80 protein-coding genes and 1 pseudogene (1 of these 81 only partly in view) are annotated in these 94,363 nt (G+C 68.3%); 49 read left to right on the top strand and 32 right to left on the bottom strand.

Translation table 11 applies throughout. The features are described 5' to 3' along the window. Both ACE3SG_RS18050 and ACE3SG_RS18045 read left to right on the top strand, forming a co-directional pair. Nucleotides 1–208 (top strand): annotated as a pseudogene (locus ACE3SG_RS18050) (MFS transporter); the annotation flags it as partial. 264 nt (nucleotides 209–472) lie between these two features. Beyond that, nucleotides 473–667 carry a hypothetical protein gene (locus tag ACE3SG_RS18045; protein ID WP_374567340.1) on the top strand — a complete coding sequence of 65 codons (195 nt, stop codon included), beginning with the start codon at nucleotides 473–475 and terminating at the stop codon, nucleotides 665–667. 53 nt (nucleotides 668–720) lie between these two features. Here ACE3SG_RS18045 and ACE3SG_RS18040 read toward each other — a convergent pair whose 3' ends face one another. Further along, the gene (locus tag ACE3SG_RS18040) at nucleotides 721–1,848 is read right to left on the bottom strand and encodes an NAD(P)/FAD-dependent oxidoreductase (protein WP_374567338.1); all 1,128 of its coding nucleotides are present in this window, start codon (nucleotides 1,846–1,848) and stop codon (nucleotides 721–723) included. Between the two features lie 128 nt (nucleotides 1,849–1,976). Here ACE3SG_RS18040 and ACE3SG_RS18035 point away from each other — a divergent pair, with 128 nt between their 5' ends. Beyond that, nucleotides 1,977–3,107, top strand: a complete 1,131-nt coding sequence (locus ACE3SG_RS18035; RefSeq protein WP_374567336.1) for a sensor histidine kinase — start codon at nucleotides 1,977–1,979, stop codon at nucleotides 3,105–3,107. Next, nucleotides 3,095–3,802, top strand: a complete 708-nt coding sequence (locus tag ACE3SG_RS18030; protein ID WP_374567334.1) for a LytR/AlgR family response regulator transcription factor — start codon at nucleotides 3,095–3,097, stop codon at nucleotides 3,800–3,802. Before ACE3SG_RS18035 ends, ACE3SG_RS18030 begins: the two co-directional genes overlap by 13 nt. Before the next feature lie 107 nt (nucleotides 3,803–3,909). Here the strand turns inward: ACE3SG_RS18030 and ACE3SG_RS18025 are convergent, their stop codons facing one another. Continuing rightward, nucleotides 3,910–4,290, bottom strand: a complete 381-nt coding sequence (locus ACE3SG_RS18025) for a hypothetical protein (RefSeq protein WP_374567332.1) — start codon at nucleotides 4,288–4,290, stop codon at nucleotides 3,910–3,912. Nucleotides 4,291–4,441: 151 nt separating this feature from the next. Here ACE3SG_RS18025 and ACE3SG_RS18020 point away from each other — a divergent pair, with 151 nt between their 5' ends. From ACE3SG_RS18020 to fdhF, 3 genes are all read left to right on the top strand, one after another. Beyond that, nucleotides 4,442–5,659, top strand: a complete 1,218-nt coding sequence (locus ACE3SG_RS18020; protein WP_374567330.1) for an acyltransferase — start codon at nucleotides 4,442–4,444, stop codon at nucleotides 5,657–5,659. A 61-nt stretch (nucleotides 5,660–5,720) separates the two neighbouring features. Next, on the top strand, nucleotides 5,721–7,502 hold the full coding sequence (locus ACE3SG_RS18015; protein WP_374567328.1) for an NADH-ubiquinone oxidoreductase-F iron-sulfur binding region domain-containing protein: 1,782 nt from the start codon (nucleotides 5,721–5,723) through the stop codon (nucleotides 7,500–7,502). After that, on the top strand, nucleotides 7,499–10,297 hold the full coding sequence (fdhF, locus tag ACE3SG_RS18010; RefSeq protein WP_374567326.1) for a formate dehydrogenase subunit alpha: 2,799 nt from the start codon (nucleotides 7,499–7,501) through the stop codon (nucleotides 10,295–10,297). The genes ACE3SG_RS18015 and fdhF overlap by 4 nt, the downstream gene beginning before the upstream one ends. On the opposite strand, the gene ACE3SG_RS18005 is transcribed toward fdhF, so the two are convergent. Together ACE3SG_RS18005 and ACE3SG_RS18000 are read right to left on the bottom strand one after the other, a co-directional pair. Continuing rightward, the gene (locus tag ACE3SG_RS18005) at nucleotides 10,298–13,507 is read right to left on the bottom strand and encodes a transglycosylase domain-containing protein (RefSeq protein WP_374567324.1); all 3,210 of its coding nucleotides are present in this window, start codon (nucleotides 13,505–13,507) and stop codon (nucleotides 10,298–10,300) included. A gap of 114 nt (nucleotides 13,508–13,621) precedes the next feature. Beyond that, entirely contained in the window at nucleotides 13,622–14,944 is a 1,323-nt protein-coding gene (locus tag ACE3SG_RS18000) for a DEAD/DEAH box helicase (RefSeq protein WP_374567322.1), read from the bottom strand. Between the two features lie 96 nt (nucleotides 14,945–15,040). On the opposite strand from ACE3SG_RS18000, the gene ACE3SG_RS17995 reads away from it, so the two are divergent. Then, nucleotides 15,041–16,147, top strand: coding sequence for an S-(hydroxymethyl)glutathione dehydrogenase/class III alcohol dehydrogenase (locus ACE3SG_RS17995; protein ID WP_374567320.1), 1,107 nt, complete (start codon nucleotides 15,041–15,043; stop codon nucleotides 16,145–16,147). Nucleotides 16,148–16,150: 3 nt separating this feature from the next. Here ACE3SG_RS17995 and ACE3SG_RS17990 read toward each other — a convergent pair whose 3' ends face one another. After that, nucleotides 16,151–17,659, bottom strand: a complete 1,509-nt coding sequence (locus ACE3SG_RS17990; protein WP_374567318.1) for a carotenoid oxygenase family protein — start codon at nucleotides 17,657–17,659, stop codon at nucleotides 16,151–16,153. Nucleotides 17,660–17,685: 26 nt separating this feature from the next. Continuing rightward, a complete protein-coding gene (locus tag ACE3SG_RS17985) occupies nucleotides 17,686–18,111 on the bottom strand; it encodes a DUF2141 domain-containing protein (RefSeq protein ID WP_374567317.1) in 426 nt (141 codons plus the stop codon). A 217-nt stretch (nucleotides 18,112–18,328) separates the two neighbouring features. Here ACE3SG_RS17985 and ACE3SG_RS17980 point away from each other — a divergent pair, with 217 nt between their 5' ends. Continuing rightward, nucleotides 18,329–19,105, top strand: coding sequence for an SDR family oxidoreductase (locus ACE3SG_RS17980; protein ID WP_374567315.1), 777 nt, complete (start codon nucleotides 18,329–18,331; stop codon nucleotides 19,103–19,105). 66 nt (nucleotides 19,106–19,171) lie between these two features. Here ACE3SG_RS17980 and ACE3SG_RS17975 read toward each other — a convergent pair whose 3' ends face one another. The 5 genes from ACE3SG_RS17975 to ACE3SG_RS17955 form a co-directional block, all read right to left on the bottom strand. Continuing rightward, on the bottom strand, nucleotides 19,172–20,380 hold the full coding sequence (locus ACE3SG_RS17975) for an ABC transporter substrate-binding protein (RefSeq protein WP_374567313.1): 1,209 nt from the start codon (nucleotides 20,378–20,380) through the stop codon (nucleotides 19,172–19,174). Nucleotides 20,381–20,606: 226 nt separating this feature from the next. Next, entirely contained in the window at nucleotides 20,607–20,810 is a 204-nt protein-coding gene (locus ACE3SG_RS17970; protein WP_374567311.1) for a hypothetical protein, read from the bottom strand. Between the two features lie 88 nt (nucleotides 20,811–20,898). Next, nucleotides 20,899–21,108 (bottom strand): hypothetical protein, encoded by a 210-nt coding sequence (locus ACE3SG_RS17965; protein ID WP_374567309.1) that lies wholly within the window; start codon nucleotides 21,106–21,108, stop codon nucleotides 20,899–20,901. Nucleotides 21,109–21,391: 283 nt separating this feature from the next. Beyond that, a complete protein-coding gene (locus tag ACE3SG_RS17960; RefSeq protein WP_374567307.1) occupies nucleotides 21,392–21,598 on the bottom strand; it encodes a hypothetical protein in 207 nt (68 codons plus the stop codon). A gap of 217 nt (nucleotides 21,599–21,815) precedes the next feature. Next, nucleotides 21,816–22,757: a ProQ/FINO family protein gene (locus ACE3SG_RS17955; protein ID WP_374567305.1), complete on the bottom strand. Its 942-nt coding sequence runs from the start codon at nucleotides 22,755–22,757 to the stop codon at nucleotides 21,816–21,818. 235 nt (nucleotides 22,758–22,992) lie between these two features. Between ACE3SG_RS17955 and ACE3SG_RS17950 the strand changes: the two genes are divergently transcribed. Then, on the top strand, nucleotides 22,993–26,010 hold the full coding sequence (locus ACE3SG_RS17950; protein WP_374567303.1) for an adenosylcobalamin-dependent ribonucleoside-diphosphate reductase: 3,018 nt from the start codon (nucleotides 22,993–22,995) through the stop codon (nucleotides 26,008–26,010). A 1-nt stretch (nucleotide 26,011) separates the two neighbouring features. Here ACE3SG_RS17950 and ACE3SG_RS17945 read toward each other — a convergent pair whose 3' ends face one another. The 8 genes from ACE3SG_RS17945 to ilvA form a co-directional block, all read right to left on the bottom strand. Beyond that, a complete protein-coding gene (locus ACE3SG_RS17945) occupies nucleotides 26,012–26,488 on the bottom strand; it encodes a GNAT family N-acetyltransferase (protein WP_374567301.1) in 477 nt (158 codons plus the stop codon). Next, nucleotides 26,485–26,892 carry a hypothetical protein gene (locus tag ACE3SG_RS17940; RefSeq protein ID WP_374567299.1) on the bottom strand — a complete coding sequence of 136 codons (408 nt, stop codon included), beginning with the start codon at nucleotides 26,890–26,892 and terminating at the stop codon, nucleotides 26,485–26,487. Before ACE3SG_RS17940 ends, ACE3SG_RS17945 begins: the two co-directional genes overlap by 4 nt. Continuing rightward, complete coding sequence (locus tag ACE3SG_RS17935; protein ID WP_374567297.1) at nucleotides 26,889–28,931, bottom strand: multicopper oxidase family protein; 2,043 nt, start codon at nucleotides 28,929–28,931, stop codon at nucleotides 26,889–26,891. Before ACE3SG_RS17935 ends, ACE3SG_RS17940 begins: the two co-directional genes overlap by 4 nt. A 116-nt stretch (nucleotides 28,932–29,047) precedes the next feature. Next, nucleotides 29,048–29,365 (bottom strand): hypothetical protein, encoded by a 318-nt coding sequence (locus ACE3SG_RS17930; protein ID WP_374567295.1) that lies wholly within the window; start codon nucleotides 29,363–29,365, stop codon nucleotides 29,048–29,050. 9 nt (nucleotides 29,366–29,374) lie between these two features. Further along, nucleotides 29,375–32,149, bottom strand: coding sequence for a protein kinase (locus tag ACE3SG_RS17925; protein WP_374567293.1), 2,775 nt, complete (start codon nucleotides 32,147–32,149; stop codon nucleotides 29,375–29,377). A 3-nt stretch (nucleotides 32,150–32,152) separates the two neighbouring features. Beyond that, entirely contained in the window at nucleotides 32,153–32,707 is a 555-nt protein-coding gene (locus ACE3SG_RS17920) for an ECF-type sigma factor (RefSeq protein WP_374567291.1), read from the bottom strand. Nucleotides 32,708–33,025: 318 nt separating this feature from the next. After that, nucleotides 33,026–34,201 carry a tetratricopeptide repeat protein gene (locus ACE3SG_RS17915; RefSeq protein WP_374567289.1) on the bottom strand — a complete coding sequence of 392 codons (1,176 nt, stop codon included), beginning with the start codon at nucleotides 34,199–34,201 and terminating at the stop codon, nucleotides 33,026–33,028. Between the two features lie 120 nt (nucleotides 34,202–34,321). After that, nucleotides 34,322–35,908 carry a threonine ammonia-lyase, biosynthetic gene (gene ilvA, locus ACE3SG_RS17910; RefSeq protein ID WP_374567287.1) on the bottom strand — a complete coding sequence of 529 codons (1,587 nt, stop codon included), beginning with the start codon at nucleotides 35,906–35,908 and terminating at the stop codon, nucleotides 34,322–34,324. A 347-nt stretch (nucleotides 35,909–36,255) separates the two neighbouring features. Here ilvA and ACE3SG_RS17905 point away from each other — a divergent pair, with 347 nt between their 5' ends. Further along, nucleotides 36,256–36,681 carry an OsmC family protein gene (locus tag ACE3SG_RS17905; RefSeq protein WP_374567285.1) on the top strand — a complete coding sequence of 142 codons (426 nt, stop codon included), beginning with the start codon at nucleotides 36,256–36,258 and terminating at the stop codon, nucleotides 36,679–36,681. Nucleotides 36,682–36,704: 23 nt separating this feature from the next. On the opposite strand, the gene coq7 is transcribed toward ACE3SG_RS17905, so the two are convergent. Next, nucleotides 36,705–37,343, bottom strand: coding sequence for a 2-polyprenyl-3-methyl-6-methoxy-1,4-benzoquinone monooxygenase (coq7, locus tag ACE3SG_RS17900; protein WP_374567284.1), 639 nt, complete (start codon nucleotides 37,341–37,343; stop codon nucleotides 36,705–36,707). Between the two features lie 265 nt (nucleotides 37,344–37,608). Here coq7 and ACE3SG_RS17895 point away from each other — a divergent pair, with 265 nt between their 5' ends. The 5 genes from ACE3SG_RS17895 to ACE3SG_RS17875 all read left to right on the top strand — a co-directional run bounded on the left by ACE3SG_RS17895 (nucleotide 37,609) and on the right by ACE3SG_RS17875 (nucleotide 42,725). Continuing rightward, complete coding sequence (locus tag ACE3SG_RS17895; protein ID WP_374567282.1) at nucleotides 37,609–38,598, top strand: porin; 990 nt, start codon at nucleotides 37,609–37,611, stop codon at nucleotides 38,596–38,598. A 222-nt stretch (nucleotides 38,599–38,820) separates the two neighbouring features. After that, nucleotides 38,821–39,804 (top strand): ABC transporter permease, encoded by a 984-nt coding sequence (locus ACE3SG_RS17890; RefSeq protein WP_374567280.1) that lies wholly within the window; start codon nucleotides 38,821–38,823, stop codon nucleotides 39,802–39,804. A gap of 19 nt (nucleotides 39,805–39,823) precedes the next feature. After that, complete coding sequence (locus ACE3SG_RS17885) at nucleotides 39,824–40,762, top strand: ABC transporter permease (RefSeq protein WP_374567277.1); 939 nt, start codon at nucleotides 39,824–39,826, stop codon at nucleotides 40,760–40,762. Beyond that, nucleotides 40,759–41,736, top strand: coding sequence for an ABC transporter ATP-binding protein (locus ACE3SG_RS17880; protein WP_374567275.1), 978 nt, complete (start codon nucleotides 40,759–40,761; stop codon nucleotides 41,734–41,736). The genes ACE3SG_RS17885 and ACE3SG_RS17880 overlap by 4 nt, the downstream gene beginning before the upstream one ends. Further along, entirely contained in the window at nucleotides 41,733–42,725 is a 993-nt protein-coding gene (locus tag ACE3SG_RS17875) for an ABC transporter ATP-binding protein (protein ID WP_374567273.1), read from the top strand. The genes ACE3SG_RS17880 and ACE3SG_RS17875 overlap by 4 nt, the downstream gene beginning before the upstream one ends. Before the next feature lie 30 nt (nucleotides 42,726–42,755). On the opposite strand, the gene lysA is transcribed toward ACE3SG_RS17875, so the two are convergent. Both lysA and ACE3SG_RS17865 read right to left on the bottom strand, forming a co-directional pair. Next, nucleotides 42,756–44,024, bottom strand: coding sequence for a diaminopimelate decarboxylase (lysA, locus tag ACE3SG_RS17870; protein WP_374567271.1), 1,269 nt, complete (start codon nucleotides 44,022–44,024; stop codon nucleotides 42,756–42,758). Then, nucleotides 44,021–44,233 carry a hypothetical protein gene (locus tag ACE3SG_RS17865; RefSeq protein WP_374567270.1) on the bottom strand — a complete coding sequence of 71 codons (213 nt, stop codon included), beginning with the start codon at nucleotides 44,231–44,233 and terminating at the stop codon, nucleotides 44,021–44,023. Before ACE3SG_RS17865 ends, lysA begins: the two co-directional genes overlap by 4 nt. A 22-nt stretch (nucleotides 44,234–44,255) precedes the next feature. On the opposite strand from ACE3SG_RS17865, the gene cyaY reads away from it, so the two are divergent. Further along, nucleotides 44,256–44,606 (top strand): iron donor protein CyaY, encoded by a 351-nt coding sequence (cyaY, locus tag ACE3SG_RS17860; RefSeq protein WP_374567268.1) that lies wholly within the window; start codon nucleotides 44,256–44,258, stop codon nucleotides 44,604–44,606. 190 nt (nucleotides 44,607–44,796) lie between these two features. On the opposite strand, the gene ACE3SG_RS17855 is transcribed toward cyaY, so the two are convergent. Next, nucleotides 44,797–45,906 carry an IS481 family transposase gene (locus ACE3SG_RS17855; protein ID WP_374567266.1) on the bottom strand — a complete coding sequence of 370 codons (1,110 nt, stop codon included), beginning with the start codon at nucleotides 45,904–45,906 and terminating at the stop codon, nucleotides 44,797–44,799. Between the two features lie 101 nt (nucleotides 45,907–46,007). Beyond that, complete coding sequence (locus ACE3SG_RS17850) at nucleotides 46,008–48,374, bottom strand: penicillin-binding protein 1A (protein WP_374567264.1); 2,367 nt, start codon at nucleotides 48,372–48,374, stop codon at nucleotides 46,008–46,010. A 338-nt stretch (nucleotides 48,375–48,712) separates the two neighbouring features. Here ACE3SG_RS17850 and ACE3SG_RS17845 point away from each other — a divergent pair, with 338 nt between their 5' ends. The 18 genes from ACE3SG_RS17845 (at nucleotide 48,713) to ACE3SG_RS17760 (ending at nucleotide 69,613) form a co-directional block, all read left to right on the top strand. Beyond that, a complete protein-coding gene (locus tag ACE3SG_RS17845; protein ID WP_374567262.1) occupies nucleotides 48,713–49,750 on the top strand; it encodes a pilus assembly protein PilM in 1,038 nt (345 codons plus the stop codon). Further along, nucleotides 49,747–50,400: a PilN domain-containing protein gene (locus tag ACE3SG_RS17840; protein ID WP_374567260.1), complete on the top strand. Its 654-nt coding sequence runs from the start codon at nucleotides 49,747–49,749 to the stop codon at nucleotides 50,398–50,400. The genes ACE3SG_RS17845 and ACE3SG_RS17840 overlap by 4 nt, the downstream gene beginning before the upstream one ends. 8 nt (nucleotides 50,401–50,408) lie before the next feature. Next, nucleotides 50,409–51,113 (top strand): type 4a pilus biogenesis protein PilO, encoded by a 705-nt coding sequence (locus ACE3SG_RS17835; protein WP_374567354.1) that lies wholly within the window; start codon nucleotides 50,409–50,411, stop codon nucleotides 51,111–51,113. Beyond that, a complete protein-coding gene (locus ACE3SG_RS17830) occupies nucleotides 51,110–51,640 on the top strand; it encodes a pilus assembly protein PilP (RefSeq protein ID WP_374567258.1) in 531 nt (176 codons plus the stop codon). Before ACE3SG_RS17835 ends, ACE3SG_RS17830 begins: the two co-directional genes overlap by 4 nt. Further along, complete coding sequence (gene pilQ, locus ACE3SG_RS17825) at nucleotides 51,637–53,853, top strand: type IV pilus secretin PilQ (RefSeq protein WP_374567256.1); 2,217 nt, start codon at nucleotides 51,637–51,639, stop codon at nucleotides 53,851–53,853. Before ACE3SG_RS17830 ends, pilQ begins: the two co-directional genes overlap by 4 nt. A 42-nt stretch (nucleotides 53,854–53,895) precedes the next feature. After that, entirely contained in the window at nucleotides 53,896–55,416 is a 1,521-nt protein-coding gene (locus ACE3SG_RS17820) for a hypothetical protein (RefSeq protein ID WP_374567254.1), read from the top strand. A gap of 16 nt (nucleotides 55,417–55,432) precedes the next feature. Beyond that, nucleotides 55,433–55,960, top strand: coding sequence for a shikimate kinase (locus ACE3SG_RS17815; RefSeq protein WP_374567252.1), 528 nt, complete (start codon nucleotides 55,433–55,435; stop codon nucleotides 55,958–55,960). Nucleotides 55,961–56,051: 91 nt separating this feature from the next. Next, nucleotides 56,052–57,152: a 3-dehydroquinate synthase gene (gene aroB / locus ACE3SG_RS17810; RefSeq protein ID WP_374567250.1), complete on the top strand. Its 1,101-nt coding sequence runs from the start codon at nucleotides 56,052–56,054 to the stop codon at nucleotides 57,150–57,152. A gap of 25 nt (nucleotides 57,153–57,177) precedes the next feature. Further along, on the top strand, nucleotides 57,178–58,347 hold the full coding sequence (locus tag ACE3SG_RS17805; protein ID WP_374567248.1) for a deoxyguanosinetriphosphate triphosphohydrolase: 1,170 nt from the start codon (nucleotides 57,178–57,180) through the stop codon (nucleotides 58,345–58,347). Between the two features lie 68 nt (nucleotides 58,348–58,415). Continuing rightward, nucleotides 58,416–59,123, top strand: a complete 708-nt coding sequence (locus ACE3SG_RS17800; RefSeq protein ID WP_374567246.1) for a transposase — start codon at nucleotides 58,416–58,418, stop codon at nucleotides 59,121–59,123. A gap of 120 nt (nucleotides 59,124–59,243) precedes the next feature. Next, nucleotides 59,244–64,034: a glutamate synthase-related protein gene (locus ACE3SG_RS17795; RefSeq protein ID WP_374567244.1), complete on the top strand. Its 4,791-nt coding sequence runs from the start codon at nucleotides 59,244–59,246 to the stop codon at nucleotides 64,032–64,034. Nucleotides 64,035–64,058: 24 nt separating this feature from the next. After that, nucleotides 64,059–65,525: a glutamate synthase subunit beta gene (locus tag ACE3SG_RS17790; protein WP_374567242.1), complete on the top strand. Its 1,467-nt coding sequence runs from the start codon at nucleotides 64,059–64,061 to the stop codon at nucleotides 65,523–65,525. 138 nt (nucleotides 65,526–65,663) lie between these two features. Beyond that, nucleotides 65,664–66,476 carry an ABC transporter ATP-binding protein gene (locus tag ACE3SG_RS17785; RefSeq protein WP_374567240.1) on the top strand — a complete coding sequence of 271 codons (813 nt, stop codon included), beginning with the start codon at nucleotides 65,664–65,666 and terminating at the stop codon, nucleotides 66,474–66,476. Beyond that, nucleotides 66,473–67,252, top strand: coding sequence for a lipid asymmetry maintenance ABC transporter permease subunit MlaE (gene mlaE, locus ACE3SG_RS17780; RefSeq protein WP_374567238.1), 780 nt, complete (start codon nucleotides 66,473–66,475; stop codon nucleotides 67,250–67,252). The genes ACE3SG_RS17785 and mlaE overlap by 4 nt, the downstream gene beginning before the upstream one ends. Nucleotides 67,253–67,263: 11 nt before the next feature. Further along, complete coding sequence (gene mlaD, locus ACE3SG_RS17775; protein WP_374567236.1) at nucleotides 67,264–67,746, top strand: outer membrane lipid asymmetry maintenance protein MlaD; 483 nt, start codon at nucleotides 67,264–67,266, stop codon at nucleotides 67,744–67,746. Then, nucleotides 67,743–68,576, top strand: coding sequence for a VacJ family lipoprotein (locus tag ACE3SG_RS17770; RefSeq protein WP_374567234.1), 834 nt, complete (start codon nucleotides 67,743–67,745; stop codon nucleotides 68,574–68,576). The genes mlaD and ACE3SG_RS17770 overlap by 4 nt, the downstream gene beginning before the upstream one ends. Before the next feature lie 115 nt (nucleotides 68,577–68,691). Next, nucleotides 68,692–69,321: a phospholipid-binding protein MlaC gene (locus ACE3SG_RS17765; RefSeq protein WP_374567232.1), complete on the top strand. Its 630-nt coding sequence runs from the start codon at nucleotides 68,692–68,694 to the stop codon at nucleotides 69,319–69,321. Nucleotides 69,322–69,325: 4 nt separating this feature from the next. After that, nucleotides 69,326–69,613, top strand: a complete 288-nt coding sequence (locus ACE3SG_RS17760) for a lipid asymmetry maintenance protein MlaB (protein ID WP_374567230.1) — start codon at nucleotides 69,326–69,328, stop codon at nucleotides 69,611–69,613. A 28-nt stretch (nucleotides 69,614–69,641) separates the two neighbouring features. On the opposite strand, the gene ACE3SG_RS17755 is transcribed toward ACE3SG_RS17760, so the two are convergent. After that, entirely contained in the window at nucleotides 69,642–70,508 is an 867-nt protein-coding gene (locus ACE3SG_RS17755) for a MurR/RpiR family transcriptional regulator (protein ID WP_374567229.1), read from the bottom strand. Nucleotides 70,509–70,688: 180 nt separating this feature from the next. Further along, nucleotides 70,689–72,134, bottom strand: coding sequence for a glucose-6-phosphate dehydrogenase (gene zwf / locus ACE3SG_RS17750; RefSeq protein ID WP_374567227.1), 1,446 nt, complete (start codon nucleotides 72,132–72,134; stop codon nucleotides 70,689–70,691). A gap of 165 nt (nucleotides 72,135–72,299) precedes the next feature. Between zwf and tal the strand changes: the two genes are divergently transcribed. The 3 genes from tal to ACE3SG_RS17735 are packed head-to-tail and all read left to right on the top strand — an operon-like array spanning nucleotide 72,300 to nucleotide 75,529. Next, nucleotides 72,300–73,247, top strand: a complete 948-nt coding sequence (gene tal / locus ACE3SG_RS17745; RefSeq protein ID WP_374567225.1) for a transaldolase — start codon at nucleotides 72,300–72,302, stop codon at nucleotides 73,245–73,247. Between the two features lie 3 nt (nucleotides 73,248–73,250). Continuing rightward, entirely contained in the window at nucleotides 73,251–74,855 is a 1,605-nt protein-coding gene (gene pgi, locus ACE3SG_RS17740) for a glucose-6-phosphate isomerase (protein ID WP_374567223.1), read from the top strand. A gap of 2 nt (nucleotides 74,856–74,857) precedes the next feature. Further along, nucleotides 74,858–75,529 (top strand): HAD family hydrolase, encoded by a 672-nt coding sequence (locus ACE3SG_RS17735; RefSeq protein WP_374567221.1) that lies wholly within the window; start codon nucleotides 74,858–74,860, stop codon nucleotides 75,527–75,529. Here ACE3SG_RS17735 and ACE3SG_RS17730 read toward each other — a convergent pair. From ACE3SG_RS17730 to ACE3SG_RS17715, 4 genes are all read right to left on the bottom strand, one after another. Beyond that, the gene (locus tag ACE3SG_RS17730; protein WP_374567219.1) at nucleotides 75,526–76,500 is read right to left on the bottom strand and encodes a GlxA family transcriptional regulator; all 975 of its coding nucleotides are present in this window, start codon (nucleotides 76,498–76,500) and stop codon (nucleotides 75,526–75,528) included. The two genes, ACE3SG_RS17735 and ACE3SG_RS17730, sit on opposite strands and share 4 nt — an antisense overlap. 112 nt (nucleotides 76,501–76,612) lie before the next feature. Further along, a complete protein-coding gene (locus ACE3SG_RS17725) occupies nucleotides 76,613–77,197 on the bottom strand; it encodes a cysteine hydrolase family protein (protein WP_374567217.1) in 585 nt (194 codons plus the stop codon). Between the two features lie 113 nt (nucleotides 77,198–77,310). After that, the gene (locus tag ACE3SG_RS17720; protein ID WP_374567215.1) at nucleotides 77,311–78,501 is read right to left on the bottom strand and encodes a M20 aminoacylase family protein; all 1,191 of its coding nucleotides are present in this window, start codon (nucleotides 78,499–78,501) and stop codon (nucleotides 77,311–77,313) included. A gap of 66 nt (nucleotides 78,502–78,567) precedes the next feature. Further along, nucleotides 78,568–79,734: an ABC transporter substrate-binding protein gene (locus tag ACE3SG_RS17715; protein ID WP_374567213.1), complete on the bottom strand. Its 1,167-nt coding sequence runs from the start codon at nucleotides 79,732–79,734 to the stop codon at nucleotides 78,568–78,570. A 129-nt stretch (nucleotides 79,735–79,863) separates the two neighbouring features. Here ACE3SG_RS17715 and ACE3SG_RS17710 point away from each other — a divergent pair, with 129 nt between their 5' ends. The 6 genes from ACE3SG_RS17710 (at nucleotide 79,864) to ACE3SG_RS17685 (ending at nucleotide 88,172) form a co-directional block, all read left to right on the top strand. After that, nucleotides 79,864–81,897, top strand: a complete 2,034-nt coding sequence (locus ACE3SG_RS17710) for a molybdopterin-dependent oxidoreductase (RefSeq protein ID WP_374567211.1) — start codon at nucleotides 79,864–79,866, stop codon at nucleotides 81,895–81,897. Nucleotides 81,898–81,922: 25 nt separating this feature from the next. Then, complete coding sequence (locus tag ACE3SG_RS17705) at nucleotides 81,923–83,035, top strand: aminopeptidase (protein ID WP_374567209.1); 1,113 nt, start codon at nucleotides 81,923–81,925, stop codon at nucleotides 83,033–83,035. A 15-nt stretch (nucleotides 83,036–83,050) separates the two neighbouring features. Beyond that, the gene (locus tag ACE3SG_RS17700) at nucleotides 83,051–83,365 is read left to right on the top strand and encodes a polyhydroxyalkanoic acid system family protein (protein ID WP_374567208.1); all 315 of its coding nucleotides are present in this window, start codon (nucleotides 83,051–83,053) and stop codon (nucleotides 83,363–83,365) included. A 212-nt stretch (nucleotides 83,366–83,577) separates the two neighbouring features. Next, nucleotides 83,578–85,152 carry an AbfB domain-containing protein gene (locus ACE3SG_RS17695; RefSeq protein ID WP_374567206.1) on the top strand — a complete coding sequence of 525 codons (1,575 nt, stop codon included), beginning with the start codon at nucleotides 83,578–83,580 and terminating at the stop codon, nucleotides 85,150–85,152. A gap of 182 nt (nucleotides 85,153–85,334) precedes the next feature. After that, nucleotides 85,335–86,900: a carbohydrate-binding protein gene (locus tag ACE3SG_RS17690; RefSeq protein WP_374567204.1), complete on the top strand. Its 1,566-nt coding sequence runs from the start codon at nucleotides 85,335–85,337 to the stop codon at nucleotides 86,898–86,900. 123 nt (nucleotides 86,901–87,023) lie between these two features. Next, entirely contained in the window at nucleotides 87,024–88,172 is a 1,149-nt protein-coding gene (locus ACE3SG_RS17685) for a carbohydrate-binding protein (RefSeq protein ID WP_374567202.1), read from the top strand. A 65-nt stretch (nucleotides 88,173–88,237) separates the two neighbouring features. Here ACE3SG_RS17685 and ACE3SG_RS17680 read toward each other — a convergent pair whose 3' ends face one another. After that, a complete protein-coding gene (locus ACE3SG_RS17680) occupies nucleotides 88,238–88,492 on the bottom strand; it encodes an acyl-CoA-binding protein (RefSeq protein WP_374567200.1) in 255 nt (84 codons plus the stop codon). A gap of 99 nt (nucleotides 88,493–88,591) precedes the next feature. Here ACE3SG_RS17680 and ACE3SG_RS17675 point away from each other — a divergent pair, with 99 nt between their 5' ends. From ACE3SG_RS17675 to ACE3SG_RS17655, 5 genes are all read left to right on the top strand, one after another. Beyond that, a complete protein-coding gene (locus ACE3SG_RS17675) occupies nucleotides 88,592–90,040 on the top strand; it encodes a wax ester/triacylglycerol synthase family O-acyltransferase (RefSeq protein WP_374567198.1) in 1,449 nt (482 codons plus the stop codon). 34 nt (nucleotides 90,041–90,074) lie between these two features. Further along, nucleotides 90,075–90,722: a response regulator gene (locus ACE3SG_RS17670; protein ID WP_374567196.1), complete on the top strand. Its 648-nt coding sequence runs from the start codon at nucleotides 90,075–90,077 to the stop codon at nucleotides 90,720–90,722. Next, entirely contained in the window at nucleotides 90,715–92,730 is a 2,016-nt protein-coding gene (locus ACE3SG_RS17665) for an ATP-binding protein (protein ID WP_374567194.1), read from the top strand. Before ACE3SG_RS17670 ends, ACE3SG_RS17665 begins: the two co-directional genes overlap by 8 nt. Before the next feature lie 18 nt (nucleotides 92,731–92,748). Further along, a complete protein-coding gene (lpxC, locus tag ACE3SG_RS17660) occupies nucleotides 92,749–93,684 on the top strand; it encodes a UDP-3-O-acyl-N-acetylglucosamine deacetylase (RefSeq protein WP_374567193.1) in 936 nt (311 codons plus the stop codon). A 230-nt stretch (nucleotides 93,685–93,914) separates the two neighbouring features. Next, the gene (locus tag ACE3SG_RS17655) at nucleotides 93,915–94,100 is read left to right on the top strand and encodes a hypothetical protein (RefSeq protein WP_374567191.1); all 186 of its coding nucleotides are present in this window, start codon (nucleotides 93,915–93,917) and stop codon (nucleotides 94,098–94,100) included. Here ACE3SG_RS17655 and ACE3SG_RS17650 read toward each other — a convergent pair. After that, nucleotides 94,027–94,363, bottom strand: partial view of a TetR family transcriptional regulator gene (locus tag ACE3SG_RS17650; protein WP_374567189.1) — the final stretch only. It continues 371 nt past the right edge of the window; the window shows 337 of its 708 coding nt (coding positions 372–708); its start codon lies off the right edge, out of view; the stop codon is at nucleotides 94,027–94,029. The genes ACE3SG_RS17655 and ACE3SG_RS17650 overlap by 74 nt on opposite strands.

The following is a 94,363-nucleotide window of genomic DNA, read 5'->3' as shown; positions in this document are numbered from 1 at the left end:
CCGCTACACCTCGATGAGCCTGCCGTACCACATCGGCAACGGCTGGTTCGGCGGCTTCCTGCCGGCGACCGCGTTGGCGATCGTGGCGCAGACCGGCAACATGTACAACGGCCTGTGGTACCCGATCATCGTGGCGATGATGACCTTCGTCATCGGCATGCTGTTCATCAAGGAAACCAAGGACGTGGACATCTACGCCAAGGACTGATGGCCCGCCGGCCGGCGGCCTCGAACGAGGCCCCGGCCTGCAATGTCAGCCCCCCGCTTTGCAAGCTGGCGGTGGAGGGATAACAGACACGGGCACCGCAGGTGCCCTTGGACACCGGCACCAAGAGGTGCCTTGCCACAGCAACGAAGGGCGGCCCCGCAGGGCCGCCCTTTTTGCTTCCGGGCGCCGGGGCCGTCCGCCTGGTGTCAGCCAGTGCTTCTATCGTCCCGCATCGATTCAAGACCCCGACCCAAGGACAAGACCATGTGGAAGATCATCGTTGCCTTCGTGCTGTTCGCCGCCCTGGCGCTGTACATGTTGTCCAAAGGTGGTGACGTGGACATCAGCGGCGAGAAGCACAACGTCGACGCGCCCCCGGCCGCCGCATCGGAAGCGGCCCAGGCGGCCACCGGTGCCGCCAGCGCGGCGATGGCGCCGGCCTCCGCCGCGTCGAACTGACACCTTGCTCCGCGGGGCTGCGCCCCCGCCCCCGCCCCCACGGCCAGCGCCGATCAGCCCGTGAGGGCCAGCGCCTGCACCACGGCCTCGGCGATCGCCAGCGAGGCCGTCAACCCTGGTGATTCGATGCCGAACAGGTTCACCAGCCCCGGCACGCCGTGCACCGCCGGGCCGTCGATGCGAAAGTCGGCCGCCGGCTCGCCCGGGCCGCTGATCTTGGGCCGCACGCCGGCATAACCCGGCTGCAGCGCACCGTCGGGCAGGCCGGGCCAGTAGCGCCTCACCTCGGCGTCGAAGCCCGCGCCGTCGGCCGGGTCGACGCGGTAGTCGAACACCGCGCCCTGCGGCGGCGCAAGCCAGCGAAAGCTCGGCCCGAAGCGGGCCTGTCCACCCAGGTCCAGCGTCAGGTGCACGCCGAGGTGGCTGCTCTCACCCGGCACCGGGTAGACCAGGTGCGAGAACGGCGCCCGGCCGCCGAGCGTGAAGTAGGCGCCCAGCGCGTAGTGCGGCGTCGGCACATGGCGCGGGTCGAGCCCGTCGATCGACCGCGCCACCTGGCAGGCCTGCAGGCCTGCGGCGTTGACGACCGTGCGCGCCCGCCAGCGGCTGGGGCTGTCGCCGCCGACCTCCAGCAGCACGCCGCCATCCACCACCTGCCCGCGCAGCAGCGGCGACTTCAGCGCCAACATCGCGCCGGCGCGTTCGGCGTCGCCCAGCAGCGCCAGCATCAGTCCATGGCTGTCGACGATGCCGGTCGACTGGGACAGCAGCGCCGCGCGGCAGGCCAGAGCCGGCTCCAGCGCCTGCGCCTGGGCGGCCGTGAGCCGCTGCAGGTCGTGCACGCCGTTCGCCTGGGCCTGGGCCAGCACTTGGTCGAGCCGTGGCAGCTCGTCGTCGCTGCAGGCCACCACCAGCTTGCCGCAGCGCCGGTGTGCCACGCCGTGGCTGGCGCAGTAGTCGTAGAGCAGCTGCTTGCCGCGCACGCACAGCCGTGCGCGCAGCGAGCCGGTGGGGTAGTACAGGCCGGCATGGATGACCTCGCTGTTGCGTGCGCTGGTGGCGGTGCCGAAGGCCTCTTCGGCCTCGACCACCACGACCTCGCGGCCGGCCTCGGCCAGGGCCCGCGCGCAGGCCAGGCCGACCACGCCGGCGCCGATGACCACCACGTCGATGCTGTCCATGCGGCGATTGTGCGGCCCGCGTCGCCAGGTTGCGCCTGCCGTGTTCGCCCCCCGATTCGGCCCCGCCTGCCCCCGGCTCGCCCCGCCGCAGCGGCGGCGCAGTGGGCCCTGCGGCATCATGCGCGGCGATGACCGCCGCGCCCGAACTCGACGCCGACTTCTTCGAAACCCGCATGGGCGCAGCCACCCGGCGCCGCGTCGTCGTCAGCCTCGGCCTGGCCTGGGTGGTGTTCTGGGTGCTGATGGCGTGGGTGGCTGCGCAAGACCACCTGCGCAACGGCGGCGCCGAGCCGTGGCGGCCGATCGTCAACGAGTGCACCTCGATGCTGACCGCCACCGCGCTGCTGGCGCTGCAGTGGTGGCGCGCGCGCCGGCTCGACCGCTGGCTGGCGCAGCCGTGGCAATGGTTTGCGCGCCTGCTGGTCTGGCTGCCGCTGGCGGGGCCGTTGTTCGTGGTGCTGAACTTCGGCCTGCGGGCGCTGGTGTTCGGCCTGGCCAGCCAGCCCTACGAGCACGACCCGTGGGGCGAGGCGATGGTCTACGAGCTGCCCAAGCTGGTGATCTACTTCGGGCTGTTCTCGGGCGTGCAGTTCGGCGCGCGTTCGTACCGCGCCTGGCATGTCGAGCGGCTGCGCGCCGAGCGCTTGAGCGGGCTGACGCAGCAGGCGCAGCTGACCCAGCTGACGCAGCAGCTGCAGCCGCACTTCCTGTTCAACGCGCTGAACACGATCTCGGCGCTGATCCACAGCGACCCCGACCGTGCCGATGCCTTGCTCGGCCGCCTGGCCTCGCTGCTGCGCGCCGCCACCGACGCGGCGCAACGCCCGCAGCAGTCGCTGGCCGACGAGCTGGCGCTGGTGCGCGGCTACGCCGAGATCATGCTGGAGCGTTTCGGCGACCGCGCCCGGATCGACTGGCAGGTCGACGACGCGGCGCTGGCCTGCCGCGTGCCGACGCTGGCGCTGCAGGTGCTGCTCGAAAACGCCTTCAAGCACGCGGTGGAAAAGCGCCGCGCACCGACGGCCATCACCGTCAGCGCCCGGGCCGCCGCTGGCCAGTTGCGACTGGCGGTGCAAGACGATGGCGGCGTGCTCGCCAGCGAGCCGGTGTTCGGCGTCGGCCTGGGCAACCTGCGCCAGCGCCTGGCCGGCCTGCATGGTGAGGCTGCCGGGGTTGCGCTCGGCGCCGTGGCTGGCGGCGATGGTGGTGATGGTGGCGGTGGTGTGCGCGCGGAGATGTGGTTGCCATGCGGCTGCTGATCGTCGACGACGAAGCGCCGGCGCGTGCCCGCCTGCGGCGCCTGCTCGCCGGCATCGACGGGGCCGAGGTGGTCGGCGAGGCCGCCGACGGTGAGCAGGCACTGGAGATGGCCGAACGCCTGCAACCCGACGCGCTGCTGCTCGATGTGCAGATGCCCGAGCTCGACGGCCTGGCGGTGGCCGCGTCGCTGCCCGACGACGGCCCGGCGGTCATCTTCGTCACCGCCTTCGACGCCTTCGCGTTGCAGGCCTTCGATGCGCAGGCGCTCGACTACCTGCTGAAGCCGGTCGCGCCCGAGCGGCTGGCGCGCGCGCTGGCCCGGGTGCCGCAACGCGGCCGCGTGCGGGTCGCGCCGCTGCCGGTGGCGCAGCTGCTGGTGCCCACGCGCACCGGCACGCAGGTGCTGCGCGTGGCCGACATCCACTGGCTCGAAGCCGCCGACAACTACGTCACGCTGCATGCGCTGGGCCGCGAATGGCTGCTGCGGCGCACGCTGGCCGGCCTGCTGGCCGACCTGGGTGACGGCTTCATCCGCGTGCACCGCAGCGCCGCCGTGGCCCTGGCGCAGGTGGCCGAGGTGCGGCCGAACGACAAGGGCGACGCGCTGCTGCGCCTGCGCGACGGCAGCGAGCTGGCCTGCAGCCGCGCGCACCGCGCGGCCCTGATGCAGCGGCTGGGCCAGGCCGGCGGCTGAGGCGACGAGGCCGCACCGGATGCTCAAACCGTTGACACTTGCCACCACCGATCATCGAACGGCTCTGGGCAGAAGAAGCAGGCCTCCCTGCTCGTGTCGACCGATCGCTACCGCGTCCACTGCATATCAGCGACGATGCTCGCAATGACACTGTTCTGCCTGCAGTAAAACTGCAGCAGCAGGTGCGGCTTTCTGAAGGTGTGGGTCACGCCAGTCGTCACGAACCATTCCTTCAGATTTTCTTTGCCGCCATAGATCCATCCATTGGCAGACAACGCCGGTTGTGCAGCCTCCTCGTCGAAGCCGGAGAGCTTGCAGGTCCAGACGCGTTGGGCGTTTGACGTGAAGCGGCATGAATCACCGTCAACGGCGATGTTCGCTGCATTCGTCGCCGTCTTCAGTTCAAGAAGCAGCGCCTCTCGTTCACCTCCAACGGCGACGCCATGAACCGCCAGCATCAATGCGAAGATTTTGGCCAACCGAGACATGGCCGCATTCTGCTTCAGGCCTTATGGACTCGACGTCTGGACAGGAAGACAGCCAACCACCTTGGCGGCTCGCTCCCGTTTCGCCCCGACCCGCCCGCAGTTCGCCCCAATGCGCTGGCTGACAGGCGGCTGCTTGTCTAGGCTGCTGCCCATGACACAAGCCGCCCACTCTGGCGCCCCGACCGAGCGCCTGTACTTCCTCGACTGGCTGCGCGCCGCCGCCTTCGGCCTGCTGATCCTGTACCACGTGGGCATGTACTACGTGAGCTGGGACTGGCATATCAAGAGCCCGCATGCGAGTGACGCGATCGAGCCGCTGATGATGCTCAGCTCGCCCTGGCGGCTGGCGCTGCTGTTCCTGATCTCGGGCGCGGCCACCGCGATGATGTTGCGGGCCAAGCCGGGCCAGGCGCCGCGCGCGTTCGTGCGCGAGCGTTCGAAGCGCCTGCTGCTGCCGCTGCTGCTGGGCATGTTCGTCGTGGTGCCGCCGCAGGCCTACCTGGAGGTGGTGTCGAAGCTGGCCTACCCAGGCAGTTACCTGGACTTCATGCAGCTGTACCTGAAGGCCTACCACGGCTTCTGCCGCGGTGACGATTGCCTCGACCTGCCGACCTGGAACCACCTGTGGTTCGTGGCCTACCTGTGGGTCTACAGCCTGCTGATGTGGGCGCTGCTGAAGGCCTGGCCTCGCGCGCTGGACACGATGGCGGCGCTGGCCGAGCGGCACCTGAAGAACGCCTGGGGCCTGTGGCTGGCGCCGGTGGCGCTGCTGGCGCTGTGGCGCGTGCTGCTGGTCGGGCGCTTCCCGCAGACGCATGCGCTGGTCGACGACTTCTACAACCACGCGCTGTACCTGACGGTGTTCTTGGCCGGCGCAGTGCTGGCGCGCTGGGGCGGCGGCTGGGCGCTGTTCGCACGCTGGCGCTGGGTCATGCTGGGCCTGGCCCTGCTGTTGTGGGCGGCGATCGCCAGCTACTTCGGCCACTACAGCGACGCGCTGGAGCCGCCCGACTGGCTGCGCCAGCTGCAGCGCCTGGGGTATGCCGCGCTGCAGTGGTCGGCGATCGTTGCCGCGCTGGGTTTTGCCGTGCGGCACTGGAACCATGACCACCGCTGGCGGTCGACCGTGGCCGAAGCGGTGTTCCCGGTCTACCTGCTGCACCAGACCGTGATCATCCTGCTCGCCTGGGCGCTGCGGCCCTGGGGTCTGGCGCCGGTGGTGGAGGCGCCGCTGCTGATCGCCGGCACGGCGCTGGTCTGCGTGGCGGGCTACCTCGTGGCCGCGCGCCTGGGGCCGCTGCGCCCCTGGTTCGGCCTGGCGACGCGGGCCACGCGGCCGGCGGCTGTCACGGGGGTGGCCACGGCTTGACGCATACTGGCCCGATCGGCGCGCGCCGGGTGCGCGTGCCATCGTCTGTTGTGTGCGTCGCATGTCCCAAGCCCCTGCTGAAACCCGCATTCCCGTCGACACGATCCGCGGCAGCCGCCGCGTTCGCCACCAGCTGAAAGGCCGCCAAGCCGACGATGCCGCGCGCGGCGCCGTGCGCGCCCTGGTCGGCCCCGGCCCGCATGCCCGCGAGCAACTGATCGAGCACCTGCACCGGCTCAACGACGCGCAAGGCGCGCTGTTCGAAGGCATGCTGGTCGCGCTGGCGGCCGAGATGCGGCTGTCGATGGCCGAGGTGGTCGAGGTCGCAAGCTTCTATCACCACTTCGAGATCCTGCCCGACGGGGCCGAGGCACCGGCGGTGACGCTGCGCTTGTGCGACGGTCTGGCCTGTTCGATGGCCGGTGCCGCGGGGTTGATGCAGTCGCTCGTCGGCACGCTCGATGCATCGGTGCGGCTGACCCACGCGCCTTGCGTGGGCCGCTGCGAGCAGGCGCCGGTGGCGGTGCTGGGCCAGCGCCCATTGCCGCATGCGAGCGAGCCCGCGCTGCGGCGCGCACTGGCGGCCGGCGAACACGGGCACCCGCTGCCGGCCAGCAGCCATGCGCGCTTCGAGCCGGCCGAGCTGGCGCTGGGCGAGGTGACCAACGACGGCGACACGATCGCGCCGGCCTGCGTCGGCTACGCGGCCTACCGCGCGGCCGGGGGCTACCAGCTGGCGGCCGAGGTCGTCAACAGCGAGCGGCCGGCCGACGAGGTGCTCGCCGCGCTGGAGCACTCGGGGCTGCGCGGCCTGGGCGGCGCCGGCTTCCCGGCCGGGCGCAAGTGGCGCATCGTGCGCAGCTTCGACGCACCACGCTGGATGGCCGTCAACATCGACGAAGGTGAGCCGGGCACGTTCAAGGACCGGACCTACCTCGAGCGCGACCCGCACCGTTTTCTCGAAGGGGTGCTGATCGCGGCGCAGGTGGTCGGCACCGAAGCGGTGGTGCTGTACCTGCGCGACGAATACGCCGGCTGCCGCGCGCTGCTGGCGCGTGAGCTGGCGCTGTTGCAGGCCGAGCCGCCGTGCCCCCTGCCGCGCATCGAGCTGCGGCGCGGCGCCGGTGCCTACATCTGCGGCGAAGAGTCCGCGATGATCGAAAGCATCGAGGGCAAGCGCGGCGAGCCGCGGCTGCGCCCGCCGTACATCGCCGAGAAGGGCCTGTTCGGCCGGCCGACGCTGGAACACAACTTCGAGACGCTGTACTGGGTGCGCGACATCGTCGAGCGTGGCCCGGCCTGGTTCACCGCTTTCGGCCGTCACAGGCGCCAAGGCTTGCGCTCGTTCAGCGTCAGCGGCCGGGTCAAGCGCCCGGGCGTCAAGCTGGCGCCGGCCGGCATCACGCTGCGCGAGCTGGTCGACGAATACTGCGGCGGCATGGCCGAGGGCCACACGCTGTATGCCTACCTGCCAGGCGGGGCCTCGGGCGGCATCCTGCCGGCGTCGCTGGCCGATGTGCCGCTGGATTTCGACACCCTGCAACCGCACGGCTGCTTCATCGGCTCGGCCGCGGTGATCGTGCTGAGCCAGCACGACTCGGCGCGCGACGCCGCACTGAACGCGATGCGCTTCTTCGCCGACGAGAGCTGTGGCCAGTGCACGCCGTGCCGTGTCGGCACCGAGAAGGCGGCGCAGCTGATGCAAGCCGCCGCGTGGGACCACGCCACGCTCGACGACCTGTCGGCGGTGATGGTCGACGCGTCGATCTGCGGGCTGGGCCAGGCGGCGCCGAATGTCGTTCGCTGTGTGCAGCGCTACTTTGCCGACGAGGTGCAGGGATGAGCGCCGTGAACTTCACGTTGAACGGCCAGCCTTGCGAAGCGCGCGAGGGCGAGACGATCCTGAAGGCGGCCGAACGCGCCGGGGTCGCCATCCCGCGGCTTTGCTACACCGACGGCCTGCGCGCCGACGGCAACTGCCGCGCCTGCGTGGTCGAGGTGCAGGGTGAGCGCACGCTGGCGCCGTCGTGCTGCCGCGCGGTGGCGCCCGGCATGGTGGTCGACTCTCGCAGCGAGCGTGCGCTGAAAAGCCAGCAGATGGTGCTGGAGCTGCTGCTGGCCGACCTGCCCGAGGCCGGCTACCAGTGGAACGACGGCGATGCGCAGCGCCCGCACGGCGAGCTGAGCCAGTGGGCCGACGCGCTGGGCGTGAGCGCCCGCCCGGCGCTCACCGCGCTGCGCCGCGCGCAGCCCGCGGCCGACCTGAGCCACCCGGCGATGGCGGTCAACCTCGACGCCTGCATCCAGTGCACCCGCTGCGTGCGGGCCTGCCGCGAGGCCCAGGTCAACGACGTGATCGGCATGCGCGGCCGCGGCGCCCACGTGCAGGTCGTGTTCGACCTGGGCGACCCGATGGGCGACAGCAGCTGCGTGGCCTGCGGCGAATGCGTGCAGGCCTGCCCCACCGGCGCGCTGAGCGCCAAGGCGCTGATCGGCGACCAGCGCGTCGACAAGCAGGTCGATTCGGTCTGCCCCTACTGCGGCGTGGGCTGCCTGCTGACCTACCAGATCAGAGACAACCGCATCGTTGCCGTGCAAGGCCGCGACGGCCCGGCCAACGCGGGCCGGCTGTGCGTGAAGGGCCGCTTCGGCTTCGACTACGTGAACCACGCGCAGCGCCTGACGACGCCGCTGATCCGCAAGCCGGGCGTGGCCAAGGACGCCGGCGCGCAACACCACCCCGGCCAACCGCCGCGCGACTGGCGCGAGGTGTTCCGTGAAGCGACGTGGGACGAGGCGTTGGACCTGGCCGCCGGTGGCTTGAAGCGCTTGCGCGACCAGCACGGCCCGGCGGCGCTGGCCGGCTTCGGCTCGGCCAAGGGCAGCAACGAAGAGGCCTATCTGTTCCAGAAGCTGGTGCGCACGGGGTTCGGCAGCAACAACGTCGACCACTGCACGCGGCTGTGCCACGCCAGCAGCGTGGCGGCACTGCTCGAGGGCGTGGGCTCGGGCGCGGTCAGCAACCCCGTCAACGACGTGCAGCACGCCGGGCTGATCTTCATCATCGGCGCCAACCCGGCGCAGAACCACCCGGTCGGCGCAACCTGGATGAAGAACGCAGCCCAGCGCGGCGCGAAGATCGTGCTGGCCGACCCGCGCCGCACCGACCTGGCCCGCCACGCCTGGCGCACGCTGCAGTTCAGGCCCGACACCGATGTGGCGTTGCTCAACGCGATGCTGCACACCATCATCGACGAGGGCCTGACCGACCCGGCCTTCATCGCCGAGCGCGTCAACCGCTTCGAAGAATTGAAGACCAGCGTCGCGGCCTTCTCGCCCGAGCTGATGGCGCCGATCTGCGGCATCCCGGCCGAGACGATCCGCGAGGTTGCGCGGGCCTACGCCACCAGCCCGGCTTCGATGATCCTGTGGGGCATGGGTGTCAGCCAGCACGTGCACGGCACTGACAACGCACGCTGCCTGATCGCACTGGCCAGCATCACCGGCCAGATCGGCAAGCCCGGCAGCGGGCTGCACCCGTTGCGCGGCCAGAACAACGTGCAGGGCGCGAGCGACGCGGGGCTGATCCCGATGATGTTTCCGAACTACCAGCGCGTCAGCAACCCCGAGGCGCACCGCTGGTTCGAACACTTCTGGGCCATGAAGCTCGATGACAAGCCGGGCCTGACGGTGGTCGAGATCCTGCACCACGCGCTGAGGGCGCAAGACGACCCGAAGAAGATCCGCGGCATGTACGTGATGGGCGAGAACCCGGCGATGAGCGACCCGGACCTGGCCCACGCGCGCGCGGGCCTGGCGAACCTCGACCACCTGGTGGTGCAAGACCTGTTCTTGACCGAGACCGCCTGGCTGGCCGACGTGGTGCTGCCGGCCAGTGCCTGGCCCGAGAAGACCGGCACCGTGACCAACACCGACCGCACGGTGCAGATGGGCCGCCGCGCGCTCGAGCTGCCGGGTGACGCGAAGCCGGACCTGTGGATCATCCAGCAGATCGCGACCCGCATGGGCCTGCCGTGGCGCTACGACGGCGCCGAGAGCGGTGTCGCCGCGGTCTACGAAGAGATGCGCCAGGCGATGCACGGCGTGATCCAGGGCGTCAGCTGGCAGCGGCTGGAGCGTGAGCACAGCGTGACCTACCCCTGCCTGAGCGAAGACGACCCCGGCCAGCCGATCGTCTTCCATGACCACTTCGCGACCGACGACGGCCGCGTGCACCTGGTGCCGACCCAGATCGTGCCGGCCAACGAGCGGCCCGATGCCGACTACCCCTTCGTGCTGATCACCGGCCGCCAGCTCGAACACTGGCACACCGGCAGCATGACGCGCCGCACCGAGGTGCTCGACGCGCTGGAACCGGCGCCGACCGCCAGCCTGCACGGGCAGGACCTGCAGCGCCTGGGCGTGGCCCCGGGCGACTGGCTGCAGGTGGCATCACGCCGCGGCAGCGTCAGGCTGCAGGCCCGGCGCGACGACGGCACGCCGATCGGCGCCGTCTTCATCCCCTTCGCATTCGCCGAGGCCGCCGCGAACCTCTTGACCAACCCCGCACTGGACCCGTTCGGCAAGATCCCGGAGTTCAAATACTGTGCCGTGGCTGTGGCGCCGATCGATGGCTGACTACCCTGGTGCGCGCGCCACGTCGCCGTCGTCAAGTGGCGTGCGCGGATCCGGCTCTGCCGGGCCGCTGCGCGAGCCCCCTCGGGGGGCAGGCCCCGGAGGGGCCGTGGGGGTTGCAGTTATCACCGGCGGTGGTGCGACGCAGGCCGAGCCTTCGATCAGCGGCAGCAGCGTGGGCAACAAGGCCTTCAGCAGTTGCGACGGCAGGGCGCTGGTGAACTTGTAGTTGGCCGCGTCGGGCTCGTGCACATAGGCCATCAGCGTGCCGAAGTAGCGGTCGCCGATCAGGAAGGCCAGCGTCGCCGAGCGGTTGACCACGCGTGACGAGACCAGCTGGCCGCCGGGGCCATAGACGTCGAAGCGGTGGTCGCCGGTGCCGGTCTTGCCGCCGATCGGCATCACGCGGCCATCGTGCAGCGTCAGCGCGCCCTTGAGCCGCCGCGCGGTGCCTTCTTCGACCACGCCGAACAGCGCGCGCCGCACCACGTCGGCCACCTCGGGCTGCATGACCTGTTCGCCGGCCGGCGGGCGGTAGGCCAGCTGGGTTTCGTAGGGCGTGGCGGCACCGAAACGCAGGTGGCCGATGCGCGTCTGCGGCAGTGCCACGCCCTGGTTGACGATGATGCCCATCAGCTCGGCCAGCGCGGCCGGGCGGTCGCCCGAGGCGCCGAGCGCGGTGGCGTACGACGGGGTCAGCGAGTCGAACGGGTAGCCCAGCCGCTTCCAGGCGCGGTGGATCTCGAAGAAGGCTTCTTGCTCCAGCTGGTTGCGGATGCGGTCGTCCTGCGCGCTCTTGTGGCGGGTCTTGAACAGCCAGCCGTAGGCCTCTTGCCGCTCGTCGATGCTGGCGTCCAAGGTCTGCTTCAGCGTCGCATCGGGCTGCTGGCGCAGGTGGCCGGCGACCCACAGCGCCAACGGGTGCACACGCGCCAGGTAGGCCCGGTCGGCGAGCGACCAGCGCTCGGTGCGGTACTTGTCGTGCAGCGACTGGGCGGAGGTTTCGGCGTCCGGCAGCCGGCGCGCCAGGAAGCGCGCCAGGGCCGCGGCATCGGCGCCCGGCTCCAGGCCGTAGAACAGGCTGGCCAGGCGAACCGGGGTCGGGCGAACCTCGTCCAGCAGCGCGTCTTCCACCTCTTCGGCGGTCTTGCCGGCGAACTGCCGGTAGAAGCGGGCGACGAAGCTGCGGCCCTCCTTGTCGGCAAAGCGCGCCAGGTAGGCCCGGCGGGCCGGGTCGTCGCGCTCGCCGTGCAGCGCAGCGTCCATGTCTTCGTTCTCGGCGATCACGTGGCGCACCACGTCGCGCATCAGGCGGATGAACACCAGGTTGACCGAGCGCGTGAAGGCTTCGCGCACCGTCAGCGTGCGGTTGTTGTCCTCGGGCTCGAAGTTCTCGAAGTGGTGCACACCGCCACCGGTGGTGAAGCCGGCCGCCGGGTTGGCCGAGTAGGTGCGCAGCATCGCCGCTTCGAGCATCGTCGGCAGGCTGCGGTCGTCGCTGCCTTGCAGGTGGTCGCGTGCCCAGCGGGCCAGGGCGTCGCGGTCGCTGACGTCGAGCGCCGCCAGCGCGGCGGTGTCGAGCCCGCTCCAGCGGGCGTGCAACTGGGCCACCTGCTCGAGGTAGGTGATCAGCGTGCGCAGCTTGGCGGTCGAGCCCAGGTCCAGCCGCGCGCCTTCGTTCAGGTCGAAAGGCTGGTCGAGGTTGTCGGTCTGCACGCGCAGCAGGTTGGCGCCGCCGCTGCGCTCGAACAGCGTGAAGCTGAAGACGATCTTGCTGGTGTCGTCGCCTTCGTTGAACAGGTGAAAGCCGAACAGCCCGGCCTCTTTCGCGGCCTCGGCGCGGCTCAGGCTGCGCAGCAGCGTGCCGGCTGCGCGCTGCGCTTCGCTGGCCAGGCTGCTGTCGGCTTCCAGGTCGAGGCGGTCCAGGTCGTAGGCGCGGGGCAGGCCCAGCAGCTGCTGCAGCTTGGTGCGCACCGCGGTGGCCGCCTTGCGCTCGACGAACGACACCGGCGGCTCCGCCGCGGGCCGCTGCAGCAGCTTCAGCGCCAGCGGCAAGGCCGCGTCGCGCAGCGCTGTGGGGATGACGCCGGCCTCGGCCAGCAGCCGCAGGTGGCTGTTGGTCAATTCGCGCAGCACGCCTTCTTCGTCTTTGCCGAGGTAATAAGACGGTCGCCGCTGCGCCACCATCAGCGACAGCGCCTGCTTGAACGCCAGCGCCTGCTGCGGCAGCAGCGCCTGCTTGAAGGCCAGGGCCTGGCGTGGCGCTTCGCCCGGCGCCACGTCGGCCACCGGGGTGGACAGCAGCCGGTTCACCTCGGCAAAGTCGCGCCCGTACCAAGCCCACAGGCCGTCGCCCAGGCCGTTCACCTCGCCGAAACCGGACTGGGCCGACAGCGGCACGGTGTTCAGGTAGTCGAGCACGATCTGGCGCCGCCGCGCGGTGGTGTCCTGCCCGTCGAGGTAGGCGCGCAGCGAGGCCGAGGCCATCTGGCGCAGCTTGTCGCGCGCGGTCTCGGTGCGGCCTTGCGGCGAGTGGCGGTATTTCTCGATCTGCGTGGCCAGCGTGCTGCCGCCGCCGGCACTGTGCGACTCGTCGATCCGGCGCACCATCTGGTCGAAGGCAGCCTTGCCCAGGCGGTCCCACTCGATCGCGGGGTTGCGCGTGGCGGGCGGGTCGAGCAGGTCGCGGTTCTCGATGTAGAGCAGGGCCCGCACCAGCAGCGGCGGCACGGCGTTGAAGCCGGCGTAGGCGCGCTCGGGGTAGCGCGCTTCGAACAGCGGCTCGCCGCGGCAGTCGCGCACGTTCAAGCCCGCCTGGGCCTTCTCGCGGTAGGGCGCGAACAGCCCCTCGTCGCGCAACGCCATCAGGGCCGGCGACATGCGCGCCTGGGCGGTGACGGTGAAGCCTTGTTTGTCGAGACGATCGATCAGCTGCGGCAGCTGGTGGTAGCCCAGGCGCTGGTCGTAGGGGCCGTTGCCCGCGAACCGGATCGCCGGGCTGGGGCCGGGCTGCAACTCGAAGCCGAGTCGGCGTGCCCGCTCGGCCAGCCAATCGGCCTGCTGGCGAGAGGTCTGGACCTCGTCGGCGACAAAGCCGGCCAGGCCGAGCGTGGCCAGGATCAGCAGCGCGGTGAAGACCCGCCGGGCCGATCGTTTCCATGGGGTGACGACCTTCGCGTTCGACAAGGAGCCAAGCCTTTCTCGAGCGAACATTTCGTCACCACATTACCCGCGGCGTGTGACTTCACCAAGGGCTTTCTACCGCTTCCAGGGCCAATTGCGGGCTCGCCACAACAGGGGTCTTCACGGGGCGCGGCAGGCGCCCCTTCAGGGCTTGCGGGTCTTGCGGGCCGCCGCTGTCGCGGCGGGTGTGGCGGGCGGTTGGGTGTGGGCCTTGGCGGCTTGGGCAGCGGCCTCGCGCAGCTTGTCTTTCTTGCTCTTGCGGTGGCCCTTGACGCCGCCGTTCGGGTCCAAGCCGGTGCCCGCGCCTTGCTCGGGCGGCACAGCCGGCGCGGTAGGCTCGAAGCCCGGCAGCGTCTCACGCGGCACCCGCTGGCCCTGGCGCTTTTCGATCAGGCGAAAGTGCGCCTCGGCCGTGGGGGTGATGAAGCTGATCGCGTCGCCCTGGCCGCCGGCGCGGCCGGTGCGGCCGATGCGGTGGGTGTAGTCGTCGGCGGCGCGCGGCAGGTCGTAGTTGACGACCATCGGCAGCGCGTCGATGTGCAGGCCGCGGGCGGCCATGTCGGTGGCCACCAGCACCTGCACGCGCCCGGCCTTGAAGTCGTCCAGCACGCGCACGCGTGCGCCCTGGCTCAGGTCGCCGTGGAAGGCCTCGGCCTGCAGGCCGCCGCGCCGCAGCTTGTCGGCCACGTGTTCGGTGGCGTACTGCGTGGCGACGAAGACCAGCACGCGGTCGTCGCCCGCGGCCTGCACCAGGTGTTTCAGCAGCGCGGTGCGGCGCGCTTCGTCGACGACCATGGCGCGCTGGCGGATGTCGGCCCGCGCCGCGAGCGCGGTCGCCACGCGGATGTCTTCCGGCTCGCGCAGCCAGGTGGTGGCCAGCGCCTTGACCGGCGGCGGCAAGGTGGCCGAGCACAGCACCGTCTGGCGTTTCTTCGGCAACAGCGCCAGCACTTCAGCCAGCTCATCGGCAAAACCCAGCGCAAGCAGGCGATCGGCCTCGTCGAGCACCAAGGTGCGCACGGTGTTGAGCTTCAGCGCGTTCTGCCGCACCAGGTCGAGCAGCCGGCCGGGTGTGGCGACGACGATGTCGGCGCCGCCGCGCAGGGCCATCATCTGCGGGTTGATCGAGACGCCGCCGAAGACGACCGCGATCTTGATCAGCCCCGGCAGCTCGTGCGCCAGCTCGCGCAGCGTGTCGCCCACCTGCAGCGCCAGCTCGCGCGTGGGCACCAGCACCAGGCCCTCGACCGGGCGCGGTGCGCGCGCGGTGCCGTTCTGCCATTGCTGCAGCAGCGGCAGCGCGAAGGCGATGGTCTTGCCCGAGCCGGTGCGCGCCTGCACCAGCAGGTCGCGCCCGGCCAGCATCGGCGGGATCGCCGCCGCCTGCACCGGGGTGGGCTGCTGGTGGCCTTGGGCGAACAGCGCGTGCTGCAGCGAAGCGGAGAGACCGAGCGAGGCGAAGGGCATGGGGGCATTGTCGGCGCCCGGCCGTTCGGCGCCGGCTTCGGCCGAGAATGCGCCGGCCGATTCGCCAATGTCTGAACAAATCAAGAGGAGCTGTCGATGAAAACCCGTGCTGCCGTGGCCTGGAAGGCCGGTGCCCCGCTGACGATCGAAGAAGTCGACCTGCAAGGCCCGCGCGACGGCGAGGTGCTGGTCGAGGTCAAGGCCACCGGCATCTGCCACACCGACCACTACACGCTCAGCGGTGCCGACCCCGAAGGCCTGTTCCCGGCCATCCTCGGCCACGAGGGCGCGGGCGTGGTGCTGGAGGTCGGCGCCGGTGTGACCTGGCTGAAGCCGGGTGACCACGTGATCCCGCTCTACACACCCGAGTGTCGGCAGTGCAAGTTCTGCCTGTCGCGCAAGACCAACCTGTGCCAGGCGATCCGCGCGACGCAAGGGCGGGGTCTGATGCCCGACGGTTCGAGCCGCTTTTCGCTCAACGGCCAGCCGATCCTGCACTACATGGGCACCTCGACCTTTGCCAACCACATCGTGGTGCCCGGCATCGCGCTGGCCAAGATCCGGCCCGACGCGCCCTTCGACAAGGTCTGCTACATCGGCTGCGGCGTCACCACCGGTGTCGGTGCGGTGCTGTTCACCGCCAAGGTCGAGGCCGGCGCCAACGTGGTGGTGTTCGGCCTCGGCGGCATCGGGCTGAACGTGATCCAGGGCGCCAAGATGGTCGGCGCCGACAAGATCATCGGCGTCGACATCAACCCGGCGCGCGAGGCGATGGCGCGCCGCTTCGGCATGACGCACTTCATCAACCCGAAGGACGTGCCGAACATCGTCGACGCGATCGTGCAGCTGACCGACGGCGGCGCCGACTACAGCTTCGAGTGCATCGGCAACACCCAGGTGATGCGCCAGGCGCTGGAATGTACGCACAAGGGCTGGGGCCGCTCGATCATCATCGGCGTGGCGGCGGCCGGGGCCGAGATCTCGACCCGGCCGTTCCAGCTGGTCACCGGCCGCCACTGGGAGGGCTCGGCCTTCGGCGGCGCGCGTGGCCGCACCGACGTGCCGAAGATCGTCGACTGGTACATGGACGGCAAGCTCAACATCGACGACCTGATCACCCACAAGCTGCCGCTGGAGCGCATCAACGAAGGCTTCGAGCTGATGGAGCGCGGCGAGTCGATCCGCACCGTCGTGGAGTTTTAGGCATCAAGCCGCCGCGAACTGGCCGTGGAACGCGTGCGGCACCGCATAGGGCAGCCGCGCCACCGCCAGCGGCCCGTCGCTCAGGTGCTCGGCGTCGAACACGCTGGCGAAGCTGGTGCGCCAGCGCAGGTCGTAGCCGGCGCCGACCAGCCAGCCTTCGCCCTCGCGGGTGCTGCCGGGCTTGGGCACGAACACATGCTCTTCGACCACCGCGTCGGGGCCGAAGATGAACGCGTCGCGCTGGCCGATTTCGCGGTCCAGCCGCAGCACCGCGTCGTGGCCAAAGCGCTGCTCGTGGCCGGGTGACAGCGCGGCCGGGTAGAAGACGACCCGGTGGCGGCGGCCGACCACGCGCGGGTCGACGCGCGGGAATTCGAGCGCGTCGCGGCCCAGGTCCGACCGCTGCTGCCCGTTGCGCAGGTTCAGGCGCAGCAGCGCGGGCTGCGAGCTCGGGCTGCCGCGGAAGTCACCATGCACGATGCTGCGCAGCCGCTGCTCGCCCACCGGCGCTTCGGGCGAGCGCACATAGTCCAGCGTCAGCAGGTCGCCGTCGTCCCAGGCGTTGGCGAAGTGGAAGACCATCTCGGCCGGCGTCTCGAAGACGCGGCGGCGCTCGAAGTCGGCCTTGTCGATCACCAGCACGCGCGTCGCCTGCGACTGGCCCGGCGCCTGCCAGCGCATCGAGCCAGCGAAGCTGCCGCCAGCGCGCACCGCGTCCATGTCCAACGTCAGCGGCGGCAGCAGGAAGGCGAGGTAGCGCTGGGTGACAACGAAGTCGTGCACCATCGCGCAGGGCGGCATGTCGAACACCGCGTGGCGCTTCAGTTCGCCGGCCGAGGACAGCTGGTACAGCACCATCTTGCCCATGCCGGTGCCGAAGTTCCAGACCGTGCCGTCGGGCTCGACCTTCGGGTGGGCCGAGAACGGCATGCCAGCCAGCTCGTCGGACCAACGCACCAGGCCGCGCGTGGCCAGCGTGTCGCGGTCCAGCGCGTAGGCCGAGCCACCCTCCCACAGCGCCAGCAGGCGGTCGGGCAGCGGCAGCACGCTGGTGTTGGCCACGTTGAGGTCGTCGGGCCCACGCACCGGCCGCCGGGCCGCGATCGCGGTGCCGAAGGCCGGCAGCAGGAACTCGCCGGCCGCCTGCTCGGCCTGGAACTTGGCCGTCTGCACGAAGCGGCCGCGGTGCGACACGCGGCCACCGCCGTCGAAGCGCCAGGCCTGGACGAGGCCGTCGCCATCGAACCAACGGTCGTAGCGCCGGCCGGCGCGCTCGAACAGGGCCGGGCCGTTGCGGTACAGCGTGCCGCGCAGGTCGTTGGGCAGGCGGCCCTCGATGCTGGCGCTGTCGCAGGCCAGGTCTTGCCCCTGCAGGCCACGCAGCGGCTGTAACGCCGCGTGGTCGCCATAGGCGGCGGGCCGCTGCCAGGCGGTGCCGGCGGCGAGGGCGGGCGCGGCGAACGGGCTGGCCAGCGCGGCGGCGCTGGCGCCGAGGAAGTGGCGGCGTTTCATGCGGGGCTCCAGTGGCTTGGTTGGGCTCAGGGCAGGTGGATCACGGCGCGCGTGTCGCCTTGCACACTGAAGCGGGCCTGCTCGTAGCGCGGCGGGCCGTAGGCACCGGCGGCGTCGTTCGAGAAGGCATAGGGCTCGGTCGGCATGCCCAGCGGGTTGGTGTCGAGCTTGCCGTTGCCGTTGCGGTCGAGGAACAGCGAGACCGCGTAGTCGCCCTCGGGCATGTCGGGCACTTGCAGCGTCATCGTGCCGGCCACGGCGGCCTGGCGCAGGCCACGCAGCGGCGTCTTCAGCCATTGGTCGGCCTGGTCGTAGATCGCGACCATCAGGTTGCCCTGGGCTGTGGCCACCTGTTGAACCTCGATCGTCAAGGTGGCGGCGCAGGCGGGGCCGGCCAGTGCGGCGGCCAACAGGGTGGCAGGCAGCAGCGGCAGCGAGAAGCGGGGGGGCATGGCGGGCCTTTCGATGGGAGTGGGCATGGGCTGGATGCTCGGCGCCGGCGCCCCGCCGCGCGAGCGCGCTGCGACGAACGGGGGCACGCCGGCGCGAAACGCCGTGCCGCGGCGCGAGCGGTGACGTGGCGGGGGTAATGCGGCGGAGGTAACGCGGCGGGCGGTGTCGGGCGTGGCAGACTGGCCGCCCAAATTTCGACCGCCGGAGCCATCGCCCATGCCCACCGTTCACGCCACCGCCCCGTCCACCCGCATCGCCCTGGTCACCGGCGCCGGCAGCGGCATCGGCAAGGCCTGCGCGCTGGCCTTGCTGCAGGCTGGGTGGACGGTGGTGTTCAGCGGTCGCCGGGCCGAGCCGCTGGCCGCGGCAATCGCCGAGTCAGGCGAGGCCGCCGACCGGGCCTGGGCCGCGCCGGCCGACGTGGGCGATGCCGATGCGGTGGCGGCGCTGTTCGAGCAGATCCGCCAGCGCCACGGCCGGCTCGACCTGCTGTTCAACAACGCCGGCGTCTTCACCGCCGGCGTGCCGATCGACGAGCTGCCGGTGGACGCCTGGCGCAGCGCGGTCGACACCAACCTGACCGGCGCGTTCCTGTGCACCCGCGAGGCGTTTCGCCTGATGAAGGCGCAAACGCCGCGCGGTGGCCGCATCATCAACAACGGCTCGATCTCGGCCCACACGCCGCGGCCGAATTCGGTGGCCTACACGGCGACCAAGCACGCGATGAGCGGGCTGACCAAGTCCTGCGCGCTCGACGGCCGCGCGTTCGACATCGCCGTCGGCCAGATCGACATCGGCAACGCCGCCACCGACATGACCACCGCGATGGCCCGCGGCATGGCGCAGGCTGACGGCAGCGTGCGCAGCGAGGCGCGCATGGATGTGCGGCACGTGGCCGACACGGTGGTACACATGGCCGGGCTGCCGCTGTCGGCCAACGTGCTGTTCACGACCATCCTGGCCACGGGCATGCCGTTCGTCGGGCGCGGCTGAAGAAGGCGCACCCACCGTCACCCTCCGAGAGGGGGCGCGGCCGCGGCGGGCCGGCGTGGCGCGGCGCTACTTGCCGTCTTTGCGCCGCATCACGCTTGCCCGTTTCGCGTCGTCGGCATAGACGAACTGCAGCGCGCCGTTGCGCCAGACGGCGAGCCAGATCATGTTCATCGTGAAGGCGTCGTGGTCCTGCAGGCTGAACGGCCGGTCGTGGGTGGTCACGACACCGGCGTAGGGTTGCTCCAGGTGTTCGAGCGCGTCTTTCAGCGCCGGGCCACGCGTGTCGCCATGGCTCTGGAACACCGCGCGCAGCATCAGGTGCACCGCGTCGTAAGTCTGCGCGGCGGCCATCAGCGAGGCGATCGGCGCGTCGCCGGCGTGGCGTTTCAGCCGGGCGATGAACGACATCCGGCGTTCGTTCGACAAGTCCGGCACGATCGACTGAACCATCATCGCGCCTTCGGCCGCGCCGCCGGACTTGTCCCACACCGTCTTGAACGACATCGGCCACGGGCCCAGCAGCGGGCCGTTGAAACGCGCCGCCTGGCGCGCGCGGGCCAGCGTGGCCAGTTCGGGCCCGACGCTGTAGGCGATGATCGCCTCGGCGCCAGCGGCTTGCGCCGCCTTGACCTCGGCGTCGAGCGAGGTGACGCCCAGGTCGAAGCGGCTGACCTGCACCGGTTGCAGGCCTTGCGCGGCGAGAAAGTGCTTCAGGTCGGTCAGCCCGCCTTCGCCGTAGCCGGTGCGGTCGGCGAACAGCGCGATGCGCTTCAGGCCACGCCGCTGCGTGACCTCGCGCACCAGGAAGTCGGCCTGCAGCGTGTCGCGTGGTGAGAGCCGGAACACATAGCTGTCGGCCGCCGGGTAGGCGGCGGTCAAGGCCGAGCCGGTGGCGACCGGCACCATCAGCACGTGCTGATGGGCCTGGAACACCTCGAGCGATTTCAGCGCGACCCCGGTGTTGCAAAAGCCGACGGTGAACGCCACCTTTTCGTTCAACACCAGGTCTTCGGCCACGCGCCGGCCTTCGTCGGGCGTGGCTTTGTCGTCGCGGGCCACGAGCTCCAGTGGGCGGCCCATGTAGCCGCCGACCTCGTTGATCTCTTTCACCGCCAGCTCGGCCCCCAGCCGGGCGCTGTTGCCGAAGTCGCCCGAGCCGCCGCTGAGCGGGCAGATGAAGCCGATGCGCAGAGGCGCCGCAGCGGCCACACCGGTGAACAGGGCCAGCGCGGCGGCGAAGCCGGCACAACGGATGAAAAAGCGGTGTGGCGTCATGGCGGCGGTGCCCTGGGCGGGGCGGGTACTGCTGAAGTTGTGGAGACTAGGATCGTGAAGCTGAATGCCAGCTTGCAGAACCGGCGACCCACGGGATGCCCCGGGGTGCTGGGTCAGGGCGGCCGTGAACCGCTGCACGATCAAGAAGACAAAAGGGCCCTCATGGGCCCTTCTTGCTTGAGCGACGGATTGCACGCTCGGGTTTGGCCAGCGTGCAACCGCGCACTCAACGCAGGGGTGGTGCGGTCACCAGCACATAGTTATCAGCCGGCTTGGCCAGGTCTTGCGCGACCAAAGCCTCCGAGTAGTGCTCGTCGGCCAGGTGGGCCAACCCTCCGATGGCTCCCAGCGTGACCACTGCGGCCAGGCCCAAGGCCACGGCGCGCAAGACGGGGTGGGCGTCGGCATAGCGTTGCTTCAGCGTGGGCATGATGGGCTCCTTCGCGAACGGCACCGCGGGTTTGCGACGCCGCTGATGAAACTGTAGACCTGTGCGCGGCGGGACGCCAGCACCTGGATCAAACCGTCGGGTGCGACAGGGTCGGATGTGCGGCGACTTGCACGGAAGCGGCCGAATTCTGTGCGACGCAGGCCGCCTCGTACTGCTGGTCGGCCACGCCGCCCATGCCGGCCAGCAAGCTCAACGTGACCAGTGCGGCCAGGCCCCATGCGGTGGCGCGCGTGCGGGTTTCGGTGGCTGGGTAGTCGGTGGTCGGGCGGGTGGTCATGGCAGGCTCCTGGGTGGCGGTGGGCGGCGGCATCGGTGTTGCGACAGATCCACTGTAGGCAGCACCGCCGCTGCCAGCGAGTGCCTTGCGACCAGTGGCGCTCGCGGCGGCACGAGGCGCACGCAGCGCCGATCGGCGGCGGTTGAACGGCCAAAGCCGGCTTGAGCAAAATCAAATTGCCATTAATCTAACGAGTTATGTTTTCGCCCAAAAAGAGGGCCCACGAGGGGCCCAAGAGGAGTGGAACGGAAACCTTTGAATCGGTGCTCGACGCGCCCGGTGGTCAGGCCTGCAGGCGCTTGGCGGTGATCACCACCACCTGCGTCGGGGCGTTGTCGGCCTGGGCCATCAGCGCGTCGTCGTACTGGCGATCGGCGACATGGTCCAGGCCCGCCATCAAGCCCAGCGTCAGCACCAGGGCCAGGCCCGCGGCCACGCGGCGGGCGGCGGTTTGTTGGGCGGCGAAACGGGGGGTGGTGGCGGTGGTCATGTGCGGCTCCTGCGGGGGGTGGCGTTGTCGATGGAGTGCACTGTAGGCAGCGCAGCGCGCAGCCGCCACGCGGTTGCGACCAGCCGCCGGCCCGGCGCGACGAACTGCGCGCGCGGCGGATGAATGGCAATCGCGCCGCCGAGCCTGGAGTGGCTGGGCGGCGCGAAGTCAATAGGGAGGCGCCAGAGGCCTGGCGCGATGGGCCGGGTGCGGGGCGTCAGCGCGCCGGCCGCGGCGGCCGGGGGCCGCGCTCGCCGCGGGGCGGGCCGTCGCGGCGTGCCTCGCCGGCGCCGCCACGGGGGCCGGGGTGTTGCCCCTGGTTCGGCCCGGCGTTCTGGCCCTGGGGGCCGCCGGGGCGGCGGTCGCCGCGCTGGTCGCCACGGGGGCCGGGGCGGTCCTGGCCACCAGGGCGGTGGTCCTGGCGCGGGCCGCCGCGGTGGTCCGGCCGGCCACCCGGGTGCGGCAGCGGCGGCCGTTCGCGTGCATACGCTTCGGCCTCTTCACGGGCCTGGGCCAGCGCCGCATCCAGCGCCTCGGGCGTCATGCCCTTGAGGGCGCAGAAGTTGTCCTTGGTCAAGGTGGTGGTCTGGAACGCGCGCAGCAGCTGGGCGCGCTCGCGCCGCTGGTCTTCCTCGGCCTGGCGGCGGCCTTCGTGCACCTGGCGCCGGCGGGCCAGCTCGTCGGCCGCGGCCTGGCGGTGCTCGGCGGCGATCTCGCCGGCTGGCTGGCCGTCGAGGTCGACGCGGTGCGGCGCGCGGGTCAGCGCGATCAGGTAGCCGGTGCCGCCGGTGTAGCGGCGCAGGAAGCCCGACAGCGCGGCCTTGCTGAACACCCCGGGCGCGCGGGCCTGGATGTCGGCCTGGATGCGCAGCTTGATCGGCTTGGCCTGGCCGGTGAACAGCGCGGGGAACAGGGCCTTCAGCCGCTCGGCGCAGGCCGCCGGTGACATCGGGGCGGCGGCCTCGGCCGCGGCGGGTTGACCGGCCGGGGCGGCCACGTCGGGGGCGGCTGCCAGCTCAGGCGTGGTCTCTGCGCTCGCTGCGGTGGTGGGCTCGACGGTCGGGCCGCCGGTGGTCGGCTCGGGGGCCGGCGCGCCGACGGGGGCAGCCTCGGTGGCCGGGGCTGCGGAATCGGGCGTCGGGTGGTCGTTGGCGGTCATGGCGCGCAATGGTGAGCCTGGCCGGTGCGCGGCCCGCGGCAAAGAAAAACAGGCCGAGATTGTGCCCGTCCGCGCGGCGATCGCATGGCCCCCGCCTGGACTTTGTGCCGCGATTGACGAACACCAAAGTCCACGGCGATGCACGGGTTTACGGTCCGGCGGGCGATGCCCGCTTGGGGCATCATCGCCACTGTTGATTTTTACAGCCATTCTGTTGTCGATTGCCCTACCGCCCATGAGCTCCGTTCGCCGCCCTGCCGCCGCCCCTTCCTCCCGCACCGCCCCGCGCACGCCGCTGCCGGCACAGCCGATCAGCGCCGAGGTGCTGGCCGAGAAATACGCCAAGGGCACCGAGAAAACCGTCGACGACGTGCGCCTGCGTGTGGCGCGGGCGCTGGCCGCGGTCGAGGCGCCCGAGCAGCGCGCGCTGTGGGAGCAGCGTTTCGTCGACGCGCAGCGCCGCGGCTTCGTGCCGGCCGGGCGCATCAACTCGGCCGCCGGCACCGAACTGACCGCCACGCTGATCAACTGCTTTGTGCAGCCGGTGGGCGACTCGATCGCCCAGGTCGAAGAAGGTTTTCCGGGCATCTACACCGCGTTGACCGAGGCGGCCGAGACCATGCGCCGCGGCGGCGGCGTGGGCTACGACTTCTCCCGCATCCGCCCGCAAGGCGCCTGGGTCGGCTCGACGCAGTCCAGCGCCTCGGGGCCGGTCAGCTACATGCGGGTCTTCGACCGCTCGTGCGAGACGGTCGAATCGGCCGGCTCGCGCCGCGGCGCCCAGATGGCGGTGTTGCGCTGCGACCACCCGGACATCGAGACCTTCATCCAGGCCAAGGACGAAGGTGACCTGCGCAACTTCAACATCTCGGTCGGCGTGACCGACGAGTTCATGAAGGCGGTGCTCGACGGCGGCGAGATCGAGCTGGTGCACCGCGCCGAGCCCGGGGTGGCGCAAGAGGCGGCGGGTGCCCACCGGCGCGGCGACGGCCTGTGGGTCTACCGCCGGCTGCCTGCAGCGCGGTTGTGGGACAAGATCATGCGCTCGACCTACGACCACGCCGAGCCGGGTGTCTTGTTCCTGGACCGCATCAACAACGACAACAACCTCGGCTACTGCGAATCGATCGCCGCCACCAACCCCTGCGGCGAGCAGCCGCTGCCGTCGTACGGCTGCTGCTGCCTGGGCTCGATTGACCTGACGCATTTCGTCAACGCGCCGTTCGAGCCGGGCGCCGATTTCGACGACGCCGGTTTTGCCGAGGTGGTGAAGGTGGCGGTGCGCATGCTCGACAACGTGCTCGACGTGACCGTCTGGCCGCTGCCGCAGCAGGCCGAAGAAGCGCGCAACAAGCGCCGCATCGGGCTCGGCTTCACCGGGCTGGGCGACGCGCTGATCATGCTGGGCCTGCGCTACGACACCGCCGAAGCGCGCGAGATGGCGCGCCGGATCAGCGAAGCGATGCGCGACGCGGCCTACCTGGCCAGTGCCGACCTGGCGGTCGAGCGCGGCGCGTTCCCGCTGTTCAATGCGGATCTGTATTTGTCTGGTCGCTCGCAGGGCCGCCCCAAGGACGACCATCCCCCACGGGGGGCGGGCGTCGCTCGCGGCGACCTGGGCGCCGACGGGTTCAGCAACTTCGTGTCGCGCCTGCCGGTGGCGGTGAAAGAGCGCGTGCGCACCGTGGGCCTGCGCAACTCGCACCTGCTGTCGATCGCGCCCACCGGCACCATCAGCCTGGCCTTTGCCGACAACGCGAGCAACGGCATCGAGCCGCCATTCTCATGGACCTACACCCGCAAGAAGCGCATGCCCGACGGCAGCTTCAAGGAATACGCGGTCGAAGACCATGCGTGGCGCCTGTACCGCCACCTGAAGGGCCACGACGCGCCGTTGACCAACGCCTTCGTCACCGCGCTGGAGATGAGCGCCGAGGCGCACGCGCTGATGGTGGCGGCGGTCGCGCCCTGCATCGACACCTCGATCAGCAAGACGGTCAACGTGCCGGCCGACTACCCCTATGAAGACTTCCAGGGCCTGTACCTGACGGCCTGGCGCTCGGGCCTGAAGGGCCTGGCCACCTACCGGCCGAATGCGGTGCTGGGCTCGGTGCTGAGCGTCGATGCGCCGGCCCCGGCCGTCGCGCCGGCGCCCTTGTCGGCCGACCATGCCAACCAGCGCTTGACGCTGGACAAGCTGCCGGCCCCGGTGTTGACCTCGCTGCGCTGGCCCGGCCGGCCCGAGCTGAAGGCCGGCAACCCGGCCTGGAGCTACCTGATCCAGCACCCGCACGGCGACTTCTCGCTCTTTGTCGGCGAGCTGCCGGCTGAAGCGGGGCCGGGCACCGGGCTGTTCGGCACCACGCTGCCGTTCGAGGTGTGGGTCAACGGTGCCGAGCAGCCGCGCGGGCTGGGCGCGCTGGCCAAGACCTTGTCGATGGACATGCGGGCCAACGACCCGCAGTGGCTGAAGCTCAAGCTCGACGCCTTGGCCACGGTGGCCGAGGAGCGCTCGTTCGAGATGCCGTTCCCGCCGAGCGGCGAGAAGCGGCTGTTCCCGGGTGTGGTGGCGGCCACCGCGAGCGTGATCCGCTGGCGTTGCGAGCAGCTCGGTGCCCTGTCCGATGGTGGCCCGACGCCGGTGCTGGACGCGATGTTCAGCCGCGACGAACCGCGCACCAGCACCTCGGGCACGCTGGCTTGGGCGGTCGACGTGGACAACCCGGCCACCGGCGAGGCCTTCACGCTGACCCTGAAGGAAGTGGCCCTGGCGACCAGCGATCCGCAGGTCTCGCCCAGTGGCTTCGTCACGCGGCCGTGCGCGCTGGGCTTCTCAGGCAACTACCCCAAGGCCTTCGACGGGCTGGCACGCCTGCTGTCGCTCGACATGCGCGTGATCGACCCGGCGTGGATCGGCATGAAGCTGCGCAAGCTGCTGAACGTGGGCGAGCCGCTGGGCCACTTCATGGCGCCGGTGCCGGGCCAGCGGCGGCAACAGGTCTGGCCCAGCACGGTGGCCTATGTGGCGCGGCTGATCATCCACCGCTACGCGATGCTGGGGGTGCTCGACGAAGAGGGCTTCCCGCTGCACGCGATGGGCATCCTGGAGTCGCCGGCGCCGAAGGCCGATGGCGTCACGGCGGCGCCGGTGTTGGCCGGCCGGCCGTGCCCGGAGTGTGGCAACGCGACGCTGATCCACAAGGACGGCTGCGACTTCTGCACCGCCTGCGGCTACGTCGGGCAGTGCGGCTGATTCAGCCGAGCGCCTTGAGCATGCAGGCGCACTCGGGGCGGGTGGCGTAGCTGCCATAGGCCTCGGCCACCACGAAGCCCTGGGCGCGGTAGAAACCGATCGCGCCCTCGTTGGCCCAGCGGGTCGACAGCCGCAGTCGCCGATACCCCAGGGCGCGCGCCTGTTGCTCGAGAAACGCCAGCACCGCCGCGCCGATGCCCTGGCCGGGCCGGCTGGCGTGCATGCGCTTGATTTCGCCGCTGCCGGCCTCGCCCGCCAGCGGGCGCAGCGCGCCGCAGCCCACCGGCGCGCCTGCTGCGTCATAGGCCACCGCGAACACCGACCCTTCGCCCGGGAAGTCGGCGAACCCGGCCTTGCCGTCACTGCCATAGCGGGCCAGCAGGTGCGCCGACAACTGCTCCTGCAGCGCCACCGCGTCGGCGCTGTCGTGGGCGACAGCGCGCACGTCGAGCGGCGGATGCAGGCGCGCCGTGGTCAACGCAGCGTGCCGCGGGCCGCCTGGGCGTGCTTGTCGGCCGGCTTGGTCATGCACAGGCCCGACAGCAGGGCCCAGCTGCCTTCGGCGCGGGGCTCGAGCGTGACGATGTCGAAGTACAGCCGGCCTTCGGGCTCGCGCTGGCGAACGAAGTCGATCTGGCAGGCGGCGCCGGTGCTGCTGGTCTTGAGCGGCTGGCAGCGGGCGGTCTGGATCACCAGGTCGTCGGCGTGCTCGCCGGGCGGCTTGCCGCGGTTGGCCAGGTAGGCGGCCTCGTAGGCGGCCTGGATGCGCGGCACGTCGGGGAAGGTGGCTTCGCCCCGGGCCGGCGCTGCCAGCGCAGCCAAGGCGAGCACCCACCCCGCGCAGGCGGCGGGGTGCCCGTTGACGGGGCGGCTTGCGTTCACTTGTTGGCCCGGATGCGGATGCGGGCCATCATGCCTTCATCGCTGTGCTCGCCGATGTGGCAGTGGTAGGCGAAGTCGCCGGCCACGGTGAACGGGATCTCCACCAGCATCGGGTGTGCCACGCACTTGCCGGCGCGCCAGTCGGCCACCGATTCGCAGTCGCCGTCGGCACGCGGGATCGGCACGTTGTCGTACAGCACGCCGCCGCGGTGCTCGACCACGTGGCCGTCGACACGGTCACGCGACAGCAGGCTGAACTTCACCTGGTGGACGTGGAAGTTGTGGTTCTCGGCCGCGATGTTGACGATCTCCCAGCGCTCGGTGGTCGGCGTGTTGCCCGGGCCGAGCGGCACGCAGACGGTCGGGCGGTCCTGGTTGAAGGGCTCGATGTCGAGGAAGGTGCCGGGCACCGGCTGGTCGTTTTCGTCCAGCTCTTCGTAGCCGAGGCCGAAGGCCACCGAGCCGCCGGGCGTGAAGCCCATGAAGATGCGGCGCTTGTGGCCGGGGGCCAGCGGCAGGCAATCGGCCTCGGCCTTGAACATCGCGTTGGACGTGGTCAGCTCGGCGCCGATGCGCCGCGGGTCGCGCATCTCAGCCTGGCTGTCGCCGGTGACCGCCAGGGTCTGCGGGGCGTTGGCCGCGGGCGTGCCGCGGAACGTGATGCGCGCCAGGTCGACCTCGGGCCAGGTGTCGCCGGCCGGGCCGGTCTGCACGCCGGCGGTGTACAGCGTGGCGCTGGCATTCGGGCTGGCCGCGGCCAGGTGGCCCTTGGCGTCGCGGTGCGCGACCCAGAGCTCGACGCGCGAGCTGGGCATCATCATGATCCGCGTGGCGCAAACCGGCTTGTGGATCATCTTGCCGGGCACGTCGGCCGGGCAGGGGACGGTGGTGATGCGGGCGCCGCTCATGCTGCGGATCTCTTCGGCGCTGGCGTTGGCGTCGGGCTCGACCGCCACGCCGTCGACCGACAGCACCTGCACCAGCATGTTCTGGCCGGTCACGTCGTCGCGCAGGCCCAGGTCGTAGGTGACGGTGGCCGAGCCCGTGGTGATGCGCCAGATCTCGCCGTTGCCCTGGTGCACCGGGATGTGCGGGAAGCCCTGGCCGTTGACGCTGAAGTACCACTTGCCGCCGCCGGTGGGGATGCCGTGCAGGCCGGCGCACTGGCCCTCGCGCGGCTCTTCGTCGACGCCGCGTTTGGTCTTGCAGAAGACCGGGTACTGCTCGGTGACGATCTTGTTGCTCTTCAGGACCTGCGTGTCCTTCAGCAGCAGGTGGCGCACCGGCAAGGTCTTGAAGAAGTCGCTGCAGGCGGCGTTCTTGCAGAGGTAGTCGCTCGGGTCGCCGATCGTGATGACGCCCGACATGCCCGAGCTGAGCTGGTTCAGCGTCAGGCCGTGGATGTGGCCGTGCAGCCAGTACAGGCCGGCCGGGTGGCTCTTCGGGATCTTGACCTCGTACTCGGTGAAGCCGAGCCGGACGTCGCCATGCACCACGTCGTCGTCGCCCGGCAGCAGGTTGTCCGGGTTCAGCGTCATCACGAAGATGTTGTCGCCGTAGGTCGGGTTGGCCTTGGTCGGGAAGCGGGGCGAGACGATCAGGCCGTGGGTGTGCAGGTTCGTCGGGTTGCCGCGCAGGAAGTGGTGGCCGGGCTCGCTGGCGTGCTCGGAGTCGAGCACCTCGGGCAGCTTGTTGACCAGCCGCATCTTCAGCGTGTCGCCCGGCCGAAGTTGTAGCCGCGTGCCGCCGTAGAGGTTGGTGCCGTCGGGCTTGGCCGGGCAGGTGTCGCTGCCATCGGTGGGGCGGGGGCAGATGTCGTAGACCCAGCCCATCGGCTTCAGGGTGCCGAGCGTGGTGATCTTTTCGCCGCGGGCGACGACCAGCACGTCGAGCAGGCCGTTGCTGCTCTTGAGCACCGGCAGCTCGTTGATCGGGGATGCGGCCACGGGCAGCGCGGCAGCCAGCAGGGCCGGGGCCAGCCAGGCGGCGGGCGAAACAAAGGCCCGCCGAAGCAGGCCATCAAAAAAAGGGGTACGCATGAACAGTCCAGCGGCGGCGTTGGTGAATCGCTGGATTCCAGCACAGCGCCGGTGCCTCGCCAACCGCGTAACTGTGGGGGAGCGGTCTCAAAGGCCCGCTGCCCACTCAACAATCGTCATCGGCCGTTTTCAATCGTCGGGTCGAGGCTGAGCGTCGAGTTGTCCGCCGTGTTCGTCAGGTGCACGGTGTACTTGTAGGAGTTGCTGTCGGTGTTGGCGTCGAACAGCGTGGCCAGGTGGGTCGACGAGGTCGAGGAGGGATACGGGAACTGGCTCGCCGGGTTGCTCACCACGACGGTGTTGTTGGCCAGGAAGGCGTAGCCGGACGTGGCCAGGTTGAACGTGATCGTGGCATTGGCGCCGCTGACGGGCACGGGATCGGGGCTGCAGCTGATGATGCCGGTGGAGCTGACACTGACGGTGACGGTGGCCATGGGATTACCTCACTGAAGTTTGTCGCTGGCAGCGCCCGCGCCGCTCGCCAGCCGCCTTTGCAAATCGGCAAGATCGGGGTGCCGGTACGCCGAGCTGGCCACGCGCTCGGCGAGCGCGCGGGCGTCGGTGTGCTTGCCCAGGCGCCACAGCGCCTGGGCCAACAGGGTGGCGGCGGCGGCGTTGCCGCTGTCGGCCGGCGCGGCCAGCCGCGTGGCGGCTGCCTGCCAGGCCACGCGGGCCGCGGGCTGGCCTTCCTGGGCCAGCAGCACGTCGCCCCAGGCCACCTCTGCCGTGGCGGCGAGCAGGCTCAGGTCGGTGTCCAGCAGCAGGCCCTGGGCCTCGGCCTGGCGGACCTGCGCCAGGTAGGCCTCGAGCGCCACCCGCTGCACGGGCCATGGCTCGCCAAAGGCCCAGCGCAGCCGCAGGGCCTGGCCTTGCTGGGCCAGGCGCCAGGTGGTGCGCGTTTGCGGCTGGGCCAGCAGCCGGACGCTGTCGGCCTCGGCATGCTGCAGCGCCAGCCGTGCCGCGTTCTTGTCGCCATGGGCCCATTCGGCCTCGGCCAAGCCCAGCCGGGCGAGATTGGCCTGTGTCTGCCAGTCCATGTTGTTCGGCTCGACGGCCAGCAGCGCTTCGAACCGCGCCAACGCGTCGGCCGCCGCTGTCAACGCGGCGCTGGTGTCGCCCAGGGCCAGCAACAGGTGGCCTTGCTCATGCATCGCATTGGCCATCAGGCGTTGTGCGTGGCGGTCGCTGTCGGCCTGTGGCAAGGCCTGCAGGCTGGCCAGCTTGGCACGCTGCGCCGCCAGCGCAGCCACCAGCTGGCCTTGGGCCTCGTGCGCCTTGCCGATCCAGCCCTCGCTGTTGGCCTGGTCGAACACCAGGTCGGCGCGCTGCGGCACCGCGGCGCGGAAGGTGTCGCGGGCCGCGGTGAAGGCTTTCAAGGCCTGGTCGGGGCGCGCACGCTCGAGCTGCAGCACGCCCAGGTTCTGGCTGGCATAGGCTTGCTCGATGCGCCAGTCCAGCCGCGCCGGGTCGAGCCGCACCAGTTGGTCGGCCAGATCGAGGTAGCCGCGAAAGGCGTGCTCGGCGTCGTCCACCTGGCGCCGCTGGCGGGCGACGAAGCCGACCCAGTACAGGCTCTGCGAGTGGTCGAACAAACGCTGGCCGTCGCCGGGGTAGCGCTGCACGAGTGCGGCGGTGCTCTCGGCGGCCTGCTGGAAGACGCGGCTGGCTTCGTCGAGGTCGCCGCGCTCGTCGGCGATCTCGCCGATCAGGTGCAGCGCGCGGGCCCGGCGACCGAGGGATTCGGCGTCCAGCCGGTCGGCGTCTTGCGCGGCATAGTAGTCCAGCGCGTGGCCGCCGACGGCGTCGAGCGCGTCGAGCCGGCCGACCGGCTGCAGCTTCTTGCGCAGGTCGCCGAGCATGAACTCGATCAGGCCCTCGGCCTGCACCTGCTGGCGGCGCGCCTCGCGGGCTTCGTACAGCGCGATGCCCGCCCCGGCGACGACGGCCAGCAGCACCAACCCGCCCGCGGCCACGCCGGCGCGATGGCGCCGCACGAACTTGGCCAGCACGTAGGCGGCGGTGTCTCGCCGGGCAGCGATCGGCTCGTGGGCCAGGTGGCGGCGCAGGTCGTCGGCCAGCGCCTGGGCATTCGGGTAGCGCTCGGCGGGGGCCTTCTTCAGCGCTTTCGCGACGATGGTGTCGAGGTCGCCGCGCAGGGCGCGCGCTTGCCGCAGCGCGTCTGGCCCGCCGCGGCGCAGGACGGTGTCGGACAGGCGCCGAGGCATCTGCTCGAGCGTGGCGCGCATCTGGTCGACGGCGGGCGCGGTGGCGGCGGCCGTCGGGTGGCTGCCGCCCAGCAGCACATACAGCAGCACGCCCAGCGCGTAGACATCGGAGGCGGTGGTGACCTCGCCGTTCTGCAACTGCTCGGGCGCGGCGTACTGCACCGTGAAGGCGCGCCCGGCGCGCTGGGTCAGCTCGGTGGCGGCGACCGGCGCCACCTGCGCACCGGTCGTCGGGTCGCCTTGTGCGTCGCGCATCAGCTTGGCGATGCCGAAGTCCAGCAGCTTTACGTCGCCTGCCGCGGTGACGAGGATGTTGTTGGGCTTGATGTCGCGGTGCAGGATCAGCCGCGTGTGGGCATGGGCCACGGCGGACAGCACGTCGAGAAAGAGCGCCAGCCGGGCCGCCAGCCCCAGGCCGTAGTGCTCGCAGTGTTGGTCGATCGGCAGGCCGTCGACGTATTCGAGCACCAGGTAGGGCTGGGCGCCGCCGGGGCGGCCCGTCGCGTGCACGCCGGCGTCGATCAGGCGCGCAATGTGCGGGTGCGCCAGCCGCGCGAGGATGCGGCCTTCGCGCGCGAAGCGCTCGGCATCGGCGCGCGGCACCAGGCCGGCGTGCAGGAACTTGATCGCCACCTGGCCTTCGAAGCGGCCGTCGGTGCGGCGCGCCAGCCAGACGCTGCCCATGCCGCCCTGGCCGAGCTCGCGCTCGATCGTGTAGGCGCCGATGGTTTCGCCGTCCAGCGTGGTGGGTGGTGGCAGTGCGGGCGCTTCGAGAAAGGCGTTGCGGTCCAGCGTATCGAGGCTGGCGAGCAGGGCCTGCAGGTCATCGGCCAGCGTCGGGTCGGCCCCGCGCAAGGCGGCCAGGCGCGCGGCGCGCTCGGCGGGGCCCAGCTCGAGCAGTTCGTCCAGATGCGGGCTGAGGGCGGGCCAGCGCGACTTGTCGATCTTGCGCGGCTCGGCCGGCGGGGGGGCGCTGAGGTCCGGCTGGGCCATGGGCTATTTCAGTGCCAGCGACAGGAACAGCCGCGCCTTCTGCCAGTCTCGCTGCACGGTGCGCTCGGTGACGCCCAGGCAGTCGGCGATCTCGGCTTCCGACAGCCCGCCGAAGTAGCGCATTTGCACGACCTGCGCCACGCGGGCGTCGCTGCCGGCGAGTTCGTCCAGCGCTTCGTGCACGCGCAGCACCTCGTCTTCGTGGCGCACCGCCGAATCGCCGATCTCGGTACTGAGCGTGACGTGCCAGGCCCCGCCGCCGCGGCGGTCGGCCTGGCGCGAGCGGAGCAGGTCGACGACGATGCTGCGCATCACCTGGGCGGCATAGGCCAGAAAGTGGCGCCGGTCGGCGAACTCGGGGCTCTCGCCGCGCAACAGGCGCAGGTACGACTCGTGCACCAGCGAGGTGGTGTCCAGCATCGTCACGTCGCCCGCGCGGCGTAGCCGGCTGCGGGCCAGGCGCTGCAGGTCTGCGTACAGCAGGGAGACCACCTGATCGGCCGCCTGACGGTTTCCGTCAGCGGCATCGCGTAGCAGCAACGTGATGTCGTGGGTCATGCCTGGGTTGGGCAGCCGCGGCGGTGCCGCACCAGCGATCGACTCTAGCCGGCAGCGATGAGCGGGGCAATGCGCGCTTGCCGGAAGCCGTGACCGATTCGCACCGAAAAATTTTTCTGTGGCGATGTCGGGTTTGGTGTCGGGAATCCGTTCTAAGGGGTAGAGCAAGCGCAGGGTGTGTGCAAAGCGGTTCGGCGGAGGGCCGAGCCGCGACAACCCCATCACGAAAAGGAGCTCAGGGAGCGAGTGTCGGGCCGGTCAGCAGTGCTGATCGGCCCAACCTCTTTGGCTCGGCGCTGCGCCGGCTGGCTTGTCGCGCTACGGCGTGGCGCGGGCCTGTAGCCGATCGAGCTTGGCGGCGTACAGGTCGTGCTCGCCGCGGGTGGTGCTGTTGGCCAGCGCCTTCGCCAGGTGCTTGCGCGCGTCCTTGGCGTCGCCCAGGCCGCTGTAGGCCACCGCCAGCCAGAAGTGCACCTCGTGGTAGTCGGGGTCGCGCGCGAGCTCGCGCTGCAGCCAGGCGCGGCCGGCCTCGTAGTCGCCCCGCTGAACGGCGGCCTTGCCGAGTTCGAAGAAGTGGAACGGCGGGTAGGTTTCCAGCCGGGCCAGCGTTTGCTTGACCTCGTTCGCTTCGGCCTCCCGGCCTTGGCTGAACAGCACCGACGACAGGTCGGCCAACGCCTGGGTGTTTTGCGGCTCGGCGCGCAAGGCATGGCGGAACGCCGCCTCGGCCGGCGCCAGCAGGCCGCGCCGGTGGTAGATGACGCCAAGCGTGATGGGGGCGCTGACGAAGCCGGGGTCCTGGATCAACGCGGCGCGGGCCCAGGCGTAGGCCTGGTTCAGGTCACCCGAGGCCAGGGTCTCGGCGGCGCGGTTGTTCAGGTACATCGCCAGCACGCGCGCTTCGGTGATGGGGGTGACACGGCGGCCGCGCAGGTCTTGCGGCGGCAGGAAGTCCACCGTCATCTGCGGGTCGGTGAAGACGCCGCGGCCCTTGTCCAGCGGCCGTTGGCCCAGCACCAGGTTGACGTGGCCGGCGGCCAGCAGCAGCGCCTGGCCGCGGGTCCAGCTTTCTTCCACGTCGACCGACTGGAAGCTCACCGGCAGTTCGAGGTAGCGCGCGAGCGCCGCCGTCATGATCACCAGCGACAGGCAGTTGCCCGAGCGGGCGGCGAACGCCTCGCTGGCGGTGCGGGTGGTGGCCGAGTCGTACTCGAGTCGCAGCATGTCGCGGTCGTACAGCGCGTCGATCAAGCCCTGCTGGCGGCCGCTGCGGCGCAGGCGGCGCGAGATCTCGTCGTCGACGTAGTGCACCATCGCCGGGCTCATCGCGAGGATGTCCTCCGGGCGCACCGGCTGCGCTGGGGGCGTGAAAGCCTCGTCTTGCAGCAGCGGGGCCACCGGCGCGGGGGGCGCCTTGGCCACCTGGGCACAGCCGCCAAGCCCCAAGCAGGCGGCAACAACGATCAGGGCGTGGGCGATCGCATGGCGTGACATCGTGCGTCTCCGGTGGCCGCCCGGGCGCAGACAGCAGCGCGCCGGGCGCGGACACAAGGTCCGCCGTCGATCTTAGGCCGGTTGCGGGCCGATGCGCATTGGGCCCGTCCGAAAGCCGTGTCAGCGCAGGAAAAGTTGGTAGACCGGGTTGTCGGTCTCGTCGACGCAGGGGTAGGCGAGCGTGTCCAGAAAGTCCTTGAAGGCCTTCTTGTCAGCCTTAGGCACCTGGATGCCGACGAGGATGCGGCCGTAGTCGGCGCCCTGGTTGCGGTAGTGGAACAGGCTGATGTTCCAGCTCGGGTGCATCGCGGCCAGGAAGCGCATCAATGCGCCCGGGCGCTCGGGGAACTGGAAGCGGTACAGCCGCTCGTCCTTGGCCAGCTCGCTGCGCCCGCCCACCATGTGGCGCACATGCTCCTTTGCCAGCTCGTCGTCGGTCAGGTTGACGGTGGCAAAGCCGTGGCGGATGAAGTTGCGCTCGATCTTGTCGGCCTCTTCGCGCTTGGCGATCGAGATGCCGACGAACACATGGGCGACGCGGGCGTCAGAGATGCGGTAGTTGAACTCGGTCACCGAGCGCGGGTGGCCGGGCGTGCCGATCAGCTCGCAAAAGCGCTTGAAGCTGCCGCGCTCTTCGGGGATCGTGACCGCGAACAGGGCTTCGCGCTGTTCACCGAACTCGGCCCGCTCGGCGACGAAGCGCAAGCGGTCGAAGTTCATGTTCGCGCCGCAGGTGACGGCGACAAAGGTCTTGCCCTTGGGCTTGTGGGTCTCGACGTACTGTTTCAACCCGGCCACGCCCAGCGCGCCGGAGGGCTCGACGATCGAACGCGTGTCCTGGAACACGTCTTTCATCGCGGCGCAGACGGCGTCGGTGTCGACCACCACGAAGTCATCGACCAGCTCGCGTGTCAGGCGGAAGGTCTCTTCGCCCACCAGCTTGACCGCTGTGCCGTCGGCGAACAGGCCCACGTCGGCCAGCTGGACCCGCTTGCCGGCCTTGACCGAGCGGACCATTGCGTCGGAATCGGTGGTCTGCACCCCGATCACCTTGATCTCGGGCCGCACGGCCTTGATGTAGGCCGCTACGCCCGAGATCAGCCCGCCGCCGCCGATTGCGACGAAGACTGCGTCGATCGGGCCCTGATGCTGGCGCAGGATCTCCATCGCGATCGTGCCCTGGCCGGCGATCACGTCGGGGTCGTCGAAGGGGTGGACGAAGGTCAGGCCCTGGTCCTTCTCGATTTCGAGGGCGCGCAGGTAGGCGTCGGAGTAGCTGTCGCCGTGCAGCACGACTTCGCCGCCGAGCGCGGCCACGGCGTCGACCTTGACCTTGGGCGTGGTGGTCGGCATCACGATCACCGCGCGGCACTTCAGCCGGTGCGCGCCCAGCGCCACGCCTTGCGCGTGGTTGCCGGCCGAAGCGCAGATGACGCCGCGGGCCAGCGCCTCGGGCGACAGCCGAGCCATCTTGTTGTAGGCGCCGCGCAGCTTGAAGCTGAACACCGGCTGGCAGTCTTCGCGCTTGAGCAGCACGCTGTTGCCCAGGCGGCGCGACAAGGCCTTGGCGGGGTCGAGCGCGGTTTCCTTCGCGACGTCATAGACCTTGGCGGTCAGAATTCGGCGCAGGTAGTCGACGGCGCTGGCGGCGGGTGAAGCGGATGCGCGCGCAGCGGTGGCGCGCGGCTTTCGGGCGGCGCCGGCCATGGGCGTCTCTCCTCGTCGGCTGGGGTTGGCTTGCTGAAGGCAACTGCGGCCGAGCCGGCCGTGTTGCAGCGCCGCATGATATGCGAGGCCAGGGCGAGAGACGCTGCGGCCCGACGAGGTAGAAAAAAGCCCGGGACCGTGAGGGCCCGGGCTGAATCCACCGTTGAGGGGTGGAGGAGACAAGCGGTGCAGTCGGCGCCGTTGAAAGCGTTTACTGCATGTGCGGCAGTCTAGCGCGGCTCTTGTTGCACTGCAATAACCTGGGCGTAGAGTGCCGGCTCCAGATGCCGATAATGCCCTGCGATGGGGCGCGTTTCACAGTCGCCCGGCAACAAGGACGAAGCAAGATGGAATGCACGGTGCATTGGGTGGCGGACGCGGGGATGGCGATGCTGGCCGAGACCGGCAGCGGCCATGTGTTGACGATGGACGGCGCCCCCGACGGTGGTGGCCGCAACCTGGCGCCGCGGCCGATGGAGACGCTGCTGGCCGGCGCCGGCGGCTGCACCGCCTACGACGTGGTGTTGATCCTCAAGCGTGGTCGCCATGCGGTGAGCGGCTGCCAGGTCAAGCTGACGGCGGAGCGCGCGGACACCGATCCAAAGGTCTTCACCGCGCTGAACATGCACTTCGTGGTCAGCGGCAAAGAGCTGCCGCTGGCGGCGGTCGAGCGTGCGGTGACCTTGTCGCACGAGAAATACTGCTCCGCGACGGCGATGATCGCCCACACGGCGCGCATCACGACCAGCGTCGAGGTGCGAGAGGCGGCCTGAACGAGAGCCGCTCGGGCGGACGCTCAGATGTAATGCGCGGTGGTGGTCATCACCTTGGACGCGCCGCGCATCAGCCAGCGCACGGGTGCCGGCAGCGGCGCACCACCGGCGGCCAGCGCCGCCTCAGCGTGCTGCGCTTCGTCGTGCTTCATCTGCGCCACGATGGCACGTGAGGCGTGGTCGTCGGCCGGCAATCGGTTCAGGTGGCCCGCCAGGTGTTCTTCGACTTGGCGCTCGGTTTCGACCAGAAACCCCAGGCTCCAGGCGTCGCCGGCTCGCCCTGCGACCAGGCCAATCGCAAAAGCCCCGGCGTACCACAACGGGTTCAGCAGGCTGGGGCGATCACCCAGTGACCGCAGGCGCTCGGCTGTCCAGGCCAGGTGGTCGGTCTCTTCGTGCGAAGCCTGCTCCATCTGGGCCCGGATCTCGGGGCTGCGGGCCGTTAGCGCCTGCGCTTCGTAAAGTGCCTGCGCACAGACTTCGCCCACGTGGTTGACCCGCATCAGCGGCGCGGACTGGCGCTTGAGATCGGTCGGCAGGCTGGGATCGAGCCCAGCGGCGGGGGAGGGCCGGCCGGCCTGGGCCACGCCTGACACGGTGCGCAAGGCGTTGTCGGCGGCGATCAGCCACCGGTCGAGAGAAGTCGAAGTCTCGAAGGCCATGGCGCCAGCATACCCGCGTGGACACGACCACTTTGACCGGGCGCTTGGCCGGCGCTCCACATTGGTGCGCGTCAAGCGGGTAACTCGTTGTTGCACGACAACAAAACGCCGAATTGGGGCCCCGTTTTCTTTGCGCCCCCCAGGGGGGTCTGGTGCAATAGCGTCAACTTCCGTTGCGGAGGTTGGCCTGATCGGCCCCACCCGTCGTGGTGACCGGGTTCCCCCTCGATCGGGACCTCTTGTTCAAAACCTAGGAGATCTCTGAATGAAAAAATCTCTGCTCGCTCTGGCCGTGCTCGGCGCGTTCGCCGGTGCTGCCTCGGCCCAGTCGTCGGTCACCATCTACGGCTTCCTTGATTCCACACTCACCAAGCCGTACGCCAGCGAAGACAAGATGGTCGCCGACGGCGGCTTCTACGGCGGCGGCAGTCGTCTTGGCTTCCGTGGCGTCGAAGACCTTGGCGGCGGCTACAAGGCCACGTTCGGCATGGAGCACCGCTTCTTCGTAGACACCGGCACCCAAGCCAACGCCACCACTTTCTGGCAAGGCTACTCGACCGTCGGTCTGGTTACACCCTTCGGTATGGTCAATCTGGGCCGTCAGTACACTCCGGCGTTCTTGATGATCCAGAACCAGATCGACCCGTTCGGCGGCGAAACCGTCGCACAAGGTCGTGAAGTTGGCATGCGCTTTGGCGTCGTTGCCAATGGTGGTGCGACCAGTTCGGCAATCTACAAGACGCGCGTGTCTGATTCGATCCGCTACGACCTGTCGGTTGCGGGCTTCAACCTCGGCGTGTCGATCGCCGAGAGTGCCCCCAACAACGCCGGCGTCTCGAACGACAAGCCTTTCTCCATCGGTGCCAACTATGCGGCGGGCCCAGTCTGGGTCGGCATCGGCTATGAGAACCCGGCCGCCGAGGAAGACAAAGGCTGGAACATTGGTGGCCGCTACAACTTCGGCTTCATGACGCTAGCGGCGGGCTACAGCAAGGGCACAACTGCTACTGGCCTGGACGCCAAGGGCTGGCTGATCGGGGCCACCTTTCCGGTGGGCGCTTTTGATATCAAGGCCGTGTACGCCGCCAACGACTTGGACGTGATCGGCGAGACAAAAAAGGCTGGCATTGGTGCTCACTACAATTTGTCGAAGCGGACGAAGGTGTATGTCGATGCCGCGAAAATTGGCGGCAGTGCCACAGCGGCGCTGGACAACAAGACCGGCTACGACTTCGGCCTCAAGCACACCTTCTGATCGTCGGTCGCGTTCGCGCGACTCGACCCAGAATGCGAAGCCGCCTTCGGGCGGCTTTTTTCATGGGGCGTCGACCCCGGTCGACCCGGGCAAACGCCGTGTCGATGCAGAAATTCGCACGGCTACACTGCGCCCGTCGAGCTGCTGACCCGGCGGTTTCTCGACGCGCCCAATCGACCATGGTCGGCTTGGGCACGCCGCTTGCGAAGCCATCCACCCAGCATGCTTGCTTTCATCATTCGCCGCCTCGTTCAAGCCGTGATCGTGATGCTGGCGGTGGCGCTGATCGCGTTCATGCTGTTCCAGTACGTCGGCGATCCGGTGACCAACCTGATGGGGCAGGAAGCGACTGCCGAGCAACGTGCTCAGCTGCGTGCCGACCTGGGTCTCGACCAGACAGCGGTCGTGCAGTTCGCGCGCTTTGTTGGCAATGCGGTGCAGGGCGAATTCGGGCTCAGCCTGCGCCAAGGGCGCAAGGTTTCGACCTTGGTCGGTGAGCGTTTTCCTGCGACTTTGGAACTGGCCCTCGTGGCCGCACTGATTGCCTTGCTGTTGGGCATCCCGATGGGCGTGCTGGCTGCATTGCGGCGCGGTTCATGGATGGCGCAACTGCTGATGGGCTTCTCGCTGATCGGCGTGTCCCTGCCGACATTCCTGATCGGCATCTTGCTGATCTTGTTGTTCGCGGTGGTGCTGAACTGGCTGCCGAGCTTCGGCCGGGGTGAGTTGGTGAACCTCGGCGGTTGGGCGACCGGCTTGCTGACGCTCGATGGCTGGCGGCACCTGCTGCTGCCTGCCGTCACGTTGTCGATCTTCCAGCTGACACTGATCATGCGGCTGGTGCGCGCCGAGATGCTGGAGGTGCTGCGCAGCGACTACATCAAGTTTGCGCGGGCTCGCGGCTTGAGCGATCGCACTGTCTACTTCGGTCATGCATTGAAGAACACGCTGGTGCCGGTGATGACCATCACGGGGCTGCAGCTCGGGGGGCTGATCGCCTTTGCGATCATCACCGAGACGGTCTTCCAGTGGCCCGGCATGGGCTTTCTGTTCATCCAGGCCGTGCAGTTCGCCGACATCCCGGTGATGGCCGCCTACCTGTGCCTGATCTCGCTGATCTTCGTCACCATCAACCTGGTGGTGGACCTGCTGTACTTCGCCGTTGACCCGCGCTTGCGCGTCGATCGCGCGGTCGCGGCGCATTGAACCTGGCACGCCTTCGCCCATGAGCCCTGTTTCCGATGCGGTGCCGCCGCTGAGCGCCTGGCGCCGGTTCCTCGAAGGTGACCTCTGGTACAGCTTCCGGCATTCGCCGGTGGCGCAGGTCGCCGCGCTGCTGGTGTTCGTCTGCACCTTCTGCGCGTTGTTCGCCCCGTGGGTCGCGCCGCACAACCCGTTCGATCTGTCGACGATCGAGTTGGCCGACGCTCAGCTGCCGCCTGCCTGGCTGCCGGACGGGCGCGCCACCTTCTTGCTCGGCACCGACGACCAGGGGCGCGACATCCTGTCGGCGCTGATGTATGGCGCGCGCATTTCGCTGCTGGTCGGCTTGGCCGCGGTGGCCTTGTCTTTGTTGTTCGGCGTGGCGTTGGGTCTGCTGTCCGGCTTTGCCGGCGGACATGTGGATGCCTTCATCATGCGCGTGTGCGACGTGATGTTGTCGTTTCCGGCCATCCTGATTGCGCTGCTGATCGATGGTGTCGGCCACGCGCTGTTTCCGCAAGCGCACGACACGCTCGCCTTCACCGTGTTGATCCTCGCGATCGCGCTGACCGGCTGGGTCAAGTACGCCCGCACCGTGCGCGGCTCGACGCTGGTCGAGCGCCACAAGGACTATGTGCAGGCGGCGCGGGTGATCGGCGTGGCGCCGCTGCGCATCATGTGGCGCCATGTGCTGCCTAACGTCACCGGGCCGGTGCTGGTGCTGGCCACGATCGACGTGGCCGCTGCGGTGATCATCGAAGCGACCTTGTCGTTTCTCGGTGTCGGTGTGCCGCCGACCAGCCCGTCGCTGGGCACTTTGATCCGCATCGGCAATGACAATCTGTTCTCGGGCATGTGGTGGATCACCGTCTTTCCCGGCGCCGTGCTGATGATCATCGCGTTGAGCGTGAACCTGCTGGGTGACTGGCTGCGTGACGCCTTGAACCCCCGCCTGCAATGAGTGCGCCACTGCTCGAGGTCAACCATCTGCGCGTCGAGTTTCCGACCCGGCGCGGCACGCTGCTGGCGCTGGACGATGTCAGCTTCTCGATCTCGCCGGGCGAGATCCTGGGCGTCGTCGGTGAATCCGGCGCGGGCAAATCCCTGACTGGCTCGGCCATCATCGGCCTGCTCGAGCCACCGGGCCGCATCGCGGCGGGCGAGATCCGCCTGGACGGACGACGCATCGACAACCTCGGCGCTGCCGAGATGCGGCGCGTACGCGGTCGACAGATCGGCGCCATCTTCCAGGACCCATTGACCTCGCTGAACCCGCTGTATACCGTGGGCCATCAACTGGTCGAGACGATCCGGACTCATTTGCCGCTGTCCGGCACCCAGGCGCGCGAGCGTGCGATCGACCTGCTGCGCCAGACGGGGATCCCGGCGCCCGAAGCGCGCATCGACCAGTACCCGCACCAATTCTCCGGTGGCATGCGGCAGCGGGTCGTGATCGCGCTCGCGCTGGCCGCCGAACCGCGGCTGATCGTGGCCGACGAGCCCACCACCGCGCTGGACGTGTCGATCCAGGCCCAGATCATTGCGTTGCTACGGCGCCTGGCACGCGAGCATGGGGCGGCGGTGATGCTGGTGACGCACGACATGGGCGTGATCGCCGAGACCTGCGACCGCGTGGCGGTGATGTACGCCGGCCGCGTGGTCGAGATCGGCCCGGTGCAGCAGGTGATCCATCACCCGGCCCACCCCTACACCCGAGGCCTGATGGGCTCGATACCGGCGATGGACGACGACCGCGAGCGCCTTGCGCAGATCGATGGCGCGATGCCGCGATTGAACGCCATCCCGCCGGGCTGCGCCTTCAACCCGCGCTGCGGCAGCGTGATGCCGCGTTGCACGCGTGAGCGGCCCGAGTTGATGGACGCCGGCCCGACCCGGGCCGCCTGCTGGCTGCACGATGCAGGGGCATCCGCATGAGCCACTTGGTCGAAGTGCAGGACCTGGCCAAGGTCTTCGATGTGTCGGCGCCATGGCTCAACCGTGTGGTCGAACACCAGCCCCGCCGCTTCGTGCACGCCGTGGACGGTGTAAGCTTCGGCATCCGGGCTGGTCGCACCCTGGCCCTGGTGGGCGAATCGGGCTGCGGCAAGAGCACGGTCGCTCGCCTGCTGGTCGGGTTGCATGCGCCCAGTCGCGGGCAGGTGTTGTTCGACGGGCAGCCGACGCAGCAGACCCTGGCCTCGTCACAAGCGCGCACGCTGCGGCGGCGAATGCAGATGATCTTCCAGGACCCCTACGCCAGCTTGAACCCGCGCTGGCGGGTGAAGGACATCGTCGCCGAGCCGCTGCGCGAGCACGGCCTGGTGCAAGATAAGGTCGAGTTGGCCGAACAGGTCGAGGCGCTGCTGCGCGCCGTGGGCCTGGCCGCCGCCGACGCCGGCCGCTACCCGCACCAGTTCTCAGGCGGGCAGCGCCAACGCATTTCGATCGCCCGCGCCCTGGCCACAAGGCCCGAGTTCCTGGTCTGTGACGAACCGACCTCGGCGCTCGACGTGTCGGTGCAGGCCCAGGTGCTGAACCTGATGAAGGACTTGCAGCGCGAGCGAGGCCTGACCTATCTGTTCATCTCGCACAACCTGGCGGTGGTGCGGCATGTGAGCGACGACGTCGGCGTGATGTACCTGGGCCGGCTGGTCGAGCTGGCGCCGAAGGCGGTGCTGTTCGAGTCGCCGCGTCATCCCTACACGCGGATGCTGCTGGATGCGATCCCCGACCTGCACATGAGCGGGCGGGCGCGCACGCCGGTGCAGGGCGAGGTGCCGAATCCGTTGAGCCCGCCGAGTGGCTGCGCCTTCCACCCCCGTTGCCCGCACGCCAATGCCCGTTGCAGCCAGGAGCGGCCGCGATGGCAAAGCCTGGCCGGCATCCAGATCGCCTGTCACGCGGTGGAAGAGGGGCGAATCTAGCCTCCCTGCCGCGCAGCGGGCTGGCGAAGGTCAGCGGATGAGTTTTTCGCCAGCGAACAGCTGGGCGATCGATTCACGCTCGCGAATCAGGTGCACGTGGTCGCCGTCGACCATCACCTCGGCGGCGCGGGGGCGGGTGTTGTAGTTGCTGGCCATCGTCATGCCGTACGCGCCGGCCGACAGCACCGCCAGCACGTCGCCCGCCTCGACCGCCAGCTTGCGGTCATGGCCGAGCCAGTCGCCCGATTCGCACACGGGGCCGACCACGTCCCAGGTGCGCGCGCCAGCGCCGCGGCGAACGCAAGGCTCGATGCGCATCCAGGCCTGGTACATCGCGGGCCGCATCAGGTCGTTCATCGCCGCGTCGACGATGCAGAAGTTCTTCTCTTCGCCGGGCTTCAGGTACAGCACCGAGGCTAGCAGCACGCCAGCGTTGCCGACCATCGACCGACCGGGCTCCAGCAGCACCTCGCGGTGGCCGTGGCCGCGCGCATCGATGCGGGCCAGCATCTGGCGGACCAGCGCTTCAGCACTCGGCGGTTCTTCGTCGGTGTAGGTGATGCCCAGGCCGCCGCCGAGGTCGATGTGGTGCAGATCGATGCCGTCGGCCGCGAGCGCGTCGACCAGGTCGAGCAGGCGGTCCAGGGCGTCCAGGTACGGGCTGGCGCTGGTGATCTGCGAGCCGATGTGGCAGTCGATGCCCTTGACCTCGATGCCGGGCAGAGCCCTGGCCTGTCGGTAGACAGCCAGTGCGCGGTCATGGGCGACGCCGAACTTGTTGCCTTTGAGGCCGGTCGAGATGTAGGGGTGGGTGCCGGCGTCGACATCGGGGTTCACGCGCAGGCTGATCGGCGCCCGGCGGCCCAGCGTCGTGGCGACCTCGGACAGCGTCAGCAATTCGGCTTCGCTTTCGACGTTGAAGCAGCGCACGCCGGCTTCGAGCGCCATGCGCATTTCGTCGCGTGTCTTGCCGACGCCTGAGAAGACCACGCGGCTGGCCTGGCCGCCGGCCGCCAGCACCCGTTGCAGCTCACCGCCCGAGACGATGTCGAAGCCGCAGCCGGCTTCGGCAAAGGTCTGCAGCACTGCCAGACTGGAATTGGCCTTCATGGCGTAGCAGACCAGGTGCGGCCGGCCGGCCAGTGCGCGCTGATAGCTCGCGGCGCAGTCGCGCATCGCATTGCGCGAGTAGGCGTACAGCGGGGTGCCGAATCGTTCGGCGAGCGCCGTCAGCGGGTGGCCTTCGAGCCACAGGCTGTCGTCGCGGACATGCAGGAACGGGTGGCCGGGCAAGCTCATGGGGTGGTCGTGGCCGCGCTGGCGGCCGAGGCGGGTGGGGTGGTGGGGGCCGCCTCGGCCTTGTCCGAGGGCGGTAGCACCAGCGCGCCACGTTGGCCGCAGCCGGCCAGCGGCGACAGGCCCAGGGCCAGCCCACAGGCGGCCAGCAAGACCCTGAACCCAAGGCGCCCGGCGGGCGCCACTACACTCGATGCGGCGCGGTACGGCATGCCGCGAAGTGTACCGACGACCATGACTGCTTCTGCCTTCTCCGATGCCGAATACCTGCAGCGTGCTTCAGCCGCGCTGGCCGCGATCGAGGCGCAGGTCGACCGCTGGCTCGACGAAGACCTGATCGACATCGACAGCCACCGCACCGGCGGGCTGCTCGAGTTGGCCCTGCCCAACGGCAGCAAGCTGATCGTCAACACCCAGCCACCGTTGCACGAGATCTGGCTGGCGGCCAAGGCAGGCGGCTACCACTTCCGTCTGCAACCCTCGGGGCAATGGCTGGACACCAGGGACGGCGTCGAATTTTTCCAACGCTTGTCCGAGCAAGCCAGCGCCCAAGCTGGCAAACCTCTGACCTTCAGCGCCGGCTGAATGCCGGTCGGTGGGGGGCTTTGAATAGGCGCTCCGCAGGAGCCGCCGCCTTCAAGTGGCGTGCGCGGATCTGGCTTTGCCAGTCCGCTGCGCGGGCCCCCTCGGGGGGCAGCCCCCGGAAGGGGTGTATAGACCGGGGACATGGGTAACACCCGTGCGAAGACATGGGTGACAGTCTGGAGGTAGGTTATCAGGCCTCCTCCAGCTCGACGGGCTCAAGCTTGTGATGACAGAAGTACACGTCGAAGGTGCCATCGTCGTCGGGGCGTGGTCGCAAGGCCACGTCCTGCCCGACCAGCGCCTTGCCCACGCGCATCTTGTGCCCCTTGATGCTGATGCGCCCGCCGTAGGTGACGCGACGAACGAGGTCACCCGGCCCGTACTCCACCGGCGGTAACTTGGCCGGCATGGGCCTGGGGCTGGCCTGGTAGCGGCTGGCAGGCATTTGCATGCCGATCGCCTCGTGAGGTCGCCAGGCGTTGTACTCATGGCGCCAATGGGTGAAGTGCTGCTGGACGTGCGGCAGGTCTTTGAAGCGCCTGCCCTGCAGCACCTCGGCGACCAGCGTGCGATGGAAGCGCTCGTCCTTGCCATTGGTCTGCGGGTGCAACGGGCGGCTATGGCTGAGTTGTACGCCCAGGCGAATCAACCACACGCCCAGCGTCGTCAGTGCCCCAGAAGATGGGGCACCCCAGGGCGAGCCGTTGTCGACATTGATGCGCTGCGGCAGCCCGTAGCGCTCGAAGGCCGCTTGCAGCGTGCGCTGCACGGACTCCCGCCGCTCGTTGTCCAGCGCCTGCAGCACGATGTTGAACCGCGAGTGATCGTCCAGGACGGTCAATGGATGACAGCGCCCGTGGTCCATCGCAAAGTGGCCCTTGAAGTCCATCTGCCATAGGGCGTTGGGCGTCTGGTGCTCAAAGCGCTGCCAGGCGGTGGCCGCCTGGCTGGCGGCCGCATCGATCAGGCCGTGGCGGCGCAGCACCGAGTTGGCGGTGCTGGGGGCCATCTGCACGCCATGCTCGCGCTGCAGCACGTGCGCCAGCTTGCGTGCGCCCCAGGCCGGGTGCCGCGCGCGCAGCGCCACCACCAGTGCCTCCCGGTCTTCGGGCATCCTTGCGGGGCTGCTCTTCGGGCGTCTGCTGCGGTCCTGCAGATCCTCACGCTGCAGCCACTTGTAGCCGGTCTTGCGGCTGATCCCGAAGCGTCGGCACAGCTCGCTGACGTTCGCGTCGGGCTGGCGCGCCAGCCCGACGAACTCTTCTCTCTGATCCTTCACGGTGACAGGACTCCAGGGCAACTTGGTCCCCCGCTGACTCAGCGGGAAAAGTGTTACCCATGTCTTCGCACACCTGTCACCTATGTCCCCGGTCTATACAAAGGGGGTGTGGGGGCTCCATCTCACCGGAACAGGTCGAGGATCCCCTTCTTCTCGTCCTCGGTCGGCGACTCTGGCGACGTCTCTTCGGTGCCCAGCGTCGTGATGCCCTGGCCGGGGCTGTACTCGTCGTAGTACCACTCGCCACCGACGTTGACGACGCCGTCCGGCGCCGGGCGCTCGGTCACCGGCACGCCCTTGAGCGCCTGGCCCATGTATTCGATCCACACCGGCAACGACAGGCCGCCGCCGGTTTCGCGGTCGCCCAGCTTGCGTGGCGTGTCGTAGCCGATCCAGACGATGGCCGTCAGGCTGGGTTGGAAGCCGGCGAACCACGCGTCCATCGAGTCGTTGGTGGTGCCGGTCTTGCCGTAGATGTCCGGCCGCTTCAGGGTGGCCTGGGCGCGGGCGGCGGTGCCCGAGCGCGTCACCTCCTGCAGCAGGCTGGTCATCAGGAAGGCGTTGCGCGCATCGATCACCCGCTGTGATTCGTCTGGCCCCGTCAGGTCGACCTGGTGCAGCACCTTGCCGCGCGCGTCGGTGATGCGGGCGATCAGCACCGGGCTGACGCGGTAGCCGCCGTTGGCGAACACGCTGTAGGCGGTGGCCATCTGCATCGGCGTGACCGAGCCGGCGCCCAGCGCCATCGTCAGGTAGGGCTCGTGCTTGTCGCGGTCGAAGCCGAAGCGGGTGATCCAGTCGCGGGCGTAGTCCACGCCCACCGCCTGCAGCACGCGGATCGACACCATGTTCTTGGACTTGGCCAGCGCCCGGCGCAGCGGGAGCGGCCCGTCGAATGTGCCGTCGTAGTTTTTCGGCTCCCAGGGCTGGCTGCCCGTCGAGCCGGCATCGAAGAACAGCGGGGCGTCGTTGACGACGGTGGCTGGCGTGAAGCCCTTTTCGAGCGCCGACGAGTAGATGAAGGGCTTGAAGCTCGAGCCGGGCTGGCGCCACGCCTGCGTCACGTGGTTGAACTTGTTCTTGCCGAAGTCGAAGCCGCCGACCATCGCGCGGATGGCGCCGGTGCCGGGCTCGAGCGACACGAACGCGCCTTCGACTTCGGGCTGCTGGGTCAGCGTCCAGTCGCCCTTGGGGCCCTTGATGGCGCGCACCACGGCGCCGCGGCGGATCTGGCGCTTGGCATCGGCATTGGCGGCCAGCCCGGAGGCCACGGGTTTGAGCCCGTCGCCGGTGATGGTGATCGACTCTCCCGACTGCAACACCGCCACCACCTTCTTCGGCCCGGCTTCCAGCGCCACGGCCGCTTTCAACTCGTCGTTGTCCGGATGGTCGGCGAGTGCCTCGGCGATGCGGGCATCGACCGCTTTCGGGTCGGCCGGCAGGTCGATGTAGGCCTCCGGCCCGCGGTAGACCTGGCGGCGCTCGTAGTCCATCAGCCCCTTGCGCAGGGCTCGATAGGCGACCATCTGGTCGGCGGCGCGCACCGTCAGCTGCACCTGCAAGCCCCGGGTGTAGGCCTCGGGCCCGTACTGGGTGTAGATCATCTGCCGGGCCAGCTCGGCCACGTACTCTGCGTGCACCGGCAGATCGGTGGGCGCGCGGTACTTCAGCTCCTGGGCCTTGGCGGCGGCATGCTGCTCGGCGGTGATGAAGCCGTTGTCCAGCATGCGGTCGATGATGTATTGCTGGCGCACGGTCGCCCGGCGCGGGTTGGCGATCGGGTTGTAGGCCGAAGGCGCCTTCGGCAGGCCGGCCAGCATCGCGGCTTCGGCGACGCTCAGGTCTTTCAGGGGCTTGCCGAAGTAGATCTCACTGGCGGCCGCGAAGCCGTAGGCGCGCTGGCCCAGGTAGATCTGGTTCATGTACAGCTCGAGGATCTGGTCCTTGTTGAGCTGGCTTTCGATCTTGAGCGCGAGCAGGATCTCGTAAAGCTTGCGGGTCAGCGACTTCTCGGTCGACAGGTAGAAATTGCGCGCCACCTGCATCGTGATGGTCGACGCGCCCTGGCTGCCGACCGAACCGAATTGCGCGAGACCCGCGCGGATGACGCCGATGTAGTCGACGCCGCTGTGCTGGTAGAAGCGCGCGTCTTCGATGGCCAGCACCGCGTCTTGCATGACCTTGGGGATTTCTCCGATCGGCGTGAAGGTGCGGCGCTCGTCGCCGTACTCGCCCAGCAGATCCCCTTCGGCCGATACCACCCGCAGCGGCAGGCGGGGGCGGTAGTCGGTGACCGAGTCGAGCTCCGGCAGGTTGGGGTAGGCGACTGCCAGCGCAATGGCCGCGCAGATCAGGATCACCAGCAGGCCGGCACCGATCAGGCCCAGGCTGCCAAAGACCAGACGGACAAGGGCCGTCCACCACGGATGGGCGGCGGAAGCGCCTCGGGCGGGCGGTGAAGGTGAATCGGCGCGGTCGGCTTCGCTCATGGGGCTCCTGCGATGGGCCGGCCGATTATAGAAATGGGGCATATCGGTCGACCTATATGCCGGCCACCGGACGGGCCGTCAGCACACACCTGCTTTCCGGCATGAACGGCTTGTCACAGCAGATGGTGAAAACCCTGGGCTCAACCCCCTGGATATGACCGAAACACGTGTGCGAATCGCAACGGGCAGCGGGTTTTGCCGGGCAGTTTTCCTTTGTTTCTCAACACTCTTGCTGCTAGGATTGAAGTGCTTTGTTAACTTTGCGTCCTGTTGTGGCGCCGCTGGAGCTTTGACTCGTGGGTTTTCTTGATCGCCTGTTGGGCCAAAAGCATCCGCAGATGATTGGCCTCGATATCAGCTCCTCCAGCGTCAAGTTGGTCGAGCTGTCCCAGTCCACTTCCGGAGAACTGGTTCTGGAACGTTTAGCGAGCGAGCCTTTCGAAAAAGGCTGGATCGTCGACGGCCAGATCGAAAAGTTCGATGAAGTGGCTGATGCGGTGCGCCGCGTCGTCAGCCGCAGCGGCACCAAGACCCGCCATGTGGTCATGGCGATGCCGCAGTCGGCCGTCATCACCAAGAAGATCGTCCTGCCCGCGGGCCTGCGCGAGGACGAGATGGAGCTGCAGGTCGAATCCGAGGCGCACCAGTACATCCCGTTCTCGTTGGACGAGGTGAGCCTGGACTTCTGCGTCATCGGGCCCAACGCTGGCTCCGCAGGTGATGTCGATGTGCTGATCGCCGCTTCCCGCAAAGACCGCGTGCAGGACCGGCAGGGCTTGGCTGAAGCCGCCGGCCTGACGCCCGTGGTGCTGGACATCGAATCACACGCGTCGCGCTTGGCGATGAGTCGATTGATCAACGCCTTGCCCGACCAGGGCAAGGACTCGCTGGTGGCGCTGTTCGAGATCGGCGCCGACACGACCAGCCTGAAGGTGCTGCGCGAAGAAGAAATGCTGTACGACCGCGACCAATCGTTCGGCGGTTCGCAACTGACCCAACTCATCTCTCGTCAGTACGGTTTCTCGTACGAAGAGGCTGAGCAAAAGAAGATCAGTGGCGACTTGCCCGAAGACTACGAATCGACGCTGCTGACGCCGTTCGTCGACAGCCTGGCCCACGAAATCGGGCGGGCCCTGCAGTACTTCTTCACGAGCACGCCGCACCACAAGGTGCACTACGTGATGCTGGCCGGCGGCACGGCGGCGATGCCCGGTCTGCGCGAGCGCGTCAAAGACGTGACCGGCTTTGCCTCCAAGGTTGTCAACCCGTTCGAGAGCATGAAGCTCGGTTCCGCCGTGCGCGAGGCCAAGTTGCGCCGCGAAGCGCCGTCGTACCTGACGGCTTGCGGCCTGGCGATGCGGAGGTTCGTGCAGTGATTCTGATCAACCTTCTTCCGCACCGCGAAGCGCGGCGCCAGGAACGCAAACGGGCGTTCTTTTCGGCCTTGGGCTTGGCGGGCATCGTCGGTGTCGGCCTCGTCATCCTGTGGTTCGGTGTTTTGCAACAGCTGACGTCGTTCCAGGAAGGTCGCAACCGCTTCCTGTCGGACGAAATCAAGAAGCTCGAAGAGCAGATCAAGGACATCGCGGCATTGCGCGCCGAAATCGACGCGTTGAAGGCGCGCCAGAAGGCTGTCGAAGACCTGCAGGCCGACCGCAACGTGCCGGTGTATTTGTTGGATGAACTGGTCAAGCAGACGCCAGAAGGCATCTACCTGACCTCGGTCAAGCAGAACGGCAACGTCGTCACCGTGGGCGGCATGTCCCAGACGAACGAGCGGGTGTCCGAAATGCTGCGCAACACGGCCTATAACTCGCCCTGGCTCGAAAAGCCCGAACTGGTGGAGATTAAGGCGGTGACGCAGGGCAAGGACCGTGACCAGCGCCGACTGTTCGATTTCTCGATGCGCGTGTCGATCAAGCGGCCCCAATCGCCGTCGTCAGCGGCGAGCGGTGCCAGCGGCGCCGCAGGTGGTGCCAAGCCCGCCAGCGCCCCAGCCGGTGCCACGCCGGCCAAGGTTTCGTGAGGCGCATGATGGCCACCAGTAAATCCAATACCCCCAGCATCGACGTCGCAGCTGCCTTGCGCCGCGGCGCTGCTCAGTTTCGCGATCTCAATCCCAAAGAACCCGGCCAATGGCCGATCCTGCCCAAGATTGCCAGTTGCATCGCCGTGTCCATCGGCGTCGTGGTGCTGGGTTGGTTCGCTGTTCTGAGTGACGCAGACCAGTCATTGGAGGCCGCGCGCGCCAAAGAGCCGAAGCTCAAAGCCGACTACCGCTCGAAGCTGACACAAGCGGTGAACCTGAACGAGCTGAAGAAGCAGAAAGAACAAGTTCAGGAGTACGTCACCCAGCTCGAGAAGCAATTGCCCGGCAAGGCCGAGATGGACGCCTTGTTGTCGGACATCAACCAAGCGGGCATCGGGCGAGGTTTGCAGTTCGAGCTGTTCCGGCCTGGCCAGGTGGTGGTGAAGGACTACTACGCCGAATTGCCCATCGCGATCAAGGTGTCTGGTCGGTACCACGACGTGGGTTCATTTGTGGCAGATGTGGCGAACCTCTCGCGCATCGTGACGCTTCATGACCTCGTCATCGCACCGCCGCCGAAGGACACTTCGGGTACCTTGATGATGCAGGCCACTGCGCGCACCTACCGTTACCTGGACGCCGCCGAGGTCGCCGAGGTCAAGCGCGCGGCTGCTGCAGCCAAGTCGAAGCAAAAGGGCAAGAAGTCATGAAGCGCCTAGTCTTGTGGGCGGTGCTCGGCGCAGCGGTGGTCTTGGCAGGCTGCGGCGCCAACACCGAAGAGTTGTCGCAATGGATGGAGCAGCAAAAGCGCGAAGTCAAGCCCAACGTCGAGCCGATCGCGGCGCCCAAAAAATTCGTGCCGCAACCCTATGCCTCGATCACCGGCGTTGAGCCCTTCAGCGCGCAGAAGGTCACTTCTGGCACTCGCATGGACAGCGGGCAATCGAATGCGATGTTGTCCGCGCAACTGCGCCGCCGCAAGGAGCCGCTCGAGGCTTATCCGCTCGATGCCATGAAGATGGTGGGTACGGTGACCCGGCAGGGCAAGCCGCACGCGTTGATTGAAGTCGACAAGCTGCTTCACTATGTGAAGGCGGGCGAGTACATCGGCCAGAACTACGGGCAGATCACCAAGATCGGTGAAACGGAACTGTCGCTGCGCGAGCTCGTGCAGGACGCGGCGGGCGAATGGATCGAGCGCACCACGACCCTCCAGCTTCAGGAGAAGGCGCAATGAAATACAAGTTGGAGTCACGCAAGATGCGCAGTTGGACTGTGGGTGGGCTGCTGCTGGCCCTGGGCCTGGCAACGCCGGGGCTGACATGGGCTCAAAACCTGATCCGTTCGATCAGCAGCAACCAGCAGGCGACCGGAGAAGTGATTCGCGTCGAACTGGCCGAGCCGCTGTCGGCCGCGCCCGCTGGCTTCGCCATTCAGGCGCCTCCGCGCGTTGCCATCGACCTGCCCAATGTCGGCAACGGTGTTGGCAAGTCGTCGGTCGACATCAACTCGGCCAACGTCCGCAACGTGAACATCGCCAACTCGGGCGACCGGACGCGGCTAGTGCTGAGCCTGAAGCAGCCGGCGAACTACCGCACTGAACTGCAGGGCAAGTCGCTGCTGATCATGCTGGATGCCGCCCCCAGCGCGGCATCGACCACTGCGGCGGGCACGACCCAGCCGGTCCACTTCGCCAACAGCCAGAACGCCGAGCAACTGCCGCTGCGCGACATTGACTTCCGCCGCGGTCCTGATGGCGCGGGTCGGGTCATCGTTGGCCTGGCGAGCACCCAGGTGGGTGTGGACCTCAAGCAGCAGGGCCAGAACCTGGTCGTTGAATTCCTGCGTTCGACGCTGCCCGAGGCGCTTCGTCGGCGTCTGGATGTCTCCGACTTTGGCTCGCCAGTGCAAGCCATTTCCACCACGCAGAGCGGCGACCGGGTGCGCATGGTGGTCGAGCCGCGCGGCGCCTGGGAGCACAGTGCCTACCAGACGGACACCCAGTTCGTGCTGGAAGTGCGGCCCGTCAAGATGGACCCGAACAAGCTTACCCAGGGCCCGGGCTACCAAGGCGAAAAGCTGTCACTGAACTTCCAGAACATCGAAGTCCGGTCGCTGCTGCAGGTCATCGCCGACTTCACCAACTTCAACGTGGTGACCAGCGATACCGTAACAGGCAACGTCACGCTGCGGCTGAAGGATGTCCCTTGGGACCATGCGCTGGACATCATCCTGCAGGCCAAGGGCCTGGGCATGCGCAAGTCGGGCAATGTGTTGTGGATCGCGCCGAAGGATGAACTCGCGGCCAAGGAGCAGGTGGACCTGGAGGCCAAGAAGAAGGTGGCCGACCTGGAGCCGGTGCGAACGCAGTCGTTCCAGTTGAACTACACGAAGGCCGAAGACATCGCCCGTGCGCTGCTGGGTCAGATGGTGGACAAGGACGGCAAGGCGATCAGCATTGCGTCCCCTGGCGGCGGAAGCGGCAGCTCCACCAACAATGTCCGCATCCTTTCGCAACGCGGTACCGTGTTGGCTGAATCCCGTACCAATCAGCTGTTCATCTCCGACATTCCGTCGAAGTTGGAGGAGGTGGCGGTGATGATCGCAAAGATCGACATCCCCGTTCGCCAAGTACTGATCGAGGCGCGTATCGTCGAAGCGGACGACAAGTTCGGTCGGGCTCTGGGCGTCAAGCTTGGCAGTACCGATTTGCGCGGCCTGCGTGGCGGTATCCCAGGCTATTCGGTGGGCGGCAACAACTACCTGACCGTGGGTGGCAACTATTCGAACGTCGGTGTCCAGACGCTGCAGACGCCTAATACGGATACCAGCTACATGCCGGACTCGCAGTTTGTCAACCTGCCGGCCAGCACGGGGACCATCAGTACGGCGTCTGCGGCGACCTTCGCGCTCTCTCTGTTCAGCGCCACCGCGAACCGGTTCCTGAATCTGGAACTGTCTGCGCTCGAAGCTGAAGGCAAAGGCAAGATCGTTTCCAGCCCGCGTGTCATCACCGCAGACCAAGTCAAGGCCATCATCGAGCAAGGCGAGCAGATCCCGTACTTGGTGGCGTCGTCCAGCGGTGCCACGTCGGTTCAGTTCCGCCCGGCAGCTTTGAAGCTGGAAGTCATCCCGCAAATCACGCCGGAAGGCAATGTGATTCTGGACGTGGATGTGGCCAAAGACAGCCGCGGTGAAGCGACCGTCGCCGGCCCCGCGATCAATACGAAGCACGTGAAAACCCAGGTGCTGGTGGAAAATGGCGGCACGGTCGTGATTGGCGGCATCTTCACGCAGAACGAGCGTGAAGACGTCAACAAGGTGCCCTTCCTCGGGGACATTCCGTACCTGGGGAATCTCTTCAAAGAGCGGGTGAAGCTGAGCAGTCGCACCGAGTTGCTCATCTTTCTCACCCCGAAGGTCGTGACCGATCGCTCTGCCGCACGTTGATTTCGACGGCCGCGTGCAAGCGAAAGCGTTCTGGAGTTTTCAATGATTCGATGGATCAAGGCGTGGGCTGCCGGTTTGGCGGCGAGCGCGATGTTGGCGGGTTGCAGTGGTGGTGGTGGCGAGCCCGGTAGTTGCTCGTTTTCGTGCCCAGGCGGACCCGGTTCCGAGACTACCTATGAAATAGCGGTTGACGTTCAACGTTCGGGTGCTTCGGTGACGTCCATAGGAAGCACCGAAACGGTTCAGGCGGTGGCGCATGTGGTGGACAGCACCGGTCACGCGGCTGAAGGCGTTCTGGTGACGTTTACGGAGTCCAATGCAGCGCTACTCAAGTTCGCCCCGTCTACCGGCACCGCTTTGACGGACTCTGACGGCTACGCCAGCCTTGACATCTCCGCGCAAACCACAGCGTCCGCTGGAGCGACAACGGTAAACGCCGCAGCGTCGGTGGGAGGCAAGGACTACTCGGCGGCCAAATCGATCTCGGTTACCGCCGGTGGTCAGGTCGATGTCGCGGAGCCGAGCGCGCTCAACTTCATCAGCGTCGTGCCTGCCGATCAGGCCATCGTCATCAAGGGCGCGGGCGGCAATGGCCGCTCCGAGTCGGCCTCGCTGACATTCAAGGTCGTCGATGCCAGCAATACCCCGATCAAGGGTGTCAACGTTTCGTTTGCCGTGAACCCGAGTGGGAAGGTCACGCTCAACATTCCCAACGCGGTGAGTGACCTGAACGGATTGGTCGTGACCACCGTGCATTCTGGAACCGAGCCAACAAGCGTGGTGGTTACTGCCACCGCGTTGACCAGTGACAACGAGGCGGTCACTGGTCAGTCGGATACGCTGGTGGTCAGTAATGGGGTGGTGATCGCGGAAGGTTTCGAGATCGTGGCCGAAAAGTACAATCTGGACGGTCGGATAACCGGTGACGATACGAAGATTTCTGCCTTCGTTCGCGATGCGTTTGGCAACCCGGTACCTGACGGCCTCGCGGTGTCTTTCGTCACCGACTTCGGTAGTGTCGCGTCGTCGAATATGGGCGGATGCCTGACCGTCAATGGCACCTGCTCGGTGGACTTCCGCGTCCAGGACCCTCGAGGCGAAGGCTTGGCCACCGTCATTGCGAGCGTCAGCGTGGGCGAGGACGTGTCCTTGTCTGACGCGATCCCGATCAATATGGCCGGTGCCAAAGGGTCGTTTGCAGCCGCTGCGACGTCTACCGGGCCTATTCTTTCGCAACTGACGATGACCAGTTGCTCGCAGGCTTTCTTCCCTTACCTTCTTGACTCGGCATCGGGACGATCTGCGACTGCCGGTACGACTATCGCGGTCGACTCTACTTCGGCCAATCTCGGGGCCTCGGTGGCAGGGGGCTCGCCCGTACGGGACTCCTTGTCTTTTGAGCCCACTTTGTTCACATTGAATGTGAATGCGACAAGTACTGCGCTGCGTCCGCTGTGCAATCCCAATGGAACCCCGAAACCCGGTGGAACAATTCTGATGCGGTATCAGACGCCTGGCGGCGTCAGTGATGCTCAGATTCTCGATATCTACTATCCACAGTAATCGTTGCCGTGACATTGTGACCGTCGTTCTGGTCGGCATGCCCGGCTGTGGCAAGTCCACTGCCGGGCGCCAACTGGCGCGGAATCTTGGTTGGCGCTTTGTTGATTCGGACGCCGAGATTGAGCATGAGATCGGCGGTCCGATTCGGGCCTTCTTCGATCGCAATGGCGAAGAGCGGTTTCGCGAGATCGAGCAGCAGGTGATTGAGCGCCTGTCCAAGCCAGAGCGCTTGGTCTTGGCCACCGGCGGCGGCGCGGTATTGCGCCAGCAGAACCGGGATGCGATGGCGCAGCCAGGAAACCAGGTGGTCTATCTGCGGGCGACGCCAGAGGATTTGGCGCGGCGCTTGCGGCACGACACCCAACGACCGTTGCTGCAGGGCGGGGACCCGCTGCGCAAGCTCCGAGATCTGTTTCGGCAACGCGACCCGCTCTATCGCGAAGTGGCGAGCTTCGTCATCGACACTGGCCGGACCTCGGTCCCCACGTTGGTGAACCTGCTCTGCATGCAGCTCGAGATGGCGGGGCTGAGCCGCTCGGCTTAAGGCTGTTCCGGCCTGCCGCTGAAGGCCAGGCCGTGCATTGCGGCTGAGCCTGTGCCGGGCCGCTTAAACTGCCAAGATGAACTTGGCTCCCATGACACCTGCAGCGCAGGATGTTGACCATGTGACTGTCGCGCTCGGCGACCGGTCCTACGAGATCGTGATCGGCGCCGGCGTTCTGGCGGACGATGCGTTCTGGCGAGGGCTGCCCTCGGCGCGCCACGCGCTCATCGTGACCAACGACACCGTGGGGCCGATCTATGCCGCGCAACTGCGCCAGCGGCTCGAGAGCACCTACGCGGACGTTGTCGTCGTCAGTCTGCCCGACGGTGAGTCGTTCAAGGATTGGTCGACGCTGAACCGCATCTTCGATGCGTTGCTGGGCCACGGATGCGACCGCAAGACCGTGCTGTTTGCGCTTGGGGGTGGGGTGGTGGGTGACATGACGGGCTTCGCAGCAGCCTGCTACATGCGCGGTGTGCCGTTCGTGCAGGTGCCGACCACCTTGCTGTCGCAAGTTGACTCATCGGTGGGCGGCAAGACGGCGATCAATCACCCCCTGGGCAAGAACATGATCGGCGCGTTCTACCAACCGGCGCGCGTGCTGTGCGACCTGGATACCCTGGCGAGCCTGCCCGACCGTGAGTTGAGCGCGGGCTTGGCCGAGGTCATCAAGTACGGGCCGATCGCAGATGCAGGCTTGATGGACTGGCTCGAGGAACACATGGAGGGCTTGCGCCGCCGCGAGACCCCACTGCTTCGGCAGGTGATCCGCCGCTCCTGCGAGATCAAGGCGCAGGTGGTGGGCGCCGATGAGCGGGAAGGGGGCTTGCGCGCCATCCTGAACTTCGGCCACACCTTCGGGCATGCGATCGAAGCTGGCCTGGGTTTCGGCGTGTGGCTGCATGGTGAGGCGGTGGCCGCCGGCATGGTGATGGCGGCGGAGCTGTCCGAGCGGCTGGGCTTGTCGCCTGTCGGGCTGCGCCAGCGGTTGAGTGACTTGATCGCGCGCGCAGGGTTGCCGGTTCGCGGCCCGCGGCTCGGGGCGGCGGAATACCTGCGCCACATGCGGGTCGACAAGAAGGCTGAAGGAGGCGACATTCGCTTCGTGCTGATTGAGGGCCTGGGCCACGCCGTGCTGCGCAGCGCCCCGGATGCACTGGTGGCCGAGTGCATCGACGCGCACTGCGCGTAGCGTGGTCAACGGCCTGGGCGCGGCCATGAGCTTCAACCCGACGCCGCGTGACCACGGATTGGCCGTCTGGGCGTGCCACGCCGTCAGCAGCCGGGGGCGCCGGCGGCAAGAGCGCCCGGCCCCCACGCGCACCGACTTTCAGCGCGATCGCGACCGCATCGTCCACAGCTCGGCCTTCCGGCGTCTGGTCTACAAGACCCAGGTGTTCCTGAACCACGAGGGCGATCTGTTCCGCACGCGGCTGACCCACTCGCTGGAGGTTGCGCAGTTGGGGCGATCGATGGCCTGCAGCCTGGGCCTGAACGAAGACCTGGTCGAAGCGATCGCCCTGGCCCACGACCTGGGGCACACCCCATTTGGCCACGCTGGGCAAGACGCGCTGAACGCCTGTATGGCCGGGCATGGTGGCTTCGAGCACAACCTGCAAAGCCTGCGGGTCGTGGACAAACTGGAACAACGCTACCCGGTCTGGGACGGCCTGAACCTGTGCTTCGAAACACGTGAGGGCATCCTCAAGCGCTGCCCGGTGGCGCTGGCCCAAGCGTGGGAAGCTGAAGAGCCTGGTGGCGTCGGCTACCGCTTCGTGGCCGGCCTGCAGCCCAGCCTGGAGGCGCAACTGACCAACCTGGCCGACGAGATCGCCTACAACGCGCATGACATCGACGACGGTGTGCGGTCCGGCCTGCTGACGCTGGAGATGCTGCGAGAGGTCGCGTTGTTCGAGCGGTTTCACCAGGAGACCCTGTCCGACCATCCCGGCCTGGCCACGGGGCACCAACGCCGCCTGCTGGCAGAGATCATCCGGCGCATGCTGTCGGCCCAGGTCTACGACGTGATCGCCACCACCCAGCAGCGACTGGCGCACCACCAGCCGGACAGCGCCGACGCGGTTCGACGCATGCCGCCACTGGTGGGCTTCAGCGACGAGATGAAGCACCGCAGTGCCGAACTGAAGCGGTTCTTGTACCGGGCGCTCTACCGCCACCCGCAGGTGATGGCCACCACCGACGCGGCCAAGCATGTGGTCAGCGATCTCTTTGCGGCTTATCGATCTCAGCCCTTGGCGCTGCCGGCCGACTACGCGCGCAGCTCGGAGCCGACAAGGGCGCTGGCCGACTACATCGCGGGCATGACCGACCGATTCGCAATCCGCGAGCACCAACGGCTCACCGGCAAGCGCTTGTTCCCGGACTGACCTGGCCGCGCCGCACTGACGATCGCGAATTTGCAAAAATGGGGTCAGATCAATTATTGACTTGACCCATGGCCCGCCAAGCACGACTGACCATCCCCGGCCATCCGCACCACCTGCTGGTCCGGGGCAACAACCGACAGCCGATCTTCGTCGACGATGACGACCGCAGGCGCCTGCTGGCGCAGCTCAGTGACACGCTGCGTGAGCAGGCGGTGGCGCTGCATGCCTACGTGCTGATGCCCAACCACGTGCACCTGCTGGCGACGCCGGCCAACGCCGATGCGCTCAGCCGGGCCATGCAGAGCCTGGGGCGGCGTTACGTGGCCAGCTTCAACGCGAGGCACCAGCGCAGCGGGACGCTGTGGGAGGGGCGGTACCGCGCTCACGTTGTCGGCGGGGCGGACAACGTGTTGCGCTGCATGCGCTTCATCGAATTGAACCCGCACCGCGCCGGCCTGGCCTCTGGCTTGCTTGAAGGCGGCTGGTCCAGCCTGCCGCACCACTTGGGGGCCCTGCGCGACCCCTTGATCACCGAGCCGGCAGCCTACTGGAACCTTGGCAACACGCCCTTTGAGCGAGAGGCGGCCTACCGCGAATGGCTGGAGCAAGGGGTGGGCTCGCTGGAGGCGCAGCGCATCGTTTCGGCGCTCGTGAGCGGGCGGCCTTTGGGCGACGCCGCATTCGTCGCCGAACTGGAAAAGACGACGGCCCGTTCGCTGGCCCCCCGGCCTCGCGGACGACCCCGCAAAATCGCGTCTAAGACTGTCCCCAATTAATAAATCACATCAGACCACCAAGCTAATATATCAACCTGACCCTATTTAATAACGCTTGTGGCTGACAGGGCTTTCTTTTAACCTCGCGTTTCCCCTAGCCAACGTCGAGGAGCGTTGCCCATGTCCAAGGCCACGCCGGGTTCTGCACCGAGCCCCACCCCCCATCCGTCCGCTGAAGAAATCCAGGCGCTGAGCGCGCACGGTCTGTACGACCCGCGCAACGAGAAAGATGCCTGCGGGGTCGGTTTCGTCGCCCACATCAAGGGCCAGAAGGCCCACGCGATCATTGCCCAGGGCCTGAAGATCCTCGAGAACCTGGACCACCGCGGCGCGGTGGGGGCCGACAAGCTGATGGGCGATGGCGCAGGCATCCTGATCCAGATCCCCGACGACTTCTTCCGCGCCGAGATGGCGGCCCAGGGCATCACGCTGCCACCGCCGGGTGAATACGGCGTCGGCATGATCTTCTTGCCGAAGGAACACGCCTCGCGCCTGGCCTGTGTGCAAGAGCTGGAGCGCGCGATCAAGGCCGAAGGCCAGGTGCTGCTCGGTTGGCGCGACGTGCCGGTCGACACCGACATGCCGATGTCGCCGACCGTGCGCCTGACCGAGCCGGTGATCCGTCAGGTCTTCATCGGCCGCGGCGCCGACGTGATCGTGCCCGACGCGCTGGAACGCAAGCTCTACGTGATCCGCAAGACGGCCTCGGCGGCGATCCAGGCGCTGAAGCTCACCCACAGCCGCGAGTACTACGTGCCCAGCATGAGCTGCCGCACGATCATCTACAAGGGCTTGCTGCTCGCCAACCAGGTCGGCCAGTACTACAAAGACCTGTCGGACCCGCGCGCGGTCTCGGCCCTGGCGCTCGTGCACCAGCGCTTCTCGACCAACACCTTCCCCGAGTGGCCGCTGTCGCACCCCTACCGCATGGTGGCGCACAACGGCGAGATCAACACCGTCAAGGGCAACTTCAACTGGATGCGCGCACGCGAGGGCGTGATGAAGTCGCCGGTGCTGGGCGACGATCTGAAGAAGCTCTACCCGATCAGCTTCGAAGGCCAGAGCGACACGGCCACCTTCGACAACGCGCTCGAGCTGTTGACGATGAGCGGCTACCCGCTCGCGCACGCCGCGATGATGATGATCCCCGAGGCGTGGGAGCAGCACGAGATGATGGACCCGCGTCGTCGCGCGTTCTACGAGTACCACGCGTCGATGATGGAGCCGTGGGACGGCCCGGCCGCGATGGTCTTCACCGACGGCAAGCAGATCGGCGCCACGCTCGACCGCAACGGCCTGCGCCCCGCGCGCTACATCGTCACCAACGACGACCTGGTGGTGATGGCCTCCGAATCCGGCGTGCTGCCGATCCCCGAGAACCACATCGTCAAGAAGTGGCGCCTGCAGCCCGGCAAGATGTTCCTGATCGACCTGGAACAAGGTCGGATCGTCGACGACGAAGAGCTGAAGAACCAGTTCGCCAGTGCGCGGCCCTACCGCCAGTGGATCGACAACGTGCGCGTGCGGCTCGATTCGATCCCCGCCGGCGACGCGCCGACCACCGCCTTCGCCGAAACGCTGCTCGACCGCCAGCAGGCCTTCGGCTACACGCAAGAAGACATCAAGTTCCTGCTCGCGCCGATGGCCACCGCCGGCGAAGAAGGCATCGGCTCGATGGGCAACGACTCGCCGCTCGCGGTGCTGTCGGACAAGAACAAGCCGCTGTACAACTACTTCAAGCAGCTGTTCGCCCAGGTCACGAACCCGCCGATCGACCCGATCCGCGAAGCGATCGTGATGAGCTTGAACAGCTTCATCGGCCCGAAGCCCAACCTGCTCGACATCAACGCGGTCAACCCGCCGATGCGGCTGGAGGTGTCGCAGCCGGTGCTCGACTTCAAGGGCATGGCGCGGCTGCGCAACATCGAGGCCGCCACCGGGGGCAAGTTCAAGCCCTACGAGATCGACATCACCTACCCGCTGGCCTGGGGCAAGGCCGGCATCGAGGCCAAGCTGGCGTCGCTGTGCGCCGAGAGCGTCGATGCGATCAAGAGCGGCCACAACATCCTGATCATCAGCGACCGCCGGATGGACCGCGCGAACCTGGCGATCCCGGCGCTGCTGGCGTTGTCGGCCATCCACCACCACCTGGTGCGCGAAGGCTTGCGCACGACCGCCGGCCTGGTCGTCGAGACCGGCTCGGCGCGTGAGGTGCACCACTTCGCGGTGCTGGCGGGCTACGGCGCTGAGGCCGTGCATCCGTACCTGGCGATGGAAACGCTGGCCGCGATGCATCAGGAGCTGCCGGGTGAGCTGTCGGCAGACAAGGCGATCTACAACTACGTCAAGGCCGTCGGCAAGGGCCTGTCGAAGATCATGTCCAAGATGGGCGTGTCGACCTACATGTCGTACTGCGGTGCGCAGCTGTTCGAGGCGATCGGCCTGAACAAGGACATGGTCGGCAAGTACTTCCGCGGCACCGCCACGCAGGTCGAAGGCATCGGCGTGTTCGAGGTCGCCGAAGAGGCGCTGCGCAACCACCGCGCCGCCTTTGGTGAAGACCCGTTGCTCGACAGCATGCTCGAGACCGGCGGTGAATACGCCTGGCGCGTGCGTGGCGAAGAACACATGTGGACGCCGGACGCGATCGCCAAGCTGCAGCACAGCACGCGCTCGGGCAAGTTCGACTCCTACAAGGAATACGCGCAGATCATCAACGACCAGAGCAAGCGCCACCTGACGCTGCGCGGTCTGTTCGAGTTCAAGTTCGACCCCGCCAAAGCGATCTCGGTCGACGAGGTCGAGCCGGCCGCCGACATCGTCAAGCGTTTCGCTACCGGCGCGATGTCGCTCGGCTCGATCTCGACCGAGGCGCACACGACGCTGGCGATCGCGATGAACCGCATCGGCGGCAAGAGCAACACGGGCGAAGGCGGCGAAGACCCGGCGCGCTATCGCAACGAGCTGAAGGGCATCCCGATCAACGCCGGCACCAAGGTGTCGGACGTGATCGGCACCGGCGTGGTCGAAGCCGACTACGAGTTGAAGGCCGGTGACAGCCTGCGCTCGAAGATCAAGCAGGTCGCGTCGGGCCGCTTCGGCGTGACGACCGAGTACCTGGTCTCGGCCGACCAGATCCAGATCAAGATGGCCCAGGGCGCCAAGCCCGGCGAGGGTGGCCAGCTGCCAGGCGGCAAGGTCAGCGACTACATCGGCATGCTGCGCTACTCGGTGCCCGGCGTGGGCTTGATCAGCCCGCCGCCGCACCACGACATCTACTCGATCGAAGACCTGGCGCAGCTGATCCACGACCTGAAGAACGCCAATCCGCGCGCGTCTATCAGCGTCAAACTGGTGTCCGAGGTGGGCGTGGGCACCATCGCCGCGGGTGTCACCAAGTGCAAGGCCGACCACTTGGTGATCGCCGGCCACGATGGTGGCACGGGCGCTTCGCCGTGGTCCAGCATCAAGCACGCCGGCACGCCCTGGGAGCTGGGCCTGGCCGAGACCCAGCAGACGCTGGTGCTCAACCGCCTGCGTGGCCGTGTGCGCGTGCAGGCAGACGGCCAGATGAAGACTGGCCGCGACGTGGTGATCGGCGCGCTGCTCGGCGCCGACGAGTTCGGCTTCGCCACCGCGCCGCTGGTGGTCGAAGGCTGCATCATGATGCGCAAGTGCCACCTCAACACCTGCCCGGTGGGCGTGGCCACGCAAGACCCGGTGCTGCGCGCCAAGTTCGCCGGCAAGCCCGAGCACGTCGTCAACTATTTTTTCTTCGTCGCCGAAGAGGCGCGCCAGCTGATGGCGCAGCTGGGCATCCGCAAGTTCGACGAGCTGATCGGCCGTGCCGATCTGCTGGACACGCGCAAGGCCATCGGCCACTGGAAGGCCAAGGGCCTGGACTTCAGCCGTGTCTTCCACCGCCCGCAGGCCCCGGCCGATGTGGCGCGCTTCCATGTCGAAGAGCAGGACCACGGCCTGGACCGCGCGCTGGACAAGAAGCTGATCCAGAAGTGCCGCGACGCCTTCGAGACCGGCGAAAAGATCCAGTTCATGCAGGACGCGCGCAACGTCAACCGCTCGGTCGGGGCGATGCTGTCGGGCGAGCTGATCCGCCGCCGCCCCGAGGGGCTGCCCGACCACACGGTGTTCATCCAGATGGAAGGCACCGGGGGCCAGAGCTTCGCGGCCTTCCTGGCGCAGGGCATCACGCTGTACCTGATCGGCGAAGCCAACGACTACACCGGCAAGGGCTTGTCCGGCGGCCGCGTCGTCGTGCGCCCGAGCATCGACTTCCGCGGTGACGCCACCGCCAACATCATCGTGGGCAACACCGCGCTGTATGGCGCGACGAGCGGCGAGGCGTTCTTCCGCGGCGTGGCCGGCGAGCGCTTCGCGGTGCGGCTGTCGGGCGCGACGGCGGTGGTCGAAGGCACCGGCGACCACGGCTGCGAGTACATGACCGGCGGCACCGCAGTCGTGCTGGGCAAGACCGGCCGCAACTTCGCGGCCGGCATGTCGGGCGGCATCGCCTATGTGTTCGACGAAGACGGCCAGTTCGCCAAGCGCTGCAACACCGCGATGGTGACGCTGGACAAGGTGCTCAGCACCCAAGAGCAAGAGGACACCGTCGATCCCGCGATCTGGCACAAGCAGCAGACCGACGAGGCGCTGCTGAAGAAGCTGATCGAGGACCACCACAAGTGGACAGGGTCCTTGCGCGCACGCGACATCCTCGACCACTGGGCCGATTCGCGCGCCAAGTTCGTCAAGGTCTTCCCGACCGAATACAAGCGGGCGCTGGGCGAGCTGCACGCCGCCCGCGAGGCCCTCGATGTGATCGACAAGGCCGTCGGCAAGCCCGACAAGAAGGCCGCCGCCAAGGCCGGCAAGTCATTGACCTCGAAGTAAGCCGAGAAACCTCAAGAGCACACCATGGGAAAAGTCACTGGTTTCCTCGAGTACGAGCGCGTCGAAGAAGGCTACGCGCCCGTTCCTCAGCGGCTGAAGCACTACAAGGAATTCGTCATCGGCCTCGCCGCCGACCAGGCCAAGGTGCAGGGCGCGCGCTGCATGGACTGCGGCACCCCGTTCTGCAACAACGGCTGCCCGGTCAACAACGTGATCCCTGATTTCAACGACCTGGTCTACCGGGGCGACTGGAAGAACGCGATCACGGTGCTGCACAGCACCAACAACTTCCCCGAGTTCACGGGCCGCATCTGCCCGGCGCCCTGCGAAGCGGCCTGCACGCTGAACGTCAACGACGACCCGGTGGGCATCAAGTCGATCGAGCACGCGATCATCGACCGGGCCTGGCAAGAAGGTTGGGTCAAGCCGCAACCGGCGGCCGTGAAGACCGGCAAGAAGGTGGCGGTGGTCGGCTCCGGCCCGGCCGGCCTGGCGGCGGCGCAGCAGTTGGCGCGCGCCGGCCATGCGGTGACGGTGTTCGAGAAGAACGACCGCGCTGGTGGGCTGTTGCGCTACGGCATCCCCGACTTCAAGATGGAGAAGTCGCACATCGACCGCCGCGTCGCGCAGATGGAAGCCGAAGGGGTGGTGTTTCGCACCGGGGTGATGGTCGGCGAGCTGCCGAAGGGGTCGAAGGTCACCAACTGGGCCAAGTCGAGCGTGACAGCGGACGAGCTGAAGGCCGAGTTCGACGCGGTGCTGCTGGCCGGTGGCGCCGAAGCCTCGCGCGACCTGCCGGTGCCCGGCCGCGATCTGGACGGCGTGCACTTCGCGATGGAGTTCCTGCCGCAGCAAAACAAGATCAATGCCGGCGACAAGCTCAAAGGTCAGATCCGCGCCGATGGCAAGCATGTGATCGTGATCGGCGGCGGCGACACCGGCAGCGACTGTGTCGGCACCAGCAATCGCCATGGCGCGGCCAGCGTCACGCAGTTCGAGCTGATGCCGATGCCGCCCGAAACCGAAGACAAGCCGCTGACCTGGCCGTACTGGCCGTACAAGCTGCGCAGCTCGTCCAGCCACGAAGAAGGCTGCCAGCGCGAGTTCGCGATCGCGACCAAAGAGTTCGTCGGCGAGAAAGGCAAGCTGACCGGGCTGAAGACCGTGCGCGTCGAGTGGAAGGGCGGCAAGATGACCGAGGTGCCGGGCAGCGAGCAACTGCTGAAGGCCGACCTCGCGCTGCTCGCGATGGGTTTCGTCAGCCCGGTGGCACCGGTCATCGAGGCCTTTGGCGTCGAGCTGGACATGCGCGGCAACGCCAAGGCCGGCACCGACGCGGCCAACGGCTACAAGACCAATGTCGACAAGGTCTTCGCGGCCGGCGACATGCGGCGCGGCCAGTCGCTGGTGGTCTGGGCGATCCGTGAAGGCCGGCAGGCCGCGCGTGCGGTCGACGAGTTCTTGATGGGGTCGTCGGCGCTGCCCCGTTGAGCTTGCGCGGTAGCACAGGCGGGCCTGGCCTGTCGTGTTGCAGCGACGTGCCCGTACGTGGTGGCCGGGCAAAGCGCCCGGCCCACCCCGGTCGCCCGGAACGCGCATGCGACAATCCTCGGGAAATCCCTGCCCGAGATGAGCGACCCATTCATTGAGATCGATCACGTCACGTTTGGATATGACGCCAGCCGGACGATTCTGAACGACATCAGCCTGCGCTTCATGCGCGGCAAGGTCACGGCCGTCCTGGGCGGCTCGGGCTGCGGCAAGACGACCTTGCTGCGCCTGATTGGGGGCGTGTACGCCGCCAGCGCGGGCCGGGTCGTGTTCGATGGCGAGGTCGTCAATGTGCGCGACCGCGCGCAGCTGTACCGCATGCGGCGCCGCCTGGGCATGTTGTTCCAGTTCGGCGCCCTGTTCACCGACCTGTCGGTCTACGACAACGTGGCGTTCCCGTTGCGCGAGATGACCGATCTGCCCGAAGAGCTGATCCACGACATCGTGCTGATGAAGCTCAACGCGGTCGGCCTGCGTGGCGCGGCACCGTTGAAGATCAGCGAAGTGTCGGGCGGCATGGCGCGGCGCATTGCGCTGGCGCGCGCGATCGCGCTGGACCCCGAACTGATCATGTACGACGAGCCGTTCGCCGGCCTGGACCTGATCTCGATGGGGGTGGCGGCCAACCTGATCCGCACCTTGAACGACGTGACCGGTGCCACCTCGCTCGTCATCTCGCACGACGTGCCCGAGTGCATGGCCATCAGCGACTGGGTCGTGTTGCTGGCCACCGGTGGCCGTGTCGTGGCGCAGGGCACGCCGGCCGAGTTGATGGCCAGCACCGACCCCGAGGTGCGCCAGTTCGTGCGCGGCGAGCCAGATGGGCCCGTCAAGTTCCACTACCCGGCGCGCGAGATGGCCGTCGACTACGGTCTGCGAGGCAAGGCATGAATTGGCTCGCCAGTCTGGGCGCCTGGGCGCTGCGCGGCTTCGGCAGCTGGGGCCGGGCGGCCCTTTTCTTCGTTGACCTGCTGGCGGCGTTGCCGGCGGCGCTGCGCCGTTTCGGCCTGGTCGTGGCGCAGATCCACGCGATCGGCAATCGCTCGCTGGTCATCATCCTGGCCTCGGGCATGGCGGTGGGCTTCGTGCTCGCGCTGCAGATGTATTACGCGCTGGTCACCTACGGCGCGGCCGAGTCGCTGGGGCTGGTGGTCAACCTGTCGCTGGTGCGTGAGCTGGGCCCGGTGGTCACCGCGCTGCTGTTCGCCGGGCGCGCCGGCACCTCGCTGACGGCCGAGATCGGCCTGATGAAAGCCGGCGAGCAGATCGCCGCGCTCGAGCTGATGGCGATCGACCCGCGCCAGCGGGTGCTGGCGCCGCGGTTCCTGGCCGGTGCGATCTCGATGCCACTGCTGGCGATCATGTTCTCGGCGATCGGCATTTCCGGCGCATGGATCGTGGCGGTCGGCCTGATCGGCATCGACCCGGGCAACTTCTGGTCGATCCAGCAAAGCGGCGTCGACGTCTGGCGCGACGTCGGCAACGGCGTCGTCAAGAGCGCGGTGTTCGGCGTCATCTGCACCGCTGTCGCGCTGTACCAAGGCTACGAAACCGAAGCCACGCCGGAAGGCGTGGCCTATGCCACCACCCGCACCGTCGTGATCTCGTCGTTGTCGGTGCTGGGCATGGACTTCATCCTCACGGCGCTGATGTTCTCCACGCGCTAAGGAATCTAACGATGGCAAAGAAAAGCATCGAAACCCTCGTCGGCCTGTTCGTGCTGCTGGGCATTGCGGCCCTGGTGTTCGTGGCCCTGAAGGCCGCCAACCTGGCCAGCTTCACCAATGGCGAGACCTACACCCTGCAAGCCCGCTTCGACAACATCGGCGGCCTGAAGGTGCGCGCCCCGGTGCGCTCGGCCGGCGTGGTGGTCGGCCGCGTGACCTCGATCAAGCTCGACCCGAAGACCTACCAGGGCGTGGTCAGCCTGCAGATCTCGAGCGGCGTCGAGTTCCCGAAAGACTCGTCGGCCAAGATCCTGACCTCGGGCCTGCTGGGCGACCAGTACATCGGCATCGACCCCGGCGCCGACGACAAGAATTTCGCCGCCGGCGACATGATCAAGCAGACCCAGTCGGCGATCGTGCTCGAAAACCTGATCGGCCAGGTGCTGCTGAGCAAGGCCGGCGACGCCGGCAACGAGAACGGGGACAAGAAATGAAGCTGGCTGCCGCCTGCGCCATCGCGCTGGCCCTGAGCGGTGCGGCGCGCGCCGGCGACGGCGACATGGCCGCCCCGGGGCCGCTGCTGGCCGCCGCGGCCAGTGGGGCTGCGCCGGCGCCCGGCGACGAGGCGGCAGACAAGCCGGCCGCGAAGCCGATGCCGTCGAAGAAAGACCCGTTCGAGTCCTGGAACCGTTCGGTCTTCTCGTTCAACGAAGCGGTCGACACCGCGCTGCTGAAGCCCGTTTCGCAGGCCTACAAGAACATCGTGCCCGAGTACGTGCGCACGCTGATCGAGAACGTGTTCGGCAACGTGGCCGACGCTTGGTCGGCCGTCAACCACGTGCTGCAAGGCAAGTTTGAAAGCTCGCTGCAGATGGGCATGCGGGTGGCGACCAACAGCGTGCTCGGTTTTGGCGGCCTGCTGGACATCGGCACCGAGATCGGCCTGGAAAAGCAGCCCGAAGATTTCGGCCAGACGCTGGGCCGCTGGGGCATGCCCTCGGGCCCCTACGTGATGCTGCCGGTGCTCGGCCCGTCGACCCTGCGTGACACGGCCGCGCTGCCGGTCGACATGCAGGCCAGCCCGACCTCGCTGATCGACGACACCCGCGCCAAGCTGCTCGGCGTGACATTGCTGCAAGTGGTCAGCACCCGCGCCGGCCTGCTCGGGGCGAGCCGCGTGCTCGATGACGTGGCGCTGGACAAATACAGCTTCCTGCGTGATGCCTACCTGTCACGGCGGCAAAATCAGGTCTACGACGGCAACCCGCCCGAGTCGCGAGACGACGACGAAGACGCCGACAACGAAGCGCCTGCGCCCAAGTGAGCGCCCGCTCGCTGCAATTTGTCACCGATGCCGGTGAACCGGCCCGCCCGCCGGCGCGTTGACTGAGCCGGCCGGAGCCCCCCTGGGCACCGTGCCTCCACAAGGAAGGAACCCGATGTTTGCCTTTACCCTGACCCGCCGTGTTGCCCTGGCCGCCGTGGCCGCCGCCTCGTTGGTGGGCCCGTTGGCTGCTCGTGCCGACGTGACCGCGCCCGATGCGCTGATCAAGCAAGTCTCTACCGAGGTCATCGACACCCTGAAGGCCGACAAGGCGATCCAGGCAGGTGACGTGTCCAAGATCATCGCGCTGGTCGACACCAAGGTGATGCCCAACGTGAACTTCCCGCGCATGACCGCCGCCGCGGTCGGCCGCCCCTGGAAGACCGCTACGCCGGACCAGCAGCAACGCCTGCAGACCGAGTTCAAGACCCTGCTGGTGCGCACCTATGCCGGCGCGCTGACGCAGGTGCGCGACCAGACCGTGCAGCTCAAGCCTTACCGTGCCGGCGCCGAAGACACCGAGGTCGTCGTGCGGACCGAGATCAAGGGCAAGGGCGAGCCGATCCAGCTCGACTACCGCCTCGAGAAGACCGACGGCGGCTGGAAGATCTACGACGTCAATGTGCTGGGCGTCTGGCTGGTCGAGCAGTACAAGAGCAGCTTCGCGCAGGAGATCGGCTCGGTCGGCATCGACGGCCTGATCACCAAGCTGGCCGACAAGAACAAGGCCGCGGCCAAGAGCTGAAGCCATGAGCGAGGCCTCGACAACCCTGACCTTGCCGGCCGCGCTGACGCTGCGCGACGCGCGCTCGGCGCTGGCCTCGCTCGGCCCTGCCATCGCCGAAGCCGGCGACAGCACGATCGTGATCGACGCCGGCGCGCTGGCCCAGATCGACTCGGCCTCGCTGGCCGTGCTGCTGCAATGCCGCCGGCTGGCCGAGGGCCGGCAACGTGGTTTCGAGGTGCGCAACGCACCGCCCAAGCTGGTCGACCTGGCCAGGCTCTACGGCGTGGCCGAACTGCTGGGCATGTCCTGACGCGCCGGCCGGCGCCCGGGGTCGGGCGCTATTCCGGCTGCGCGTAGCGGCGTGTGCGCAGATTGCGCTTGATCTCCTGCAGCACCGGCCGCATGCTGGGCCCCAGGCGCAGCGCGACACCGGTGGTCAGGATGTCGATGCACATCAGGTGCAGCATGCGCGAGACCATCGGGCTGTAGCGGTCGTAGTCTTCCGGGTGATCGGCGGCGAGCAGGATCTGCCCCGACCCTTGCGCCATCTGGGCCAGCGGTGAGCCGCTGGCGGTGATCACGATCAGCGTCGCGCCCTTGCGCTGCGCGATCTCGGCCACGCCCAGCAGGTCCTGGCTGCGGCCCGAGTTGCTGATCACCACCGCACAGTCGACCGGCTTGAGCATCGTCGCACTCATCACCTGCACGTGGCCGTCGCTCATCGCGACCGCGTTGACGCCCAGGCGAAAGAACTTGTGCTGCGCATCCTGCGCCACGATGCCGGAGTTGCCGACGCCGTAGAACTCGACCCGGCCGTTGTGCTTGGCCGTCTCGACCAGCGCCGCCATCGCGCGCTCGAAGGCGTGGCCCGCCGCGTCGTTGCGGTATTTCAGCAGCGCGCTGACCGCGTTGTCGATCACCTTGACGATGATGTCCGACGGCTTGTCGTCCTCATCGACCGAGCGATGCACGAAGGGCACGCCCTCGTTGACGCTGCCGGCCAGCTTGCGCTTGAAGTCGGACAACCCGTCGTAGCCCACGCTGCGGCAGAACCGCACCACGGTCGGCTTGCTGACGTGCGAACGCTCGGCCAATTCGCCGACCGGCATCGAGGCAAAGCTGCGCGGGTCGCTGAGCACCAGCTTGGCCACGCGCTGCTCGGCCGGTGGCAACGCGGGGATCGAGGCGCGGATTCGATCAAGCATCTGGCCACGCTCCGCGGGCCGCAGCGCCGGGCTGCTCCCGAACAAGGCCCGGTCCGTGCGGGGGCTGAGCCCGGACGTGGACAGCCCGGGGGGCTGGCCACGCCTGGTGAAGGGCCGATCCTCCTGGGTCGGCGCGGCCTGCAAGGCCGGCCCATGTACCCACGGGGCCAGGGGCCGCCATCACTGCTCCTCGGCCCACGCGAAGCCGTCGCGCGCGACCATCGCGCTGGCCGCGGGCGGGCCCCAGCTGCCGGCGGTGTAGGTCTTCAGGTCGCTCGTGTCCTGGGCCCAGGTGTCCAGAATTGGCTCGACCCAGCGCCAGGCCTGCTCTTGCTCGTCGCTGCGCACGAACAGGTTCAGGCGGCCGGCGATCGCGTCGAGCAGCAAGCGCTCGTAGGCGCCCACGCGCTCGGTCGGGAAGGCCTTGTCGAAGTCCAGGTCCAGCGAGACCGGCGACAGCGCGTCGCTCTGGCCCGAGCCCTTGGCTGCCAGCAGGTGCAGCTCCAGCCCGTCTTCCGGCTGCAGCTTGATCACCAGCTTGTTGGCGCGCGACGAGCCCGGGAAGATCGGGTGCGGCACCTCGCGGAAGTTGACCACGATCTGCGCGTCGCGCGCCGCCAGCCGCTTGCCGGTGCGCAGGTAGAAGGGCACGCCGGCCCAGCGCCAGTTCTGCACCTCGGTGCGCAGCGCGACGAAGGTCTCGCAGGCGCTGTCGTGCGGCACCTTCACCTCGTCCAGGTAGCCGGGCACGCTCTTGCCATCGACGGTGCCGGCCTTGTACTGGCCGCGCAGCACGTCGCGCGCCACGCTCTCGGGCGTGAAGGGTCGCAGCGACTTCAGCACCTTCAGCTTCTCGTCGCGGATCGCGTCGGCGTCGTTGGTCGACGGCGGCTCCATCGCGATCATCGTCAGCAGCTGCAGCGCGTGGTTCTGCACCATGTCGCGCAGGCAGCCGGTGCGGTCGTAGAAGTCGCCGCGCGTGCCGACGCCGATCGACTCGGCCAGCGTGATCTGGATGTTCGAGATGCACTCGCGCCGCCACAGCGGCTCGAACAAGGCGTTGGCAAAGCGCAGCGCCATCAGGTTCTGCACCGCCGGCTTGCCGAGGTAGTGATCGATGCGGAAAGCCTGTCGCTCGGTGAACACCGAGCGCACGACGCGGTTGATCTCCTGCGCGCTGGCCAGGTCGTGGCCGAGCGGTTTTTCGAGCACCACGCGCACCTTCGGCCCGTTCAGGCCGGCCGCGCCGAGCTGCTCGCAGATGACCGGGAACAGGTGCGGGCTGGTGGCCAGGTACAGCACCGCGGTGTCGGCGCCGCGCTCGTCGAGCCAGGTCTTCAGGCCGGCGTAGTCGGCCGGCTGCGACAGGTCCATCCGGCGGTAGTGCAGCAGCGCGGCGAAGCGGTCGAACTCGTCATCGCTGGGCCGTTTGGAGCTGTCGACATCGACGAAGCGCTCGCGGATGAACTGGCGGTAGTCGGCGTCGCTGCGCTCGTCGCGCGCCACCGCCAGGATGCGGCCGTCGGCCGGCAACTTGCCGTGTCGAAAGGCCTGGAACAGCGCCGGCATCAGCTTGCGCCAGGTCAGGTCGCCCGTACCGCCGAAGAAAACGAGGTCGAAGGACATGGGTCAGAGGTGAAACAAAGTTACATGCTGAATGATGCATGAGTTTCTTCGGCGGGTCAACGACGCCCCACTGGCCCATGGGGCGTAACCGCGATGAAACCGGATCAGGGTTTCTAATGAGGCCCGCGCGCTCTCCGCGTCATCTTCAGGCGGCCGCCTCTCACCATGAACCAACTCGACCAACTCAAGGCCTACACCACCGTCGTGGCCGACACCGGCAACTTCAAGCAGCTGGCGCAATACGCGCCGCGCGACGCCACGACCAACCCCTCGCTGATCCTCAAGGCGGTGCAGCAGCCCGACTACGCGCCGCTGCTGAAGGAAACGGTGGCCGCCGACCGTGGCCTGCCGCTGGCCGAAGTCGTGGACCGGGTGCTGGTGCGCTTCGGCCGCGAGATCCTGAAGGTCGTGCCCGGCCGGGTGTCGACCGAGGTCGATGCCCGCCTGTCGTTCGACACCGCCGCCACGATCGCCCGCGCCCACCGCCTGATCGACCTGTACGAAGACGCCGGGGTGCCGCGAGACCGTGTGTTGATCAAGATCGCATCGACCTGGGAGGGCATCCAGGCCGCCCGTGCGCTGGAGCGCGAGGGCATCCGCTGCAACCTGACGCTGCTGTTCAGCTTCTGCCAGGCGGTGGCCTGCGGCGAAGCCGGCGTCACGCTGATCAGCCCCTTCGTCGGCCGCATCTACGACTGGCACAAGAAGCAGGCCGGCGCGGCGTGGGACGACACCGCGATGTCCGGTCACAACGACCCCGGCGTCCGGTCGGTGGCGCAGATCTTCAACCACTACAAGAAGTTCGACATCCCGACCGAGGTGATGGGCGCGAGCTTCCGCAACACCCGCCAGATCGTGGCCCTGGCCGGTTGCGACCTGTTGACCATCAGCCCCGATCTGCTGGCCCAGCTGCAGGCCAGCGAGGCGCCGCTGTCGCCTGCGCTGGACGCCAGTGATGCGCGCCAGCTTGAGCTGCATGCGGTGCTCTACAACGAGACCAGCTTTCGCTACGCGCTGAACGACGACCCGATGGCCACCGAGAAGCTCGCTGAAGGCATTCGCCTGTTCGCCGCCGATGCGGCCAAGCTCGATCAACTGATCCAGGAGGCCTGAGGCATGAACACTGCTGCCGCGCCGCGTTGCGACCAGACCGTCGCCTGGACCGCCTTGCGCGGCCACTTCGAAGCCCATGGTCGCGACTTCGATCTGCGCTCGGCGTTTGCCGACGACGCGATGCGCTTCGACCGTTTCGGCCTGCAGGCGCCCGAGGTTTTCGCCGACCTGTCGAAGAACCGCTGGGACGAGCTCACCCGCCGCCTGCTGACCGAGCTGGCCGAAGCCTGCCACCTGGCCCAGCGGCGCGACGCGATGCTGGCCGGCGACCCGATCAACACCACTGAAGGCCGCGCGGTGCTGCACACCGCGCTGCGGGCGCCGCGTGGCGCCGCCCCGTTCAGCACCGACGTGCATGACGTGCTCGACCGCCTGCTGGCCTATGCCGAGCGCATCCGCGCCGAGGCGGGCCGCGGCTACACCGACATCGTCAACATCGGCATCGGCGGCTCCGATCTCGGCCCGCGCATGGCGGCGATCGCGCTGCAGCCCTTCTGCCACCCGGGGCTGAAGCTGCACTTCGTCTCCAACGTCGACGGGCACGACATCACGCCGGTGCTGCAGGGCCTGAGGCCCGAGCGCACGCTGTTCATCATCGCGTCGAAGACTTTCACGACGCAGGAGACGATGGCCAACGCCGAGGTGGCGCGGGAGTGGTTCGTCGCGAACGGCGGCAAGGACACCACGCGCCATTTCGTGGGCGTGACGACCAACCTGAAGGCCGCTGCCGAGTTCGGCATCAGCGACACCTTCGGCTTCTGGGACTGGGTCGGTGGCCGCTACTCGCTGTGGAGCGCGATCGGCCTGCCGCTGGCGATCGCGATCGGGGCCGACGCGTTCCGCGCCTTTCTCGACGGCGCCCATGCGATGGACCAGCACTTCGCGCATGCGCCGCTGCTGCAGAACCTGCCGGTGCAACTGGGCCTGCTCGACGTCTGGTACCGCAACTTCCACGGCTTCACCAGCCGCTCGGTCGCGCCCTACCACCAGGGCCTGGCGCGCTTGCCGGCCTACCTGCAGCAGCTGGAGATGGAGTCGAACGGCAAGGGCGTCGACAGCGACGGCCGCGCGCTGCCGTTCGGCACCAGCCCGGTGGTCTGGGGCGAGCCCGGCACCAATGGCCAGCACGCGTACTTCCAGATGCTGCACCAGGGCACCGATGTCGTACCGGTCGAGTTCATCGCGGTCAAGACGCCGAGCCATGGCCATGCCGACCTGCACACCAAGCTGCTGGCCAACTGCCTGGCGCAGAGCCAGGCGTTGATGCTCGGCAAGACCGCCGCCGAGGCCGCCGGCGAGAAGGCGCCGACGGCATCGCAGACGCTGGACCGCGGCGTGCTCGCACGCCACCGCAGCTTCCCCGGCAACCGGCCCAGCACCACGCTGCTGCTGGAGGCACTGAACCCACGCTCGCTGGGCGCGCTGATCGCGCTGTACGAACACCGCGTCTTCACCAGCGGCGCGATCTGGGGCATCAACAGTTTCGACCAATGGGGCGTCGAGCTCGGCAAGGCGCTGTGCAGCCAATTGCTGCCGCGCTTCACCTCGGGTGACCCGACGGGCCTGGACGGCTCGACCGCCGGCCTGCTGGCGCGTTTGCGAGGATGAGCATGATCAAAGCCAGTGCCTGGAGCGACACCTTGCTCGACACATCGACCGTGGACATGGCCATCGTCTTCGACTTCGGCCGCGTGGTCTTCGACTGGCAGCCCGAGGCGCTGCTGCGCCGCGTGTTGCCGCAGCGCGCGGCCTCGCTGCAGGCAGCAGCCCATTGGGTGGACCAGATCTTCCAGAGCTACCAGGGCGACTGGGGCGATTTCGACAGTGGCCTGGTCGAGGTGCCGGCGCTGGTCGAGCGCATCGCCCGCCGCACCGGGCTGGACCAGGCCGAGGTCCAGGCCGTGGTCGATGCCGCGCCCGCCTCGCTGACGCCGCTGCCGGGCACCGTGGCGCTGATGGAGCGGCTGAAGGCCGCGGGCCGGCCGCTGTACTTTTTGTCCAACATGCCGCTGCCGTTTGCCGAGCACCTGGAGCGCACGCACCACTTCATGGCCTGGTTCGACGGCGGGGTGTTCTCGTCGCGTGCCAAGGTCAACAAGCCGGCCACGGCGATCTTCGACCATGCGCTCAAGCAGTTCGGTCTGCCGGCCGAGCAGATCCTGTTCATCGACGACCACGGCCCGAATGTCGAGGCCGCCAAGGCGCTGGGCTGGCAGGCGCTGCAGTTCGTCGGCGATGCCGGACTGGAACGTGAGTTGGTCGAGCGTGGGTTGATCGTCTAGTTGGACGCTGCGGCGCGGCCGCGTGCCCGGCGCCACTGGCGGTCCGAGCGAAAGCCGGCCAGTTCCACCGCTTGCTGGGTGCGCAGGCCCGCCTGCTTCGCCTCTTGCGCCAGCGACAGGCGCACCTGCTCGACATGCTCGCGCGGCGTGACGCCGGCATGTTCACGAAACAGCCGCGCCAAGTGGCGCGGTGTCACGTGCGCCAGCGCGGCCATGCGCTCGAGCGACCAGTCTTCGCCGGGCGCGTCGAGCACGGCGGTCTGTACCGCATGCACGGCGGGGTGCAGATGGCTGCGGCCCGCCAGCAGCGGCGAGCGCTCGGGGTCGTCGGCGCCGCGGCGGTGGAACACCACCATCACCTGTGCCACCGCCGAGGCCAGCGCCTCGCCCTGGGTCTGCGCGATCAGGTGCAGCGCCAGGTCGATGCCGGCGGTGACGCCGGCGCTGCTGCAGAACACGCCGTCTTCGACGAACACCCGGTTCGCCACCACGCGGGCCGCGGGGGCGAGCGCCGTCAGCTCGTCCAGCAGCTCGTGGTGGGTGGTCACGCAACGCCCGGAGAGCAAGCCGGCATCGGCCGCCAGCAGCGCGCCGGAGCACACCGTCAACAGGCGATGCGGCGTGTCGGCGCCGGCCAGCGCGGGCGCCACGACCTGCGCCAGCCAGTGGCGCGCTGTCAACCAGGCGCGCTGGTGGCGCACCACCTGCAGCGCGTTGCCGGGCCGGCCGACCAGCACGATCCAGGTCGGCTCGGCCAGGTGGTCGGGCAGCGGCTCGAGGCCCGTCAGCGCCAGGCCCACCGAGGATGGCGTCGTCGCGTCGGGCCCGACGAAACGCATCCGGTAGGCCGGGGCGCGGCCCCGAGCCTCGAGCTGCGCGTTGGCGAGCCGGAAGGCCTCGGCCGGCCCGCCCACGTCCAGCAGCAGGCTGTCCGGCAGCACGACGAACAGCACCTGGATCGGTGGGCTCACGCGTCGCTCCACGGCGCATCCCGCCCGCGCGCCGGGTGCCGCGCCAAATCGGCATCCGCCAGCCGGCCAACGGGGCGCCGCATGAGGAGCAACCAGTCCTCGTTTCGCATCGTCACTCCGCGCTCTTGGCGCGCGCCAGCGCCTGCTCGACCGTGCAGATGGTCGCGAAGCGGCCGGCCAGCACGGTTTCGGTCCGCTCGCGGATCGCGGCGGCGCTCAGCGTCGCACCCGACGGCGTGGTCATGTCGAAGGTCAGCGTGGCCTCGGTCACGTAGTCGACCTCCCAGCCCTCGTCGCTGGCATGGCGGGTGGTGGTTTCGCAGCACTGCTCGGTGCGGATGCCGGCCACGATCAGCCGGCGAATGCCCTGGCTGTGCAGCCACACCGGCAGGCCCGAGCCGACCAGCGCGCTGTGGCGGTGCTTCTCGACCACCAGTGCCGGGTCGAATGGCGCCAGCTCGGCCAGGGGTTTGATCAGGCCGCTGGCGTGCGAGAACGGATTGTCGGCACGGTTCGGCTCGTCGACGTGGAACACCTGCACCACCGGGATGCCGGCGGCAGCGCAGCCGGCCACCAGCGCGTTGGTGCGCTGGAAGAACGCCGGCGCCTCGGCGTCGTTCCAGTAGGGCCGGGCGCGGAAGGACTCCTGCACGTCGATGAGAATGAGGGCGGTGGTGGGGCGGGCGGAAATGGACATGATGGTCAACGGGTTTCAGTGGCAGAGGATGCCATGTTTCCCTTGAAGCCGCCGCGCTGCCAGCCCTGAATCGGACCGGTATCGGTCAAATCAGGACATCCACCCCAATCGCCTCAGGCTGGCGTCAGGAACCGCTCGGCCAGCCTCACCCACAACGCCGCCCCCGGCGCGATCAACGCATCGTTGAAGTCGTAGTTCGGGTTGTGCAGCGTGCACGGGCCCAGGCCATGGCCCGAGATGCGGTGGCTGCCGTCGCCGTTGCCGATGACGAAGTAGGCGCCGGGTTTTTCGAGCAGGAAGTAGCTGAAGTCCTCGGCGGTCATCGCGGCTTCGAAGTCCAGCGTGTTGGCTTCGCCCACCAGCTCGCGCATCACGCCGCGCAGAAACTGCGCTTCGCCCGGGTGGTTGATCGTGGGGGGGTAGTTGCGGTGGAACTCGAACTCGGCGCTGAGGCCGAAGGCGGCCGCGGTGTGCTCGGCGATCTCTTTCATCCGGCGCTCGATCAGGTCGAGCACGTCGAGCGTGAAGGTGCGCACCGTGCCCTGGATCTCGCAGCTGTCGGGGATGACGTTGGTGGCCTCGCCGGTGTGGATCATCGTCACCGAGACGACGGCGGTGTCGATCGGCTTCTTGTTGCGGCTGACGATGGTCTGGAAGGCCTGCACCATCTGGCAGGCCACCGGCACCGGGTCCAGGCCCAGGTGGGGCAGGGCCGCGTGGGCGCCCTTGCCGCGGATCGTGATCTTGAACTCATTGCTGGACGCCATCGCCGGGCCATCGCAGACGGCGAACTGGCCCGCTTCGTAGCCCGGCCAGTTGTGCATGCCGAACACCGCGTCCATCGGGAACAGCTTGAACAGCCCGTCCTTGATCATCTCGCGCGCGCCGCCGCCGCCTTCTTCGGCCGGCTGGAAGATCAGGTAGACGGTGCCGTCGAAGTCGCGGTGCCTGGCCAAATGGCGCGCCGCGGCCAGCAGCATCGCCACATGGCCGTCGTGGCCGCAGGCGTGCATCTTGCCGGGGTGCTGGCTCGCGTGGGCGAAGCGGTTGTGCTCGGTCATCGGCAGCGCGTCCATGTCGGCGCGCAGGCCGATCGCGCGTGGGCTGCTGCCGTTCTTGACGATGCCGACGACACCGGTCTTGCCCAGGCCGCGGTGGATCGGGATGCCCCATTCGGTCAATTGCCGGGCGATCAGGTCGGCGGTGCGGACCTCTTCGAAGCAAAGCTCGGGGTGGGCGTGGATCTCACGTCGCAGCGAGGCGATCGTGGCGGCATCGGCCGCGAGGTCGTCGATCAATGGCATGGTGGGGCGCTCTCGGAGGCTGGCGGGGATATTACCCGCCGGCCTTCAAGCCCATGCCGCGGCGGGTCAGCGCCGCACGCCGCCGTCGCCAGTCAGCATCGACAGCTCGACGAAGCGCGAAGCCACGTGCGATTGCGGGCCGAAGTTGAGTGTGAAGCCGTCCAGGTTGTGGCTCTGCAGCGATTCCACCGCGCCGACGAAGGCGTCGAAGCTGGCGCTGCGGGCGCGCTTCAGCCCTTCGACGAACGCACGCGCGGCCACGTAGCCTTCCATGCTCGAGTAGTTGGGCTTGATCTTCGGGTCGTTGGTGGCCTTGATCGCGGCGAGGTACTCGCGCACGATCGGCACCGACTGGGTGTAGGGGTAGGGCATGACCTGGCTCACGACCACGCCCTTGCCGTCGGCGCCCAGTTCGTCGGCCAGGGCCTGTGTGCCGACGAAGGACACGTTGTAGAAGGTGCCGCCGAAGCCGGCCTTGCGGGCCTCGCGGATGAAGGCCGCGCAGCTCTTGTAGGCGCTGATCTGCACGATCGCATCGGGTTTGGCGGCGACGATCGTCTTCACCGCCTCGGCCACGTCCACGGTGTTGCGCTCGACCGTGCCCACCGCCACCGGGGCCAGGCCCGAGGTCTTGAGCGCCTTGGTCACGCCGTCCAGTCCGGCCTGGCCGTAGCTGTCGTTCTGGCGAAAGACGGCGACCCGGTTCAGGTTCAGCGACGTCAGCTGGTGCACGATCAGCGCGGTTTCGTCGTCGTACGACGCGCGCACATGGAAGATCGAGCGGGCCATCGGCTCGCGCAGCGCCATCGCGCCGGTGAACGGGCCGAAGAACGGCGTGCGGCCGCCGCGCACCAGCGGCAGGGCGGCCAGCGAGGTGGGCGTGCCGACATAGCCGAACAGCGCGAACACGTCGCTGGCGAGGAACTTCTCGGTGTTGGTCTTGCAGCGGGCCGGGTCGTAGCCGTCGTCCAGCGTCTGCAGGTCGATGCGCTGGCCGCCCAGGCCGCCGGCGGCGTTGAAGGCGTCGAAGCACAGTCGCGCGCCCAGGTTCATCTGGATGCCCAGCTGCGCGGCCGGGCCGGTGAACGCGGCCGACTGGCCCAGCACGATGCGGCTGCTCTGTGCCCACGAGGCGCCCCCGCCGGCCAAGGCCAGGCCGCCTGCGGCCAGTTGTTTCAGTACCCCGCGCCGTGACGGTGCACCCTCGGAATTCTTTGAAATCTTGTCGGACATGGCGAAGGTCAGCGACCCAAAAGAGGAGTTACCCGAGTTTGGCCGAGACTTCGCCGCGCGTGCGCGACATGCTTCACGCAATTGCCCACCGGCGCGGGTGGGGCGCGGGGGCTGTGACATGATTTCGGCATGACCCAGCGAATCGTTCACGCCGCCTGCCCGCACGACTGCCCCGACACCTGCGCCATCCGCGTCACTGTAGAAGGTGAGCAGATCGTGCGCATTCAGGGGGACCCGGATCACCCGCCGACCCACGGCGCGCTGTGCACCAAGGTCTCGCGCTACGCCGAGCGGGTCAACCACCCCGAGCGGGTGCTGACGCCGCTCAAGCGCGTCGGGCCCAAGGGCAGCGGCCAGTTCGCGCCGGTCGGCTGGGACGAGGCGCTGGACGACATCGCCGGCCGCCTGCGCGAGATCGCCGCGCGTGACCCGCAGGCGATCGTGCCGTATTCGTACGCCGGCACGATGGGCCTGGTGCAGGGCGAGGGCATGGCTGCGCGGTTCTTCCACAAGCTGGGTGCGTCGCTGCTCGACCGCACGATCTGCGCCGCGGCCGGTGGCGAAGCCCTGCAGATGACCTACGGCGGCAAGGTCGGCATGCACCTCGAGCACTTTGCCGAGAGCCAGCTGATCGTCATCTGGGGCAGCAATTCGATCGCCTCGAACCTGCATTTCTGGACCTTCGCCCAAGCCGCCAAACGCAACGGCGCCAAGCTGATCGCGATCGACCCGCGCAAGACCGAGACAGCCGAGAAGTGCCACCAGCACATTGCCTTGCTGCCCGGCACCGACGGCGCGCTGGCGCTGGGCTTGATGCACGAGCTGATCGTCAATGAGTGGCTGGACCACGACTACCTGGAGCGCCACGTCCAGGGCTGGCCTGCGCTGCGCGAGCGCGCGCTGCAGTGGACGCCCGAGCGCACCGCGGCCGAGTGCGGCCTGACGGTCGACGAGGTGCTTGGCCTGGCGCGCGACTACGGCACCACCAAGCCGGCGGCGATCCGGCTGAACTACGGCATGCAGCGTGTGCGTGGTGGCGGCAATGCGGTGCGCCTGATCGCGCTGCTGCCCTGCCTGACGGGGGCCTGGCGCCACCGCGCCGGCGGGCTGCTGCTGTCGGCGTCGGGCTGGGCCAAGGCGGTCAAGAACACCGCAGCACTTGAGCGGCCCGACCTGCTGGCCGGCCGCACGCCCCGCACGGTCAACATGAGCACGATCGGCGACGACCTGCTGCGTGCATCGTCCACCGCCTTCGGCCCGAAGATCGAGGCGCTGGTGGTCTACAACAGCAACCCGGTGGCGGTGGCGCCCGAATCGCCCAAGGTGGTGGCCGGCTTCCGGCGCGAAGACCTGTTCACGGTGGTGCTGGAGCACTTTCTGACCGACACCGCCGACCATGCCGACTATGTGCTGCCGGCGACGACGCAGATGGAACACTGGGACGCGCACACCAGCTACGGCCACACCTATGTGCTGATCAACGAGCCGGCGGTGCCGCCGCGTGGCCAGGCGAAATCGAACTGCGAGATCTTTCGCCAGCTCGCCGCGCGCCTGGGCTTCAGCGAGCCTTGCTTACAGGACAGCGACGAGGCGATGGCCCGCCACGCGTTCAACGCCAGTGTCGACACCGAGCGGCTGCAGCGCGACGGCTGGTTCAAGCTGCCGTTGCCCGATGCACCATTTGCCGACGGCGGCTTTCCCACACCCAGCGGCAAGGCGATCGCCGAAGGCCCTGGCGTGCCGCTGCCCGACCATGTGCCGAACTACGAGAGCGTGGCCAGCGCGCCGGCGCTCGCCGCCCGCTACCCGCTGGCGATGATCTCGCCGCCGGCGCGGCATTTCCTCAACTCGACCTTCGTCAACGTCAAGAGCCTGCGCGACATCGAGGCCGAGCCGGTGGTCGAGCTGCACCCGGCCGATGCGGCGGCCCGCGCGCTGGCCGATGGGCAGGTGGTGCGTGTGTTCAACGACCGTGGCACTTACCACTGCACCGCCCGCATCAACCAGCGGGCGCGGCCGGGGGTCGTCAACGGCCTGGGCGTCTGGTGGCGCAAGCTGGGCCGCAACGGCACCAACGTCAACGAGCTGACGCACCAGCAGCTGACCGACCTGGGCAAGGCCCCGACCTTCTACGACTGCCTGGTCGAGGTGGCGGCGCTTTGAGCCGATGCGCCTCAAGGTTTGGTTGATGGCGGGCGCCGCCAGCGTCGTGGGTTTGCTGGCCATCGCGGCCGGCACGGTGTGCCTGACCAGCGGTTGCAGCTCGATGGGCTACCTGGCGCAGTCGGTGGGTGGGCACCTGAACCTGCTCAACAGCGCCCGCCCGGTCGACGACTGGCTCAACGAGCCCGGCACGCCCGAGCCGCTGAAGGCCCGGCTGGCGCTGGCCAAGCGCATGCGCGACTTCGCCGTCAGCGAGCTGAAGCTGCCCGACAACCACAGCTACCGCGCCTTCGCCGACCTGAAGCGCAACGCCGCGGTGTGGAACGTGGCGGCCGCGCCCGAGCTGTCGCTGAAGCTGCAGACCTGGTGCTACCCGGTGGTCGGCTGCGTTGGCTACCGCGGCTACTACGCGCAGCCCGACGCCAACGCCGAGGGCCAGGCGCTGCGCGACCAGGGCTTCGAGGTCACCGTCTACCCGGTGCCGGCCTACTCGACGCTGGGCAAGATGGAGTGGCTGGGCGGCGACCCGCTGCTGAACACCTTCATCCAGTGGCCCGAGGTCGAGCTGTCGCGGCTGATCTTCCACGAGCTGGCGCACCAGGTGGCGTTCGCGCCCGGCGACACGATGTTCAACGAATCGTTCGCGACCGCGGTCGAGCGCCTGGGGGGCGAGCGCTGGATGGCGGCCCACGGCAGCGACGCGTCGCGCGCCCAGGCCCAGCTGATCGAGCAGCGGCGGCAGGACTTTCGCCGCCTGACGCTGGGCACCCGCGCCGCGCTGGACGCGCTGTACCGCTCGGATGCGAGCGATGATGCCAAGCGCGCCCGCAAGACCGAGCTGATGGCGCGGATGCGGGCCGACTACGCGGCGCTGAAGGCCGGCGCGTGGAACGGCTACGCCGGCTACGATGCGTTCTTCGCCAACGCCAACAACGCGTCGCTCGGCATCCAGGCGGCCTACCTGAACTGGGTGCCGGCCTTCACCGCGCTGTTCGAGCGCGAGGGGCGCGATTTCCCACGCTTTTATGCCGCGGCACAGCGCCTGGCCGCCTTGCCGCGCGCCGAGCGCGACGCGACACTGCAGGGTTTGGCGCCCACCGCTGCCGCGACCGCGGCCGACGCCCACGAACAACATTGATGGACCTGACCGACCATGTCTGAAATCCGAATCCACCGCGACCACACCCTGGGCCTGGAGCGCGCGCGCAAAGTGGCCTGGAAATGGGCCGAGCATGTCGAAAAGAAATACGACATGGAATGCGCCGTGCTCGAAGGTGAAACCAGTGACACGGTGCAATTCAAGCGAGCGGGTGTATCCGGCACGATGATCGTCACGGGCGAGCATTTCGAAGTGCAGGCCAAGCTCGGCCTGCTGATGGGCGCCTTTGCCGGCCAGATCCAGACCGAGGTGGCCAAGCAGCTCGACGAGGCGCTGGCCAAGGAACAAGCCAAGGCCAAGAAGGCCTGAGGCCGCTCTGGGCTGCGCCTGCGCGGCCCGCCGATCCCACCCCTGCTGCCCGCTCAGACCCTAGGGCTCGCCCGAGGTTGAAAGTGAAAGCGCTTTCAGTCTAGTATTTGAACGCGCCCGGAATTCACCGTTTCCGGGCTTCTCCCCGAGCAGGGTTTACCCCGGCGCTTGGGGTTTCGAATGGACGAGGCGCGTTGGGGTTTGTCGGCACCATGAAAAAGATTCGAAACATATTCACCTTGGCCGCCGGGCTGCTGGTGGCGCAATTCAGCGCTGCCGCAGATTGGCAGCTCGTCTGGCAAGACGAGTTCGAAGGCAGCATCAACCCGGACTGGGTGTTTGAAATCGGCAATGGTGCCGGCGGCTGGGGCAATAACGAGCAGGAGTATTACCGCCGCGAAAACGCCACGGTCGAGAACGGCAACCTGGTCATCACCGCCAAGCGCGAAGACTTCAACGGCTTTCGCTACACCTCGACGCGGATGAAGACGCAGGGCAAGCAGAGCTTCAAGTACGGCCGCATCGAAGCCCGCGTGAAGGTGCCGCTGGGCGCGGGCCTGTGGCCGGCGTTCTGGGCGCTGGGCAGCAACATCACGCAGGTCGGCTGGCCCGCCTCGGGCGAGATCGACATCCTCGAGCACGTCAACATCGAAGACAAGGTCTACGGCACCGTGCACTGGTCGGCGCCGGACGGCAGCTACGCCTCGTACGGCGGCAACACCACCACCACGCCGCAGGACTACCACGTCTACTCGATCGAGTGGGACCCGACGGCCATCCGCTGGTTCGTCGACGGCACGCAGTACCACGTGATCGACATCACCGACGGCGTGGGCGGCACCGACGAGTTCCACGAAGACTTCTTCCTGCTGCTGAACCTGGCGGTGGGCGGCAACTGGCCCGGCTTCAACATCGACGAATCGAAGCTGCCGGCCAAGATGTATGTCGACTATGTGCGCGTCTACCAGAAGCCGGGCGCCGAAAGCGGCATCGTCAAGACCTGGGCGCTGGACAACTCCAGCAAGCTGATCCGCCACCAGGACGGCCGCGCCCAGCTCGACAAGCCGGCGAAGGTCAAGCCCTACCAGGACGCCAACTGGACGATGATCCCCGGCCTGGCCGGTGCCGGCGTGTCGTTCCAGTCCGAGAACCTGCCGGGCCAGTACCTGCGGCACCGCAACGGCGAGCTGGTGCTCGCGGCCGACGATGGCAGCCAGGCGTTCAAGAACGCGGCCACCTTCTACCAGCGCCCGGGCCTGACCGACGAGTGGGCCAAGTCTTTCGAGGCCTACAGCCTGCCCGGCCAATACATCCGCCAGCAAGACGGCCTGCTGTATGTGAAGAAGGCCGGAACCGACGTGGCGAAGAAGGCGTCGACCTTCATGGCCGGCTTGCCGCTGGCCGCGGCCTATGCCACGACCGTCGAAGCCGAGACGCACGAGTTCGGCTCCGGCGTGGTCGACGAGGCCTGCTCGGAAGGTGGGCAGGACGTCAGCTCGATCGACGCCGGCGACTGGATGGCCTGGAAGATCAACCTGCCCAGCGCCGGCGTCTACAAGGTCGAGTACCGCGTGGCCAGCACGGTCGACGGCGGCAAGCTGCAGCTCGAAAAGGGCGGCGGCAACCCGGTCTACGGCCAGGTCGACGTGCCCAACACCCACGACGGGCAGGCCTGGACGACGGTCTCGCACAACGTGAACTTCGGCGCCGGCGAGCAGTACATCGGCCTGAAGGGCCTGAGCGGCAGCTCGAGCCTGAACTGGCTGAAGATCAGCCGCAAGTATTGAACACCGCACGCCGGGCCGCTCTGATGGGCGGCCCGTTTTCTTTCCACCCACGGGCGCCTTCGAGCGCCCGTCGCCACTTGGGGCGGGCGTGGCGCCCCATCGGCCTCGGTGGCCGGGCCCCAAGCCGCGCCGATTGCCCTGCGGCCCGGGCCGCCCATTTCACAAAGTCCAGGAGAAGCATCGTGAGGAGAGTTCGCAACCTGTTTTTGCTCTTCGCCTTCCTGTTCACGTCCACGCTCGGCTTTGCGCAGCAAGGCTGGTCGCTGGTCTGGCAGGACGAGTTCGAAGGCAGCATCGGCCCCGACTGGGTCTTCGAGACCGGCAACAACGGCGGCTGGGGCAACAACGAGCTCGAGTACTACCGGCGCGAGAACGCCACGGTCGAGAACGGCGCCCTGGTCATCACCGCCAAGCGCGAGGACTTCGGTGGCTTCCGCTACACGTCGACGCGGATGACCACCCAAGGCAAGAAGAGCTTCAAGTACGGCCGCATCGAGGCGCGCATCTCGGTGCCGCTGGGCTCGGGCCTGTGGCCGGCGTTCTGGATGCTGGGCAGCAACATCGGCCAGGTCGGCTGGCCCGCGTCGGGTGAGATCGACATCATGGAGCACATCAACTCCGAGTCGACCATATACGGCACCCCGCACTGGGCCGCGGCCGACGGCAGCCATGCGTCCTACGGTGGCAGCACCAACACCACGCCGCAGAACTACCACGTCTACTCGGTCGAGTGGGACGCCAATGCCATCAAGTGGTTCGTCGACGGCGTGCAGTACCACGTGATCGACATCACCAACGGCGTCGGCAGCACCGAAGAGTTCCAGAAAGACTTCTTCATCCTGCTGAACCTGGCGGTGGGCGGCAACTGGCCCGGCTTCAACATCGACGAATCGAAGCTGCCCGCCAAGATGTATGTCGACTATGTGCGCGTCTACCAGAAGGGCGACGACACCGGCACCTTCGGCTCGTGGGCGCTCGACGGTACGAGCAAGGTCATCCGCCACCAGAACAGCCGCGGCCGCGTCGACAAGGCGACCAACGTGACGCCGTACCAGGACGGCAACTGGAAGATGGTCACCGGCCTGGCCGGTGCCGGCGTGTCGTTCCAGTCGCAGAATTTCCCCGACCGTTACCTGCACCAGCGCAACGGCGAGCTGTGGCTCGATGCCAGCGACGGCAGCCAGGCGTTCAAGGAGGCGGCCACCTTCTACAAGCGCAGCGGCCTGTCCAACACCGCGGCCACGTCGTTCGAGGCGTACAACCTGCCGGGCAACTACATCCGGCAGAAAGACGCGCTGCTGTACGTCAAGAAGGCCGGCACCCCGACCACCAAGAAGGCGGCCACCTTCAAGGCCGGCGCGCCGCTGCAAGGCGCGTTCTCGACCACCATCGAGGCCGAGTCGTATGCCGACATGTCCGGCATCGCCACCGAGGCCTGCTCGGAGGGCGGGCAGGACGTGGGCTGGATCGACACCAACGACTGGATCGTCTGGAACGTCAACCTGCCCAGCGCCGGCACCTACAAGGTCGAGTACAGGGTCGCCAGCCAGAACGGCGGCGGCACGCTGCAGCTCGAGAAGGCGGGCGGGTTGACGGTCTACGGGTCGGTCAATGTGCCGGCGACCGGCGGCTGGCAGACCTGGACCACCGTGAGCCACAACGTCCCGCTGCCCGCGGGTCAGCAGCAGATCGCCGTCAAGGCGCTGGCCGGCGGCTGGAACCTGAACTGGCTGAAGATCAGCCAATGAATCTGACCGGCCGGTGAGCCTGTCGCCGAACAGGCACCGGCCGGCCCAGCAACGGGCGCAGAGGGGCGCCCGATCGGGCCCGCAAGGGTGTGTTGTGCCATCAACGACGACATGGAGACCATCATGAGGAGAGTGCGACGCGTCTTTCTTTTCCTGTTCTGCCTGTGCACCGCGCAGCTCGGGTTCGCCCAGAGCTGGCAACTGGTCTGGCAGGACGAGTTCAACGGCTCGATCGGCCCCGACTGGGTGTTCGAGACCGGCAATGGCTCGGGTGGCTGGGGCAACAACGAGCTGCAGTACTACCGCCGCGAGAACGCGACGATCGAGAACAACGCGCTGGTCATCACCGCCAAGCGGCAGGACTACGGCGGCTTCCGCTACACCTCGGCGCGCATGAAGACGCAAGGCAAGAAGAGCTGGAAATACGGCCGCATGGAAGCGCGCATCGCGATGCCCTCGTCGCTGGGCACCTGGCCGGCGTTCTGGATGCTGGGCAGCAACATCACCCAGGTCGGCTGGCCGGCATCTGGTGAGATCGACATCATGGAGCATGTGAACACCGAGGCCGACATCTACGGCACGGTGCACTGGCAGGCCGACAACGGCAGCTATGCCTCCTACGGCGGCCACACCAACGCCGGCGGCGTGACGGGCTACCACGTCTACGCCGTCGAGTGGGACGCCAACTTCATCCGCTGGTTCATCGATGGCCGCCAGTACCACGTCATCGACATCACCAACAACGCTGGCGGTACCGATGAATTCCACCGTGACTTCTTCTTCCTGCTGAACATGGCGGTCGGCGGCAACTGGCCCGGCTTCAACGTCGACGAATCGAAGCTTCCCGCCAAGATGTACGTCGACTACGTGCGCGTCTACCAGAAGACCTCGGGCGGCTTCTCGACCACGATCCAGGCCGAGAGCTGGGCCAACATGATGGGCGTGGCGACCGAGGCCTGTTCCGAGGGCGGCCAGGATGTCGGCTGGATCGATGCCAACGACTGGATCGTCTGGGACGTCAACCTGCCGAGCTCGGGCGCCTACAAGGTCGAGTACCGCGTCGCCAGCCTGAATGGCGGCGGCACGCTGCAGCTCGAGCGCGCCGGCGGCACGCAGGTCTACGGCTCACTGGGCGTGCCCAAGACCGGCGGCTGGCAGAACTGGACGACGATCTCGCACAACGTGAACCTGCAGGCCGGCCAGCAGCAGATTGCCATCAAGGCACTCGCTGGCGGCTGGAACATCAACTGGCTCAAGATCACCAAGCTCTGACCTTGGCTCAGGGCGGCTTGGCCGCCCTGAAAGCAAAAAGCCGGACTCGATGTCCGGCTTTTTGCTTACTTCAGGCTCTCGATCAGGTCGATGTAGTCCTGCATTGCTTCGTCGGCCGACTTGCCTTTCAGCTCGTTCCAGGCGTCCCACTTGGCGCGGCCGACCATGTCGGTGAAGCCGGGGCGCTTGCCCTCCACGTCGCCGGTGGTGGCCTGCTTGTACAGTGAATAGATCTTTAGCAGGGTCATGTTGTCCGGCTTTTCGGGCAACTGTTTGCTCTCGGCGACAGCGGTCTCGAACTGGGCCTTCAGGTCTGCCATGGCGGTGCCTCCTGGGGTAAAGGTAAAGCAGAATTGACGGGCAGGGATGTTACCCAGCATCGTCGATACGACAAGCCGAATCCGTAGAGGGAGCTTTCCATGTCCGCCAGCCCGACCATCACCACCGAGCGCATGTCGCGTGTCGACACCGCCTGGCTGCGCATGGACACCGACGCCAACCTGATGATGATCGTCGGCGTCTGGCTGGTCGAGCCGACGCTGAGCCTGGCCGACCTGCGCGAGCGGGTCGAGGGCAGCCTGCTGAAGTACGACCGCTTTCGCCAGCGGGTGGTCGAAGACGCGATGGGCGCCCATTGGGTCGAAGACGGCAGCTTCGACATCAACGACCACGTGGCCGCCGAAGACCTGCCCGTCGCCCGCGGCCAGTCGCCGGTCGAGGCGCTGAAGGCCCGCGTCGGCGAGCTGGCCGCCACGCCCCTGGACCCGTCTCGCCCGCTGTGGGAGCTGCGCCTGGTCGAAGATCTCGAGACCGGCCGCAGCGCGATCATCACCCGCATCCACCACTGCATCGGCGACGGCATCTCGCTGATCTCGGTGATGCTGTCGATCACCGATGGTGGCAAGCCGCCGCCGGTGCGCAAGAAGCGCGGTGCCGTGGGTGACGAGCCCGATGCCGAGTTCGACTGGTTTGCCGACGCGCTGCTCAAGCCCGTCACCGAGCTGACGATCAAGGCCATCGGGCTGTACGGCGACGGCATGGCCAAGTCGGTCGAGCTGATGGCCAACCCGGTGCAGCCGCTGGCCGGCGGCATGGACGTTGCCCGCGCCGGCTACCAGCTGATCAGCGACGCCGCAGCGATGGCGCTGATGCCCGACGACTCGCCCACGCGCCTGAAAGGCAAGGCCACGCCCGGCAAGCGGGTGGCCTGGGGCGAGCCGCTGCCGCTCGAAGAGGTCAAGGCGGTCGGCCAGGCCTTCGGTGCGTCGATCAACGACATCCTGCTGACCTGCGTGGCCGGTGCGATCGGCGAGCACCTGCGCGCCCACGGCGACGACCCGAGCGGCAAGGAGATCCGCGCGATGGTGCCGGTCAACCTGCGCCCGCTCGACCAGGCCTGGAAGCTGGGCAACCGCTTCGGCCTGGTGCCGCTGGTGCTGCCGGTGGGCATTGCCAACCCGGCCGAGCGCCTGGGCGCGGTGCGGGCGCGCATGAACGAGCTCAAGGGCGGCTACCAGCCGGTGATGGCGTTCGCGCTGCTGGCGGTGGCGGGGCTGCTGATCAAGCCGATGCAGGCGGCGCTGCTGAACCTGTTCGCCAAGAAGGCCACCGCGGTGATGACCAACGTGCCGGGCCCGCGCGAGCCGCTGAAGTTCTGCGGCCGCACGATCAAGCAGACGATGTTCTGGGTGCCGGCCAGCGGCGACATCGGCGTCGGCGTCAGCATCCTCAGCTACGCCGGCGGTGTGCAGTTCGGCCTGATCACCGACGACGCGCTGTGCCCCGACCCGGACGACATCATCGCCCGCTTCCAGCCCGAGTTCGACAAGCTGCTGTATTTGTCGCTGATGCTGCCCTGGGGCGAGTAAGCTCGCGCCATTCATCACTCCTCACGGCATCACGATGGACCCCGTCTCCGTGCTGATCGTGGAAGACGACGAGCGCTTTCGGGCCGCCTTCGCGGCGGTCGTCGGCAGCGCGGCCGACCTGCATCTGGTCGGCACCGCGTCCGACCTGCCGCAGGGCCTGCTGCTGCTGCGTGAGCTCAAGCCCAACGTGCTGCTGGTCGACCTGGGCTTGCCCAGCGGCAGCGGCATCGAGCTGATCCGTTATGCGCACAACCACCTGCCGGCCACCGATGTGATGGTGGTCACCGTGTTCGGCGACGAGCCGCACGTGATGGCTTCGCTCGAAGCCGGGGCCACCGGCTACCTGCTGAAAGACACGCACCCGGCCGACCTGGCCGAGCAGATCCGCACGCTGCACGCCGGCGGCAGCCCGATCAGCCCGGTGATCGCGCGCCAGCTGCTGCTGCGCCTGGCGCCCGACCCGGCGCCGGCGGTCGAAGGCGACGCGCTGCTGTCGCCGCAGGAGCGCCAGGTGCTGACCTACTCGGCCAAGGGCTTCAGCTTCGAAGAGATCGCCCGCATGCTGGGTGTCTCGCGCCACACGGTGATGACCTATGTCAAGCGCAGCTACCGCAAGCTGCAGGTGCACTCGAAGACCGAGGCCATCTACGAGGCCCGCAAGCTCGGGCTGGTGCGTGACTGACCTGGGCGTCGACGGCGCTTCGGCGCCGGCCGGCGCCGCGCGGGCCGATGCCAGCCGCAGCTGGCGCCCATGGCGCATGCGGCTGGCGTGGGTGCTGGCCGTGCTGGCGCTGCTGTCGGTCGGCCTGGGGCTGTTGGCGCGATCGAGCCTGCCGGTCAACGACGCCGCCGACCGCCATTTCGACCATGCCTGGCTGCACTCGCGCCCGTTCGCGACCAACCAGATGCGGATCGACGGCCGGCCGCGGCCACAGGTCGAGGCGCCCGAGCCCAGCGACACCGCAGCCTGGCGCAGCGTGGCGCTGCCGCTGGTCGAATCGCGCCGGCCCGACCTGCCGGCCCAGGCCCAGCCACGGCCGCTGCGGGTCTGGTGGTACCGGGTCGACTATGTGGTGCCGCCGGGGGTCGAGGGGGCGCTGGCGCTGTACGTGCCGCGCATCACCGGCGGCGCGGTGCAGGTCATCCAGTACGAGCAAGACCATTGGCGCCTGGCCTGGGACGGGTCCGACCGCTGGCGCGAGCAGTGGAACCGGCCGGTCTTCGTAGACCTCGGCGCAGCCCCGCCGGCCGGCAGCACGTTGCACCTGGCGATCGGGCTGGTGCGCTACGACACCGGGCAGCACCGCATGTCGCGCATCGATGTCGGCCCGCGCGAGACGCTCGCCGCGCGCGACAGCTGGCGCCGGGCGCTGCAGCTGACGGCGCCCGAGGTCGGCTCGCTGACCTTTCTCGCGCTGGGCCTGTTTGCGCTGGTGTACTGGCTGCGCCGCCGGCGCGGGCAGGCCTACCTGCTGTTCTTCTTCAGCTCGGTGGTGTGGACGCTGCGCAGCCTGCACTACTTCATCGACATGCCGGCCGACAAGGTCGCCTACACCTGGTTCTGGTGGGCCACCAACGCCTCGTTGTCGTGGGTGATGATCCTGATCTACCTGTTCGCCTTTCGCTTCGATGCGCGCCGCTACCCGCGGGTCGAGCGTGCGCTGATCGTCTTCGTCGTCGCGATGTCGCTGTTGACGATGCCGTTCGAATGGTCGCCGCTGTCGTCGCTGGTGCAGCAGCACCTGGTCAATGCGGTCGTCGCCTTCATGGTGACCACCTGGCTGACGATCGTCGCCTGGCGCGGCGGGCGCATCGAGTTTCGCGTCATCGTCGTCACGCTGTGGTTGTCCGAGTTGCTCGGTGCACACGACCTGCTGCTGATCGCCGGCCGGGTGTCGATCGAGTCGGTCTACCTGCTGCCGTTCGCCACCATCCTGGTGCTGCTGTCGTTCCTGTTCGCGGTGCAGGTGCGCTACGCGGCGGCGATCGACCAGGCCGAGCGGGTCAACGTCGGGCTGGAGGCGCGGCTGGCGGTGCGCGAGGCCGAGCTGCGCGCCAACCACGAGCGGCTGCGCCTGATCGAGCGCGAGCAGGCGCTGCTGCTCGAGCGCCAGCGCCTGATGCGCGACATGCACGACGGGCTGGGCTCGACGCTGATGTCCACGCTGGTGCTGGCCGAGCAAGGCAACCTCGAGCAGGGCGCGGTCGCCGCGCTGCTGCGCGAGTGCGTCGACGACCTGCGGCTGGTGATCGACTCGCTCGAGCCGATCGAGCACGACCTGGTCACGCTGCTGGCGTCGTTGCGCCACCGGCTCGGCCGCCGCCTGGAGGCGGCGGGCTTGCGCATGCAGTGGGAGGTCGACGACCTGCCGCCGCTGCACTGGCTGAACCCGCCCGACGCGCTGCAGGTGCTGCGCATCGTGCAAGAGGTGCTGACCAATGTGCTGAAGCATGCCGCGGCCCGCACCGTGCGCATCGCCACGCGCCTGGCCGGTGATGGGCAGGTGCAGGTGCTGGTCGAAGACGATGGCTGCGGCTTCGACGTGGCGCTGGTCGAGCAGGGCCGGGGCCTGCGCCACCTGGTGCAGCGGGCGGCGCGCCTGGGCGGGCGGCTGAGCATCGACAGCGTCGCCGGCCGTGGCACGCGCGTCACGCTTGACCTTCCTTTACAGCGGGAAACCCGGGCCTGACGGACAATTGCAGGCTCGATGTTGAAGCAACGCACCCTCAAATCCCTCACCCGCGCCGTCGGCGTGGGGCTGCACAGCGGCCAGAAGGTCGAGATGACGCTGCGCCCGGCGGCGCCCAACACCGGCATCGTCTTTCGCCGCGTCGACCTGCCGTCGCCGGTCGACATCCCGGTGCGCTTCGACTCGGTCAGCGACACCCGCATGGCGTCCACCATCTCGCCCGGCGGCGAGCCCGGCGGACCGAAGGTGCAGACGATCGAACACTTGATGTCGGCCTGCGCCGGCCTGGGGCTGGACAACCTGTACGTCGACATCACCGCCGACGAGGTGCCGATCCTCGACGGCTCGTCGGCCAGCTTCGTGTTCCTGCTGCAAAGCGCCGGCATCGAGCTGCAGAACGCGCCCAAGCGTTTCCTCAAGGTCAAGAAGACCGTCGAGGTGCGCGAGGGCGAGGGCGCCAAGCTGCTGTGGGCCAAGCTCGAGCCGTACCACGGCTTCAAGCTGAGCTTCCAGATCGACTTCAACCACCCGGCCGTCGACGCGACCGGCCAGGAGGTCACCTTCGACATGGGCTCGGGCCGCTACAAGCAAGAGATCGCCCGCGCCCGCACCTTCGGCTTCACGAAGGACGTCGAAGCCATGCGCTCGCGCGGCCTCACGCTGGGCGGCAGCATGGACAACGCGATCGTCATCGACGACTACCGCGTGCTCAACAGCGACGGCCTGCGCTACGACGACGAGATCGCCAAGCACAAGATCCTCGACGCGATTGGCGACCTCTACATCGCCGGCGCGCCGCTGCTGGCCGCCTACACCTCGTTCCGCGGCGGTCACGCGCTGAACAACAAGCTGCTGCGCAAGCTGCTGGCCGACGCCAGCGCCTACGAATACGTCACCTTCGAAGACGAGGCCCGCGCACCCGCCGGGTTCGCCGAGCTGGCACCGGCATGGTGAATGAGGCCCCCACGGCCCCTCCGGGGGCCTGCCTTGCAGGCCGCGCCGAGCCAGAGGCTCGGCCCTTTGCTAGGCACAAACAGTCCTCAGGACTGTTTGCGTCCGAGCAAAGCCCCCCGAGGGGGCTCGCGCAGCGGACCGGCCAAGCCGGATCCGCGCACGCCACTTGATGGGGGCGGCGCTTCGCGCGCCCCGGAAATTCCGGGAAGCCTTGGCGCTAAGCTGCCCGGATGCTGATCTTTCGTTTGCTGTTCGGCCTGCTGCTGCTGGCGGGTTTGTTGTGCCTGGCCACCTATGTGGCGACGCGTGACCCGGTGTGGCGGCGGCGTGGGCTGGTGATCGTCAAGTGGACGGTGCTGGCCGGGATCGGGGCGCTCGCAGTCGTGGTGCTGGAGCGGCTGGCGGTGTTGCTGTAGCGGGCGCGGCCTGGGGCAGCGCGGCGCGCAGCCCGTGCACGTAGGCGCGCACAGTGACCTCGCCGTAAGCCACCAGGTCGAAGCCGCCGGGCCGCAGGGTCCAGTGGTGCATCAGCCCGTCGACCAGCGCGAACAGGCCCAGGGCGATGGCCTGCAGCGGCAGCCCGGGCCGCAACCAGCCCAAGGCATCGGCGCGCTGCAGCGCATCGGCCAGCTGTTGCTGGAACTCGCCGATGCCTTCGAGGTAGCGCTCCTGCACGGGC

The organism is Ideonella sp. (assembly GCF_041914305.1).
Classification (GTDB): Bacteria; Pseudomonadota; Gammaproteobacteria; order Burkholderiales; family Burkholderiaceae_C; genus Ideonella.
The sequence above is the reverse complement of the archived record's forward strand: the minus strand, read 5'-3'. Positions and strand labels throughout refer to the sequence as shown.

Coding starts and splice junctions, on each gene's coding strand:
- ACE3SG_RS17865 (WP_374567270.1), bottom strand. CDS start 44,233: ATGCCGTACCGCGCCGCATCGAGTGTAGTGGCGCCCGCCGGGCGCCTT.
- ACE3SG_RS17990 (WP_374567318.1), bottom strand. CDS start 17,659: ATGAAACGCCGCCACTTCCTCGGCGCCAGCGCCGCCGCGCTGGCCAGC.
- ACE3SG_RS17875 (WP_374567273.1), top strand. CDS start 41,733: ATGAGCCACTTGGTCGAAGTGCAGGACCTGGCCAAGGTCTTCGATGTG.
- ACE3SG_RS17960 (WP_374567307.1), bottom strand. CDS start 21,598: ATGACCACCGCCACCACCCCCCGTTTCGCCGCCCAACAAACCGCCGCC.
- lysA (WP_374567271.1), bottom strand. CDS start 44,024: ATGAGCTTGCCCGGCCACCCGTTCCTGCATGTCCGCGACGACAGCCTG.
- ACE3SG_RS17700 (WP_374567208.1), top strand. CDS start 83,051: ATGTCTGAAATCCGAATCCACCGCGACCACACCCTGGGCCTGGAGCGC.
- ACE3SG_RS17905 (WP_374567285.1), top strand. CDS start 36,256: ATGGAATGCACGGTGCATTGGGTGGCGGACGCGGGGATGGCGATGCTG.
- ACE3SG_RS18040 (WP_374567338.1), bottom strand. CDS start 1,848: ATGGACAGCATCGACGTGGTGGTCATCGGCGCCGGCGTGGTCGGCCTG.
- ACE3SG_RS18030 (WP_374567334.1), top strand. CDS start 3,095: ATGCGGCTGCTGATCGTCGACGACGAAGCGCCGGCGCGTGCCCGCCTG.
- ACE3SG_RS17895 (WP_374567282.1), top strand. CDS start 37,609: ATGAAAAAATCTCTGCTCGCTCTGGCCGTGCTCGGCGCGTTCGCCGGT.
- ACE3SG_RS17930 (WP_374567295.1), bottom strand. CDS start 29,365: ATGGCCACCGTCACCGTCAGTGTCAGCTCCACCGGCATCATCAGCTGC.
- ACE3SG_RS17835 (WP_374567354.1), top strand. CDS start 50,409: ATGGCCACCAGTAAATCCAATACCCCCAGCATCGACGTCGCAGCTGCC.
- ACE3SG_RS17975 (WP_374567313.1), bottom strand. CDS start 20,380: ATGACGCCACACCGCTTTTTCATCCGTTGTGCCGGCTTCGCCGCCGCG.
- mlaD (WP_374567236.1), top strand. CDS start 67,264: ATGGCAAAGAAAAGCATCGAAACCCTCGTCGGCCTGTTCGTGCTGCTG.
- tal (WP_374567225.1), top strand. CDS start 72,300: ATGAACCAACTCGACCAACTCAAGGCCTACACCACCGTCGTGGCCGAC.
- ACE3SG_RS18020 (WP_374567330.1), top strand. CDS start 4,442: ATGACACAAGCCGCCCACTCTGGCGCCCCGACCGAGCGCCTGTACTTC.
- ACE3SG_RS17955 (WP_374567305.1), bottom strand. CDS start 22,757: ATGACCGCCAACGACCACCCGACGCCCGATTCCGCAGCCCCGGCCACC.
- ACE3SG_RS17720 (WP_374567215.1), bottom strand. CDS start 78,501: ATGCCATTGATCGACGACCTCGCGGCCGATGCCGCCACGATCGCCTCG.
- ACE3SG_RS17805 (WP_374567248.1), top strand. CDS start 57,178: ATGAGCTTCAACCCGACGCCGCGTGACCACGGATTGGCCGTCTGGGCG.
- fdhF (WP_374567326.1), top strand. CDS start 7,499: ATGAGCGCCGTGAACTTCACGTTGAACGGCCAGCCTTGCGAAGCGCGC.
- ACE3SG_RS18000 (WP_374567322.1), bottom strand. CDS start 14,944: ATGCCCTTCGCCTCGCTCGGTCTCTCCGCTTCGCTGCAGCACGCGCTG.
- zwf (WP_374567227.1), bottom strand. CDS start 72,134: ATGTCCTTCGACCTCGTTTTCTTCGGCGGTACGGGCGACCTGACCTGG.
- coq7 (WP_374567284.1), bottom strand. CDS start 37,343: ATGGCCTTCGAGACTTCGACTTCTCTCGACCGGTGGCTGATCGCCGCC.
- ACE3SG_RS17980 (WP_374567315.1), top strand. CDS start 18,329: ATGCCCACCGTTCACGCCACCGCCCCGTCCACCCGCATCGCCCTGGTC.
- ACE3SG_RS17670 (WP_374567196.1), top strand. CDS start 90,075: ATGGACCCCGTCTCCGTGCTGATCGTGGAAGACGACGAGCGCTTTCGG.
- mlaE (WP_374567238.1), top strand. CDS start 66,473: ATGAATTGGCTCGCCAGTCTGGGCGCCTGGGCGCTGCGCGGCTTCGGC.
- ACE3SG_RS17965 (WP_374567309.1), bottom strand. CDS start 21,108: ATGACCACCCGCCCGACCACCGACTACCCAGCCACCGAAACCCGCACG.
- pilQ (WP_374567256.1), top strand. CDS start 51,637: ATGAAATACAAGTTGGAGTCACGCAAGATGCGCAGTTGGACTGTGGGT.
- ACE3SG_RS17830 (WP_374567258.1), top strand. CDS start 51,110: ATGAAGCGCCTAGTCTTGTGGGCGGTGCTCGGCGCAGCGGTGGTCTTG.
- ACE3SG_RS17675 (WP_374567198.1), top strand. CDS start 88,592: ATGTCCGCCAGCCCGACCATCACCACCGAGCGCATGTCGCGTGTCGAC.
- ACE3SG_RS17970 (WP_374567311.1), bottom strand. CDS start 20,810: ATGCCCACGCTGAAGCAACGCTATGCCGACGCCCACCCCGTCTTGCGC.
- ACE3SG_RS17935 (WP_374567297.1), bottom strand. CDS start 28,931: ATGCGTACCCCTTTTTTTGATGGCCTGCTTCGGCGGGCCTTTGTTTCG.
- ACE3SG_RS17845 (WP_374567262.1), top strand. CDS start 48,713: ATGATTGGCCTCGATATCAGCTCCTCCAGCGTCAAGTTGGTCGAGCTG.
- ACE3SG_RS17655 (WP_374567191.1), top strand. CDS start 93,915: ATGCTGATCTTTCGTTTGCTGTTCGGCCTGCTGCTGCTGGCGGGTTTG.
- ACE3SG_RS17995 (WP_374567320.1), top strand. CDS start 15,041: ATGAAAACCCGTGCTGCCGTGGCCTGGAAGGCCGGTGCCCCGCTGACG.
- ACE3SG_RS18045 (WP_374567340.1), top strand. CDS start 473: ATGTGGAAGATCATCGTTGCCTTCGTGCTGTTCGCCGCCCTGGCGCTG.
- ACE3SG_RS17725 (WP_374567217.1), bottom strand. CDS start 77,197: ATGTCCATTTCCGCCCGCCCCACCACCGCCCTCATTCTCATCGACGTG.
- cyaY (WP_374567268.1), top strand. CDS start 44,256: ATGACTGCTTCTGCCTTCTCCGATGCCGAATACCTGCAGCGTGCTTCA.
- ACE3SG_RS17820 (WP_374567254.1), top strand. CDS start 53,896: ATGATTCGATGGATCAAGGCGTGGGCTGCCGGTTTGGCGGCGAGCGCG.
- ACE3SG_RS17880 (WP_374567275.1), top strand. CDS start 40,759: ATGAGTGCGCCACTGCTCGAGGTCAACCATCTGCGCGTCGAGTTTCCG.
- ACE3SG_RS17790 (WP_374567242.1), top strand. CDS start 64,059: ATGGGAAAAGTCACTGGTTTCCTCGAGTACGAGCGCGTCGAAGAAGGC.
- ACE3SG_RS17760 (WP_374567230.1), top strand. CDS start 69,326: ATGAGCGAGGCCTCGACAACCCTGACCTTGCCGGCCGCGCTGACGCTG.
- ACE3SG_RS17685 (WP_374567202.1), top strand. CDS start 87,024: ATGAGGAGAGTGCGACGCGTCTTTCTTTTCCTGTTCTGCCTGTGCACC.
- ACE3SG_RS17885 (WP_374567277.1), top strand. CDS start 39,824: ATGAGCCCTGTTTCCGATGCGGTGCCGCCGCTGAGCGCCTGGCGCCGG.
- aroB (WP_374567250.1), top strand. CDS start 56,052: ATGACACCTGCAGCGCAGGATGTTGACCATGTGACTGTCGCGCTCGGC.
- ACE3SG_RS17755 (WP_374567229.1), bottom strand. CDS start 70,508: ATGCTTGATCGAATCCGCGCCTCGATCCCCGCGTTGCCACCGGCCGAG.
- ACE3SG_RS17785 (WP_374567240.1), top strand. CDS start 65,664: ATGAGCGACCCATTCATTGAGATCGATCACGTCACGTTTGGATATGAC.
- lpxC (WP_374567193.1), top strand. CDS start 92,749: ATGTTGAAGCAACGCACCCTCAAATCCCTCACCCGCGCCGTCGGCGTG.
- ACE3SG_RS17770 (WP_374567234.1), top strand. CDS start 67,743: ATGAAGCTGGCTGCCGCCTGCGCCATCGCGCTGGCCCTGAGCGGTGCG.
- ACE3SG_RS18005 (WP_374567324.1), bottom strand. CDS start 13,507: ATGTTCGCTCGAGAAAGGCTTGGCTCCTTGTCGAACGCGAAGGTCGTC.
- ACE3SG_RS17800 (WP_374567246.1), top strand. CDS start 58,416: ATGGCCCGCCAAGCACGACTGACCATCCCCGGCCATCCGCACCACCTG.
- ilvA (WP_374567287.1), bottom strand. CDS start 35,908: ATGGCCGGCGCCGCCCGAAAGCCGCGCGCCACCGCTGCGCGCGCATCC.
- ACE3SG_RS17915 (WP_374567289.1), bottom strand. CDS start 34,201: ATGTCACGCCATGCGATCGCCCACGCCCTGATCGTTGTTGCCGCCTGC.
- ACE3SG_RS17925 (WP_374567293.1), bottom strand. CDS start 32,149: ATGGCCCAGCCGGACCTCAGCGCCCCCCCGCCGGCCGAGCCGCGCAAG.
- ACE3SG_RS17765 (WP_374567232.1), top strand. CDS start 68,692: ATGTTTGCCTTTACCCTGACCCGCCGTGTTGCCCTGGCCGCCGTGGCC.
- ACE3SG_RS17680 (WP_374567200.1), bottom strand. CDS start 88,492: ATGGCAGACCTGAAGGCCCAGTTCGAGACCGCTGTCGCCGAGAGCAAA.
- ACE3SG_RS17850 (WP_374567264.1), bottom strand. CDS start 48,374: ATGAGCGAAGCCGACCGCGCCGATTCACCTTCACCGCCCGCCCGAGGC.
- ACE3SG_RS17695 (WP_374567206.1), top strand. CDS start 83,578: ATGAAAAAGATTCGAAACATATTCACCTTGGCCGCCGGGCTGCTGGTG.
- ACE3SG_RS17890 (WP_374567280.1), top strand. CDS start 38,821: ATGCTTGCTTTCATCATTCGCCGCCTCGTTCAAGCCGTGATCGTGATG.
- ACE3SG_RS17735 (WP_374567221.1), top strand. CDS start 74,858: ATGATCAAAGCCAGTGCCTGGAGCGACACCTTGCTCGACACATCGACC.
- ACE3SG_RS17710 (WP_374567211.1), top strand. CDS start 79,864: ATGACCCAGCGAATCGTTCACGCCGCCTGCCCGCACGACTGCCCCGAC.
- pgi (WP_374567223.1), top strand. CDS start 73,251: ATGAACACTGCTGCCGCGCCGCGTTGCGACCAGACCGTCGCCTGGACC.
- ACE3SG_RS17795 (WP_374567244.1), top strand. CDS start 59,244: ATGTCCAAGGCCACGCCGGGTTCTGCACCGAGCCCCACCCCCCATCCG.
- ACE3SG_RS17920 (WP_374567291.1), bottom strand. CDS start 32,707: ATGACCCACGACATCACGTTGCTGCTACGCGATGCCGCTGACGGAAAC.
- ACE3SG_RS18025 (WP_374567332.1), bottom strand. CDS start 4,290: ATGTCTCGGTTGGCCAAAATCTTCGCATTGATGCTGGCGGTTCATGGC.
- ACE3SG_RS18035 (WP_374567336.1), top strand. CDS start 1,977: ATGACCGCCGCGCCCGAACTCGACGCCGACTTCTTCGAAACCCGCATG.
- ACE3SG_RS17715 (WP_374567213.1), bottom strand. CDS start 79,734: ATGTCCGACAAGATTTCAAAGAATTCCGAGGGTGCACCGTCACGGCGC.
- ACE3SG_RS17985 (WP_374567317.1), bottom strand. CDS start 18,111: ATGCCCCCCCGCTTCTCGCTGCCGCTGCTGCCTGCCACCCTGTTGGCC.
- ACE3SG_RS17950 (WP_374567303.1), top strand. CDS start 22,993: ATGAGCTCCGTTCGCCGCCCTGCCGCCGCCCCTTCCTCCCGCACCGCC.
- ACE3SG_RS18015 (WP_374567328.1), top strand. CDS start 5,721: ATGTCCCAAGCCCCTGCTGAAACCCGCATTCCCGTCGACACGATCCGC.
- ACE3SG_RS17705 (WP_374567209.1), top strand. CDS start 81,923: ATGGCGGGCGCCGCCAGCGTCGTGGGTTTGCTGGCCATCGCGGCCGGC.